The organism is Paracoccus onubensis (assembly GCF_003591515.1).
GTDB classification, from domain to species: domain Bacteria; phylum Pseudomonadota; class Alphaproteobacteria; order Rhodobacterales; family Rhodobacteraceae; genus Paracoccus; species Paracoccus onubensis.
This window is the reverse complement of sequence record NZ_QZCG01000004.1, coordinates 112,221-227,563: the sequence shown is the minus strand read 5'-3', so window position 1 is coordinate 227,563 and position 115,343 is coordinate 112,221. Positions and strand designations below refer to the sequence as shown.

The 115,343-nt window shown below is 59.6% G+C and carries 106 protein-coding genes, 1 tRNA gene and 3 pseudogenes (2 of these 110 cut by a window edge); 46 read left to right on the top strand and 64 right to left on the bottom strand.

All coding sequences use genetic code 11. The features are described from left to right. Positions 1–33, bottom strand: the 5' end (the start) of a protein-coding gene (locus tag D3P04_RS07675) for a glycosyltransferase family 8 protein (protein ID WP_182912770.1). The gene continues 873 nt to the left of window position 1, outside the view; 33 of the gene's 906 nt are visible here — the first part of the coding sequence; its start codon is at positions 31–33; its stop codon lies off the left edge, out of view. 120 nt (positions 34–153) lie between these two features. Here D3P04_RS07675 and D3P04_RS07670 point away from each other — a divergent pair, with 120 nt between their 5' ends. Both D3P04_RS07670 and D3P04_RS07665 read left to right on the top strand, forming a co-directional pair. After that, the gene (locus D3P04_RS07670) at positions 154–933 is read left to right on the top strand and encodes a hypothetical protein (RefSeq protein WP_119747505.1); all 780 of its coding nucleotides are present in this window, start codon (positions 154–156) and stop codon (positions 931–933) included. Continuing rightward, positions 930–1,757: a glycosyltransferase family 2 protein gene (locus tag D3P04_RS07665; protein ID WP_119747504.1), complete on the top strand. Its 828-nt coding sequence runs from the start codon at positions 930–932 to the stop codon at positions 1,755–1,757. The genes D3P04_RS07670 and D3P04_RS07665 overlap by 4 nt, the downstream gene beginning before the upstream one ends. A 71-nt stretch (positions 1,758–1,828) precedes the next feature. Here the strand turns inward: D3P04_RS07665 and D3P04_RS07660 are convergent, their stop codons facing one another. Beyond that, positions 1,829–2,485: a peroxiredoxin gene (locus D3P04_RS07660; RefSeq protein ID WP_119747502.1), complete on the bottom strand. Its 657-nt coding sequence runs from the start codon at positions 2,483–2,485 to the stop codon at positions 1,829–1,831. A 179-nt stretch (positions 2,486–2,664) separates the two neighbouring features. Between D3P04_RS07660 and D3P04_RS07655 the strand changes: the two genes are divergently transcribed. Continuing rightward, entirely contained in the window at positions 2,665–4,110 is a 1,446-nt protein-coding gene (locus D3P04_RS07655) for an aldehyde dehydrogenase family protein (protein WP_220475290.1), read from the top strand. A 78-nt stretch (positions 4,111–4,188) separates the two neighbouring features. On the opposite strand, the gene D3P04_RS07650 is transcribed toward D3P04_RS07655, so the two are convergent. Further along, a complete protein-coding gene (locus tag D3P04_RS07650) occupies positions 4,189–4,842 on the bottom strand; it encodes an OmpA family protein (protein ID WP_333473094.1) in 654 nt (217 codons plus the stop codon). 264 nt (positions 4,843–5,106) lie between these two features. On the opposite strand from D3P04_RS07650, the gene hisD reads away from it, so the two are divergent. From hisD to D3P04_RS07635, 3 genes are read left to right on the top strand one after another with little or no spacing between them, the layout of a single operon-like run. Further along, positions 5,107–6,420, top strand: coding sequence for a histidinol dehydrogenase (hisD, locus tag D3P04_RS07645; protein WP_119747496.1), 1,314 nt, complete (start codon positions 5,107–5,109; stop codon positions 6,418–6,420). Next, on the top strand, positions 6,417–6,896 hold the full coding sequence (locus tag D3P04_RS07640; RefSeq protein ID WP_119747494.1) for a UPF0262 family protein: 480 nt from the start codon (positions 6,417–6,419) through the stop codon (positions 6,894–6,896). Before hisD ends, D3P04_RS07640 begins: the two co-directional genes overlap by 4 nt. 3 nt (positions 6,897–6,899) lie before the next feature. Beyond that, entirely contained in the window at positions 6,900–7,373 is a 474-nt protein-coding gene (locus D3P04_RS07635; protein ID WP_119747492.1) for an arsenate-mycothiol transferase ArsC, read from the top strand. A gap of 14 nt (positions 7,374–7,387) precedes the next feature. On the opposite strand, the gene D3P04_RS07630 is transcribed toward D3P04_RS07635, so the two are convergent. Continuing rightward, positions 7,388–7,597, bottom strand: coding sequence for a DUF1127 domain-containing protein (locus D3P04_RS07630; RefSeq protein WP_220475286.1), 210 nt, complete (start codon positions 7,595–7,597; stop codon positions 7,388–7,390). A 158-nt stretch (positions 7,598–7,755) separates the two neighbouring features. On the opposite strand from D3P04_RS07630, the gene D3P04_RS07625 reads away from it, so the two are divergent. Continuing rightward, complete coding sequence (locus D3P04_RS07625; RefSeq protein WP_119747490.1) at positions 7,756–8,622, top strand: LysR family transcriptional regulator; 867 nt, start codon at positions 7,756–7,758, stop codon at positions 8,620–8,622. 107 nt (positions 8,623–8,729) lie between these two features. Here the strand turns inward: D3P04_RS07625 and ade are convergent, their stop codons facing one another. Beyond that, complete coding sequence (gene ade, locus D3P04_RS07620) at positions 8,730–10,460, bottom strand: adenine deaminase (RefSeq protein ID WP_119747670.1); 1,731 nt, start codon at positions 10,458–10,460, stop codon at positions 8,730–8,732. Between the two features lie 289 nt (positions 10,461–10,749). Between ade and trkA the strand changes: the two genes are divergently transcribed. The 4 genes from trkA to hflX all read left to right on the top strand — a co-directional run bounded on the left by trkA (position 10,750) and on the right by hflX (position 15,446). Further along, positions 10,750–12,126, top strand: a complete 1,377-nt coding sequence (trkA, locus tag D3P04_RS07615; protein ID WP_119747488.1) for a Trk system potassium transporter TrkA — start codon at positions 10,750–10,752, stop codon at positions 12,124–12,126. Between the two features lie 10 nt (positions 12,127–12,136). Continuing rightward, positions 12,137–13,765 carry a TrkH family potassium uptake protein gene (locus D3P04_RS07610; RefSeq protein ID WP_232844924.1) on the top strand — a complete coding sequence of 543 codons (1,629 nt, stop codon included), beginning with the start codon at positions 12,137–12,139 and terminating at the stop codon, positions 13,763–13,765. Between the two features lie 109 nt (positions 13,766–13,874). Continuing rightward, the gene (gene hfq / locus D3P04_RS07605) at positions 13,875–14,108 is read left to right on the top strand and encodes an RNA chaperone Hfq (protein ID WP_106689381.1); all 234 of its coding nucleotides are present in this window, start codon (positions 13,875–13,877) and stop codon (positions 14,106–14,108) included. Further along, positions 14,109–15,446: a GTPase HflX gene (gene hflX / locus D3P04_RS07600; protein ID WP_119747484.1), complete on the top strand. Its 1,338-nt coding sequence runs from the start codon at positions 14,109–14,111 to the stop codon at positions 15,444–15,446. 233 nt (positions 15,447–15,679) lie between these two features. On the opposite strand, the gene pyrF is transcribed toward hflX, so the two are convergent. Next, positions 15,680–16,372, bottom strand: a complete 693-nt coding sequence (gene pyrF, locus D3P04_RS07595; protein WP_119747482.1) for an orotidine-5'-phosphate decarboxylase — start codon at positions 16,370–16,372, stop codon at positions 15,680–15,682. A gap of 159 nt (positions 16,373–16,531) precedes the next feature. Between pyrF and clpB the strand changes: the two genes are divergently transcribed. Continuing rightward, positions 16,532–19,171 carry an ATP-dependent chaperone ClpB gene (gene clpB / locus D3P04_RS07590; RefSeq protein ID WP_119747668.1) on the top strand — a complete coding sequence of 880 codons (2,640 nt, stop codon included), beginning with the start codon at positions 16,532–16,534 and terminating at the stop codon, positions 19,169–19,171. A 72-nt stretch (positions 19,172–19,243) separates the two neighbouring features. Here clpB and D3P04_RS07585 read toward each other — a convergent pair whose 3' ends face one another. The 9 genes from D3P04_RS07585 to D3P04_RS07545 all read right to left on the bottom strand — a co-directional run bounded on the left by D3P04_RS07585 (position 19,244) and on the right by D3P04_RS07545 (position 30,496). Then, positions 19,244–20,458 (bottom strand): winged helix-turn-helix domain-containing protein, encoded by a 1,215-nt coding sequence (locus D3P04_RS07585; protein ID WP_119747480.1) that lies wholly within the window; start codon positions 20,456–20,458, stop codon positions 19,244–19,246. A gap of 83 nt (positions 20,459–20,541) precedes the next feature. Then, positions 20,542–20,973 carry a type II 3-dehydroquinate dehydratase gene (aroQ, locus tag D3P04_RS07580; RefSeq protein ID WP_119747478.1) on the bottom strand — a complete coding sequence of 144 codons (432 nt, stop codon included), beginning with the start codon at positions 20,971–20,973 and terminating at the stop codon, positions 20,542–20,544. A gap of 18 nt (positions 20,974–20,991) precedes the next feature. Further along, on the bottom strand, positions 20,992–22,197 hold the full coding sequence (locus tag D3P04_RS07575; protein ID WP_119747477.1) for a nucleotide sugar dehydrogenase: 1,206 nt from the start codon (positions 22,195–22,197) through the stop codon (positions 20,992–20,994). A gap of 507 nt (positions 22,198–22,704) precedes the next feature. Further along, a complete protein-coding gene (locus D3P04_RS07570; protein WP_119747475.1) occupies positions 22,705–24,201 on the bottom strand; it encodes an aldehyde dehydrogenase family protein in 1,497 nt (498 codons plus the stop codon). A gap of 47 nt (positions 24,202–24,248) precedes the next feature. Beyond that, positions 24,249–25,643, bottom strand: coding sequence for an amidase (locus tag D3P04_RS07565; RefSeq protein WP_119747473.1), 1,395 nt, complete (start codon positions 25,641–25,643; stop codon positions 24,249–24,251). A 141-nt stretch (positions 25,644–25,784) separates the two neighbouring features. Then, entirely contained in the window at positions 25,785–26,825 is a 1,041-nt protein-coding gene (locus D3P04_RS07560; protein WP_119747471.1) for an ABC transporter permease, read from the bottom strand. A 2-nt stretch (positions 26,826–26,827) separates the two neighbouring features. Continuing rightward, the gene (locus D3P04_RS07555) at positions 26,828–28,387 is read right to left on the bottom strand and encodes a sugar ABC transporter ATP-binding protein (protein ID WP_119747469.1); all 1,560 of its coding nucleotides are present in this window, start codon (positions 28,385–28,387) and stop codon (positions 26,828–26,830) included. 72 nt (positions 28,388–28,459) lie between these two features. Beyond that, positions 28,460–29,464: a substrate-binding domain-containing protein gene (locus D3P04_RS07550; protein ID WP_119747467.1), complete on the bottom strand. Its 1,005-nt coding sequence runs from the start codon at positions 29,462–29,464 to the stop codon at positions 28,460–28,462. Positions 29,465–29,488: 24 nt separating this feature from the next. Then, complete coding sequence (locus D3P04_RS07545) at positions 29,489–30,496, bottom strand: ABC transporter permease (RefSeq protein WP_220475285.1); 1,008 nt, start codon at positions 30,494–30,496, stop codon at positions 29,489–29,491. Between the two features lie 189 nt (positions 30,497–30,685). Between D3P04_RS07545 and D3P04_RS07540 the strand changes: the two genes are divergently transcribed. The 4 genes from D3P04_RS07540 to D3P04_RS07525 all read left to right on the top strand — a co-directional run bounded on the left by D3P04_RS07540 (position 30,686) and on the right by D3P04_RS07525 (position 35,154). Beyond that, the gene (locus D3P04_RS07540; RefSeq protein ID WP_119747463.1) at positions 30,686–31,696 is read left to right on the top strand and encodes a dihydroxyacetone kinase subunit DhaK; all 1,011 of its coding nucleotides are present in this window, start codon (positions 30,686–30,688) and stop codon (positions 31,694–31,696) included. Between the two features lie 13 nt (positions 31,697–31,709). After that, positions 31,710–32,342, top strand: coding sequence for a dihydroxyacetone kinase subunit DhaL (gene dhaL, locus D3P04_RS07535; RefSeq protein WP_119747461.1), 633 nt, complete (start codon positions 31,710–31,712; stop codon positions 32,340–32,342). 68 nt (positions 32,343–32,410) lie between these two features. After that, the gene (gene dhaL / locus D3P04_RS07530; protein WP_119747459.1) at positions 32,411–33,046 is read left to right on the top strand and encodes a dihydroxyacetone kinase subunit DhaL; all 636 of its coding nucleotides are present in this window, start codon (positions 32,411–32,413) and stop codon (positions 33,044–33,046) included. Then, the gene (locus tag D3P04_RS07525) at positions 33,043–35,154 is read left to right on the top strand and encodes a bifunctional sugar-binding transcriptional regulator/dihydroxyacetone kinase subunit DhaK (RefSeq protein WP_119747457.1); all 2,112 of its coding nucleotides are present in this window, start codon (positions 33,043–33,045) and stop codon (positions 35,152–35,154) included. Before dhaL (D3P04_RS07530) ends, D3P04_RS07525 begins: the two co-directional genes overlap by 4 nt. 115 nt (positions 35,155–35,269) lie before the next feature. Here the strand turns inward: D3P04_RS07525 and D3P04_RS07520 are convergent, their stop codons facing one another. Continuing rightward, the gene (locus D3P04_RS07520; protein WP_119747455.1) at positions 35,270–36,472 is read right to left on the bottom strand and encodes a pyridoxal phosphate-dependent aminotransferase; all 1,203 of its coding nucleotides are present in this window, start codon (positions 36,470–36,472) and stop codon (positions 35,270–35,272) included. 89 nt (positions 36,473–36,561) lie between these two features. Between D3P04_RS07520 and D3P04_RS07515 the strand changes: the two genes are divergently transcribed. Next, a complete protein-coding gene (locus D3P04_RS07515) occupies positions 36,562–36,876 on the top strand; it encodes a succinate dehydrogenase assembly factor 2 (RefSeq protein ID WP_182912769.1) in 315 nt (104 codons plus the stop codon). A gap of 213 nt (positions 36,877–37,089) precedes the next feature. Then, entirely contained in the window at positions 37,090–37,614 is a 525-nt protein-coding gene (locus D3P04_RS07510; RefSeq protein WP_119747453.1) for a MarR family winged helix-turn-helix transcriptional regulator, read from the top strand. Positions 37,615–37,691: 77 nt separating this feature from the next. Here the strand turns inward: D3P04_RS07510 and D3P04_RS07505 are convergent, their stop codons facing one another. Then, a complete protein-coding gene (locus tag D3P04_RS07505; protein ID WP_119747451.1) occupies positions 37,692–38,120 on the bottom strand; it encodes a VOC family protein in 429 nt (142 codons plus the stop codon). Between the two features lie 146 nt (positions 38,121–38,266). Between D3P04_RS07505 and thyX the strand changes: the two genes are divergently transcribed. Further along, the gene (thyX, locus tag D3P04_RS07500) at positions 38,267–39,178 is read left to right on the top strand and encodes an FAD-dependent thymidylate synthase (protein WP_119747449.1); all 912 of its coding nucleotides are present in this window, start codon (positions 38,267–38,269) and stop codon (positions 39,176–39,178) included. A 41-nt stretch (positions 39,179–39,219) separates the two neighbouring features. Here the strand turns inward: thyX and D3P04_RS07495 are convergent, their stop codons facing one another. Beyond that, positions 39,220–39,552, bottom strand: a complete 333-nt coding sequence (locus D3P04_RS07495; protein ID WP_119747664.1) for a DUF2794 domain-containing protein — start codon at positions 39,550–39,552, stop codon at positions 39,220–39,222. A gap of 182 nt (positions 39,553–39,734) precedes the next feature. Then, entirely contained in the window at positions 39,735–41,027 is a 1,293-nt protein-coding gene (gene ccrA, locus D3P04_RS07490) for a crotonyl-CoA carboxylase/reductase (RefSeq protein ID WP_119747662.1), read from the bottom strand. A 356-nt stretch (positions 41,028–41,383) separates the two neighbouring features. Between ccrA and D3P04_RS07485 the strand changes: the two genes are divergently transcribed. Continuing rightward, positions 41,384–43,342 (top strand): protein meaA, encoded by a 1,959-nt coding sequence (locus tag D3P04_RS07485; protein WP_119747660.1) that lies wholly within the window; start codon positions 41,384–41,386, stop codon positions 43,340–43,342. A 30-nt stretch (positions 43,343–43,372) separates the two neighbouring features. On the opposite strand, the gene D3P04_RS07480 is transcribed toward D3P04_RS07485, so the two are convergent. The 9 genes and pseudogenes from D3P04_RS07480 to D3P04_RS23935 form a co-directional block, all read right to left on the bottom strand. Next, positions 43,373–44,662 (bottom strand): arylsulfotransferase family protein, encoded by a 1,290-nt coding sequence (locus D3P04_RS07480; RefSeq protein WP_182912768.1) that lies wholly within the window; start codon positions 44,660–44,662, stop codon positions 43,373–43,375. Positions 44,663–44,702: 40 nt separating this feature from the next. After that, complete coding sequence (locus tag D3P04_RS07475) at positions 44,703–46,175, bottom strand: sulfotransferase (RefSeq protein WP_119747445.1); 1,473 nt, start codon at positions 46,173–46,175, stop codon at positions 44,703–44,705. Further along, the gene (locus D3P04_RS07470) at positions 46,172–46,411 is read right to left on the bottom strand and encodes a hypothetical protein (protein ID WP_232844923.1); all 240 of its coding nucleotides are present in this window, start codon (positions 46,409–46,411) and stop codon (positions 46,172–46,174) included. Before D3P04_RS07470 ends, D3P04_RS07475 begins: the two co-directional genes overlap by 4 nt. Positions 46,412–46,806: 395 nt before the next feature. After that, positions 46,807–47,208: a DUF4150 domain-containing protein gene (locus D3P04_RS07465; protein WP_119747443.1), complete on the bottom strand. Its 402-nt coding sequence runs from the start codon at positions 47,206–47,208 to the stop codon at positions 46,807–46,809. Between the two features lie 3 nt (positions 47,209–47,211). Beyond that, positions 47,212–48,177, bottom strand: a complete 966-nt coding sequence (locus D3P04_RS07460) for a DUF2169 family type VI secretion system accessory protein (RefSeq protein WP_269902622.1) — start codon at positions 48,175–48,177, stop codon at positions 47,212–47,214. A 115-nt stretch (positions 48,178–48,292) separates the two neighbouring features. After that, on the bottom strand, positions 48,293–48,658 hold the full coding sequence (locus D3P04_RS07455; protein WP_119747440.1) for a hypothetical protein: 366 nt from the start codon (positions 48,656–48,658) through the stop codon (positions 48,293–48,295). A 12-nt stretch (positions 48,659–48,670) separates the two neighbouring features. After that, positions 48,671–49,093 (bottom strand): hypothetical protein, encoded by a 423-nt coding sequence (locus D3P04_RS07450; protein WP_119747438.1) that lies wholly within the window; start codon positions 49,091–49,093, stop codon positions 48,671–48,673. A gap of 68 nt (positions 49,094–49,161) precedes the next feature. Then, positions 49,162–49,506, bottom strand: coding sequence for a hypothetical protein (locus D3P04_RS07445; RefSeq protein WP_119747436.1), 345 nt, complete (start codon positions 49,504–49,506; stop codon positions 49,162–49,164). A gap of 11 nt (positions 49,507–49,517) precedes the next feature. Beyond that, a pseudogene (locus tag D3P04_RS23935) lies at positions 49,518–49,823 on the bottom strand (DNA/RNA non-specific endonuclease); the annotation flags it as partial. Between the two features lie 211 nt (positions 49,824–50,034). Between D3P04_RS23935 and D3P04_RS07435 the strand changes: the two are divergent. Then, a pseudogene (locus D3P04_RS07435) lies at positions 50,035–50,794 on the top strand (transposase); the annotation flags it as partial. A gap of 236 nt (positions 50,795–51,030) precedes the next feature. Here the strand turns inward: D3P04_RS07435 and D3P04_RS07430 are convergent. Beyond that, positions 51,031–52,287 (bottom strand): IS110 family RNA-guided transposase, encoded by a 1,257-nt coding sequence (locus tag D3P04_RS07430; RefSeq protein ID WP_119747433.1) that lies wholly within the window; start codon positions 52,285–52,287, stop codon positions 51,031–51,033. Between the two features lie 136 nt (positions 52,288–52,423). On the opposite strand from D3P04_RS07430, the pseudogene D3P04_RS07425 reads away from it, so the two are divergent. Both D3P04_RS07425 and D3P04_RS07420 read left to right on the top strand, forming a co-directional pair. Beyond that, positions 52,424–52,775: pseudogene (locus tag D3P04_RS07425) on the top strand (integrase core domain-containing protein); the annotation flags it as partial. Positions 52,776–53,138: 363 nt separating this feature from the next. Further along, entirely contained in the window at positions 53,139–53,453 is a 315-nt protein-coding gene (locus tag D3P04_RS07420; RefSeq protein WP_119747431.1) for a putative quinol monooxygenase, read from the top strand. Between the two features lie 872 nt (positions 53,454–54,325). On the opposite strand, the gene D3P04_RS07415 is transcribed toward D3P04_RS07420, so the two are convergent. From D3P04_RS07415 to D3P04_RS23305, 7 genes are all read right to left on the bottom strand, one after another. Beyond that, positions 54,326–54,592 carry a hypothetical protein gene (locus D3P04_RS07415; protein WP_232844922.1) on the bottom strand — a complete coding sequence of 89 codons (267 nt, stop codon included), beginning with the start codon at positions 54,590–54,592 and terminating at the stop codon, positions 54,326–54,328. A 34-nt stretch (positions 54,593–54,626) separates the two neighbouring features. After that, entirely contained in the window at positions 54,627–54,989 is a 363-nt protein-coding gene (locus D3P04_RS23315) for a site-specific integrase (RefSeq protein ID WP_182912781.1), read from the bottom strand. 3 nt (positions 54,990–54,992) lie between these two features. Further along, positions 54,993–56,141, bottom strand: coding sequence for a site-specific integrase (locus D3P04_RS23310; RefSeq protein WP_182912767.1), 1,149 nt, complete (start codon positions 56,139–56,141; stop codon positions 54,993–54,995). Positions 56,142–56,218: 77 nt separating this feature from the next. After that, positions 56,219–56,293 (bottom strand) — tRNA-Val (locus D3P04_RS07405). Positions 56,294–56,411: 118 nt separating this feature from the next. Next, positions 56,412–58,832 (bottom strand): endopeptidase La, encoded by a 2,421-nt coding sequence (lon, locus tag D3P04_RS07400; RefSeq protein ID WP_119747427.1) that lies wholly within the window; start codon positions 58,830–58,832, stop codon positions 56,412–56,414. Positions 58,833–59,005: 173 nt separating this feature from the next. Beyond that, the gene (locus tag D3P04_RS07395; protein WP_119747425.1) at positions 59,006–60,187 is read right to left on the bottom strand and encodes a vWA domain-containing protein; all 1,182 of its coding nucleotides are present in this window, start codon (positions 60,185–60,187) and stop codon (positions 59,006–59,008) included. After that, positions 60,187–60,351 (bottom strand): hypothetical protein, encoded by a 165-nt coding sequence (locus D3P04_RS23305; protein WP_182912766.1) that lies wholly within the window; start codon positions 60,349–60,351, stop codon positions 60,187–60,189. Before D3P04_RS23305 ends, D3P04_RS07395 begins: the two co-directional genes overlap by 1 nt. 112 nt (positions 60,352–60,463) lie before the next feature. Between D3P04_RS23305 and putA the strand changes: the two genes are divergently transcribed. Further along, the gene (gene putA, locus D3P04_RS07390) at positions 60,464–63,904 is read left to right on the top strand and encodes a bifunctional proline dehydrogenase/L-glutamate gamma-semialdehyde dehydrogenase PutA (RefSeq protein WP_119747423.1); all 3,441 of its coding nucleotides are present in this window, start codon (positions 60,464–60,466) and stop codon (positions 63,902–63,904) included. 222 nt (positions 63,905–64,126) lie between these two features. Here putA and clpA read toward each other — a convergent pair whose 3' ends face one another. Together clpA and gloB are read right to left on the bottom strand one after the other, a co-directional pair. Further along, positions 64,127–66,451, bottom strand: a complete 2,325-nt coding sequence (gene clpA / locus D3P04_RS07385; RefSeq protein WP_119747421.1) for an ATP-dependent Clp protease ATP-binding subunit ClpA — start codon at positions 66,449–66,451, stop codon at positions 64,127–64,129. 218 nt (positions 66,452–66,669) lie between these two features. Further along, the gene (gene gloB / locus D3P04_RS07380; protein ID WP_119747419.1) at positions 66,670–67,416 is read right to left on the bottom strand and encodes a hydroxyacylglutathione hydrolase; all 747 of its coding nucleotides are present in this window, start codon (positions 67,414–67,416) and stop codon (positions 66,670–66,672) included. Positions 67,417–67,473: 57 nt separating this feature from the next. Here gloB and D3P04_RS07375 point away from each other — a divergent pair, with 57 nt between their 5' ends. From D3P04_RS07375 to D3P04_RS07345, 7 genes are all read left to right on the top strand, one after another. Then, positions 67,474–68,280 carry a methyltransferase domain-containing protein gene (locus tag D3P04_RS07375; protein ID WP_119747417.1) on the top strand — a complete coding sequence of 269 codons (807 nt, stop codon included), beginning with the start codon at positions 67,474–67,476 and terminating at the stop codon, positions 68,278–68,280. Positions 68,281–68,700: 420 nt separating this feature from the next. Beyond that, positions 68,701–69,267 carry a F0F1 ATP synthase subunit delta gene (locus tag D3P04_RS07370; protein ID WP_119747415.1) on the top strand — a complete coding sequence of 189 codons (567 nt, stop codon included), beginning with the start codon at positions 68,701–68,703 and terminating at the stop codon, positions 69,265–69,267. Continuing rightward, positions 69,267–70,802, top strand: coding sequence for a F0F1 ATP synthase subunit alpha (atpA, locus tag D3P04_RS07365; protein ID WP_119747413.1), 1,536 nt, complete (start codon positions 69,267–69,269; stop codon positions 70,800–70,802). The genes D3P04_RS07370 and atpA overlap by 1 nt, the downstream gene beginning before the upstream one ends. Before the next feature lie 12 nt (positions 70,803–70,814). Further along, entirely contained in the window at positions 70,815–71,687 is an 873-nt protein-coding gene (locus D3P04_RS07360) for a F0F1 ATP synthase subunit gamma (RefSeq protein WP_119747411.1), read from the top strand. Positions 71,688–71,708: 21 nt separating this feature from the next. After that, positions 71,709–73,133 (top strand): F0F1 ATP synthase subunit beta, encoded by a 1,425-nt coding sequence (gene atpD, locus D3P04_RS07355; protein WP_119747409.1) that lies wholly within the window; start codon positions 71,709–71,711, stop codon positions 73,131–73,133. A gap of 9 nt (positions 73,134–73,142) precedes the next feature. Then, on the top strand, positions 73,143–73,592 hold the full coding sequence (locus tag D3P04_RS07350; protein WP_119747407.1) for a F0F1 ATP synthase subunit epsilon: 450 nt from the start codon (positions 73,143–73,145) through the stop codon (positions 73,590–73,592). Between the two features lie 98 nt (positions 73,593–73,690). Further along, positions 73,691–74,038, top strand: a complete 348-nt coding sequence (locus tag D3P04_RS07345) for an H-type lectin domain-containing protein (protein WP_119747405.1) — start codon at positions 73,691–73,693, stop codon at positions 74,036–74,038. Positions 74,039–74,065: 27 nt separating this feature from the next. On the opposite strand, the gene D3P04_RS07340 is transcribed toward D3P04_RS07345, so the two are convergent. Next, on the bottom strand, positions 74,066–74,485 hold the full coding sequence (locus D3P04_RS07340) for a hypothetical protein (RefSeq protein WP_119747403.1): 420 nt from the start codon (positions 74,483–74,485) through the stop codon (positions 74,066–74,068). A gap of 65 nt (positions 74,486–74,550) precedes the next feature. Between D3P04_RS07340 and hemF the strand changes: the two genes are divergently transcribed. Then, the gene (gene hemF / locus D3P04_RS07335) at positions 74,551–75,417 is read left to right on the top strand and encodes an oxygen-dependent coproporphyrinogen oxidase (protein ID WP_119747656.1); all 867 of its coding nucleotides are present in this window, start codon (positions 74,551–74,553) and stop codon (positions 75,415–75,417) included. 1 nt (position 75,418) lies between these two features. On the opposite strand, the gene D3P04_RS07330 is transcribed toward hemF, so the two are convergent. Then, the gene (locus tag D3P04_RS07330) at positions 75,419–75,871 is read right to left on the bottom strand and encodes an Lrp/AsnC family transcriptional regulator (protein ID WP_119747401.1); all 453 of its coding nucleotides are present in this window, start codon (positions 75,869–75,871) and stop codon (positions 75,419–75,421) included. A gap of 90 nt (positions 75,872–75,961) precedes the next feature. On the opposite strand from D3P04_RS07330, the gene D3P04_RS07325 reads away from it, so the two are divergent. Then, positions 75,962–76,561, top strand: coding sequence for a LysE family translocator (locus D3P04_RS07325; RefSeq protein ID WP_119747400.1), 600 nt, complete (start codon positions 75,962–75,964; stop codon positions 76,559–76,561). Between the two features lie 79 nt (positions 76,562–76,640). Here D3P04_RS07325 and D3P04_RS07320 read toward each other — a convergent pair whose 3' ends face one another. After that, positions 76,641–77,783: an alcohol dehydrogenase catalytic domain-containing protein gene (locus D3P04_RS07320; RefSeq protein ID WP_182912765.1), complete on the bottom strand. Its 1,143-nt coding sequence runs from the start codon at positions 77,781–77,783 to the stop codon at positions 76,641–76,643. 51 nt (positions 77,784–77,834) lie between these two features. Between D3P04_RS07320 and D3P04_RS07315 the strand changes: the two genes are divergently transcribed. After that, complete coding sequence (locus D3P04_RS07315) at positions 77,835–78,206, top strand: hypothetical protein (RefSeq protein ID WP_119747398.1); 372 nt, start codon at positions 77,835–77,837, stop codon at positions 78,204–78,206. Between the two features lie 11 nt (positions 78,207–78,217). Here the strand turns inward: D3P04_RS07315 and D3P04_RS07310 are convergent, their stop codons facing one another. The 6 genes from D3P04_RS07310 to D3P04_RS07285 form a co-directional block, all read right to left on the bottom strand. After that, positions 78,218–78,784, bottom strand: coding sequence for an MOSC domain-containing protein (locus D3P04_RS07310; protein WP_119747396.1), 567 nt, complete (start codon positions 78,782–78,784; stop codon positions 78,218–78,220). A gap of 6 nt (positions 78,785–78,790) precedes the next feature. Then, positions 78,791–79,141 carry an arsenate reductase (glutaredoxin) gene (gene arsC / locus D3P04_RS07305; RefSeq protein ID WP_119747394.1) on the bottom strand — a complete coding sequence of 117 codons (351 nt, stop codon included), beginning with the start codon at positions 79,139–79,141 and terminating at the stop codon, positions 78,791–78,793. Positions 79,142–79,170: 29 nt separating this feature from the next. Then, entirely contained in the window at positions 79,171–80,166 is a 996-nt protein-coding gene (locus D3P04_RS07300; protein ID WP_119747392.1) for an ABC transporter permease, read from the bottom strand. After that, positions 80,159–81,166, bottom strand: a complete 1,008-nt coding sequence (locus tag D3P04_RS07295) for an ABC transporter permease (RefSeq protein WP_119747390.1) — start codon at positions 81,164–81,166, stop codon at positions 80,159–80,161. The genes D3P04_RS07300 and D3P04_RS07295 overlap by 8 nt, the downstream gene beginning before the upstream one ends. Before the next feature lie 66 nt (positions 81,167–81,232). Continuing rightward, positions 81,233–82,951 (bottom strand): peptide ABC transporter substrate-binding protein, encoded by a 1,719-nt coding sequence (locus tag D3P04_RS07290; RefSeq protein WP_119747388.1) that lies wholly within the window; start codon positions 82,949–82,951, stop codon positions 81,233–81,235. Between the two features lie 105 nt (positions 82,952–83,056). Further along, positions 83,057–84,760: a peptide ABC transporter substrate-binding protein gene (locus tag D3P04_RS07285; RefSeq protein WP_119747386.1), complete on the bottom strand. Its 1,704-nt coding sequence runs from the start codon at positions 84,758–84,760 to the stop codon at positions 83,057–83,059. A 266-nt stretch (positions 84,761–85,026) separates the two neighbouring features. Here D3P04_RS07285 and D3P04_RS07280 point away from each other — a divergent pair, with 266 nt between their 5' ends. The 3 genes from D3P04_RS07280 to D3P04_RS07270 all read left to right on the top strand — a co-directional run bounded on the left by D3P04_RS07280 (position 85,027) and on the right by D3P04_RS07270 (position 89,438). Continuing rightward, entirely contained in the window at positions 85,027–86,859 is a 1,833-nt protein-coding gene (locus tag D3P04_RS07280) for an ABC transporter ATP-binding protein (protein ID WP_119747384.1), read from the top strand. Further along, positions 86,856–88,199 (top strand): NAD(P)/FAD-dependent oxidoreductase, encoded by a 1,344-nt coding sequence (locus D3P04_RS07275; protein WP_119747382.1) that lies wholly within the window; start codon positions 86,856–86,858, stop codon positions 88,197–88,199. The genes D3P04_RS07280 and D3P04_RS07275 overlap by 4 nt, the downstream gene beginning before the upstream one ends. Before the next feature lie 72 nt (positions 88,200–88,271). Beyond that, positions 88,272–89,438: a M20 aminoacylase family protein gene (locus D3P04_RS07270; protein WP_119747380.1), complete on the top strand. Its 1,167-nt coding sequence runs from the start codon at positions 88,272–88,274 to the stop codon at positions 89,436–89,438. A gap of 218 nt (positions 89,439–89,656) precedes the next feature. Here D3P04_RS07270 and D3P04_RS07265 read toward each other — a convergent pair whose 3' ends face one another. From D3P04_RS07265 to D3P04_RS07245, 5 genes are read right to left on the bottom strand one after another with little or no spacing between them, the layout of a single operon-like run. Further along, complete coding sequence (locus tag D3P04_RS07265) at positions 89,657–91,357, bottom strand: ABC transporter ATP-binding protein (protein WP_119747378.1); 1,701 nt, start codon at positions 91,355–91,357, stop codon at positions 89,657–89,659. 12 nt (positions 91,358–91,369) lie between these two features. Next, positions 91,370–92,143, bottom strand: coding sequence for an ABC transporter ATP-binding protein (locus tag D3P04_RS07260; protein WP_119747652.1), 774 nt, complete (start codon positions 92,141–92,143; stop codon positions 91,370–91,372). Further along, complete coding sequence (gene fhuB, locus D3P04_RS07255) at positions 92,140–94,116, bottom strand: Fe(3+)-hydroxamate ABC transporter permease FhuB (protein WP_119747376.1); 1,977 nt, start codon at positions 94,114–94,116, stop codon at positions 92,140–92,142. The genes D3P04_RS07260 and fhuB overlap by 4 nt, the downstream gene beginning before the upstream one ends. Beyond that, positions 94,113–95,018, bottom strand: a complete 906-nt coding sequence (locus D3P04_RS07250; protein WP_119747374.1) for an ABC transporter substrate-binding protein — start codon at positions 95,016–95,018, stop codon at positions 94,113–94,115. The genes fhuB and D3P04_RS07250 overlap by 4 nt, the downstream gene beginning before the upstream one ends. Then, positions 95,012–97,105, bottom strand: a complete 2,094-nt coding sequence (locus D3P04_RS07245; protein ID WP_119747372.1) for a TonB-dependent siderophore receptor — start codon at positions 97,103–97,105, stop codon at positions 95,012–95,014. Before D3P04_RS07245 ends, D3P04_RS07250 begins: the two co-directional genes overlap by 7 nt. 284 nt (positions 97,106–97,389) lie before the next feature. Between D3P04_RS07245 and D3P04_RS07240 the strand changes: the two genes are divergently transcribed. Further along, positions 97,390–98,835 carry an alkaline phosphatase D family protein gene (locus D3P04_RS07240; protein WP_119747370.1) on the top strand — a complete coding sequence of 482 codons (1,446 nt, stop codon included), beginning with the start codon at positions 97,390–97,392 and terminating at the stop codon, positions 98,833–98,835. Positions 98,836–98,942: 107 nt separating this feature from the next. Here the strand turns inward: D3P04_RS07240 and D3P04_RS07235 are convergent, their stop codons facing one another. From D3P04_RS07235 to D3P04_RS07225, 3 genes are all read right to left on the bottom strand, one after another. Then, positions 98,943–99,869 carry a pseudouridine-5'-phosphate glycosidase gene (locus D3P04_RS07235; protein WP_119747368.1) on the bottom strand — a complete coding sequence of 309 codons (927 nt, stop codon included), beginning with the start codon at positions 99,867–99,869 and terminating at the stop codon, positions 98,943–98,945. Beyond that, positions 99,866–100,747: a PfkB family carbohydrate kinase gene (locus D3P04_RS07230; RefSeq protein WP_182912764.1), complete on the bottom strand. Its 882-nt coding sequence runs from the start codon at positions 100,745–100,747 to the stop codon at positions 99,866–99,868. Before D3P04_RS07230 ends, D3P04_RS07235 begins: the two co-directional genes overlap by 4 nt. Positions 100,748–100,849: 102 nt before the next feature. After that, on the bottom strand, positions 100,850–101,203 hold the full coding sequence (locus tag D3P04_RS07225; RefSeq protein WP_119747364.1) for an ArsR/SmtB family transcription factor: 354 nt from the start codon (positions 101,201–101,203) through the stop codon (positions 100,850–100,852). Positions 101,204–101,411: 208 nt separating this feature from the next. On the opposite strand from D3P04_RS07225, the gene D3P04_RS07220 reads away from it, so the two are divergent. The 5 genes from D3P04_RS07220 (at position 101,412) to D3P04_RS07200 (ending at position 104,022) form a co-directional block, all read left to right on the top strand. Beyond that, the gene (locus tag D3P04_RS07220; protein WP_119747362.1) at positions 101,412–101,756 is read left to right on the top strand and encodes an AtpZ/AtpI family protein; all 345 of its coding nucleotides are present in this window, start codon (positions 101,412–101,414) and stop codon (positions 101,754–101,756) included. Positions 101,757–101,758: 2 nt separating this feature from the next. Beyond that, positions 101,759–102,514, top strand: coding sequence for a F0F1 ATP synthase subunit A (locus D3P04_RS07215; protein WP_232844921.1), 756 nt, complete (start codon positions 101,759–101,761; stop codon positions 102,512–102,514). Between the two features lie 51 nt (positions 102,515–102,565). Further along, entirely contained in the window at positions 102,566–102,802 is a 237-nt protein-coding gene (locus D3P04_RS07210) for a F0F1 ATP synthase subunit C (protein WP_119747360.1), read from the top strand. A gap of 75 nt (positions 102,803–102,877) precedes the next feature. Next, a complete protein-coding gene (locus tag D3P04_RS07205) occupies positions 102,878–103,465 on the top strand; it encodes a F0F1 ATP synthase subunit B' (protein WP_119747359.1) in 588 nt (195 codons plus the stop codon). Continuing rightward, on the top strand, positions 103,462–104,022 hold the full coding sequence (locus tag D3P04_RS07200) for a F0F1 ATP synthase subunit B (protein WP_119747357.1): 561 nt from the start codon (positions 103,462–103,464) through the stop codon (positions 104,020–104,022). Before D3P04_RS07205 ends, D3P04_RS07200 begins: the two co-directional genes overlap by 4 nt. 159 nt (positions 104,023–104,181) lie before the next feature. Here the strand turns inward: D3P04_RS07200 and D3P04_RS07195 are convergent, their stop codons facing one another. The 4 genes from D3P04_RS07195 to D3P04_RS07185 all read right to left on the bottom strand — a co-directional run bounded on the left by D3P04_RS07195 (position 104,182) and on the right by D3P04_RS07185 (position 107,520). Then, positions 104,182–105,075 (bottom strand): cation diffusion facilitator family transporter, encoded by an 894-nt coding sequence (locus D3P04_RS07195; RefSeq protein WP_119747355.1) that lies wholly within the window; start codon positions 105,073–105,075, stop codon positions 104,182–104,184. 212 nt (positions 105,076–105,287) lie between these two features. Then, on the bottom strand, positions 105,288–105,611 hold the full coding sequence (locus tag D3P04_RS07190) for a hypothetical protein (protein ID WP_119747353.1): 324 nt from the start codon (positions 105,609–105,611) through the stop codon (positions 105,288–105,290). After that, complete coding sequence (locus D3P04_RS23845; RefSeq protein WP_269902621.1) at positions 105,611–105,739, bottom strand: hypothetical protein; 129 nt, start codon at positions 105,737–105,739, stop codon at positions 105,611–105,613. Before D3P04_RS23845 ends, D3P04_RS07190 begins: the two co-directional genes overlap by 1 nt. After that, positions 105,736–107,520 (bottom strand): extracellular solute-binding protein, encoded by a 1,785-nt coding sequence (locus D3P04_RS07185; protein ID WP_232844920.1) that lies wholly within the window; start codon positions 107,518–107,520, stop codon positions 105,736–105,738. The genes D3P04_RS23845 and D3P04_RS07185 overlap by 4 nt, the downstream gene beginning before the upstream one ends. Positions 107,521–107,976: 456 nt before the next feature. Here D3P04_RS07185 and D3P04_RS07180 point away from each other — a divergent pair, with 456 nt between their 5' ends. After that, complete coding sequence (locus tag D3P04_RS07180; protein WP_119747349.1) at positions 107,977–108,759, top strand: 3-hydroxybutyrate dehydrogenase; 783 nt, start codon at positions 107,977–107,979, stop codon at positions 108,757–108,759. Here the strand turns inward: D3P04_RS07180 and D3P04_RS07175 are convergent. Further along, complete coding sequence (locus D3P04_RS07175) at positions 108,728–110,494, bottom strand: sensor domain-containing protein (RefSeq protein ID WP_220475284.1); 1,767 nt, start codon at positions 110,492–110,494, stop codon at positions 108,728–108,730. The two genes, D3P04_RS07180 and D3P04_RS07175, sit on opposite strands and share 32 nt — an antisense overlap. Before the next feature lie 188 nt (positions 110,495–110,682). Beyond that, positions 110,683–111,306 (bottom strand): lytic transglycosylase domain-containing protein, encoded by a 624-nt coding sequence (locus tag D3P04_RS07170; protein ID WP_119747347.1) that lies wholly within the window; start codon positions 111,304–111,306, stop codon positions 110,683–110,685. 234 nt (positions 111,307–111,540) lie between these two features. Between D3P04_RS07170 and ssb the strand changes: the two genes are divergently transcribed. Continuing rightward, on the top strand, positions 111,541–112,029 hold the full coding sequence (gene ssb / locus D3P04_RS07165) for a single-stranded DNA-binding protein (protein ID WP_119747345.1): 489 nt from the start codon (positions 111,541–111,543) through the stop codon (positions 112,027–112,029). Positions 112,030–112,072: 43 nt separating this feature from the next. Here ssb and recJ read toward each other — a convergent pair whose 3' ends face one another. The 3 genes from recJ to D3P04_RS07150 form a co-directional block, all read right to left on the bottom strand. Further along, positions 112,073–113,752, bottom strand: coding sequence for a single-stranded-DNA-specific exonuclease RecJ (recJ, locus tag D3P04_RS07160; RefSeq protein ID WP_119747647.1), 1,680 nt, complete (start codon positions 113,750–113,752; stop codon positions 112,073–112,075). 129 nt (positions 113,753–113,881) lie between these two features. After that, positions 113,882–114,847: a class II fructose-bisphosphatase gene (gene glpX / locus D3P04_RS07155; RefSeq protein WP_119747343.1), complete on the bottom strand. Its 966-nt coding sequence runs from the start codon at positions 114,845–114,847 to the stop codon at positions 113,882–113,884. 90 nt (positions 114,848–114,937) lie between these two features. Beyond that, positions 114,938–115,189, bottom strand: a complete 252-nt coding sequence (locus D3P04_RS07150) for a BolA family protein (RefSeq protein ID WP_119747645.1) — start codon at positions 115,187–115,189, stop codon at positions 114,938–114,940. A gap of 82 nt (positions 115,190–115,271) precedes the next feature. On the opposite strand from D3P04_RS07150, the gene D3P04_RS07145 reads away from it, so the two are divergent. Then, a protein-coding gene (locus D3P04_RS07145; protein ID WP_119747341.1) for a J domain-containing protein crosses the window boundary here: on the top strand, positions 115,272–115,343 show its 5' end (the start). It continues 555 nt past the right edge of the window; the window shows 72 of its 627 coding nt (coding positions 1–72); it begins with the start codon at positions 115,272–115,274; its stop codon lies off the right edge, out of view.

Below are 115,343 nucleotides of genomic sequence, written 5' to 3'. Positions count from 1 at the left end.
GTAGACGATTTTCGGAGAAGTCATCGGTGTCATGCGCTTTAACATTCCTGCTACTGGTTACATCGGTTAACGATGGGTTGCGGGGATGGGTTCCGTAATGATTTGGGAAGAGCTAGGGTGACGAGGCCGTCAGAACACCGTCCGGGAGGCGCAATGGAGAACATACCCAGCATCCTCACCATGAAATGGGGCACTCTTTACAGTTCCGAGGATGTGAACCGGCTTTATCGTCAAGTCAGGCGTAACCTCGCGCGTCCGCACCGCTTTATCTGTTTTACCGACGATGCCGAAGGGCTGGATCCGGGGATCGAGGCGCAGGCTTTGCCCGAACTCGGCCTGCCCGAAGGTCATGCGGATACCCGCTGGCGGAAACTGGCATTGTTTCGTCCCGATCTGGGCGGGCTGAGCGGAACCGCGCTGTTTCTGGATATCGATCTGGTGGTGGTGAATGACCTGTCGCCCTTTTTCGATCATCCGGGCAATTTCCTGATCATCCGCGATGACGACCTGTTCCGGTCCAAACCGCTGCGCAAGCTGAATCCTGACCGTGACCGTTTTCTGCACAGTGTTGGAAATTCCAGCGTCTTCCGCTTCGAGATCGGACAGCATGGTTATATTCTGGACGCTTATCTTGCAGACCCGGCCGCGGCGACCGCGAATTACGAGATCAGTCAGCAATTTCAATCAGCTCAACTGGCCGCGCAGGGGCATCTGAACTACTGGCCGCGTGGCTGGTGCGTCAGCTTCAAGAATGATTGCGTGCCGCGTAACCTCCTTAGCTATCTGCAGGATCCCGCCTTGCCCGAAGGCGCAAAGATTGTCCTTTTCGCCGGAGAGCCGAAAATGGCGGATGTGTTTTCCGGAACCGGAAGCCGCTGGTATCGGCGGATCGGCAAGATCGACTGGCTCCGGAAAGCGTGGCAGGGATCATGATCAGCAATTGGTTCCGGGGTTTCAAACACAGCCAGCGGCAAAAGCGCGCAATCTCCGAGATTGCTTCGCGGTCCACCGCGCCGGGCATTGCGCATGGTCTGTCCGCGCCGCTGATCGTGTCGCTTACCAGCTATCCGGCACGTTACGGCACACTGTCATTGACGCTTGCGGCGCTGTTGCGGCAATCAGTCCAGCCTGACAAGGTCATTCTCTGGCTGGACAAGGGAGACGAGGCCAGCCTGCCTGCCGAGGTTGTGGCATTGAAATCCGAGGGACTCGAGGTGGCGATCTGTCCCGACTGGCGTTCCTACAAGAAGATCATACCCACGCTGACCGCATGGCCAGAGGCGTTCATCGTTACTGCCGATGATGACGTCTATTACCCGTATGACTGGCTGGAAGCTTTGGTGGCCGCTGCCTCTGACGCCACAGGGATCGCCTGTCACCGTGCCCATCGGATCAGCCTCGGCACAGACGGGTTGCCGCTGCCATATGAGGAATGGGCGCATAATATCGCCAGTCCCGACCGTTCGCCGCTGGTTTTTCTGACCGGGGTGATGGGGGTCATCTATGCGCCGGGGGTCTTTCACCCGGATATCCTGCGGGACGATCTGTTTACGGAACTCAGCCCCGGCAGTGATGATGTCTGGCTATACTGGATGCACCGGCTCGCCGGAACAGAGGCGCAGAAGATCGGAAACCGCGCCCGGATTCTTGAATGGGGGGGTAGTCAGATCCAAAGCCTCCGGGCGGAAAACGTGACCGGGCTTGGCAATGACCGCGCGATAAAGGCAATGCTGGGCAGATATGGCTGGCCCGGCTAGGGAATCCGCCCGCCCGATCTTCAAGCCCGTGAGGCACCCCGGCAGAACCCGCCGGGGCAGCTGCTGTTCACTTACGCTGGATCCTTGGCAAAGCGCAGATAGGGCAGCTTGATGTCCAGCGAGCCGTATTTCTCTTCTGCGGCCTTGTCGTCCAGCGCCAGCGCCACGATCACATCCTGACCCGGGACCCAATTGGCCGGCGTGGCCAGCGGTGCGCCATCCGTTTTCTGCACTGCATCCAGAGCGCGGAGGATCTCGGCGAAGTTACGGCCGACCGACATCGGATAGGTCATCGTCAGGCGCACCTTCTTGTCGGGGCCGATGATGAAGACGGTACGGACCGTCGCCGAATGCTGCGGGGTGCGGCCCTCGGTCGGCAGGTAGTAATCGGCGGGCAGCATGTCATAGGCCTTGGCCACCGTCAGGCTGCTGTCGTCGATGATCGCGAAATTCGCGGGGCTGCCGGCGACCTGTTCGATATCGCGTTTCCATTTCTGGTGATCGTCCACGGAATCGACGGAGACGCCGATAACCTTGGTGTTCCGCTTCTCGAATTCCGGAATGAGTTGGGCAACGGCGCCGAACTCGGTCGTGCAGACCGGGGTGAAGTCGCGCGGATGGCTGAACACGATGCAATAGCTGTCGCCCAGCCAATCGTGGAAACGGATTTCTCCTTCGGTGGAACTTGCAGTGAAATCAGGCGCGGTATCGTTGATTCGCAGAGACATGGGCCATCCTTTCAATTGATTCCGTCAACTTAACATAGGCGCGCCACTACGGATTGCCAGCCCGGCTTTCTGCGATATTTCGCCCATGTCCGGACACCGTGCTGTCTGATTGACCTTGCAGTGACGGATAGGCGGTGCCACCTTCCCCTCATACATCTCAGGAGGACGCGATGAGCACGCTGTTGGACAAGCGCAAATTCTATATTGGCGGTCAGTGGGTCGATCCGGTCAAGGCAAATGATCTGGAGGTGATCGATCCGTCGAATGAAGAGCCGGTTGCGGTCATCAGTCTGGGCGGTCAGGCGGATACGGATGCAGCGGTCGCCGCCGCGAAGGCCGCTTTCCCGGCATGGTCACAGATCGGCAAGGCGGAAAGGCTGGCCTATGCCGAGAAGATCGCCGAGATCTATCAAAGTCGGGCCGAGGATATGGCATGGGCGATCAGCCACGAGATGGGGGCGCCGCAGGATATGGCTCTGAGCAGCCAGACCGGCGCGGGGCTGTTCCATATCCAGACCTTCATCACCGCATTCAAGGATTTCGAGTTTCTCCGCCCGCTGGGCGATCATGCCCCCGGCACCATGATCGCGTGGGAGCCGATCGGTGTGGTCGGGCTGATAACGCCGTGGAACTGGCCGATGAATCAGGTCACGCTCAAGGTGATCCCGGCGATCATGGGCGGTAATACCTGTGTGCTGAAGCCGTCGGAGATCGCGCCGCTTTCCTCGATCGTATTCGCGGAAATCCTGGACGAGGCCGGATTGCCGGATGGCGTGTTCAACCTCGTGAATGGCGATGGTGCCGGCGTAGGCACGCAGCTTACCACGCATAAGGATGTCGAGATGATCAGCTTTACCGGCTCGACCCGCGCCGGGATTGCGATCAGCAGGACGGCTGCGGACAGTCTTAAGAAGGTGGTGCTGGAGCTGGGCGGCAAGGGGGCGAATATCGTCTTTGCCGATGCCGATGAAAAGGCGGTGATCCGAGGCGCGAAGCATTGCTTCAACAATAGCGGCCAGTCCTGCAACGCCCCGACCCGGATGCTGGTCGAACGCTCGATCTATGACAGCGCGGTCGAGACGGCGGCCAGAGTGGCCGAGGAAACGGCGGTCGCGACGGCACATCAGCCCGGCAAGCATATCGGTCCGGTGGTCAGCAAGCAGCAATGGGACAAGATCCAGGATCTGATCCAGAAAGGGATCGATGAAGGCGCGCGTCTGGTTGCCGGCGGTCCCGGCCTGCCCGAAGGCGTCAATCGCGGCTATTTCGTGCGTCCGACGGTTTTTGCCGATGTGCGCAATGACATGACGGTCGCGCAGCAGGAAATCTTCGGCCCGGTCCTGTCCATCCTGCCTTTCGACAGCGAGGAAGAGGCCGTCGAAATTGCGAATGACACGCCTTACGGGCTGACCAATTACGTGCAGTCCCAGGATGGCGAGCGGCGCAACCGCGTCGCCCGTCAGTTGCGTGCCGGTATGATCGAAATGAACGGCGAAGCACGCGGCGCCGGCTCGGCATTTGGCGGCGTGAAAGCCTCGGGGCGCGCGCGGGAAGGCGGTGTGATGGGACTTGAGGAATTCATGGATTCCAAATTCATCAGCGGATGGGATCGCAGCGCCGGGTGAGCCGTGCCTGTCACGGCTGCATTAAAAAAGGGGCGGTGAGAGCCGCCCCTTTTTCCGTTGGTTTCGGGTTCTGCCGGATTACTGCGTCGGGCGGATAAGGATCTCGACCCGGCGGTTCTGGGCGCGTCCCTGCTCGGTTCCGTTCGAGGCAACGGGCTGCGACTCGCCGCGGCCCACCGCGACCACACGGTTCGAGGACACGCCAGCGGCGGTCAGGATACCGGCGACGGATTGTGCACGGCGCTGCGACAGATCCTGGTTGTGATTGGCGCTGCCGGTATTGTCGGTATGGCCGATCACCTCGACGCGGCTGTTCGGATATTGGTTCAGGTTGCGCGCGACGGCGTAAAGATCGTTCTGCGCCGGGCCGGACACGGCCGCCGAGTCGGTCGCGAACAGGATACCTTCGGGCAGGATGACCTGCAGGTAGGAACCATGATTGACGATCTGGACATTCGGGTTGCTGATCGCCTGATCCAAAGCGGCAGCCTGACGGTCAAGAATGTTGCCCGCGACAGCACCGGCCGCCGCACCCAGGATCGCGCCTCTGGCGGCATCGCGGCCCTGATTGTTCTTGTCGTCATCGCGGGTCGCACCAAGAACGGCACCGACCGCTGCGCCTGCCAAAGCGCCCTGCTGTGTGCGGGACATGCCCGTACCCGTTCCGGTCCCGTCGGTGGGGGCGCATGCGCCAAGGGCGATCAGGCCCGACGTGGCGAGAATTGTGGTCATTCGGAGATTCATCTGTCTCACTTTCCTGTTGGTTGGCGGCCGGGGCCGTGCCGCGCAGATGTTGACGTCCCTTAACGTCCCGTTGCCGGGCCGTTATTCTAACGCCGCATAGGCTGACGCAGTTCCGCATGAAAGGGAAGAGGGATGATATCATACCCTGATGACCTCTGGCACCGTGTTGCAATTCGATTGTGACGTCACGCCGGGATGCGCTTGAGGCTGCGCAATCAAGCCGCTAACAAGGCGTGATTGCGAGGGAATGTCATGCCGGTCACATTGAATACTGCCGATCCTGAATTCGAACGCCGCTTTTCCGAATTGCTGTCGGCCAAGCGCGAAGATTCCGTGGATGTGAACGATGCCGTGGCCGCGATCATTGCGGATCTACGCGCGCGCGGCGATGCGGTTCTGTGCGAGCTGACCTCGAAATTCGACAGGCTCGACCTGACGCCGGACCGGTTGCGTTTCACTGCGGATGAAATTGCCGAGGAAACGGCGAAGGTTTCCCCCGAAGATCGCAGCGCCCTTGCGCTGGCGGCCGAACGTATCCGTGCCTATCACGCGCGGCAGATGCCCGAGAATGTGAGCTGGACCGATCCCGAGGGAGCGACTCTCGGCTGGCGCTGGTCGCCTGTATCGGCGGCGGGGCTATACGTGCCGGGCGGGCAGGCCGCTTATCCGTCCTCGGTGCTGATGAATGCGATCCCGGCACGTGTGGCCGGCGTGGAGCGGTTGATGATCTGTGTGCCGACCCCTGACGGGGTGATCAACCCGCTGGTGCTGCTGGCAGCCCAGATTTCGGGTGTGGACGAGGTTTACAGGATCGGCGGGGCACAGGCCGTGGCCGCGATGGCTTATGGCACCGAGACGATCCGGCCGGTGGACAAGATCACCGGCCCGGGAAACGCTTTCGTTGCGGCGGCCAAGCGGCAGGTGTTCGGGCGCGTCGGAATCGACATGATCGCCGGGCCGTCCGAGGTGCTGGTCATCGCGGAAGGCGCGCAAAACCCCGATTGGCTGGCCATGGATCTTCTGGCGCAGGCGGAACATGACGCTGACGCTCAGTCGATTCTGATCACTACCGATACGGCGCTTGGCCATGCCGTTGCGGGGGCTGTTGACCGAATTCTTCCTACCCTGCCACGGGCCGGGATCGCAGGCGCAAGCTGGCGCGATTATGGCACCATCATCTTTGTCCGGAATCTGGAGGAGGCCGCGGCATTGTCCAACCGTATCGCACCCGAACATCTGGAGCTTTGCGTGGACGATCCCGAAGCTTTGGCGGGAAAATGCGTCCATGCCGGCGCGATCTTCCTTGGCGCGCATACACCCGAAGCGATCGGCGATTATGTCAGCGGTCCGAACCATGTCCTGCCGACGGCACGCTCTGCGCGGTTTTCCTCGGGTCTGTCGGTGCTGGATTTTCTCAAACGGACCACGCTGGCGCGGCTGACGCCCGGTGCATTGGCCGCAATCGGGCCGACCGCGATACGATTGGCCAATGCCGAAGGATTGCAGGCGCATGGCGCCTCGGTTGATCTGCGTCTTGCAGAGTTGAATGAAAGGACCGGGGAATGAACCGGATCACCCGTATCGAGATAGACGATTCCGCGATTCCGCCCGCACTCCCCGAGATGGAGCAGGAACGGAAGGTCGCCATCTTCGATCTGATCGAGGATAACAGCTTTGCGGTCCCCGGGCGCGACGGTCATCCCAGGCCCGAAGGACCCTTTGCACTTGAACTTGCGGTTCGCGAAGGACGTCTGGTCTTCGACGTGACAACTGAAAAGGGCGGCAAGGTGGCGGAATTTCACCTGTCTCTCGGGCCTTTCCGGCAGACGGTGAAAGATTATTTCCAGATTTGCCAAAGTTACTTCGAGGCCGTGAAACGCCTTCCTCCGGCGCAGATCGAGGCGATCGATATGGCGCGGCGCGGCATCCATAACGAAGGCGCGCGCATTTTGCAGGAGCGGTTGGAGGGCAAGGCCGAACTGGATATCGATACCGCAAGGCGGCTGTTCACATTGATTTGCGCGTTGATTCCTCAGGGCTGACGCATGTCGCAGAACAGAATTCCAGCTTCGGTTCTATTCTGTTGCGACCACAATGCCGTTCGCTCGCCCATGGCAGAAGGCATCATGAAGAAGCTCTACGGTCATGCCGCCTATATACAATCCGCCGGGGTCAAAAACGATCTGGAGATAGACGGTTTCGCAATCTCGGTTTGCGAAGAGATCGGCGTCAAGATTTCCAACCATCAAAGCCGCAGTTTTGACGAGATGAAGGACTGGGGGGACGATCTTGGGGGTTTCGACCTGATCGTTGCGCTTTCGCCGGCAAGCCAGCGGCAGGCGCTGGAACTGACCCGATATTTTCATCTGGATGTCGAATATTGGCCGATCATGGATCCGACGGGACTGGGCGAGGGACGAGAGGACCGCCTTCGCGCCTATCGGCAGACCCGGGATCAGATCATGTCAAACATGATCGAGCGCTTCGGCCCCGCCATAGAAAACAGCAGGCGGGGCTGAAACGCCGGATTTTATTATCTGCTGCGCCAATGGGCCGGAACATCCCAGATTTTCCGTGCCAGTTCGGCCTCGACATCGTCGCGGGTCAGACCTACATCCTTTAATTGATCGTCCGACAGCCGCGATAGATCGATGCGGGTTTTGCGGACATCGAACATCGTCAGGATACGTTCAAGCCAATTCGGGCGCGGAACGATTCCCTGTCCGGTTACGACGCGTAACATTGTAGCGGATTTCTGTGCCATTATTCATCTCCGGTGATCATTTTCATCAATTCGGATGATGCAACGTGCTGATTTCATCCTGTATGTTGATATTTAGGGAGAGCTGTCGTATTCGTAAAACGAATGATTTTGATGATATCCATCAGAAGGGTTGAACAATGCGGAATCTCGATATTGCGACGCTCAGATCGCTCCAGGCAGTCGCAGAATATGGTGCCGTGACCCGCGCGGCCGAGGCGTTGAACATGACGCAAAGCGCCATGTCCATGCAGATGAAACGGCTGGAAGAGGTTTTCGGCCAGCCCCTGCTGCTCAAGCAGGGACGCGGGGTGGTCCTGTCCGATTTCGGCGAGGAGCTGCTGGCCGAGGCGCGCAAGATGGTGGCGATGAATGATTCGATCGTGGCGCGGTTTACTGGCGTGTCACCGAAAGGGCGGCTGCGGGTCGGAATCAGCAGCGACTGGTTGTTCGAACGGGTGGCCCAGGCAGTGCGCGCGTTCCGGCAGTCGAACCCCGATATCGAGCTTGTCATCGATTATGCACGCAGCAGCGATCTTCGGGCGCAGATGAAGCGGGGCGAGCATGATCTGATCCTCGTGACCGAGTTCGAGGCGCCTCCCGGCGCGACTCATCTTGCCAAGGTCGATATCGTCTGGGCCGGCGCCGTCGGAGGCGAGGCATGGACACAGCGTCCTTTGCCGATCGCCAATACCACGACCTGTGCTTATCATCCGGTGGGGATTCTGGAACTGGACAAGGCCGGGATCGACTGGACGCTGGTTGCCGGGCAGGGTGGACATGATACCTGGCATGTCCTTGCTGTCGCGGATCTGGGTGTGACCATCAAGCTTCGGGGCGTCTGCCTGTCCGGACTCGAGAATATCGAGCATGGTGGCGCATTGCCGCCGTTACCTCCGACATGGATGAATGTCTATTTCGCCGATGGTCCGGCGCGGGCAGTCGCGGCCGAATTCACTGGATATCTGCGTCACGCGATCAGCGAAATCTCCGCTATGGCGGCCTGATTCCGACGAATTCTATAATTCGCCGCGATTTCGTTTCCGGGCGGAGCGAGATGGCCGTACGGATGGTAGCTCGTCATTATCGTTCGAGTATGGGATTTGGCGATACCTCAATCCGCGATGATTTCGAATTTTTCGACATCGACCATCCCCCGGTCGGTGATCTTGAGTGCCGGAATTACCGGTAGTGCCAGAAAGGCCAATTGCAGGAACGGTTCCTTGAGTGTGACATCCAGATCGCGGGCGGCCTTTCGCAGCGCGTCCAGTTTGCCTCGGACATGCTCGAAGCTTTCCAGACTCATCAATCCGGCGACCGGAAGCGCAAGTTCGGCCAGAATCTTCCCCCCGGCGGCCACAGCAAATCCACCTTCGATTTGTGCAAGCCGGTTGGCCGCGAGCGCCATATCGCCGTAATCCGCGCCGACAACCGCTATATTGTGATGATCGTGACAGACCGTGGAGGCGATGGCTCCGCGAACCATTCCAAATCCGCGCACGAATCCGGTCGCGATATTGCCGTTTCGTCCATGCCGTTCGATCACCGCGATCCGCAACAGGTCACGCGCCGGGTCCGGACGCTTGTCGCCACCTTCCGGCGGGATGTCTTCGTGCAGATGTTGCGTGATGATCTTGCCTTCCGTGATCCCGATCACATGGGTTTCGCTGCGATTGCCCGCAAAGCGGAAATCGTCCGGTGAAACTTCCGGGGCCTTGACCGATCGTCGTCCCACCGGGGATACAGAGCCGCGGGCCGCAAACGCCTCTTCGTCCACGACGTGCCCACCGCAAAGGACAAGCTGCGCGTGACAGCCTTGCAGAGAATCCACGGCAACGATGTCCGCCCGCAACCCAGGTGCGATCAGCCCGCGATCCTTCAGGCCGAATGCTTCGGCGGCTGACAGCGATGCGGCGCGATAGGCGGCCAAAGGCGGGGTGCCCAGCTCGATCAGCCGGCGGATCATATAGTCCAGATGGCCATGCTCGGCGATGTCCAGGGGATTACGGTCATCCGTGCACAGGCACATATAGGGCGCGGTGATATCGGTCAGCACGGGTTGCAGCGCTTCGAGATCCCGCGAGACAGAGCCTTCCCGGATCAGGACGCGCATGCCCTTGCGCAGTTTTTCAAGCGCTTCCTCGGCCGTCGTCGCCTCGTGCTCGGTACGGATTCCTGCGGCGATATAGGCATTGAGGTCGCGGCCCAGAAGTTGCGGGCAATGCCCGTCGATATGACCGCCCTCGAACAGGCGAAGTTTGGCCATTGCCGTGGGATCGCGATGGATCACACCGGGGTAATTCATGAATTCCGCCAGCCCGATGCCGGATGGATGCCCCATGACGCGGCGCAGATCATCGGCCTCGATCCGGGCGCCCGAGGTTTCCATCTCGGTCGATGGCACGCAGGAGGACAATTGTACCCGAAGATCCATCAGCAGATGTTCGGAGGCCTGCTGAAAATAGCGGATACCTTCCAAACCGATGACATTCGCGATCTCATGCGGATCGCAAATGGCCGTCGTGATGCCGCGAACGGTGACGCAGCGGTCAAATTCAAATGGCGTGACAAGGCTGCTTTCAACATGCAGATGCGTGTCGATGAAGCCCGGCACCAGCGTAAGACCGGTCACGTCGATCACGCGAAGCCCCTCGTAATCGGCATGGACCCCGGCAATCCTGTCGCCGCAGATCGCGACGTCGCCCGCAATCATCGCGCCGGTGACGAGATCCAGAACCTTCCCGCCCCGCAACACCAGATCGGCGGGGCGATCGCCCCGGGCCTGTGCGATGCGGTTTTCCAGATCGTCCTTCCGCGAATTGTCCGTTCGGGTGGTTTGGGTCATGTTCATGCTCGTTGTAAGATGTTTCGCGGCCAGAGACGGGCTGCTGAACCGGTATTCGTCTTGGCATTTTTCTATTGCGGGTTTCTTTCGGCGCTCAGCGTGAATTTCAGGTTTTTCCATTCATGTCACGGCAGAGAGTTTCAGGCAAATCCGATAACCGGCAGGCGTTCCGCGAATGATACAGGTTCGGGATAACCCGTCTTGCCCGCGATTCTGGGCAGTTGCGTCCGGCACGCGGGGGGCATAGGCATATTGGACAGCGGAATGCAGCGGCTGGATGAGGGCAGACATGAAGATCATCATCTGCGGCGCGGGCCAGGTCGGCTGGCAGATCGCGCGGCATCTGTCGGGCGAGCGGAACGATGTGACCGTTATCGACAACAAACCCGAACTGATCCGCCGCGCGACCGATTCCCTTGACGTTCAGGGGGTCACCGGCTTTGCAAGCCATCCGGACGTTCTGGACAGGGCAGGCGCCCGTGATGCCGATCTGATCATCGCCGCGACCTATTCGGACGAGGTGAATATGGTCACCTGTCAGATCGCGCATTCGGTCTTTCAGGTGCCGCGCAAGATCGCTCGCCTGCGGTCAAGCGCCTATCTCGACGCGATTTATTCGGATCTCTATCGTACCGATCATCTGCCCATCGACGTGGTGATCAGCCCCGAGCGTGAAGTCGCCAAGGCCGCCCTGCAACGGCTTGACGCACCATCGACCTTCGATGTCGAGACATTTCTTGGCGGCCGGGTGCATCTTCTGGGCATCGCGCTGGACGATGATTGTCCCGCATTGAATACGCCTCTGCGCGAACTCAATGAGATTTTTTCAAGCCTGCGCGCCATCGTGGCCGGTGTGCGCCGGGATAACAGGCTTTTCGCGCCCGAGGCAGGCGATCAGCTTTTCGCGGGGGATCAGATCTATATCTTCTCGCATGCAGATGATGTGGGCAGGACACTGGAAATTTTCGGCAAGCCAGCCCAAAAGCAAGAGCGCGTTGTGATCATCGGGGCCGGGAATGTGGGCCTGTCGGTGGCACGCGCATTGGAGGGGCGGCAACAGCGGATTCGCGCCAAACTGATCGAGCGCGACCGGGAGGTTGCAGAATATGCCGCCGATCAGCTTGAACGCACCATTGTTCTGAACGGCGATGGCCTGTCCGCCGAGCTTCTGGAGGAAGCATCGGTTCCGGTTGCGGATGCCGTTCTTGCGGTGACGGATGATGACAAGACCAATATTCTTGCCGCAATCCGTGCCAAGCAGGCCGGAGCAAGGATGGCGATTACGTTGATCAACGATCCGACGCTGGTGCCGCTGATGGATGTTCTGGATATCGACGCCTATATCAATCCCCGTGCAACCACCGTCTCCACGATCCTGCGCCATATCCGTCATGGACGTGTGCGCGACATCTATTCGATCGGGGATGCCGAGGCGGAAGTCATGGAAGCGCAGGTCCTTTCCACCTCGCCCATGGCAGGCCGGGGGATCCGCGATATCGAGTTCCCCGAAGGCGTATTGATCGGCGCGGTGCAGAGAGGCGACAGGATCATCAAGCCCTCTTCCGACACAAGGATCGAAGAGGGCGATATCGTTCTGATTTTCGCGCTTACACATGACGTGCCCGAGGTCGAACGCCTCTTGCAGGTCTCGATCGACTTTTTCTGAGGGCCGCATAGTGAGGGGTCACAGACGTTTGCCCATCCTGCTGCTGCTGACAGTGATCGCGGCGCTGGCGATGCTGATCCCGGCGGCTTATGCCTCGGCCATCGACGAGGATGCCATCGCCCGGAATTTCTTTTATTCGGCGCTTCTCTGCCTGACATTCGCAGGCATGATCGCATTGGCGACTGCGGCCAATCCCGGAACAAGGCGGTCACGCGACCTGTTGCTGATCTGTGTCGCCGTCATTGGGGCTTTGCCGGTTATCCTGGCCATGCCTTTCGCGGAAAGTCTGCCGGATACTGGCATGTTCAACGCCTGGTGGGAAATGGTCTCGTCGCTGACGACTACCGGTGCGTCGCTTTATTCGGCCGATCTTTTGCCCGCGCCCCTGCATCTGTGGCGGGCTCTGGTCGGCTGGATGGGGGGGCTGTTCATACTGGTCGCTGCGGTGGCAATCCTCGCACCTCTGCGGATCGGCGGCTTTGAAATCATGTCCTCCCCCTATGCGAGAAACGAAAGATTCACGCCGTTGCCGGAAAGTGCGAACCCGCGCCAGCCCGCCTCGCATCTGTCCTCGCCAGCCTTCCAGACAGAGTTGACCGATCCCTCTTATCGGCTGATCCGGACGGCACGCGCGGTCTTCCCGGTTTACGCGGGACTGACATTGTTGCTTTGGCTGCTGCTGCTGTTGCTGGGGGACAGTTCATTTATCGCGCTGTGCCGTGCGCTGGGAACCGTTTCCACAAGCGGCATATCTCCTACTCTTGGTCCCGCCGGCGAAAACTCGGGCATGCTTGGGGAAATGGCCGTCTTCCTGTTTCTGCTTCCCGCCTTGTCGCGGCGCTTCTGGCCGGGTGGAGGCGAGTTGAGGGCGACCGAGCGGGCCCGGCACGATCCCGAACTCAGATTCGCGTTGGTGATCGTCCTGCTTGTCGCCACGATCCTGTTCGCGCGTCATTTCTTTGCCGCGATCGACTCGAGCGGCGCAGGTGACGGCACGCAGCGGGCATTGACGGATTTGCGGCAGGGGATGTCGGCGCTGTGGGGCGGGCTTTTCAGTGCGCTCAGTTATCTCACGACCACGGGGTGGCACTCGGTTGAATGGCAGAACGCCCGTGCATGGTCCGGCTTGTCGAGTCCGGGGCTGATTCTTGCCGGACTCGCGATCACGGGAGGCGGAGTCGCAACTACCGCCGGAGGCGTCAAGCTGCTGAGGATCTATGCCCTCGCGCGGCATGGCGAGCGCGAGATAGAGCGAATCATCCATCCGAACTCGGTCGCCGGAGGAGGGCGGATGGCCCGGAGGTTGCGGCGGGAAGGCGCCTATCTGGCCTTCATCTTCTTCATGCTGTTCGCCGCGTCGATCGGAGTCACGATCCTTCTGGTCTCGCTTCAGCAAATCGAATTCGAGACGGCGACGATCCTGTCGATTGCGGCACTCACCAATACCGGTCCGCTGGCATCGGCCATTCCGCTTACGCCTGCTTTTGAAGGCACGGCAGGGATTGCCTCTGCCCCGTGGGAGGGATGGTCCGGGCTGTCGGTCATGACCAAAACCGTTCTGGCCGGGGCGATGATCGTCGGACGTCTGGAAATTCTGGCGATCCTCGCCCTGTTTACGCCTGAATTCTGGCGGAGGTGACGGATGGAAAGCCTTGCTTCGGATGCGGATGCAGTTTGCTTGCAAGCCTTGCGGCGCTCGCATAAATGTTAATTAATGCCCGAACCCAAGAAACGTACTGGAAACTCAAATGGCCAACGATAAGCAAAACCTGCAGGACGCCTTTCTCAATCATGTCCGCAAGGCCAAGGTGCCGGTTACGGTATTTCTGATCAATGGTGTCAAATTGCAGGGCGTCATTACCTGGTTCGACAATTTCTGCGTTCTCCTGCGCCGTGACGGGCAGTCCCAGCTTGTCTACAAGCACGCGATCAGCACGATCATGCCGGGCCAGCCGATCTCGCTTTACGAAGGCGAGGATTGATTGGCCGAACCCGCCCCGACCGAGGCAAACCCGACCCGCGCCTATGTGATTCATCCCGATCTGGGTCACGCCCGGATCCAGAGGCGCGAGCCCGAGCGCGCCCTGGCCGAGGCCGTGGCGCTTGCTCATGCCTTGCCGGGAATCGAGATGGTCGGCGAAGAAGTGGCACGCTTGCGCGAACCCAATCCCGGCAGTCTTTTCGGGAAGGGCAAGCTGGCCGAGATCGGTGAAAGGCTCGAGGCGGCAGAGGTGGAACTTGTGCTGATCGACGGGCCGGTAACACCGGTTCAGCAGCGCAATCTCGAAGATCGCTGGAAGGTCAAGCTGCTCGACCGCACGGGGCTGATTCTGGAAATCTTCGCCGATCGGGCGCGTACGCGCGAGGGCGTGTTGCAGGTTGAACTCGCGGCACTCTCCTATCAACGCACGCGGCTGGTGCGGGCCTGGACCCACCTTGAACGGCAGCGTGGCGGCCTTGGCTTCGTGGGCGGCCCCGGCGAGACGCAGATCGAGGCTGACCGCCGCGCCATCGACGAGCAGATGACCCGCCTGCGCCGGCAGCTTCAGCGGGTGGTCAGGACCCGCAGCCTGCATCGCGCCGCCCGTGCTCGCGTCCCTTATCCCATCGTGGCGCTTGTGGGCTATACCAATGCGGGAAAATCCACGCTGTTCAACCGGTTGACCGGGGCCGAGGTCATGGCCAAGGACATGCTGTTCGCCACGCTTGATCCCACCATGCGGGCGATCCGCCTGCCGGATGCAGGCGGTGGCAGTTCGGGGCGTAAGATTATCCTGTCGGATACGGTCGGCTTCATCTCCGACCTGCCGACCGAATTGGTCGCGGCCTTCCGCGCCACTTTGGAAGAGGTGCTCGAGGCCGACCTGATCCTGCATGTTCGCGATATCAGCCATCCCGAAACCGAGGAGCAGGCGGCCGATGTCGCCGATATCCTTGAAAATCTTGGCGTGGCCGAGGATGTCGAACTGATCGAGGTCTGGAACAAGATCGATTCCCTGTCCGGGGAAACCCGCGCGGCGTTACGCCGCACCGATGCGCGAACCGAAGGCGTGCAGGCGGTCAGTGCGCTTTCGGGTGAAGGATTGCAGGATCTGACCGCCGCCATCGAGGCGCATCTGACTCGCGCGCTCGACGAGGCGCGAATACATGACACGGTGATATTGCCTTTTACCGACGGCCGCAGGCGCGCATGGCTGCATGACGCTGGCGTGGTCGAGCGGGAAGAAACCACAGAGGATGGGCTGCGCCTGCATCTGAGCTGGACGGAGCGCCAGAAATCGGCCTTTGCCTCGCTGGGCGCGAAATCGGAAGATAGCTGAGCGCGCCCTGCGTGGTGTTCCGCCGCCTCGGTATGTCGCCGAATCGCGTTGAACTGATCATGTTATAGGGGAGATTACGTTCCGCGCCGTGGCGGGGGATTTTACATCCCCCGCACCCCCTGCAAGGTATTTGTACAAAGAAGAAGCGCAACGGAGGGAGGCGTTTTGGGGCGATCTGGCGATATAAGGGGCAGGATGCGCAGGGGCAGGGCGAGGCCAGCCATCTGTGGCTATCATCCCGGGATAGCCGCCATCTCCGCCAGGATATCCCGCGCGGCCTTTCGGGGGTCCTCCGCTTTCCAGACCGGGCGGCCGACAACGATGTGATCGGCCCCGGCGCGAATGGCACTGGCCGGGGTTTCAACCCGTTTCTGGTCGCCCAGATCGGCGCCTGCGGGCCGTACTCCCGGCGTTACGATTAACCCCGAGTCCGGTAAGGCGCGGATCGCAGCTGCCTCTCGGGGTGAACAGATGATGCCATCAGCACCGGCTTCGAATGCTCGGGCCGCGCGTTCCACGGTGATCTCGTGCAGATCGCCCTCGCGGATCATCCCTGCGTCCAGATCGGCGCGTTCCAGCGAGGTCAGGATGGTGACGCCAAGGATTTTCAGATTGCTGCCCGCAGCACCCTCTTTCGCGGCGCGAACCACATGCGGATCGCCGTGAACTGTCAGGAAGTCCAGATCGAACTGTGCCAATCCGCGCACGGCTGCCTCGACCGTGGCGCCGATATCGAACAGTTTCATGTCCAGAAAGATGCGCTTGCCGTGATCCTGTTTCAGCTCATTCGCCAAGGCCAGCCCGCCGCCGGTCAGCATCCCCAACCCGATCTTGTAGAACCCCACGGCATCGCCCAGCTTTTTCGCCAGCTCCAGCCCCGCAATCGCGTTCGGCACGTCAAGCGCCACGATCAGCCTGTCATCCATCTTCGCCCCAATTCCGCCGCAAATCGCGCTCTTATTGCACAGGTTTTTATGGCTTGAAAGCAGCCTGATACTCCCCATCTTCTATCCGAAGACCCGAACCGCGGCGTGCCTTTACAGGGCGTCTGTCAACTCGGGGGCTAACAAAAGGAGAATATGCCGATGAACATGGAAAAGTTCACGGAACGGTCGCGCGGGTTCCTGCAAGCCGCGCAAACCATTGCGATCCGCGAGGGAAATCAGCGGGTCGTTCCCGAACATCTGCTGAAAGCATTGATGGATGACGATCAGGGGCTTGCCTCGAACCTGATCAACCGCGCGGGTGGCGACGCCCGGCGTGTCGCCGAGGCTGTGGATCAGGCGGTTGCGAAGCTTCCCAAGGTCAGCGGCGGCGAAGGGCAGGTCTATGTCGACCCTTCGATGGTCCGCGTGCTGGATGAGGCCGAGAAACTGGCCAAGAAGGCGGGCGACAGTTTCGTTCCTGCCGAGCGCGTGCTGATGGCTTTGGCCATGGTGAATACCAATGCCAAGGATGCGCTTGAGGCCGGAGCGGTGACACCGCAAAAGCTGAACTCTGCGATCAACGATCTGCGCAAGGGACGCACGGCGGATTCGGCGAGTGCCGAGGACAGCTACGAGGCACTCAAGAAATATGCCCGCGACCTGACCGAGGCCGCCGAGCAGGGCAAGATCGATCCGATCATCGGCCGTGACGAGGAAATCCGCCGCGCCATGCAGGTTCTCAGCCGTCGCACCAAGAACAACCCGGTGCTGATCGGCGAGCCGGGCGTGGGCAAGACCGCGATCGCCGAGGGGCTGGCGCTGCGTATCATCGACGGCGACGTGCCTGAATCCCTGCGTGACAAGCGATTGATGGCTCTGGATATGGGCGCGTTGATCGCCGGGAGCAAATATCGCGGCGAATTCGAGGAGCGGCTGAAGGCGATCCTGAAGGAAATCGAGGCCGCAGCTGGTGAAATCGTGCTGTTCATCGACGAATTGCACACGCTTGTCGGCGCGGGCAAGACGGATGGCGCGATGGACGCCGCGAACCTGATCAAGCCGGCGCTTGCACGGGGGGAGTTGCATTGCATTGGCGCCACCACGCTGGACGAGTATCGGAAATATATCGAGAAGGACGCGGCACTTGCCCGGCGCTTCCAGCCTGTGATGATCGTGGAGCCGACGGTTGCCGACACGATCAGCATCCTGCGCGGGATCAAGGAAAAATACGAACTTCATCACGGTGTCCGCATCAGTGACGCCGCGCTGGTCGCTGCCGCGCAATTGTCGAACCGTTACATCACTGACCGCTTCCTGCCCGACAAGGCCATAGACCTTGTGGACGAGGCTGCCAGCCGCCTGCGGATGGAGGTGGATAGCAAGCCCGAGGAACTCGATGCGCTGGACCGCCAGATCCTGCAATTGCAGATCGAGGCGGAAGCCTTGAAGAAAGAGGATGACGCGGCCAGCAAAGACCGGTTGGAGACGCTTGAAAAGGAACTGTCGGACCTTCAGGAACGCAGCGCCGGGATGACCGCCCGCTGGCAGGCGGAGCGTGACCGGCTTGAGGGCTCACGCAGCCTGAAAGAGCAGTTGGACCGGGCGCGGGCCGAACTGGATCAGGCCAAACGCGAGGGCAATCTGGCCCGCGCGGGTGAGTTGTCCTATGGTATCATACCGGATCTCGAAAAGCAGTTGGCGCAGGCCGACGAATCCGAGGAAAGCGGGCCGATGGTCGAAGAGGCCGTGCGCCCCGAACAGATCGCTGAAGTGGTCGAGCGCTGGACCGGTATTCCGACCTCCAAGATGCTTGAAGGTGAGCGCGACAAGTTGCTGAAAATGGAGGAAGAACTGACCGCTCGCGTGATTGGTCAGTCGGAAGCCGTCACCGCGGTCTCCAATGCCGTGCGTCGCGCGCGCGCCGGGTTGAATGACGAGAACCGCCCGCTTGGATCCTTCCTGTTCCTTGGCCCCACCGGTGTCGGCAAGACCGAGTTGACCAAGGCGCTGGCCGATTACCTGTTCGATGACGATCAGGCCATGGTCCGCATCGATATGTCGGAATTCATGGAGAAACACTCGGTCGCCCGCCTGATCGGTGCGCCTCCGGGCTATGTCGGCTATGATGAGGGCGGCGTATTGACCGAGGCGGTCCGCCGCCGTCCTTATCAGGTGATCCTGTTCGATGAGGTCGAAAAGGCGCATCCCGATGTGTTCAACGTGCTGTTGCAGGTTCTTGACGACGGGAAGCTTACCGACGGACAGGGCCGGGTCGTGGATTTCAAGCAGACGCTGATCATCCTGACCTCGAATCTTGGATCGGGGGCGCTCTCGACCCTGCCCGAGGAGGCGGATTCCAGCGATGCCCGCCATCAGGTGATGGAAGCGGTGCGGGCGCATTTCCGTCCCGAATTCCTGAACCGGCTGGATGAGATCATCATCTTCCGCCGCCTGACGCGCGAGAATATGGACGGTATCGTCAGCATCCAGCTTGAGCGGCTGGAGGCGCGTCTGGCAGGCCGCAAGATCACGCTTGAACTGGACGAGGATGCCCGCAAATGGCTGGCCGATCAGGGCTATGATCCGGTCTTCGGTGCCCGGCCGCTCAAACGTGTGATTCAGCGTGCCTTGCAGGACCCGCTGGCGGAGCTGCTTTTGTCCGGCGAGGTTCTGGACGGGCAGACCATTCAGGTCAGTGCAAGCGATGACGGGCTGCTGGTCGGCAATCGTGTCGGGCATGCCGGGCATCGGCTTGGGGCGGTCGGTGAAGGGCCGAAATCCGAAGCGACCCTGCACTGAATGAAAACCGGGGAGGGCGATCTGTCCTCCCCGAACCTTATCCGGGAATCCTTGGATGTCCCTCGCGGTCGGTTATGCCGGTACCGTATCGCGTTGCCAGCCATCAGTGAATTCGACCGCCGCGCAGCCCGAGAACCGGGCAAGCCGTTCAAGTTCCGCCTCGAGCCGCGCGATCCGTGCCTTGCCCATTGCGATTCCGGCTTCGGGCCAAAAGGCACGTACGGACAGGCAATCCCTATCGCGCAGGGCTTTCGCATCGATACGCCCGATCAGGCGCGCTCCTTCCATGACCGGAAAGACATAATAGCCATATGTCCGTTTGGGCTCGGGAACAAAAATTTCGATGCGATAACGAAAGCCGAACAACCGCTCGGCCCGCCTGCGATCGCGCAGCGCCGGATCGAAAGGCGACAGGATACGGATGCGCGTCGACGGAGGTTCGGGGGTTCGCGCGGCGGCTTCCATGATGTCCGGACGGGCATAGCTGCGCCAAAGGCGACCATCGGCCCCCATGAAACGCCCCTCAATCAGACGTCCGGCGGCGATTTCGGACATGCACCAGTCGCGGACTTCGGCAGGGGAAAACACATCCCAGAAGGCGGCAATCTCGCCATGGGTGGCAAAGCCCAACCGGTCGATGGCCGCACTGCAGGCCCATTCCAGCGTCACGCCGTTTTCCTCGGCTGCGCGATGCAGTTCGGGTATGACCTTCTCTGTCAGGTCGTAGAATTTGCGGAATCCTTCGCGCTTCGCTATGGCAAGCCTGCCGCTGCGCCACAGATATTCCAGCGCAGCCTTGGCGGGATGCCATTCCCACCAGCCACCCCCGTTCCCTGCCTTGCCATCCCCTGCTTCACCGGCAGAGAGGGGGCCGTGCCGTGCAATACGATTCAGCACCTCATCGCATTCGCCCATAAAGGCATCGCCCTGCCATCTCGGCCAGCGTTCTTCCATGCGCTTGCGGCTGCGGTGAAATTTCTCGTGCCAATAGCGGAAGTACCGTGTCGGGATCACGGCGGCATCATGGGTCCAGTTTTCGAAGATGCTGCGGTCGCGTTCCAGCAGGCGTGCAAGGGTCGCCGGGCGATAACGCTGCCTGCGTGACCACAGGATCATGTGATGGGCGCGGGCGACGGTCTGCACGCTGTCCACCTGAACAAAGCCAAGCCGTTCGATCAGTGCTTGCATTTCGGCGGCGCCGGCGGGACCGGTCGGCGGTTCAATCAAGGCGTGACGGTCAAGGAAAAGATGGCGGGCGACCCGGTTGTCAAGGTGAAATGCGGTCATCAGAGGCTCCCATATATTGGCCTTGCGCGGGGACCTTGATGCAGCCGCATATCATCGATCCGCCCTGCCACGTCGCCCCGCACTCAGTCCCCGATCAGCATAACCGCGCGCCGCACCGCTGCGGCGTAACCCTCGATTCCGAGACCCGCAATCACCCCGTCGGCGCGCAGCGAGACATAGGAATGATGGCGGAATGCCTCGCGCTTGTGCACCTGGCTGATATGAATCTCGAATACAGGGCCGTCAAAGGCGTTCAGCGCATCCAGTACGGCAACCGAGGTATGCGTCAATGCGCCTGGATTGATGACGATTGCCGCCGCCTGTTCGCGCGCTTCGTGAATCCAGTCGATGATCTGGCCTTCCCAGTTCGATTGCAGGCAACGGATCTCATGGTCACCGGCCACGTCGCGGCACAGCAGTTCCACATCCTCAAGCGTATCGCGCCCGTAGATTTCGGGCTGACGCTTGCCCAGCAGATTCAGGTTCGGCCCGTTCAGCACATAGATCACAGCCATTCTTCCCCTCCGTTGTCTTTAGTCCGACCCGAAAAGATCGCGCGTAAAGACCTTTTCCGCCACATCTGCCAGCACATCCGTCCGGCGATTGGCAAGGATCAGGTCGGCCTCTGCCTTGAAGGCGTCCAGATCGCGGATAACCCGGCTGTTGAAAAACAAATCCTCCTTCAGCACCGGTTCATACACGATGACTTCGATCCCCTTGGCCTTGATCCGCTTCATGATCCCCTGAATGGAACTGTCACGGAAATTATCCGAGCCGGCCTTCATCACCAGCCGGTAGACGCCGACCACGCGTGGCCTCAGCTCGACGATCCTTTCAGCGATGAAATCCTTCCGTGTCGTGTTCGATTGCACGATAGCCGAGATCAGGTTTTGGGGAACATCCTCGTAATTGGCCAGAAGCTGTTTGGTGTCCTTGGGCAGGCAATATCCGCCATAACCAAAGCTGGGATTGTTGTAATGGCTGCCGATACGGGGATCGAGGCTCACACCCTCGACAATCTCGCGCGTGCTCAGGCCAAAGCGTAAGGCGTAGCTGTCCAACTCGTTGAAATAGGCAACGCGCAGGGCGAGATAGGTGTTCGAGAACAGCTTGATCGCCTCGGCCTCGGTGGGGCCGGTGAACAGCACGGGCATATCCTTGCAGATCGCGCCCTCGACCATCAGATCGGCAAAGCGTCGCGCCGGATCGCCATGATCCCCGACCACGATTCGCGAAGGATGAAGATTGTCGTAAAGTGCCCGGCCTTCACGCAGGAATTCAGGCACGAAGATGAGATTGTCGAAACCGGTTTCTTCCCGCATCCGGGCCGTGAAACCCACCGGCACGGTCGATTTGATGATGATGGTGGCATCGGGCGCAAGCCTGCGCGCATCGGCTATGACCGCCTCGACGGTCGAGGTGTCGAAGCGATTGGTCCGGGGATCATAATTGGTTGGCGTCGCGACGATCACGAATTCGACGCCTTCCATAGCCTGCATGGCATCGGTCGTGGAGGTCAGGTTCAGCGGCCTGTTGGCCATGAATTCCGAGATATCCGGGTCTTCGATGGGCGATTGGCGATTATTGACCATATTCACCCGGGCCGGATCGATATCAAAGGCGCGCACATCGTGTTGCTGCGCCAGCAGCACTGCGTTGGAGAGACCGACGTAACCAAGCCCTGCCACGGCAATGGCGGTAGGTATGGGGCCCGGCGAGGCGGTTTTTTCGTTGTTCATCTCTTTGTCGCCTTCTGACTGATCACGCGATAGCTGCTATCGCAGAGCCAACGCATCCAAGGCGATTTGGGGGCCGCGTTCCGCACCTGTAATCGGTCGCGTTGCGCGATATCAATCGGTTTTGTCATGATTGTCCGTATTGAGACTGCGGAATCCCGATGGTTTTCGAGCGTGGACAGACCCGTTGCTCATTTTGCTGAGATATTGTGCGGCGACCTTTTAAATTCATTATTATCAGCTATTTATATCCGTTGTTGCAGGATTTTCCGGCCGTGCGTCGGGCTGAAACTTTAACAGGGCGTCAATTGCGTTGACAAGTGGCAGGACGCGTGGAGGTTGAAGGATCGTTTAATCTCATGGCGAAGCCGACGGCATTGGGTCCCGAATGGCTGACCGCCGACTGCCCAATCCACAACCCCGTGGCCGCCCAAAAATGGTGGCGGAGAAGGTCGCCGGTTGGGGAATAACGGGATCTGCAAAGAGCACCTAAACGGCCTTGCTGCAAAATCAGTCGGTCTGGATCCAGACGGCCTTGGTTTCCAGATATTCGTCCAGATGTTCGCGCCCACCCTCGCGGCCATATCCTGACATTTTCATCCCTCCGAACGGTACGGCAGGATCGATGGCGTGATACATGTTGACCCAGACCGAGCCTGCCCTGAGGCGCGAGGTCAGTTTATGTGCCATGCCCAGATCCCGGGTGAATACACCCGCCGCCAGCCCGTATGGCGTGTTATTCGCCCTTTGGACGGCCTCTTCGATCGTATCGAAGGGCATGGCTGAAATGACCGGGCCAAAGATTTCCTCGCGGGCTATGGTCATGTCGTCTCTGACGTCGCCGAAGACGGTGGGTGCGATGAAATTGCCGCTATCCAGACCGTTATCGGTCAGGCGCATCCCGCCGGTGATCAGCCTCGCGCCTTCATCATGGGCCGAAACGATGAACTTCTCGACCTTTCCGGCCTGTCGCCTATTGATCAACGGTCCCAGATCGATTTCGGGGTCGATGCCATCGCCGATCCGCAGATTCCTTGCGTATTGGGCAAGGCGTTCGACAAATTCCTCATGAATATGGCGGGCCACGAAAAGGCGCGAGCCGGCAATGCAGATTTGCCCAGAATGGGCGTAAACCGCCATGGCCGCAACGGGAACAGCCCGGTCCAGATCGGCATCCGCGCAGATGATAACGGGTGATTTCCCTCCCAATTCAAGCGAAACGCGCTTGAGATTGCCAACAGATGCCCGGGCAATGGCCTGACCGGTCGCGGTCGAGCCGGTAAACACGATCTTGTCGACGCCCGGATGTTCGGATAGCCGCGCCCCCGCCTCGGCGCCGGTGCCAGTGACAATATTGATGACGCCGTCGGGCAATCCCGCCTCTTGCATCAGCTTACCGATCATCAGCGGCGTCAGCGAGGCTTCTTCGGATGGTTTCAGAACGATTGTACAGCCGGTCGCGATCGCCGGCGCGATCTTCCAGATCGACGAGGCGGTGGGCGCGTTCCACGGAATGATGGCGCCCACCACCCCGATCGGCTCCTTGCGCGTGAAGGACACGACCTCGCCGGGGACCGAATTCTCGATCATCTCGCCATGCAATGCCGTCGCCATGCCCGCATAAAACCGCAGCATGCCGACGACACGGCGCTTGTTCGCCAAGGTGCGGCTGATCGGCAGGCCCATATCGAGCGTGTCGGAGACGCAAAGCGTTTCCCAGTTCTGCTCGACCAGATCTGCGATGCGTAGCAGCAGGGCCTGACGTTCATAGGGCTTGAATCTGCTCCACGGGCCTTCAAGTGCCTTGCGCGCTGCATCGACGGCCGCGTCCACATCCTCGGCCTGTCCGCGCGGCAGTTGCGCCAGCAATTTGCCATTGGCGGGATTGATCGCTTCCATCACCTGTCCGGATGACGCGGGCACCCAATCACCCCCGATGAGCATCGGCTGAAAGGCGCCCTTGTACATCGCATCGGCCTTGGCGCGAGGATCGAATGAAATCGTCATGTCTTTCCTTCAGATATTCGGGTTCGGCGTGATGAGCCCGGATGATGCTATGGGCGGTCGAAGCGCGGCCAGTCGGTTACGGGGCCGCGCATCTCTTCCCATGTGCGGGCGATACGAAGAACCGCCAGATCCTCGAAACGCGGCCCGACGATCTGCAGGCCGATCGGGATTCCGGTAGATGTCATCCCGCAATGGGCCGAGGCCGCGGGCTGTTCACCCATGTTCCAGGGGACCGTGAATGCGATATGCTCGAAATTGCGCCGAGGGTCATTCGTCGGCGAGGGTAGTTCGGCCGGAAAGCTGCGATCCGGGTTCACCGGCGAGATGATCGCGTCGAGTCCGTGCAGGGCCTCGTTGGCGGTGCGGCGCATGGTGAAAACCTGCTCGAAACCTGCGGCGACCTCGGGGCCGCTTGTCTCTGCGCCGGTTGCCGCCCAGTCCCGGATATAGGGCAGGATACGGTCCCGGGCCCCGGGTTCCAGTTTCGAGATCATTGACCAGACCCGCGCGGCCCATGCCATGCCAAGCCCGTCCAGCATCTCGCGGGTCAGGACAGGGGCGACGGGGACCACGGTCGCGCCGTTTTCCTCGAACATTCGCGCGGCGTTCTGAACGGCATCCGCGATCTCGGGGTGAACCGGATTTCCGCATCCACCCTCCATCATCAGCCCGATCTTCATGCCGCGAAGCTCAACTGGCCCCGCATCCCAGTCGATATTCTCATGCTTGAGCGATGTCGCATCGCGCCAGTCCGGGCGAGTGATCGTCTGCATCAGGATCGCGGCATCATCGACGGTGGGGGTCATCGGCCCCGCGACCCTGCCGGTATAATAGGGGTCGATGGGCACCCGGCCGAAGGAGGGCTTCAGCCCGAACAGTCCCGTCCAGCCAGCGGGAATCCGGATCGAGCCGCCGATATCGGTGCCGACATGCAGCCTTCCGTAACCCGCCGCTCCGGCTGCGCCTGAGCCCGCGCTGGAGCCTCCGGGATTCTGGGTCAGATCCCAGGGGTTGCGGCTGAGCTGATGAAATGACGACAGCCCCGATGACAGCATCCCGTAATCCGGACAGGTGGTTTTCGCGTAAATGATCGCCCCGTCTTCACGCAGGCGCGCCGCCGTGGGGGCGTCTTCACTGGCGGCGAAGGGCGTAATGGCGGCGGTTCCCTGCGGGACGTGATCGCCTTTGGTCGCGATCAGTTCCTTGACCGTGACCGGAACCCCGTCAAGCCGCCCTTTCGGCGCATTTTGCAGATAGCGATCTTCCGAGGCCCGCGCGTCCTCCAATGCCTGCTCGGGGCGAAACAGCCAAAGCGCCCGCACCTTTGGCTCCGAAGCCTCGATGCGTGAAATCAGGGCCGACATATATTCCACCGGCGACAGCGCGCGTGAATTGAATGCGGCGATGAGCTGCCGCGTCGAGAGTTCAAGAATATCCGTCATGCGTTCTGCTCGTTCCGTTTTGGGCGATTGCCTCGGTCGTTCTGCCGGGCCGATGACGGAAGGGTATATTCTTGGCGCCGGCGATCAAGCCTTTCCTTCCTTGCACTGGTCGCGGAAGGAACAGTGCCCGCCGATAGGGCGCTATTTCAGAATCATCCGGTCGATCCGCGCAAAGAACAGGCCCGCAAGGATGATGAAGCCGCCCAGAATGGCCGTTTGCCATGAACTGGGAATACCAAGCAGGATAAGAACGCTGGAGACCAGCGTGATCAGGATCACGCCGAGCATGGTTCCCAGCACCGTACCCGAGCCTCCGGTAATGCGCGCGCCTCCAAGCACGACCGCGGCGATGACCGGAAGTTCGGTCCCCGCAAGATCGAAGGGATTTGCCAGCCGGTTCGCCGAGACATGCAGCACTCCTGCGATGCCAGCCAGCATTCCGGCATATGCGAAGACGAAGATGCGAACATGCGCCACGCGGAAGCCAAGCCGCGCCGCGATTTCGGGCTTGCCCCCCACGGCGAAGACCGCTCTGCCGATCAGCGTGTAGTTCAGCATCCACGATGTTGCCAGTGCCACTATGACCGTCAGCAGCACATAGGCGGGAAGGGTGACGGTAAGGCCCCGCGCGGTGGTCACGGTTGCCAGCGGCATCTGCCCGAATGCACTCATCGAGCCGGGGATGTTCATGAAGAGGGCGGTGCCCACAAAGCTTAGCAATGCGCCGCGCAGGGCATATTGGGTGCCGATCGTGACGATCAGTGCAGGCGCCCGCAGCGCATTGACCAGCAGCCCGTTGACCGCACCCAGAACGCCCCCCGCCAGCGCCGCGCAGGCAAGGATCGGAACGATGCCCGCGCCGGGCAGGAAATTCACCACGATCAGGGTCAGGGAATACATGACGAAGGCGGCAATGGCGGTAAAGGAAACGTCCAGACCGCCTGCCGCCAATACGACGAAGACGCCAAGCGCAAGCAATCCGCGGATCGCCGAGGCCCGGAGAATGTCGAACAGGTTGGCGACATGCAGAAAGTCGGGGTTCACTGCCCCGATGATGGCGCAGGTGATCACGATCATCGCGGCAGGGAATACTGCCGGGTGGCGTGCCGACCACAGCCATAGCTGCGCAAGCCGTCCCGGTTTGGTGGTGTCATCGGTCTGAACAGTCCGGGCTGCGGTCATCGTCATCCTTCCCGCGCATTCTCGCCGCCGCTCCCGGCGATCTCGTTATACAGGGTTTCTTCTTCCAGACCTTCGGCCGTGAAGATACGGCTGACGGCCCCGTCGCGCATGACCGCGATCCTGTCGCAGTTTTGCAGGAGTTCCGGCAGATCGTCTGAAATCAGCATGATCCCGGTGCCGTTTTCGGCCTGCGCCTGAATGATCCTGAAGATGGTATCCTTCGATCCGACATCCACGCCGACTGTCGGCCCGTGCAGGATCAGAACCCGGGGGCTGGTCGCAAGCCAGCGGCCGATCAGCACGCGCTGCTGGTTTCCGCCGGAAAGAGACTGTACCGGAGCTTCGGTCCCGGCGGCGACGATCCGTAGCTCGTCCAATGTTTTCTGTGTCAGCGCCCGAGCCTTGCGGCGATTCAGAAGGCCCAGCGAATTGCGCAGCCGGTCCAGAACGGACATGGTGACATTGGCCGAGATGGATTTTTCGAGGAAAAGCCCCTCGGTCAGCCGGTCTTCGGGAACATAGGCGATCCCTGCCGAGATCATGCTTGCAGGCTCGGACGGATCAAGCGGCCTGCCCTCCAGCACCACTTTCCCGCGATCGGGCGGAGCCAGCCCGGCAAGGCTTTTTGCAAGATCATTCCGTCCTGAATCGGCCAACCCGGTAACACCAAGAATTTCTCCGGCGCCGATGGTCAGATCGATATCGCGATAGGCATCCTTCAATCCCAGCCCCTGAATCTGCATGAGCGGGGCAGGGGGCGTGCCTGGCGAGCGGCGATAGCGGCCCTGTTCAAGCTCTCGGCCGGTCATCCACAGCCCGATCTCGGCATTGCTTGCCTGCGTCACATCGCATTGCTGCACCAGCTCACCGTCGCGCATCACCAGACCGGTTCCACCGATCTCCCGCGCTTCGTCCAGCTTGTGGGTGACGAACAGAACCGCCGTGCCGCTTTCCTGCAAGCGCCGGATCACCGAGATCAGGTTTCGCACCTCCCGTTTTGTCAGCGAGGTCGTGGGTTCGTCCATGATGACCAGCCCGGCCTTGCTGGCGATGGCGCGGGCGATGGCGACAAGCTGGCGGATGGCGATCGGAAGCGTCTGGATCTGGCGCGCCAGAAACTCGGGATCGGTGGGCAGATTCACCTCGGACAGGGCGCGGCGCGCGACATCGTCGATCTGCGCCGGGCTGATGCGGCGGAACAACCGGCCAGAACTTTCGACCAACTGCTGTGACAGGCCGATATTCTCTGCCACCGACAGGTTGGGAAGAAGCGACAGATCCTGGTAAACCGTTTCGATCCCGGCATCGAGCGCGGCAATCGGGTCAAGTCCGGTCATGTCCTGCCCCCGGATCAGCAATTGCCCTGAACTGGCGGGCTGCGCGCCCGAAATGATCTTGATCAGGGTGGATTTCCCGCAGCCATTCTCTCCCAGCAGGTGATAGGAACCTCCGGAATTGATCGTAAGGCTCACGCCCCTCAGCGCATGCACGCCGCCATAGAACTTGTGCAGCGCGCGCGTTTCAAGAAAAGGGGTGCCACGGGTGGCGGGAAGTTCTGGCATGACTGCAGGATTTCCGGAATTGCGAAAGATGGAAGGGACGCGATGCGCTCCGGCTCCGCGTCCCTTTCGGGTTTAGAACGGGTAGTCCTTCCAGTTCGATGCATCTACATCGACCCATGCCTGACCACGAACGATCTTGCCTTCGCCGGGGCCATCCGAGACGGTGACATCCTCATAACCCGGGACGCCCAGATCCATGCCGGATTCGACTTCTTCGCCTTTCAGCGTCATGTCCACGAGGACATTCATCACATAGCCCGCATCCTTGGGATCCCAGAACGAGATGCCATCGACCGCGCCGCTTTCCAGATATTCCGATGTGTCGCGCGGCAGGCCAAGCCCGTAAACGCAGGTCTTGTCTTCCAGTCCCGCTTCCTCGACGGCCCGGCCGATGCCGATCACGTCAATGGCGGACCCGCCCTGAAAGCCGCGGATATCGGGATGGGTGCGCAGGATTTCCCGGGCAAGCTCATAGGCGCGGTTGGCGTCGTTGAAGCTTTCGTTCTTGGGGGAGACCAGTTCCATCTCGGGAAACTGCTCCATGTATTTTGCGCCCCCATCGGCCCATTGAACATGGGTCAGACTACCCAGCGATCCGACGAAGGATGTCCATTTGCCCTTTTCTCCCATGCATTCGGCGATGCGCGTGGCGAAGCGGGCCCCAAATTCGGCATTATCGAAGGCTTCAAGGTCAAGCTGGGTATTTTCGAGATTATCTGCCTCGTGGGTAATGACGGTGATTCCCCGACCCATTGCCCGGCGCAGAATGCCTTCCAGCGAAGATGGATCCATCGGCACGATCGCCAGCGCATCGACCCCTTGCGCCACAAGGTCCTGCACGATGGCAGCCTGTTGAGCGGCATCGGCGCGGGCGGGGCCGACCTGCCGGGTGGCGATGCCGTCATGTTCCTGACCGTAAGCCTTTACGCCTTCTTCCATGCGGGTGAACCAGTTTTCACCGGTGACCTTGACGACGGTAACGGCCTCCTTGTCGCCCTCTTGCGCCAGGACGCCGCTGCCGAGCATGGCGATGCCCGCTGCGGCGGCGGCGATACGGAATGGGGTATGGCGTTTCATGAAAATCTTCTCCTCCTTACGGTGTTAGCTGCCCTGACGGGCGTTGCCGCGCAGGGCGGCGGGGATGTAGGCATTCCAGTCGACGCGTGCATTGGCCAGGAACAGAAGCAGCATCAGCCCCCAGGCGCAGTCGCGGAAAAAATTCGAAATCTGCATGAAATTGAGCAGGCTCGAAAGGATTTGCAGCGCCATTGCCGAAAGCACGACGCAGATCACCCGGCCATAACCGCCCTCGGGGCGCACTCCGGCCATGACCGCGATCAGGATGGCGACCAGAACGTAAGAGCTGCCATAGTCCCATTTGATGCTGGAATTGCGCGCGGCGATGATGATCCCGGCGATCGACGCCAGAATTCCGGCCAGCAGATAAGTGCGAAACAGCATGGACTGCACGCGCAGCCCCGCGAAACGCGCGGCTTTCGGGTTCGAGCCCATCAGGAACAGATGGTTTCCGAAGCGGGTGAATTTCAGCAGCACCGCAAGCGCTGCGGCGATCAGCAGGAACAGGGCGAAACTGTAGGGGATGCCCCAGATCGGCATATTGCCGAAATCATCGATGATCTGCACGTAACCCAGTCTCAGCGCGGACCCGCCGGTCAGGCCGACGGCCAGCCCGGTAAACAGAAGCTGGGTGCCTAGCGTGGCGATGATCGGCGTCATCCCCGCATATCCGATCAGCGCACCGTTCAATGCCCCGCCAAGCATGCCGGTGGCAAGGGCGATCCCGGCAAATGCAAGGAAGAATGCGGCCGGCGCGTCTTCGGATGAGAATATCAGGGGGGCCAGCAGAAAGGCGATGACCCCGGCCAGATTGGCCAATGCGATCCCGGAAAGATCTATTCCGCCATTGCCCGAAACCATGGCCAGCATCACGCCAAGCGCCAGAAGTCCCAGTTCCGGCACCTGGGTTCCCATGGACTGAAAATTGAACAGCGAGAAGAATTGCCGATCAACCAGGATCAGGCTGGAAAGCAGGACAAGCGCATTGAGCGCGACCAGAAACATGAGCTGAGCATCGGCTCTGCGTGGCAAAATCTTCCCCTCCCACTTGTCCGGCGCTGGACCGGAATGTTGCCGAGGAAACTCTTCAAATTGACATTTGTCAATATTTAAATTCAATATGTAAAAATGAATTGTCGATTCTGGTTGACAGCGAAGGCAGTTCTTCGAAATGAAAGTGCCACCGGTATTTCAGCCGCACGGATTTCTGGGAGGAGCGATATGCAGAGACTTTTGAACGATCCGGATGACATCGTTGACGAGACGGTTGCCGGATTCCTGCGCGCTCATCGCGATCTGGTCCGGTTGTCCGACGCCAATCCGCGGGTCGTGCTGTCGCATGGCTGCGGGGAAAAGGGGCGGGTCGGTGTCGTGACCGGAGGCGGCTCGGGTCATGAGCCTGCGTTTATCGGTTATACCGGGCGGAATCTCGTCGATGCTGTGGCAGTCGGGGAACTGTTTTCGTCTCCGACCGCCAAGGCATTTCTGGAAGCGATCCGCGCTGCCGATGGTGGCGAAGGCGTTGCCGTGCTGTATGGCAATTATGCGGGCGACAATATGAATGTGAAAATGGCCGCGCGTATGGCCGCGAAAGAAGGCATCCGGGTCTTGACCGTGGTGGCCAATGACGATGTCTGCTCGGCTCCGCAGGCCGAACGCGGGCTTCGGCGCGGCGTCGCAGGTGAGATCCTGATGTGGAAGGTCGGCGGCGCATGCGCCGCGCGGGGTGCTTCGCTGGAGGACGTGCAAAAGGTCGCGCAGGCTGCCATCGATGCGACCCGCTCGGTGGGGGTGGGGCTGGCGCCTTGCACATTGCCGGCCAATGGAAAGCCGAATTTCGAGATCGCTCCCGGAAAGATGGAAATCGGCATTGGCCATCACGGCGAACCCGGCACGGATGTGGTCGAGCTGCTGCCGGCAAATGAGGTGGCCGACCGGATGCTGGAGATCATTCTGGCGGATCATCAGCTTGAGGCGGGCGATGAGGTCTGCGTTCTGCTTTCGGGGCTTGGCGCGACCCCGGTCAACGAGCTTTACGTATTGTATGACCGGGTTGAATCACAGCTTGAGACCAGGGAAATCCGCGTTCACCGCAGCTTCGTGGGCAATTATTTCACCTCGCTCGAGATGATGGGCGCGACCCTCACCGTCATGAAGCTGGATCCGCAGCTGAAGGAACTGATCGATATGGAGGCGGAATCGCCCGGTCTGACCGTGCGTGCAAAATCGTGAGAGAGGGAAGAGGATGACGGGATTTGCAAATGCCGGCTCGGGCATTGTTGTGCGCGGGATCGCCGAGGCGGTCGTTTCAAACCGTGCGTGGCTGTCCGAAATCGACGGCAAGATCGGCGATGGAGATCATGGCAACAACATGGCCAAGGGCTTTGCCCGCGCCGCCGAAAGAATTGGTGACGGTGACAGGCTTGATGCTGCCTTCGCCACCGTGACGGATGTCCTGATGGGTGAGATCGGCGGTTCGATGGGGCCGCTTTATGGCATGTTCTTTTCGGATATGGCGGATGTCGTCGCCGATGAAGAGGTGATCGACCCGGCATTATTCGCCCGGATGCTTGCGGCAGGTTGTGAGGGCGTGATGGCCATCGGTGAGGCTAAGGCGGGCGATAAATGCCTGCTGGATGCTTTGGTCCCGGCTGTCGCTGCGGCGGAAGAAACCGCTTCCGAAGGATTTCCGGTCATGCTCGCGGCGATGCGGCAGGCAGCCACCGAGGGTCGCGATTCGACGAAGGACATGATTGCCCGGATCGGTCGTGCCAGCCGTCTGGGAGAACGGTCGCGCGGGGTGCTGGATGCTGGTGCCGCCTCCTGTTGCCTGATCCTGCACGCGCTTGCGGATGGGGTCGAAAAGCGCCTGACCTGAGCGGCAAGAGATTGCGTGCATCCACCATAACCGTCAAGCTGGAGCCCGGGTTACCGGGAGCCTTCAGGATGACAACAGGCATATATCTGGACAAATCCGCGATCCGGCGGTTTCTGCTACGCGCCGCGCAATCTCTGGAAGAGGCGCGGTCCGAATTATCTGCGCTGGATGGCGAAGTCGGGGATGGCGATCACGGCGCCTCGATGGCGGACGGGTTTCACGCCGCGATGCGTGGCTTCGATCTGTGCGACTCGGAGAATCTGCCTGACTGTCTCAGGGCCGCGGGGCGGGCATTTCTGCAAGCGGTCGGGGCTACGGTCGGCCCGCTTTATGCATCCGGTTTCCTTGGCGCCGCAGGACGCGCGGACCCGGACGGTATCGCGCTTGCATCGCTGATTTCCGGGTTCAGCGAAGGGATTGCCGGTCGCGGCAAGGCGGCGCCCGGAGATTGCACGATGATGGATGTCTGGGAACCCGCGGCCCATGCCGCTGCGGCGGCAGGTGTTACGGACAATCCGATGCAGGAGGTTCTGGACGCAGCCGGCGCGGGGCTTGAGGCCACCCGTTCGATGGTGGCCAGCCGTGGTCGCGCGGCGCGGCTGGGCAGCAGGACCCTGGGGCGGATCGATCCCGGTGCACAATCGGCATTTGTCATCCTGACATCTCTTGCCGGGGTCGTGCGGGAAACGGATCCCAGGGAATGAGCAGGCGCCGGGCGACAGCTTTGCCGCGTGGCGAAGGCGGAGCGGCAGAGGCCAAGCCGCGGGCGCCACTGCGCTTTGGCGATGACCCGCTGTTATGGGCCGCATGGCTGTATTACGAGGACGAACTGACCCAAAGCGAAATCGCGTCGGTCATGGGCATTTCACGTCCGACCGTTATCGCCTATCTGGCAGAAGCGCGCGAGCAGGGCATCGTCAATATCTCGATCAATGGCGACCGGTTCCGGGCTCTGTCCCTGGCGCGTCAGTTATCGGCGCATTTCGGACTGAAGGATTGCCTTGTCATTCCGGCCGAGGGCGGCACGGCAAGCCTGATCGAACGGCTTGGCCGCGCCGGCGCGCAAGGGCTGGGCTGGCATCTGCGGGCGGGCGACATGATCGGCATCGGCTGGGGGCGCACCATGCTGGCCGTTGCCGAAGCCGCCGGGGATTCCGGTCTTTCCGATCTGACCGTGATGCCGGCAACCGGGGCGATGACGGCCGATCTGTCCTATGCGCCCGAACTTTGCGCTACGCGATTGGCTCAGAACCTTTCTGCCCGGATGATCCCGGTCTCGTCCCCGGCGATCCTGTCCGATCCCGGGATGCGTGACGGGTTGCTGCAAGAGCCGGTGCTGGCCGCGCAATTGTCCAATCTGACCCGGCTGGACATGGTCCTTCTTGGCCTTTCACCGCTCAGGCCCGGCTCGACCGTGGAAGCAAGCGGATTCCTGACCACTCCGGAAGAAAACCGTGACAACTATCGCAATGCGGTGGGCGCAATTGCCGGAAGATTCTACGATGCGGCGGGCAAGACGGTTCCCGGGTCGCTGGACGGCCGCACAATCGGGATCGATCTTCCCGGATTGTTGCGGGTGCCTACCCGGATCGGCGTTTGCGGAGGTTTCGACAAGGTGCAGGCGATTCTTGGCGCCCTGCGCGGCGAGCTTGTCAACGTCCTTGTCACCGACTCCGCCACTGCCGAAGGGATCCTGCGCGCCGACGGCATCGAGGTTCAGCGTCAGAGCCTGACCCGCCGACCTCCCACTCTCCCAGGTCGCGATCGGGACGAGCCTCCTGTTATGGCGGGCATGCAGCCGGTCAAGAAAATACTGAACGATCCCCGCGATGCCGTGAACGAGGCGATCGAAGGAATGCTTCTGGCCTTTCCGCAATATCTTCGCCCGATTGGAGGATCGCTCAGATCGCTGGCGCGGGCCCATCCTGCACCTTCGGGAAAGGTGGGGCTGGTTATCGGCGGGGGTGCCGGGCATGAGCCGATGTTCCTGGGATATGTCGGCCCGGGCCTTGCCGATGCGGCGGCTATCGGGAATGTCTTCTCATCGCCGCCGCCCGACCGCATTCTCGACTGCACCCGGCAGGCAGATGGCGGCGCGGGGGTTCTGCATGTTTTCGGCAATTACACCGGCGACACCATGAATTTCGAGATGGCGGCAGAAATGGCCGCGGCCGAGGGCATTGCGGTTCGCAGCGTCATCACTACCGACGATGTCGCCTCCTCACCTGCCAGCGACCGCGCTGCGCGGCGGGGAACCGCCGGGAATGCGTTCGTTTTCAAGATTGCCGGGGCGGCTTGCGACCGGATGCTGTCGCTTGACGAATGCGAACGGATCGCCGGAAAGGCCAATGCGCATACCTATAGCATGGGGGCGGGTTTGTCGGCCTGTTCCTTGCCGGAAACGGGCCGGCCCAGTTTTCTGCTTGGACCCGACGAGATCGAACTGGGGGTGGGGATACATGGCGAACCCGGAGTCATGCGTGCCGATCTGATGACGGCGGACGGTATCGCGGACAGGATCATCGAGACGCTGATCGAAGATGCATCACTGGGTGCCGGCGCCCGCATCGCATTATTGCTGAACACGCTGGGCAGCACGCCCATGATGGAGTTGGCAATCGTGAACCGTCGTATCCACAAGCGACTTGCGGCCCGCAAGATCGAGGTGGTGCAAAGCTGGCTGGGTGATTACTGCACATCTCTGGATATGGCGGGGTTATCGGTATCCATGCTGGTTCTGGACGAGGAATTGCAGGATTTCCTGCAACACCCATGCGACAGTATCGCTTTGACCTTTTGTCCGGACGCCTGAGGGTTAAATCGTCGCTGCGCCCAAGCAGTTTCGTTGCGATTTACCAAAGCCGGAGCTCTGCCCTGAACTCCGGGATTCTTGGGTGAAGAAAAAGCGTGGAAGCGCGAAAAGATGGTTAACTACAGGCCTCGCAGAAGCCACGGATACGGTTCATCGCGTCTTTCAACTGATCGTCGCTGGTGGCGTAAGAGATCCGAAAATGTGGGCTGAGACCGAAAGCCGCGCCAAAGACGACGGCCACACCGGTTTCTTCCAGAAGCGCGGTGCAAAAATCCTCGTCGCTGTCGATAGAGGCCCCGGCGGGCGATGTCTTGCCCAGCAGATCCCTGATCGAAGGATAGACGTAAAACGCGCCCTGCGGAGTGGGACAGTCGATGCCGGGGCAGGCGTTCAGCCCTGCAACCACCAGATCGCGGCGACGTTGAAACGCCTTCCGGCTTGAGGCGATATAATCCTGCGGGCCGTTCAATGCGGCCTCGGCGGCATATTGGCTGATCGAGCAGGGATTCGAGGTCGACTGCGATTGCAACTTGGCCATCGCCTTGATCAGCGGCTCTGGTCCGGCACCATAGCCGATACGCCAGCCGGTCATCGCATAGGCCTTGCTGACCCCGTTCATGGTGAGAACGCGATCTTTCAGGCGCGGCTCGACCTGCGCGGGCGTGGTGAACCTGAAGTCGTCGAAGATGAGATGTTCATAGATATCGTCGCTGAGCACCCAGATATCGGGGTGGCGCAGCAGCAGATCGGTCAGTGCCTGCATATGGTCGCGACCATAACCCGCGCCGGAAGGGTTCGACGGCGAATTCAGGATCAGCCATTTCGTGCGGGGCGTGATCGCGGCCTCCAATGCCTGCGGGGTAAGGCGGAAACCGTCATCAATGCCGCAGGGCACAACGACCGGAGTGCCACCCGCCAGCAGCACCATATCCGGATAGCTGACCCAATAGGGGGCCGGGATGATGACCTCGTCCCCCGGATTCAGCGTTGCCAGCAGCGCGTTGAACAGGATCTGCTTGCCGCCCGTGCCGACGGTGATCTGCGACGGCGCGTAATCCAGCCCGTTTTCGCGCGCGAATTTGCCGCAGATCGCCTGTTTGAGGGAAAGCGTTCCGTCGACCGCAGTATAACGGGTGTGGCCGGCATCGATGGCATTCTTGGCTGCCTGACGGATATGCTCGGGCGTATCGAAATCCGGTTCCCCGGCGGACAGGCCGATGATGTCGCGGCCGCTGGCGCGGAGATCTCCTGCGCGTGTCGTCATCGCGATCGTCGGCGACGGTTTGACCCGCGCCAGTCTGTCGGAAAGAAACCCCATTCTTCTGGCTCCGCTGATTGTATCTGCCATAATCATGGAATAGGCCTGTCGGCGACCGGCCACAATGCCGGAAACAAGGAAACACAGGCATGGCAGAGGCTGAAAGCCCCGAAATTCGTTTCCGCCGATTGAGAATGCGGAGCTGGCGGCGCGGGATGAAGGAAATGGACCTGATTCTGGGGCCGTTTTCGGATGGCCCGCTGAAGGAGCTTGGCAGTGCCGAGCTTGAAAGTTATGAAAACCTGCTTGGGGAAAACGATCAGGATTTGTATCGCTGGATCACGGCAAGGTTGAACGGTCGGCAGGATGAGACCGGCCCTGCTGCGCTGTCCGCGCTTCTTGACCATATTGCCGCCTTTGCCGCCGGACGTCTTTCCGCGCGGGATGGCGGTCAGATCCGATAGATCGCTGACGATATATGGATGCGCGGGTGGCCTTTGCTTCCGTTGCTTTTCTCATTGGCGGTCGGGTGACGAAAATGCCGTGTATGGTCGGCGAACATGCCCAACAGACCATTTCAGTTCGAACAATCATTTGCATGGCACGGATTTAACCGATGATTCGTGTTTATGAGGCATGTTTGTCTGGAGTGTTTATTTGACAGGAATTGCCCGGCCATGTTTTCCCGTGCGTCACAAGTCAGGATACCGATTGGTGAACCTGAATGCCCGGCTGCCGTTTCCGATCACGCCTCGGCCTATTTGCAGACCATTCCATTGCTTGAACGCCTTCACCGTCGCCTGATGGATGTCATCAAGGATGAATTCGAACGGCTTGGCAGGCAGGACCTGACTCCGGTTCAGGCGATGATCCTGTATAATCTTGGATCGGATGAGGTTAGCGCTGGCGAGTTGCGATCCCGTGGGATGTATCAGGGATCGAATGTCAGCTATAATCTGAAAAAACTGGTCGGCATGGGCTATGTTCATCATGAACGCTGCGAACTGGACCGCCGTTCTGTCCGGATACGGCTGACCGCTGAAGGTTTGGAGATTCGAAACCTTTTGCGCGAACTTTTCGTCAGGCATGCCGAGGATCTGAGCAGGCAGGGAATCCTTGACGAATTTCCTTTGCCTGTCATCAATCGGCAATTCCGCAGGATCGAGTCCTTCTGGGCCGACCGGATACGGTATATCTACTGATATCCCGAATATCCGGCACGCAGCGTCAGGATGCGCCGGAGATCGGCGGCTTTCATGCCGCAGCCACGGCGAAACGCTTACCAGGTTCCGGTATTTTCCATGCTTGCCCAGGGTTCGGCCGGTGCCAAAGGCTCGCCTTCCTGAAGCAATTCTATCGATATATTGTCAGGGCTGCGAACAAAGGCCATATGACCGTCGCGCGGGGGGCGGTTGATCGTGACGCCGGCATCCTGCAATTTCTGGCAAATCTCGTAGATATCGCCGACCCGATAGGCGAGATGGCCGAAATGACGGCTGTCCGATGGCAGGCCGGTGTCGCCGTCCCAGTTATAGGTCAGTTCGACCGGACATTCCGGCTGATCCGGCGGGGCCATGAAGACAAGGGTGAAACGCCCCTTGTCGTTATCAATACGGCGCGTTTCTTCCAGCCCAAGCAGGCGAAAGAAATCCATTGTCTTGTCCAGATCCTTCACGCGAACCATGGTGTGAAGATAGCGGATATTCATTGTGGCTCTCCTTGCGGCAATGCGGGTTGGCGGCAGATTGGCATGTCCGGAAGCCACTGGCAAATGCTTCGGCCGCGTGCATTCCAGTTGCACGACTCGTCGCGGAGTGGCACAAGATGATGTGTCAGGACAAGGGATGAACCACCATGAATACGCCAGTCACCCCGGAACAGCAGGCCGAGATCGACAATTTGCGCGAATCCCCGCGCCAGACGCTGCGGGTGATTTCGGAAGGGATGGAGCAGCATCTTTACACCGCGCACCCGGTACTGGATCATGGATTTGTCAGGGTGGTGGATTATATGGGTGACGATGCCGCGATCTGTCAGGCGGCGCGGGTCTCTTATGGACGCGGCACGAAATCGGTGCAGAACGACGAAGGGCTGATCCGTTACCTGATGCGCCACTGGCACTCGACCCCGTTCGAGATGTGCGAGGTCAAGCTCCATGTCAAACTGCCGGTTTTCGTCGCCCGCCAGTGGATTCGTCACCGTACCGCCAATGTAAACGAATATTCGGCGCGCTATTCGATACTCGATCGCGAATTTTATATCCCCGCGCCCGAAAACCTTGCCGCCCAGTCGAGTGTCAACAAGCAGGGGCGGAGCGAGGTTCTTGAGGGGGACGAGGCGGCGCGTGTTCTTGATCTTTTGCGTCAGGATGCGATGCGCAGCTATGATCATTATGAAGACATGCTGTCGCAGGACGGGCAGCAGGGGCTTGCGCGCGAATTGGCGCGAATGAATCTGCCGGCCAATATCTATACCCAGTGGTATTGGAAAGTGGATCTGCATAATCTCTTCCATTTCCTGCGCTTGCGGGCAGATGCTCATGCACAGTATGAAATTCGGGCCTATGCGGATGCACTCTGCGACATTGTTGCCGATTGGGTTCCTGCTGCCTTTGGCGCGTTCCGTGACTACAGGATGGACGCGGTCAGCCTGTCGGCCGGGGCTGTTTCGGTGTTGAAGCGCCGTCTGGCGGGCGAAACGGTGGCGCAGGAAGATTCGGGAATGAGCATGCGCGAATGGCGCGAGTTTCAGGAAATCTGGGGATGAAAGGCCACTGAAGCCCTTCGGAAAAGATGCGATGAAATGCTTCAGGTGATGGCGCGGATCAGTTTCTTGTCGAAGACTTTCAGCACCTGCCCAAGGTCATGGCCGCGTTTGAGGATACGGCCATCCATTGCGATCACCGCATAGATGCCTTGTGCATTCCGCAGCCTAGGGCGTTTTTCGATCCGGTAAAGCGGGTGTTCCGTGGCGCGCCGGAATACGCTGAACACTGCAGCATCGCGCAGGAATGACATTGCGTAATCACGCCATTCTCCGGCGGCGACAAAGCGGCCATATACGGTAAGGATTGCGCCAAGTTCGGTTCGGTCAAAGACCACCCGGTCGGAATCGGCGGAGAACGGCGGGGCGGCATTCATCATGTCAGGATGGTGACATTCCACCGATGGCAAATCAACGAAAAATGACGGGCATTCGCGGCAAGTTGCCGGATCATATTGTTCGCCCGGAATCTGGAAACGATACCGGGCGATAGCCAGAAAGGCATGACATCCCCTCCGGCGCAGCTCTTACGTCAGAGGGAACAATGACGATAACGCGGTCAGCCTTTGCGGCCTGCTTCAAGCGCGTCCTCGAAGGTCCGCAGCCCGGTCCTTGGCGATTGAACGAGAACCGACATATTCCCCGGCTTATGCTCATTCCGGTACATCTTCATATGTGCCTGCGGGATCTCGGCCCATGGGAAGACCTCCGACATGCAGGGATCGATACGACGCTCCAGCATCAACTGGTTCGCGGCGCTGGCCTGTTTCAGATGGGCGAAATGGCTTCCCTGAACGCGCTTCTGATGCATCCACAGATAGCGCACGTCGAAGGTGCAGTTGAAGCCGGTGGTGCCCGCGCAGATCACGACCATTCCGCCTTTCTTGCAAACGAAGGTCGAGACGGGGAAGGTCGCTTCGCCCGGATGCTCGAAGACGATATCGACATTATTGCCTTTGCCGGTAATATCCCAGATTGCCTTGCCGAATTTGCGGACTTCCTTGAACCAATCGGCATATTCGGGCGTGTTCACGGTTGGCAATTGTCCCCAGCAGTTGAAATCCTTGCGGTTGATCACGCCCTTGGCCCCAAGGCCCATGACGAATTCGCGCTTGTCTTCGTCACTGATCACACCGATGGCGTTGCCGCCTGCCGCGTTGATCAACTGGATCGCGAAAGAGCCAAGCCCCCCCGAAGCGCCCCAGACCAGCACGTTCATGCCCGGTTTCAACTCGTGCGGTTCATGGCCGAACAGCATCCGGTAGGCGGTCGCCAGTGTCAGTGTGTAACAGGCTGATTCTTCCCATGTCAGGTGGCGGGGACGCGGCATGAGCTGCTGCGCCTGCACGCGGGTGAATTGCGCGAAAGAACCATCGGGCGTCTCGTAGCCCCAGATCCGCTGGCTGGGCGAATACATCGGGTCGCCGCCATTGCAATGCTCGTCGTCGCCATCGTCCTGATTGCAGTGGACGACCACCTGATCGCCGATTTTCCAGCGTTTGACCTTATCGCCCACGGCCCAGACGATACCCGAGGCATCCGATCCGGCGATATGATATTCCGCGCCATGCCCATCGAACGGGCTGATCGGCTGACCAAGTCCCGCCCAGATGCCGTTGTAGTTGACACCCGCGGCCATCACCAGAACCAGCACCTCATGACTGTCGATTACCGGGGTATCCACGACCTCGAGTTGCATGGCTTTGTCCGGCTCTCCGTGGCGCTCACGGCGAATCGCCCATGCATGCATTTGTCGGGGAACATGGCCAAGAGGCGGCATCTCGCCGATATCATACAGATCTTTCTCGGGCGCCTCATAGGGCGCGATTGAGGTCGGGGCATCAAGAGCCATCTGCATCTCCTTCGTCGTGCTGCGGCGCAGAATCACCGGGTTTGCTCTTGTTAAAATCGATCCGGTAACAATGCAATGCTTTACATGGAAATTTTGAAACAATATTTCGTAATGGAATGCTGGCGTCATTGCGGCCCAAAGATTTCTTCCTCGATTTTCAGACCGAACGGTTCCTTGAGTTACAAGTTTAGGAACCGACGGTTGGTTTAGGGCAGGAACAAGAATGGCACCGCTACTTGTATTCCACCATTGATGCGGCAGCGCAGCAGCTTAGATTTCTGCGCAGCAGCGAATTGACGGCGCATCAATATTTCTGTATTCGACATTGTCATGTAAGATTGTTGCGAGGCGATATCATGGCCCAAAAAGACAAGCCCTGGTTGTTCCGGACTTATGCGGGGCATTCAACGGCAGCGGCGTCGAATGCCTTGTACCGGGGGAATCTGGCCAAAGGGCAGACCGGGCTTTCCGTGGCGTTCGATTTGCCAACACAAACGGGCTATGACAGCGATCACATCCTGTCACGCGGAGAGGTGGGGAAGGTCGGTGTGCCGATTTCTCATCTGGGCGACATGCGGGCGTTGTTCGATCAGATCCCGCTGGAACAGATGAATACCTCGATGACGATCAACGCGACGGCGCCCTGGCTGCTGTCGCTTTATATCGCTGTGGCGGAAGAGCAGGGGGCGGATGTTTCGCGGCTGATGGGGACGGTGCAGAACGATATCATCAAGGAATATCTTTCACGCGGGACCTATATCCTGCCGCCCAAGCCTTCGCTGCAATTGATCACCGATGTGGCGGCATATACCGCAAAGCATCTGCCGAAATGGAACCCGATGAATGTCTGCTCGTACCATCTGCAAGAGGCGGGGGCGACGCCGCAGCAGGAACTGGCTTATGCGCTTGCGACCGGTATCGCGGTGCTGGACGATCTGAAGGGCAAGGTTTCGGAAGAAGATTTCCCGGCCATGGCAGGGCGGATCAGCTTTTTCGTGAATGCGGGTATCCGATTCGTGACCGAACTTTGCAAGATGCGCGCCTTTACCGAGTTATGGAACGAGATCACGGCGGAACGTTACGGAATCGAAGATCCGAAATACCGGCGTTTCCGTTATGGCGTGCAGGTCAACAGCCTTGGCCTGACGGAACAGCAGCCAGAAAACAACGTCTATCGGATCCTGCTTGAAATGCTGGCGGTGACATTGTCGAAAAACGCGCGGGCAAGGGCGGTGCAGCTTCCCGCCTGGAACGAAGCCCTTGGCCTGCCGCGCCCCTGGGACCAGCAATGGTCGCTGCGGATGCAGCAAATCCTGGCCTATGAGACGGATCTTCTGGAATATGGCGATCTCTTCGTGGGCAACCCGGTGATCGAAGCCAAGGTCGAGGAACTGAAGGCGGGCGCGCGGGACGAGTTGAAGCTGCTGGATGAGATGGGCGGGGCGATCGCCTCTATCGAATATATGAAATCCCGTCTGGTCGAGGCGAATGCCGAACGTTTCAACAAGATCGAAACCAACGAGACGGTCGTGGTCGGCGTCAATCGATGGGAACAGGGTGAACCATCCCCGCTGACCGCCGGCGATGGCGGGATCATGGTCGTCGATCCAAAAGTGGAACAAGAACAGATCGATCGCCTGATCGAATGGCGAGATTCGCGCAACGATGCCGCGGTGCGTACTGCGCTGGAAGCCTTGCGGGAAGCGGCGCAGCAGGGCAGGAACATCATGCAGCCCTCGATCGCCGCGGCCAAGGCGGGAATCACGACCGGCGAATGGGCAGGCGTGATGCGGCAGGTTCATGGCGAATATCGCGGACCGACCGGGGTCTCATCCTCGCCCTCGAACCGGACCGAAGGGCTGGAAGAAATCCGCGAGGCTGTTGACGCGGTGAGTGCGCGGCTTGGACGCCGCCTGAAATTCATCGTCGGTAAGCCGGGGCTGGACGGGCATTCCAACGGTGCCGAACAGATTGCCTTCCGCGCCCGCGATTGCGGAATGGATATCACCTATGAAGGCATCCGCCTGACGCCCGAGCAGATCGTCACCCGCGCACAAGAGGATGACGCGCATGTCGTCGGTCTTTCGATCCTGTCTGGCAGTCATCTGCCGCTGATCGAGGATCTGATGAACAGAATGCGCGCGGCAGGACTGGATCATATTCCGGTAATTGCCGGTGGGATCATTCCAGATGAGGATGCCAAGCGCCTGCTGGAGCTGGGCGTCGCGCGGGTCTATACGCCCAAGGACTTCCAGCTGAACCGGATCATGATGGATATCGTGGCACTGGTCGAGCCCGAGGAAGAGGCGGCCTGAACCGAAGCAGGCCGCCTTGTTACCGTTGGCTCAGTTCTGTGCGAGCGTGGCGCATTGCGGCACGCCATCGTCAAAGAAATCCTCGGGAATATAACGCGCCTCGGTGATGATGACGTTTTGTTCGTCATCCCATGGGAACTGGCGCTCCCATAGCAGATCGCCGGCAGGGCTGACCTCCATGATCCTTCCACCTTCAGCTTCGGTCAGCAGAATGTTGCCATCGGGCAGGATCTGATGCTTGCCCCGGCGCCAGGTATAGAATGGCAGCTCGTCCGAGCCGGTAAACAAGGTCTCGACCTTATCCTCACCCGGCCGGATCGACATGATGCGACTGGCGTCGCTGCCCGTGGCGTTATCAAAGACCGTGATCGTTCCGTCGGGCTGGAAATCGGGATCATGCTGCTTGAACCAAGGGCCATAATGCCACCATTTCATCCGGCCGGTTTTCGGATCCACCACGGTGATCATGTTCAGCTCGCGCATGCTGAGCAGGACATCGCCCGCTTCGAACATCGGGAAAGCATCCGCCATATCGGCGCGCAAGGGCTCGGCGTCGTTCGGATGGAACGGGTCGCCCAGATAGGTGACCTTTTCATCGGCATTTTCCGGAGTGCGGGTCCGGATCTTCAGCATCGCCATCTGATCTTCATTATCGCCTTCAAGCATCTCTTTGCGGATGCTGACACTATCGAGGGTTTCGCCGGTTTCCTCGTCGAGCCGGTAGATGTCATCATCCATCAGCGTCACCAGGCGACCTTCGCCATCGCGATTGATCGAGTGATGAAACCGGTCGTTATGGGTCCATAGTGGCTGCCCGCAGGCATCGATCCGGGTAATGGCCTGTCCGCCGTCAAAGGTCAGCGCAAGCGAGCCATCCTCGAAGACTTCCATCCCGTGAAGCATGACATTTTGCGGCTCACGTTCGGTATCGAGAAGATCGTAATGCACTGGCCAGCGGTGGACTTCCTTTCCTTCCGGATCGTAAAGGCGAACCGTGTGGAAGGATTCCTCCTGCGTTTCGCTTAAACCTGCAACGAGGATATAGCCTTCCGCGGCGCTACCGGTCAGTTCTCCGGAAAATCCGCGATCCGGATCGGAAGAGCGCTCAATCGGTTTGACCAGATGCCGCGTCGGCTCCAGCCCGATATCGTTTTTCCAGTTATTCGCAATATCCATCATCGTGCTATGCGCGAGTCCGATTTGCGGCGCGGGAAACCAGTTCCACCAGGTCGCGATGGTTCCGTAAATCACGGCGATGACCGCAATCGACGCAAAGGGGATCACCGCCGCCAGGGAGCGGAATATGTTTTTTATTTTCAAAACTCTCAGGCTCTTTCTTGATTTTCTTGGAAAATATGTATCACAGCGCACGATCCAGAAGCGCGGCATGCAGATCTTTTGCACGCTTCAGCAGATCGGCAGGGGCATCGGGAAGATCCGGGGACGGGCGCGGCGCGCGGAACATGCCGGCCGCCGAGGAAAGCGAGGCTTGATCAGGGAGCGACAATGCCTCGGCCAATTTTGGCAATTGCTCATCAGGGTGACCGCTAAGCGCGGCATGATCGACGAAGATCGCATCCTGCGGAGCGCTTTCCAGAACATGGGCATAGGCGGCATTCCAGTAGCGCAACCAATATGCGCTTGTCTCTGCGCCGTCAGTATTATCCGGGCCGCCGGGAAAGGCGATCGGACGCAACGCCGCCCCGAACTCGAAATGGCCTATCCCTTCCATATATTGCCGCGCGAACCGATCACGGGAATGCAGATCGGTAAAGCGGGCATGCTGCCGCATGAGCGAAGCGATCTGACTTTCCGGATCGCGGATCGGAATCACGATCTGTGCCCGGGGAAATGCCGCGCTCAGCAAGGGCAGGCGGGCGATATTGGCATTGTTCTTGGAAACATAGCGCGATGCACCCGGAGAGCCGGCAATGATCTTCCGCATATGTTGCGACAGGAATGTTTCGAATTCCGGATTCCGGTCTGTTTCGTCCCAAAGAGCGATCTGACCGTTCCTGTAACGCTCGCGCCAGAAGGTCATCCAGATCATTTCCTCGAACGCTTCGGGACTGTCGAAATCCACGGAAATTCCGTCGCCATGGGCGCGCTCTGCCTTTTCACCAGCCTTGCGGAACAGGCTGGAAAAGCGGCCCCAAAGCAATGGCGACAGGGTAAAGGGCATATTGCGATAGGTGGCCGCCGCGAATTGCGGCCGCCCGGCAAGAAGTTCCAGCAGGATGGTCGTTCCGGCGCGCGGCAATGAGGTGATCAGAACCGGGCGCTCAGCACGGGTCGCTGCGATCCTGCGCCGCCAAAGCCGGTCCTCGAGTCTGGAAAGGCCTTTCTGAAGTCCCGGGGAGGAAAAAGCCTGATTGTGCAATGCCCGATCAAGCGCGGAATAAGGAACCTCTTCCCGGGAATCGCCCTGGGAATTTTCAGCCTGAACGGGTTTTTCACGAAACCGGCCCAGTAGAAACCACAGGGCAATGCTGCCGATGGTGGACCACATGATGAATGACCAGCTAAGTGCTATATCCATCGTATCGCTTATGCTGAACAGGCCCAGAAGATCCCCGCCCACGACAAAGACCGCCGCGGCGATAAAGGCGACAGCAGCAATTGCAAGCAGAATAACGACAGTTTTCACAAGGGAAAGCGCGGCACGCCGGGCCTGACGCTCCTTGACGTCATCGTTCAGATCGGGATCGGATATGACCGAGATGGCCTCATGCGCGATATGAATGGCCGCGCTGGCCCGCTGTTCGACTTTCATGAAACGCAGCACCGAGATGAGTGCGATCACGCTGGCGGTAAGCGCGGCAACGGTGATCATTGCGACTCTTGGCCTTCTTCACTGGCGGGTTTCTTGCGCAGGAGTCGTTTGAGCGGGTACCAGACAAAGCCGACAAGGGCGAGGATGACGACGGCGATGACCGCGATCATGGTTCCGATTGCGGTCAGCCCTGCGCCCGGGCCAACATAGGCCAGTGCGGGCGCGGCATTCAGGGTCGCAAAAAGCAGAACAAGCGCGAATCCGCGCTTGCTGTCACGAGATGGAGGAAATGACATTGATTTACCTTTCCGGATGATCGTCAGGGTAATGAATAAACCGGGGGGTATCTGGAGTGGTTCCGGTCGTCATCTGACGGAAGCGTGCGCTGGCATAATTATGCCGAACGATTTCGGCAAATTTTTGCTGCAAAACTCCGGGAAATATTCATGTCAGAATGCAGATCGGCCGCTCGAATTCCTCATCAACCACTTCCCAGCTCCGCCCTTGTTCTGGCATTGTTCCTCCCTGTCCCGATTCCTCACGAGTGCCGTCGATGTGCAATTTGTATTCTCAGACCGAGAGCCAGGACGCGGTGCGGCGTGTCTTCGTCGATGAAGTGTTGGACGACGAGGTGGAGGACGTAACGGGCAACCTGTCGTCGCTGCCGAGCATACGCTGAAACTTGAACTGATTATTCATAGTAAACCAGTTTTCCGATCGTGTTACTCACCCCTTCTGGACCTGCACAATTCATTTCGTATAAATTGTCATTTTGGAGAAGCTCGCGCCCTTCGATAAAGACCGTGGATTTATTCGATTTCGGACGGCACCAACCGCGATTCACACCAGATTTTATCCCACCTGCGGTTCCTGGTTCATCACCAGTGACCTTGTCTGTGCGGCTGGCCATCGTAAAGGCTTCCATGCCGGTGAATTCCGCTGTCTTTGTTGTCTTCTGTGACCAAGACAGCTTGCTGATAATCATATATGGGATCGGCACGATTGCGCTGCCTACGGGCGTTTTGCAGACATCCGGCGCTAAACACACGATGACGGCAGACTTTCCGGAATGGCGTGCAGCAGACTGTTCCACGGATCAGTTTCCTCTTGCCAAGGGATGCGCGGTGATTTCCGCGTGAAAATAATTGTTCGGTTCGGAGATCAGCGTGCGCCAAGTCAGATCCATAACAGGCGCTTCAAGCAGATCGATAACAACAGTATCGAGGGTCATCATAGCCTCTGTCTGTGCATCCCCTGCCAATTGGATGCTTAAACATGTAGCGGGCAATGGTAAGCGGACAGGCCCCGGCCGTGGGTCGAACCCTTCAAGAAGAATGGTTTCATTGCCCTGCAGGTAAGGTTTGACCTGCAGGGCGGTCGGAGCAGAGTTCCAGAATGCTGCATCAAAGTCCAAAGGCATTCTTGGGTGACGATCCTGCTCCCAAGCTTCATCGAAGGTCCCCGCGGAGGCGCGCCGGGGCATCCATGTCTTGGCGATATGTCTGAATCCGCGAACCGACATCGGTAATGTAGGCTCTCCGGCAGCCATGAATTCACCTAGCTCGCCGATTTGGGGGGCGGGCCTTTCATCCGCTCCGTTAAGTGCGGCTGGAGTGGCGAACCCAATACCCGCGGGATTTTCTTCGAAATACTCCACAGGCGTCCCATCTTGACCACGTAGTGTCCCGCCATAGGCCAATGTATAATCGAGAGGCACTTCGGTCGTCGGGCGAGCTTTGCCTTGGCGCCATTGGCGCCAATGGCGTTGCCAGACAGTAGCACCTCGCACATGGAACCCCCAGCGAAGACGGCTTGTTCCGTCTGTATTTTCAATCGAAAGCGCCACCGGCCAGTCAGACCGCGCCTCACCACCTGGGGCTTTCGCCACGCCAATGACAATCACATCAGTTGCGGGTTTGAAGGGGGCGATATCCTGTTCTTCGAGCAAGGGCGTCATCGCAGGTTCTCCCATAAAGATATCGGTTAGGGCCAATTCAGGCGGAGGAGTTACAGCGCGGAAACGTCCGTTCTCCTCCATCACAAAACGGGCTTTCGCGACGATGACTCCCTTTTCAGTGTCGTCAACGTGCCAATGCTTGAAGAACAGGTGTGAGAGTGGAAGGGTTGTTACGAGTTTTATGACATACCCCCTATTTTATCCTGCCACCTCGAAATCCCTAGTCGAAGAAAGCAGGTGACCAGAACCAGTTATCTCGAAGTGCTTTCATCGAATAGCGATCGAGTAGATCCTGATTGGCCGCCACTGAACCCATGTCGCCAAATCCCAGGCCAACAGTAGTCAAGGTCCCCATCGCAGCAGAAATATGCTTTTTCTGTGGGCCGTCCGGAATCGCGCCCTTCATCGTCAACTCCATCAGCGTTCGGACAAGTTTCTGCTGCTCCGCCGGGGCGCCCGAAATATCCTGGACATGGGCTCCCTTTTTCAGGCCGACTTCGCCAAAGAACTTTTCCCGATACTGGTCACGATAGGCTTTGCGCTTTTTGGCTTTCGGCACCCACGCGCTCTCATCAACCCTTGTCACTGTGACGCCCCTTCAATTTAACCCTGCCGCATCCGGATAAATCTCGCCCACAAGAATTTCATAGGCACGATCCACGTTGGTCGGCGAGATCTTCCACCGCGACCAGTCGTCAAATTCGAAAAGCATCTTTAGATCACCATCAGAACGCACGGCTACAAGACACTTAATCCAATAGGCGTCTCCATCCACATGGGTCACTTCGCGTAGACGCTTGAAGCTTTCAATAATTTCGTCCTGATCGTCAAAGTCGAGATCAAAAACAAGCCGATCGCGACCTGCGTATAGAAAAATCTCTCCGCCACTGCTTACACTATCTTTTGTTTCGAACATATAACCCGCATAATCCCAGCTTGTTGCACTTACTCGTGCGCTTTTCATAAGCAGCTTGCCGATCTTGATTATCAGTTTCTCGTGGATATCTTGCTTACTCGACATATGGAAGTCCGGCTGTTTCCAAGGCCACTTTATCTATCTTTAATCCAGATTATAAAATAAGAAATTTTTCAAAATGGTAGCGGTGTATCCCATTTTTTTTCATCATTATATTCGAACTGAATATTCAATTTCATACCCTCTCGTTCGATTGTGACTCGACAGGCCACCCATGGCGCTTTGTTTTCCACCTGGGTCAGGACGTGAAGCCGCTGGGCAATGATGCCTATCTCGTCGCCTTCCAACCAAACATCCTGAATTATGCCGTCTGCATCAGTATATTCCGCCCAGCTTCCAATAGTGCCTGGCTGAACTTTAAATACCGCGACAATAGTTGCCCAGTCATCTGGAAATGCCGGATCATTCGCAAGCGCTTCGCCCAAGGCTAACACAGTTTCATCTGCGGAAAAATTCATTTTTTGCTCCTTTAATCTCGAAATGCCATTGATTCATATTTTTGACCTGAGGCATTCTTGAATTCTTCTTTTTTCTTTCGGCCAATCTGATTTCCGTTCTTGTCGAAATACTGCCATTCAACCTCAACTCTGTCAGGACGAGCTGCGCCAGGTGGAGTCAGTTTAACATTTACTTGCACCTCGTAGCCAGCCTTGATGGCTCTTTCCCATTCATCTTCAATTGCCTTGTAAGCGCCGCGGTTGAAGTTAAACTGCTGCGGAAAGAGGTTTTTGGGTCCCTGATCCCCTGTGAACCGATGACCAATGACGTGACCTCCATCGTCATCCGGAAGTGACCCGCCCCCGCTGGTCCCTCACCATGAAGTAGAGTCTGTCCAACCTATTTAGGAGCAGACGAATGCGTAAGAGCCGTTTCACCGATGAGGAGGGGACCGTGGCCCCAGTGGGGCCGCGTAAGCCCCGACGAACAAATCATCGGGATGATCAAAGAACAGGGTTCAAGCGTTAAGTGATTGATCCGGTGGATCAATCATAGCGCAGAACGGGATGGCGACAGCGGAGCTGTGCCGTCGGCACGGCCTGAGCCCGGCGAGTTTTTACAAGCTGAAGTCCAAGTATGGCGGTATGGAGGTCTCGGAGGCCGCGCGGCTGAAGGCGCTGGAAGATGAGAATGCCAGGCTGAAGCGGCTGCTGGCAGACACGATGCTCGACAACGTGGTTTTGAAAGACCTGCTGGGAAAAGGCTGACGACACCGAAAGAGCGGCGAGAGGCAGCGCTCAATGCAATGCGGGATCATGACATTTCGCAGCGCAAGGCCTGCCAGCTTGTCGGTGTCGACCCAGGACGGTCCGGCGCAAACGCCCGCCCGACCATCCTGAGATCCGCCAGGAGATGAAGGAGGTCGCTGGCAAACGCCGCCGGTTCGGCTACCGGCGGATCGGCGTGCTGCTTGAGCGAAAAGGCATGATCATGAACCACAAAAAGCTTTACCGCCTCTACCGGGAGGAGGGCCTCGCGGTGAAGCGGCGGCGGGGCCGCAAACGCGCCCGGGGCTCACGCACGCCGATGCCCGAAGCCACACAGCCCAACCAGCGCTGGTCCCTGGACTTCCTGGCCGACAGCTTCTGCGCGTCGCGGAAGTTCCGCATCCTGGCCGTGAATGACGACTGCTGCCGGGAAAACCTGTGCCTGGCGGCAGACACCGGCATTTCAGGTGAACGCGTTGCCCGGGAACTGGACGCACTCGTTCGGATCTACGGAAAATCCGGCTGCATTGTCAGTGATAACGTCCTATATCGGGAAGTTCTGGCTGCTTAGGTCAGCAGGTCATGGGGCATCCGGTGTCCCGGATGCCCTGATATGGTTACCCAAGCGGTCTCCGCCGTCAAGAAGCGGTCTCTCCCATAGCAAACACAGGGTACGCGCGATGGCGGCCCTCACCGTCCTTAAGACGAGATCCAAAATCCCAAGCGGAAGACCTGAACATTATCTACGAGGTCAGCGAACTGCCTCCACGGCTCTTGTCAGACAAAGGTCCTTCCGCCTGGGCTCGCCCCCTCGAAAAAGGGGCGATAGGGTTCGCCGTGTTTGACCACGGCGTGTACGGTGCGCGCCATCTTGGCCGCGATAGCGGTGTAGGCCTTGCGGCGCAGATGAGCATTGTGCCGGTCCCGCGCGATGTAGCGTTCGAACTTGTCGCGGAAGCTGTTGGTGCGTTTGAGCACTGCAACCTGTCCAGCCATCCAGAAGGTTCGGCGGAGTCGGGCGTTGCCATATTTGGAGATGCGGCTCTGGCCGCGGAACATGCCGGACTGGACGGTGGCGAGGTCCATTCCGCAGAACTTCAGGAACTGGCGATGATGTCGGAACCGCCTTAGGTCACCAGCTTCAGCGAGGATGGTCAGGGCGTTGATCGGGCCGATCCCAGGGATCGTGGTCAGCAACTGGTAATCGGGCAGATCGGACAGAAGCTCGACTGCCCGCACCTCGATCTCGTTGCGCTGTCTAACCAGGCTGCGCCCTTCGGCGAGCACCAGGCGGAACATGCGCACTGCGTCGGAATCCGGGTGAACGGGCAGCCCGACAGAGCCAACCGCTGTTGCGTAAATATCTGAGAGCAAGCGTTCTTTTGAGACCTTCCGACCGACCACCTGCCACGCATCTGCAACGAAGGCCTCGCGGCTCATGGTCGTGATCATCGTCGGTGTCGGATACTTCTCGAGGAACGCCAGGAACCAGTCGGTCCGGGAACTTCGATGAAACCGTTCGGCCTCGGGGAAGTAGAGCGGCAGGTAATGCGTCAGGATGCGATGCCAGAGCTCGGTCTTCGAACGCGAGACAATCTCGTGGGTCTTCGATAGCTCCTGGATGTCGGCAACTCCCGTTACCAGTGGATCATGGAAAAACTGGATCGCGCCGATCTCCAGCATGTGCAGGATCACCTGGGCGTCCTTCGGATCGTTCTTGTCCCAGCTGTTGTGCAGGGCCTCGCGCGTCCGCGCCAGCCCGACGGAGGACACGAGCTTCAGTTCGAACCCGGCCTGGCCGAGATGATGCGCCAGCGGACGGTGATAGTTGCCGGTTGCCTCGAATCCGACCCGAACCGGCAGGTCGTAGCCGACGAGTGCCGCAGACAAGCGTTGAAAGTCGTCCAACGTGTTCATGATCGTCATGCGGCGACGACGCTTCTTACCCGGCACCCCGATCAACACCTCGTGGCGGTGCTTGGAAATGTCGATGGCGACCAACAAGGTCGAAGCGGTAGTATCGGTGGCGGTCATAGCCGGTCTCCTCAGCAGTGTGGTTGTGCAAAACCACTGTTGAGACCTGAGACCCGGTTATGGCCACCCGCTGCGCAATTTGGGGGCTGCGCGCATGGCCATAACCTCTCAGCAGCCCTTCTTCCCGACGTGCTACGGCACGGAATTCACCAGCCGGGCAATCCTGAGATGGGCCGACAGGAACGGCGTGGATTGGCATTACATCGACCCCGGAAAACCGCAGCAGAATGCCTTCATCGAGTCATTCAACGGCAGCCTGCGGGACGAACTCCTCAATGAAGAACTGTTCGATACCCTGGACGATGCCCGCCGCAAGCTGGCGCTGTGGCGCTACGATTACAACAACGTCGACCGCACTCTTCGCTGGGGAACAGAACGCCAAAGCAAGCGCGGCTGGCGCTTGAGCTATTTGAGGGCTCCGCGCCTGCCGCGCTTGCCAAACCGAGACCGACGACTACCAAAATCAAACCCGCAGACTCTCGTCATGAGCGAGGGACCAGCGGCGGGCAGGTCAAGGCCGATATTGCCATGCATAGCGGCGTTTCCACCCCGGCTATCAGTGCGATCGAGGGGAAGCACCGGGTGACCTCCTGACCGATTACGATCCGCGGACGAAGCGGCTTTGGGCGGATGAAGAGATTAAGCGGTTTCTGAACCCGTTGGTGCTTTCAGCTTGAGGTCTTTTGGAATGCCCACAGCATCAGCTCAGACCGACTTACACATGCTCATGCATTCCAGCGATCGAACAGATCTCGGCCCATGTCACAAACGGCGGTGCTCTATCGTCATATAACATGGGCACAATGCCCGACCATCGGCGGTAAACGCCGGAATGTTTGAGGAGATGAACCATGAGCACGAAAGCACTTTACATCAGACACAGAGCACAGCCGGGCAAGCGGGAAAAGGTAAAACAAATATGGGAAAAATATGCGCGCGCTTACATTGAGAGTGCTGACGGCCAGATCGCCTATATCTACGGCTTCGATGACACCGATCCCAATGCGATCGTAGCTTATCAGCTTTTCACCGGCGAAGCTGCAACAGATGATTTCGTCAAGCAGCCATGGTTCAAGGCATATGAGGCGGAAACGGCGGCACTTCTTGTCGGACCATCGGAATTTCGGACCATCACGCCGCAGTGGATCAAGGGTAGCACCGCCTAGTCCGTTTGCCGAGCCCGGGGACTTTCTGCCGCCTGGAGGTCGCCGGGCTTCCACCTATTATCCTGGCCGAAATCATTGTCTCGGGCCATCATCACCGGTCCGCAGTCCGGGTATGTCGTTTCGCCGTGGGCATGGCTGCTCAATCGGTCCCACATCCCAGCCATTCCTTCTCCATACCCGCTGGCACTGGATGGCTGAGAACATCAAAACCGATCTCATCAGTCATCCGCTCAAAACCCGATGAAACTGCATTCTGGCAGTTATCCGGGCACTGAGATTGAGAAGCTCAGTTCATGCTCCCGCGTTTGCCATGTCTACGCGATCGGCGAGCAGTGTTAATATGCAACGGCTTGAGGAAGGTCGGACAGTTCAAGGGCGTTTGACTTTTGGGCGTGGCGATCGAGTGCGGTCTTTTGCCAGGCCTGATAATGTGGCACTTTCCAGAAGCGCTGGGCGGGATGGTGATCAGCGAAGCGGGTCCACACATCTGTGTCTCGAGCTCAAGTGCTCGCAGCTGTAATCTGGTTTTCCCGTTCCGGATCGTTTCGATCTTTTGCCCACGAGGTCGTTGGCTTCTTACACCTCGTTATCGAGGTTCCGGAGCGCGGCCTACTTGTCATCAATCGGCCCTGAGGGTGCCGTCTGATGCGAGGAATGGGTGCACCTCCATGGATCCCGTAACGACGAAGGTGCATCATCCACAGGTCAGGGCTCTCGATCCAGTATCATGCGCAAGTGACGCACCCGCTCCGGGCTGGGAGCGGGATCGCATCCAGCCGAGATGACCCGAATGAACTCGATCCAGGCCCGCTCATTCAATGTCAGGCATTCCAAAGGACCTGCCGGCGCGCAAGGTGTGATGATCTCGCCTATCATTTGCCAAAGATCGCCCTGAGGGCCACCCGCGACCGGGTCGTCAGCCGCGGGTCCGATCGGCCAGAGGCATCGCGGATCTCGTCGATCCATGCACATTCATTTTCCGTAACGCCATGCCCGAAGGTCTCGGCGATAGCCTTCGTTGCCGTCTGACCCACTGTCTGCTCCAGCGCAAGCAGCATCAACCGTTTGGGATCGGTTTCGAGCGCTTTAGCAAGGGCCGGCACCCGGTCGATCGGGATCTTGTTATGGCCATTTTTCATATTGCTCAGCATAGTCGCGTTGGGGAATCCGGCTTCAGACCCGATCTGCCGCTGTGTCTTTTTTGACCTCAGTTCCAGTATGCGCCTGGAGAGAAATGCAGCTGCCGGACTGCCTTCGAAGGGGAGTTTCACGTCTTGACCTCATGATGTTCGATTGATGATCAAGCCAGATACCGGCCGGAACAAGATTGTTCTTCTGTAACCATGTTCCAACAGTATTCGACATTCGCACGGCCTTGGCGGCATATCGCTCTGGGTCTTTACCGTTATGAAACAGCGGCCCTTCATCTGCCCGTTCAACGAACTGAATAAACCCCTCTGCGATCACCTGCTGGTGCAAGGGCACGTCGCGGTAATGTCCAGCTTTCACTGTTCCTGCATCAGGCGTGATGCGCATAACTCACCGGTCGCCTTCCTTGCGTATATCCTCCTTCCGCATTTGCGTAATTTCGGAAACACGCGCGCCCGAGAATGCGCAAAGGATCGGCACCCACCTTTTAGCGCTTACCGATTCAAGCGTTTCACGGATGCGCCCAAACTGATCCGCGTTTGATTCGTAAGACCGCGACAGCTTCAGCACCGCGACAGCCTCGGGGTCGGTATAACCAGCCGGGCGGGCGCGCTGTTTCCTGGGCTTGGCTTGTTTAACTGGGGCGGCAGGATTGCTTGGCAGGCGGTCATTTTCATGTGCCCAGTTCAACAAAGATCGAACCGCTGACAGATACATATCCGAAACCGTCTTGACGGAATGCGTTGTGAGTAACTGGTCGCGCCATTCGTTCACGTCTTTCTTGGTGATCTTCCGGGCGTCATTGTGCCCCAGGATTTTGCGCAGGCTTTTCGTCACGGGACGCATGCGCTTGCCGCCGTCCCTCATAAATCCCGCAGTCGTGCGGGCCTTGATGTAATCATCCCAAAGCTTGGACAGGCTTACCGGGTCAGGCTCATCCTCTGGCGGCTGAGCATTTGCGATCATTGGGTGTGTAGGTTGGCCGGTGAAATCGCCCTCGTCACGCTCGGCGGCTCTGGCGAGGGCTTCAAGTTCACCCACAGCAATGGCTCGGGCGACAGAGCGCCATTCGTCACCGTTCTTTTCGGCGGTGTGATTACCCAGATAGCGATAATGCTCGACCTGCGGTCCAACAAGTTCCATCAACTCGGTATCTGTCGCCTTGCCAGCGATGGCAGCCCGCAGGTTCGCAACAAGCAGATCGTCCGACAGCGGCATATCGCGGGTCGTTACGAAGCTGGTCGTCAAATGCCAGACGGCGGGCGTAGTGCCGTGCAGCGATCTGATCCAGAGCAAGAGGATAGCGGCCCGGCTGGATCGGTATAGACCCGGAGGCAGCAAGTTGATGCTCGGCACGGGCAAGCTGGTCTTGCAGGGCCGCAACAGCACCGGGTAGGTTTTCATGGCAGTGCGCCGATCAGGGCCTAACGGGCTGCGTAGTTCGGTCTTTCCGATAATTCGGCGCAGGTCTTTCGGGACAACCAGTTGTGCAAAGAATCTTCCGTTTCGATTGAGTAAATGTCGGGTCGCGCCAGCCATGTTCAAGGTCCGTTTTGTAACATCAGAACGAACCAAGCCTAAGAAAACAAGGAATTTATAACGATTGTTGGGGGGAATGGTGGGTGATAACGGATTTGAACCGCTGACATCTTCGATGTGAACGAAGCGCTCTACCACTGAGCTAATCACCCGTGGAGGTGGGATTTAGCAGCAACTGTGGTGGGCTGCAAGACCGGAAAAATGGGCCGGATTCGTGCTCCCGGCATGCAAAAGCCGGGCATGTTACTGCCCGGCTTGCGATTTTTCAGATCAATGCGCGATGGCACTGCCTCCGCCGATGTCCTTGTCACGTGCTGCGACCCTGGCTGCCTCGGCGGCTGCTTCCTCGGCCGCTTCGTCCCATTCGATGACATCCGGCGTTCTGACCAGCGCGTGGCCCAGCACCTCGCGCACATTACTGACCGGAATAATGGTCAGTCCGGTTTTCACGTTATCCGGAATCTCGGCCAGATCCTTTTCATTATCCGCCGGGATCAGCACTGTCTTGATACCACCGCGCAGGGCTGCCAGCAGCTTTTCCTTCAATCCGCCGATCGCCAGCACATTGCCGCGCAGCGTGACCTCACCAGTCATGGCGACATCCTTGCGCACCGGAATACCGGTCATCACCGAGACGACCGAAGTCACCATGGCGGTCCCCGCCGAAGGCCCGTCTTTGGGCGTCGCGCCTTCGGGGACGTGAACGTGAATGTCGCGCTTATCGAATTCGGGCGGCTTAACCCCGATTTCAGGCGAGATCGAGCGGACAAAACTGGATGCTGCGTCGATGGATTCCTTCATCACATCGCCCAGCTTGCCGGTGGTTTTCATCCGCCCCTTGCCTGGCAGGCGAAGCGCCTCGATCTGAAGCAGATCGCCGCCCACCGAAGTCCAGGCAAGGCCCGTCACGACCCCAACCTGATCCTCTTTCTCGGCCAGGCCATAGCGATGGCGACGTACACCCAGATATTCCTCGGCTTTCTCGGGCGTGATCTTGACCGATTTGACCTTGCCCTTGAGGATTTCAGTCACGGCCTTCCGCGCCAGCTTGGCGATTTCGCGTTCAAGCGAACGTACCCCGGCTTCCCGCGTATAATAGCGGATGATATGGGTCAGCGCGTCGTCCGACACCGAGAATTCGCCCTTGCGCAACCCGTTCGCCTTGATCTGCTTTGGCAGCAGGTGCTGGCGCGCGATTTCGCGTTTCTCATCCTCGGTATAGCCGGCAAGCGGAATGATCTCCATCCGGTCCAGCAGGGGCCCCGGCATGTTGTAGCTGTTGGCGGTGGTCAGGAACATGACGTTCGACAGATCGTACTCCACCTCAAGATAGTGGTCCACGAAGGTCGAGTTCTGTTCCGGATCCAGCACCTCCAGCATGGCGGAGGCGGGGTCGCCGCGGAAATCCTGGCCCATCTTGTCGATTTCATCCAGCAGGATCAGCGGATTGGTCGTCTTGGCCTTTTTCAATGCCTGAATGATCTTGCCGGGCATCGAGCCGATATAGGTGCGCCGGTGTCCGCGAATCTCGGATTCATCGCGCACGCCGCCAAGGCTGATACGGATGAATTCGCGCCCCGTCGCCCTTGCGACCGAACGGCCCAGCGAGGTTTTACCCACACCCGGAGGACCGACAAGGCACAGGATCGGGCCTTTCAGCTTCTGGCTGCGCGCCTGCACGGCCAGATATTCCACGATGCGTTCCTTGACCTTTTCAAGGCCGTAATGATCGGCGTCGAGAACCGTTTCCGCGCGGTGCAGATCCTTGCGGGTGCGCGATTTCACGCCCCAGGGCAATGCCAGCAGCCAGTCCAGATAATTCCGGCTGACGGTTGCCTCGGCCGACATCGGCGACATGGATTTCAGTTTCTTCAGTTCGGCTTCGGCCTTTTCGCGGGCCTCCTTGCTGAATTTGGTCTTGGCGATCTTCTCTTCCAGTTCGGCGATCTCGTTCTGACCATCCTCACCGTCGCCCAACTCCTTCTGAATGGCCTTCATCTGCTCATTCAGGTAATATTCGCGTTGCGTTTTCTCCATCTGGGTCTTGACGCGCGACTTGATCTTTTTCTCGACCTGCAGAACCGACATCTCGCCCTGCATGGCGGCATAGATCTTCTCGAGGCGGGCTGCGATTTCCAGCGTGTCCAGCAGATCCTGCTTGCGGTCGAGATCGACCCCCAGATGTCCGGCCACCAGGTCGGCAAGCTTGCCGGGATCCTGTGTCTCCGAGACAGCGGTCACGACCTCTTCGGGGATGTTCTTGCGAATTTTTACATAACGCTCGAATTCGTCGGCCACGGTGCGCGTGAGGGCGGTAACCGCGGCTTCGTCACCATGAGACTCGGCCATTGTCAGGGCGGCTGCCTCGAAATAGGTGTCATTCGGAACGAATTCGGTGATCTGCACGCGCTCGCGCCCTTCGACCAGCACTTTCACCGTGCCATCGGGCAGCTTGAGCAGTTGCAGGACATTTGCCAGCACGCCGGTGCGGTAGATACCATCCTCGGAAGGTTCATCGACTGCGGCATCCTTTTGCGCCGATAACAGGATCGGGCTGTCATTTTCCATGACGGTTTCCAGAGCACGCACGGATTTCTCGCGGCCCACGAAAAGCGGCACGATCATATGCGGGAAAACGACGATATCCCGCAACGGCAACACCGGATAGGTCTGAGATACGAAATCATTCATGTTATACTTCCTTTCCTGCCCGAAGCCGCGGCCCCGTATTCGGCAACGCGCGGCCCCTGCGTCATGTCAACTTATGCGTCCGGTAACCGCCATTCAATACGAAGTGTGACACATGCCTAACTTAGCACGATTGGCATGAGGCCCGGCAGACTTACGTTTAACGATTCCGGGACCTATCCAAGCACCCGCATCGCCTGCGTAAGCCCTTCCAGCGTCAGCGGCATCATCCGGTTCTCGAATATCTGCCGGATCATGGCGATCGACTGGGTATAGCGCCAATGCGTTTCGGGAACCGGGTTCAACCAAACGTGATCCGGCCATGTCTCACAGACCCGGCGCAGCCACAATTCGCCCGATTCCTCGTTCCAGTGCTCATTCGCGCCGCCCGGCACCGCGATTTCATAGGGAGACATCGAGGCATCGCCCACGAAGATGCATTTATAGTCCCGTCCGAAACGGTTCAGCACGTCCCATGTCGGCGTCTGTTCGGTCCAGCGGCGGCGGTTGTCCTTCCAGACACCCTCGTAAAGGCAGTTATGGAAATAGAAATGCTCCATATGCTTGAATTCGGCGCGCGCGGCTGAAAACAGCTCGTCCATCAGCCGGGCATGATCATCCATGCTGCCGCCCACATCCAGAAACAGCAGGACTTTCACGGCATTGCGCCGCTCGGGCCGGGTTTTCACATCAATATAACCGTGATCCGCCGTGGCCCGGATGGTCGCAGGCAGATCAAGCTCTTCATGGGCGTCGTGCCGTGCCCATTGCCGCAGGCGTTTGAGCGCCACCTTGATATTGCGGGTCCCCAGTTCGACGCTGTCGTCGAAATCCCGGAATTCGCGCTTGTCCCAGACCTTGACGGCGCGGCGGTGACGGCTTTCGTGCTGACCGATACGGATGCCTTCGGGATTGTAGCCATAAGCCCCGAAAGGGGAGGTTCCGGCCGTGCCGATCCATTTATTGCCGCCCTGATGACGGGATTGCTGCTCGGCCAGCCTTTCGCGCAGCTTCTTCATCAGTTCCTCGAAACTGCCGCTGCCCGCGATTTGCGCCTTTTCCTCGTCGCTCAACAGTTTTTCTGCCAGTTTTTCCAACCATTCCTTGGGAATGGACTGTTCATGCACCAGGGCTTCGACGGGAATATTCTCAAGTCCTGCGAAGGCCTCGCCGAAGGCGCGGTCGAAACGGTCGATATGGCGCTCGTCCTTGACCAGGCAGGCGCGTGCGAAATGATAGAAGCCATCCACCGACCATCCGGTAACGCCGGCCTGCATTCCTCCCATCAAATCCAGCCATTCCCGCAGGCTGACCGGAACCCCCTGACGGCGCAGATTGTCGAGGAAAGGAATGAACATCAGGCCATCCGGTCAAGGAATATCGTGACGAACAACCCAAGAACCGCAAAGGCCAGCGCGTAGCCGGCGGCATATTGGGCGCGGTCTCGCCGATCCCCGCCAAGTTTCGTGGCGCGGTGCCAGCCCAGAAAAACGCCGATGACGATGGCGGCAATGACAATCATGATAGCCTCGGTTGATCTTTCGTTTCAGCAGATAGACCTTGCGCCAATCATACGCAACTGCGGGCCGATTCGGTCAGCCAGCTGCGACGTCTTGCCGCCGGGAGGGTAACAAATGAGCCGCGTTGACGACATTCGCCAGACGATCCGCGATCTGCATCTGGGCGATGAGGCGGAACTGATCGGCGATCTGGTACGGGCTTTCGCACCTGACGATCAGGCGCGGGGCAGGATCGCGGCAAAGGCTGCCGATCTGGTCCGCGCGATCCGTTCGGACAGCAAGCCCGGATTGATGGAGGTGTTTCTGGCAGAATACGGGCTTTCCACCGACGAGGGAGTGGCCCTGATGTGCCTGGCCGAAGCTTTGCTGCGTGTCCCAGATGCCGAGACGATGGACGATCTGATCGAGGACAAGATCGCGCCTTCCGAATGGGGGCAGCATATGGGCAAATCGTCGTCGTCGCTGGTCAATGCCTCGACCTGGGCGCTTATGCTGACGGGCAAGGTTCTGCGGGACGATCAGCATCCGGGTATCGCGGGGCATTTGCGCAACGCGGTCCGACGGCTGGGCGAGCCGGTGATCCGCACCGCCGTTCATCGCGCCATGCGCGAGATGGGCCAGCAATTCGTGCTGGGCGAGACGGTCAGGGATGCGATCCGGCGCGGCCGAGACCGCGTGCGCGAGGGATATACCTACAGCTACGACATGCTGGGCGAGGCGGCGCGAACCCAGGCCGATGCGGATTTCTATCTGGCGGCCTATGAAGGGGCGATCCGCGCCTTGGCCGGCGAGGCGCGGGCCAGCGATATCCGCGATAATCCCGGCATCTCGATCAAGCTTTCCGCGCTGCATCCGCGATACGAGGAACCGCAGCGCGACCGGGTCATGGCGGAACTCGTTCCCGTCGTTCTGCGCCTGTGCCGTCAGGCGAAGGACGCGAATATGGGCCTGAATATCGACGCGGAAGAGGCCGACCGGCTGGAGCTTTCCCTGGATGTCATTCAGGCTGTGCTTTCGGATCCCGCTCTGATGGGCTGGGACGGGTTCGGCGTGGTCGTGCAGGCTTACGGCAAACGCGCCGCGCCGTTTCTGGACTGGCTTGAGGCTTTGGCGGAAAGTCTTGACCGGCGCGTCATGGTGCGGCTGGTCAAGGGGGCCTATTGGGATACCGAAATCAAGCGCTATCAGGTCGAGGGGCTGGACGATTTTCCGGTCTGGACCCATAAATCCGCGACCGATGTGGCATGGATCTGCTGTGCGCGGAAATTGCTGGCCAGCCCTCGCATCTATCCGCAATTCGCCACCCATAATGCTCATTCCGTCGCCGCGATCCTGCATCTGGCGGGCGAGGATCGCGATTTCGAATTCCAGCGCCTGCATGGCATGGGCGAGGCGCTGCACGAGATCGTCAAGGCGAAACATCGGACCCGCTGCCGGATTTACGCGCCGGTCGGAGCGCATGAGGATCTGCTGGCATATCTGGTGCGGCGATTGCTGGAGAATGGCGCGAATTCCAGTTTCGTGAACCGGATCGTGGATGAGGATATCGCGCCCGAAGACGTCGCGCCCGATCCATTTGTCGAATACGACGCCGTCGCGGGCAAGCCTGCTCCCGGCGTCACGCGCCCCGCCGAGTTGTTTGCCCCCGAGCGGGCGAACGCTCGGGGGTTCGATCTGCGCGACCCGGTTGAACAGGCGAGGGTCGAGGCGGCGCGTGCGCCCTGGCAAGGATATCGCTGGCAGGGTGGACCTTTGCTGGCCGCAGTGGGTGAAAGCGAGCGTCATCGGGAAGAGATCGTCAACCCGGCTCAGGGCAACGACCGGGTGGGGGTCGTGGAATGGGCCGGGGGCACCGATATCGCGGCTGCGCTGGATGCCGCACAGATCTGGGACGCCTCACCGGGCGAGCGGGCAGAGATTTTGCGGCGCGCCGCTGATCTGTACGAAGAAAATTTTGGCGAATTATTTGCCCTGATTGCCCGCGAGGCAGGGAAATCGCAATTCGATGCTGTGGCGGAGTTGCGCGAAGCCGTGGATTTTCTGCACTATTATGCCGGGTTTGTATCCGGGGACGCGCCGCGCGGTATCTTCACCTGCATCTCGCCCTGGAATTTTCCGCTGGCGATCTTCACCGGCCAGATCGCAGCGGCCCTGGCCGCAGGCAATGGCGTGCTGGCCAAACCGGCGGAAACCACCAGCCTGATCGCATGGCGGGCCGCGCAGCTTCTGCACGAGGCCGGAGTGCCCGTTCACGCGCTGCAATTGCTGCCGGGTGAAGGGCGCAAGGTCGGTACCGCGCTTTGCAGCGATCCGCGCGTTTCGGGGGTCTGCTTTACCGGTTCCCTGCCGACGGCGCAGGCAATCAACCGGGCGATGGCGGCGAATCTGTCACCCGATGCGCTGCTGATCGCGGAAACCGGCGGGCTGAACGCGATGATCGTGGATTCGACGGCATTGCCGGAACAGGCGGTGCGCGACATCCTTGCCAGCGCGTTCCAATCGGCAGGTCAGCGTTGTTCGGCGCTTCGGGTGCTGTATGTGCAGAAGGACGTCGAGGACAAGCTGCTGAAAATGCTGCATGGAGCGATGGATGAGCTGCATATCGGAGATCCGTGGTATCTGGACAGCGATGTCGGCCCGGTGATCTCGACGGAAGCGAAGAAGGGGATCGAGACACATATCGCCAAGGCGCGCAGCGATGGGCGAATCCTGCATCGGCTCAAGACGCCGGGGCGCGGGCATTACGTTGCCCCGGTCACGATCCGGGTCGGCGGGATCGAGGATATCGAACGCGAAATCTTCGGCCCGGTCCTGCATGTCGCGAGCTTCGAGGCGCGTGAACTGGATAAGGTGATCGAGGCGGTGAACAGATCCGGATACGGGCTGACCTTTGGTCTGCATACCCGGATCGATGATCGGGTGCAGCATATCGACAGCCTTGTGAGTGCCGGCAATCTTTATGTGAACCGAAACCAGATCGGCGCAATTGTCGGAAGCCAACCCTTTGGCGGTGAAGGTCTTTCCGGCACCGGGCCGAAGGCGGGCGGGCCACATTATGTTCCGCGTTTCCGTGCGGTAACTATAGAACGCATGATCACGGATGCGGAAGTCGTCGCCGATCCGGCGCAGGTTCAGACGGCTTTGGATGCCGCCCATACCGATACGGCGACCGCACGGGAAACCACGCTGATGCCGGGGCCGACCGGGGAATCGAACCGCCTGACCACACATGCGCGCGGAACGGTGCTGTGTCTCGGCCCGGATTGCGCGGCGCAGGCGGCGGTTGCAAGGGCGCAGGGCTGTGCCGCTGTCGAGATCAAGGGGACGCTGCCTGCCGAAGCATTGACCTTGCTGAACGGGATTGCCGTCGTGGCCTATGATGGCCCCGAGGACAGGGCGCGTGATTATCGGATCGCACTGGCCGCGCGCGACGGCGCGATCGTGCCGCTTGTGACATCGGTGGAACTGGCTGATTACGCGATTCTCGAACGGCATCTCTGCATCGATACGACCGCCTCAGGTGGCAATGCTTCTCTGCTTGCTGCCGCGGGATAGGATTGGCACCGGGCTGACAGCGTTTGTATCCAGCGCCGGCCGGGGACTCTGCACCTCGCCGACTGGTCTCCTGAACCAGTGGCGCACCTGTTGGCGTCACCCGGGATATTTGAGTGAAGAAGAATCCGCGTGATGGGAAGGCCGGGCGCTTTTGATCGGGTTCATATATAATAAGGCCCGCCCTGCGGGAACAGGGTGGGCCTTTTGTCGGCTCGGCGGAACTTACTCTGCCGTCAGCAGTGGCGTTTTTGACTTGCCGATGCGTGGGGCGTCGGGGCCGGTGATATCGAAGGCGGGCTTGCCGTCCTTGATCTTCACACGGACCACACCGCCTTTCTGCAGCCGGCCGAACAGAAGTTCTTCGGCCAGTGGCTTCTTGATATGCTCCTGGATGATCCGGGCAAGTGGACGTGCGCCCATCTTGTCGTCGTAACCCTTTTCGGCAAGCCAGTCGGCGGCCTGCGGGGTCAGTTCGATATGGACATTGCGGTCCATCAGCTGCGCTTCGAGCTGCAGTACGAATTTCTCGACCACATGCACTACCACCTCGCGTGATAGCGGGGCGAAGCTGATGACCGCGTCCAGCCGGTTGCGGAACTCCGGCGTGAAGGTGCGTTCGATCGCCTCGGTATCTTCACCCTCACGGCGATCGCGGGCAAAGCCGATCGCGGCCTTGGCCAGATCCGTCGCGCCGGCATTCGAGGTCATGATCAGGATCACGTTGCGGAAATCCACCTGACGACCGTTATGGTCGGTCAGCTTGCCGTGATCCATCACCTGCAACAGGATGTTGTAGACGTCGGGATGCGCTTTCTCGATTTCGTCCAGAAGCAGGACGCAATGCGGATGCTGATCCACGCCATCGGTCAGCAGACCGCCCTGATCGAAGCCGACATAGCCCGGAGGCGCGCCGATCAGGCGGCTGACGGCGTGTTTCTCCATATATTCCGACATGTCGAAGCGCAGCAGTTCCACGCCCAGAGTGGACGCGAGTTGCTTGGCCACTTCGGTCTTGCCCACACCGGTCGGCCCGGCGAACAGGTAGTTGCCGATGGGCTTTTCGGGTTCCCGCAATCCGGCACGTGCCAGTTTGATCGCCGATGAGAGCGATACGATGGCCGCGTCCTGGCCGAAGACCACGCGCTTGAGTGTCTTTTCCAGATCGCGCAGCACCTCGGCATCATCCTTGCTGACGCTTTTGGGCGGGATGCGGGCGATCTTGGCCACGACGGCCTCGATCTCCTTGGGCGAGATGGTCTTGCGCCGTTTGCTTTCGGTGACCAGATGCTGTGCCGCCCCCGCCTCGTCGATCACGTCGATGGCGCTGTCAGGCAGTTTGCGGTCGTTGATATAGCGCGAGGCCAGTTCCACGGCGGTCTTGATGGCATCATTGGTGTAGCGCAAATCGTGATGCTTTTCGAAATGCGGCTTCAGCCCCATCAGGATCTTGATCGAATCCGGTACAGTGGGTTCGTTCACGTCGATTTTCTGGAACCGGCGGCTCAGCGCCCGATCCTTCTCGAAATGCTGGCGGAACTCCTTGTAGGTGGTGGAGCCCATGCAGCGCAGCTTGCCGCCCGCCAGCGCGGGTTTCAGCAGGTTCGAGGCATCCATCGCGCCGCCGGACGTCGCGCCCGCGCCGATGACGGTATGAATCTCGTCGATGAACAGGATCGCGTCCTCGTGGTTTTCCAGTTCCTTGACGATGGCTTTCAGCCGCTCTTCGAAATCGCCGCGATAGCGGGTGCCGGCCAGCAGCGCGCCCATATCCAGCGAAAAGATGGTTGCGCCGGACAGCACCTCGGGCGTCTGGCCCTCGACGATCTTCTTGGCCAGACCCTCGGCGATGGCGGTCTTGCCCACACCGGGATCGCCCACCAGCAGCGGATTGTTCTTGCGGCGGCGACACAGCACCTGGATGCAGCGCTCCACCTCGTGTTCGCGGCCGATCAGCGGATCCACATCGCCCTTTTCCGATTTGGCGTTCAGATTGACGCAATATTTCGAAAGGGCGGTTTCCTCTTTCGCCTCCTGCACGGGTTCGGCCTGTTTCGCCTCTTCCGGTTCCTCGGCACCGATGACCTTTCGCGGTTCGCTGAAAGTCGGATTCTTGGCCACGCCATGCGCGATGAAATTCACCGCGTCGTAACGGGTCATGTCCATTTCCTGGAGGAAGAACGCCGCATTCGATTCCCGTTCGGCGAAGATCGCGACCAGCACATTCGCCCCGGTCACCTCTTGCCGGCCCGAGCTTTGCACATGGATCGCCGCCCGCTGGATTACCCGCTGGAAGGCGGCGGTCGGTACAGCTTCGGATCCTTCGACATCGGTGATCAGCGTCGAAAGGTCGTCTTCGATAAAATCGATCAGAAGTTTACGCAATTCTTCCAGATCGACATTACATGCCCTCATCACCTTGACGGCTTCGGGTTCGTCGGTCAGGGCCAGCAGCAAATGCTCCAGCGTGGCCAGTTCATGTCGATGCTCGTTCGCCAGTGCAAGCGCCTGGTGAATGGCCTGTTCCAGGGAAGTCGAGAAACTTGGCACGGTCGTCTCCTGTCAGTCGGCTGGCGGTATGGGCGAGGTGCCCACCTGACCAGACTGTCATGGTAGTTTTAAGATTTGGTGGAATCGGCCCGGCTTCAAGCTGTTTTTTGAGTTTGCCCGGGTTTTTTGCCACGGTTGAGGCAAATGTGATATCACAATGGGCGGTTTTCAAGATGCGCCGGATCGCGGGCAGCGTGGATCGATGCCCTGATATGACATCAGAAATTGTCCTTCATGCTTCGCAGCCGCGCGAATATTTCGGCTTCGGAGGCATTTTCCATGTCCAGGGCGCGACATAATTCGTGAACGCGCAGGAACGGGTTCGTTGCGCGTTCCTCGGCAAGAGTGGCAGGAGAGCAGGGCAGGCGGCCTTCGGCTGTTCCGGTCATCCGTTTCTTCAGGGCGTCATTATCCGGATCGACAGAAAGAGCGAAGGCGCCGTTGGCAGCGCAGTAATCGTGCCCTGAGCAGATCAGAGTCTCGGGCGGCAGGGCATTCAGGCGGCAGAGACTGTCCCACATCATCGCCGGATCGCCTTCGAACAGCCGGCCGCATCCCATGGCCATCAGGCTGTCGGCCGTGAAAGCAAAGCCCGATTCCGGGAAATGAAAGGCGATATGCCCCACGGTATGTCCCGATACATCGATGACCTGAACCGTCTTACCCAGAATATCGAGCGTTTCCCCGGGCGTGACCGCTATGTCCAGAGGCGGCAGGCGATGCGCATCGGATTTGGCGCCGATCACGCGGGCGCCGGTTTGCCGGGTCAGTTCGGGCACGGCATCGATATGATCTCCGTGGTGATGGGTCAGCAGGATTGCGTCCAGCTTCCAGCCCCGGTGCTTCAGTTCTGTCAGGATCGGCGCGGCTTCAGGCGCATCGATCAGCACGGTTCCTGCCCCGCCATGGAGAAGATAGGCGTAATTGTCCTTCAGGCAGCGGATGGTGACGAGTTCCAGCGGCATTGCAAAATCCTCTCCGTATGATCAGGTTGAATCTGACAAAACCACGCCCGGGACGCAATGCATCACGATATCGAGAATCTGCGCCGATTCTATTACCAGCAGGCATTGGGCCGCGTGGTGCAGCGAATTTTGCGTGACCGGCTGACCGGGCGCTGGCGGCCTGACGGCTGCACGGGGATGAATGTGGCCGGGTTCGGCTTTGCCGCGCCGATGCTGCGGCCTTATCTTGCGCGGGCGCGCCGGGTCACCGCGTTGATGCCGGGGCCGCAGGGGGGCATGGCCTGGCCGTCGGGGCAGCCCAATCACAGCGTTCTGTGCGATGAAACCGCCTGGCCGATCGAGACAGGCAGTATCGACCGGCTGGTATTGCTGCATGCGCTGGAGACAAGCGACCATCCGGCAGCGCTTCTGGACGAGGCATGGCGGGCGCTGGGTCCCGGTGGCCGGATGATGGTGATGGTTCCGAACCGCGCGGGACTGTGGGCCGCCTCGGATCGCACGCCCTTCGGCTTGGGGCGCAGCTATACCGCAGGGCAGCTTGAAGGGCAGATGCTCAAGGCAGGTTTCGCGCCCGAATGGCATGGATCGGCCGTCTATATCCCGCCATCGGCGCGGCGCTTCTGGCTGCGTAGCGCGCAGATGTGGGAGCGGACCGGAACAAAGATCAGCCGCGTCCTGATCGCCGGGGTCGTGCTGATGGAGGTCTCGAAACAGGTGCGCGGTCAGATCGGGCCGGGATTGCGTGTGCAGGTGCCGGGGCCGCTGGATATTCTTGACGGGGTCCGTCTGCCGGGACGAAATCGGCCGGTGGTGAAGGGCCGATTGATCGGCAGGTCGCTCGACATGACGGAAAAGGACGAGTAGCGGGCCGGAGGCAATGATGGCCCGATAGTCTGCTGCCCAGCTGGCGGAGGCAATTTTTTCTTGCGCGGGGACCGGGTTCTGTATCGACAGAATCATGCAGAAGGCAATGTCAGGCCAGACGGTTCGGGATCCGGCTTTTTTCGCTTCTGAAACCCGGGATTCACACGCCCTGCGACAGCCTGTCGCAGGCGATGACGGCGGGCTATTGCCGGTCAAATTCCCAAACCCGCATTTTAATTCCTTCATTGGTCGCAACGGCTCTCATTTCCGTGTCCTAAGTGGTTGCCGGTCGGTAAACGACCTGCTAGAGACTGCGCAGAAAATCGGGCGGCCCTCCATAAGCTGCCGGAATGCGACCCGCACCCCGCGACAGACCGGACTTGGCTCCGGCCCGCCTGCGGGGTTGCGCAAAGGTAAAGGATGACCGTGGCCAACTCTGTTTCCATGTCCCAGAGCATTGCCGGGCGCTATGCGCAGGCCGTCTTCGACATCATCAAGGAAGAGGGGGGGCTGGACGATCTGGCCCGCCAGACCGACGATCTTCAGAACGCATTGGATGAAAGCAGCGAATTTCGCGACCTGATCGCTTCGCCGCTGTATTCCCGTGCCCAGCAAGGCGGCGTCATTTCGGAAATTGCCGGGAAGATGGGCCTTTCGGTCACTTTGACCAATACGCTGAAACTGATGTCGCAGAACCGCCGGCTTTTCGTTCTGCCGCAATTGATCGGCCGCCTGCGCGACCTGATCGCCGATGCGCGGGGCGAGGTGACGGCGGATGTCACAAGTGCCGTCGCCCTGACGGATGAGCAGCAAAAGCGCCTGACGCAAACGCTGGCCGAGAAATCGGGCAAGAAAGTCAAATTGAATACCCGCGTCGATGAAGGGCTCATCGGCGGTATGATTGTCAAGCTGGGCTCGCAGATGATCGATTCGTCGGTCCGCTCGAAGCTCGCCTCCCTGCAGAATGCTATGAAAGAGGTCGGATAATGGGAATCCAGGCAGCCGAGATTTCGGCGATCCTCAAGGATCAGATCAAGAATTTCGGACAAGACGCCGAAGTGGCCGAAGTTGGTCAGGTGCTGTCGGTCGGTGACGGTATCGCCCGTGTTTACGGGCTGGACAAGGTGCAGGCCGGCGAAATGGTCGAGTTCCCCGGCGGTATCCGGGGCATGGTGCTGAACCTCGAAACCGATAACGTGGGTATCGTTATCTTCGGTGACGACCGTTCGATCAAGGAAGGCGACACGGTCAAGCGGACCCGTTCGATCGTGGACGTGCCGGTCGGCAAGGCTCTGCTGGGCCGCGTCGTGGACGGTCTGGGCAATCCGATTGACGGCAAAGGCCCCATTGAGACGACCGAGCGCCGGGTGGCCGATGTCAAGGCGCCGGGCATCATGCCCCGGAAATCGGTGCATGAACCGATGGCGACCGGCCTGAAATCCGTTGACGCCATGATCCCGATCGGCCGCGGCCAGCGCGAGCTGATCATCGGCGACCGTCAGACGGGCAAGACCGCGATCGCTCTGGACACTATTCTGAACCAGCAGAACTATAACGGTCGTGAAAGCGATGGCATGAAGACGCTGCATTGCGTTTATGTCGCCGTTGGTCAGAAACGTTCGACCGTTGCGCAGCTTGTGAAAAAGCTGGAAGAGACGGGCGCCATGGCCTACACGACCATCGTCGCCGCGACCGCGTCGGATCCGGCTCCGATGCAGTTCCTTGCGCCTTATTCCGGTACCGCCATCGGCGAATATTTCCGTGACAATGGCATGGATGCATTGATCATCTATGATGACTTGTCCAAACAGGCTGTTGCCTATCGTCAGATGTCGCTGCTGCTGCGCCGTCCGCCCGGACGCGAAGCCTATCCGGGCGACGTTTTCTATCTGCACAGCCGTTTGCTGGAGCGTTCGGCCAAGCTGAACGAAGCCAATGGTTCCGGTTCACTGACCGCCCTGCCGATCATCGAAACGCAGGCAGGCGACGTGTCCGCCTATATTCCGACTAACGTGATCTCGATCACCGATGGTCAGATCTTCCTCGAAACCGATCTGTTCTTCCAGGGTATCCGCCCGGCGGTGAATACCGGTCTTTCGGTGTCGCGCGTTGGTTCGGCCGCTCAGACCAAGGCGATGAAATCGGTCGCTGGTCCGGTCAAGCTGGAACTGGCCCAGTATCGCGAGATGGCTGCATTTGCCCAGTTCGGTTCGGATCTCGATGCCGCGACCCAGCGCTTGCTGAACCGGGGCGCGCGCCTGACCGAGCTGATGAAACAGCCGCAATATCGCCCGCTGACCAATGCCGAAATCGTCATCGTCATCTATGCCGGCACCAAGGGTTATATCGACGATGTGCCGGTGCGCGACGTCGTTACCTGGGAAGAGGGACTGGTCCAGTTCCTGCGGAACCAGAAGAAAGCCCTGCTGGACGATATCACCACAAATGACCGCAAGGTTGCCGGTGATCTCGAGGATGCGATCAAGGCGGCGCTGGACGAATACAACAAAACCCGCGCCTGAGAGGGGGAATAGATGCCCAGCCTCAAGGATCTCAAGAACCGGATCGAAAGCGTCAAATCGACGCGGAAGATCACCAAGGCGATGCAGATGGTCGCAGCGGCGAAACTTCGTCGCGCACAGGAAGCTGCCGAAGCCGCCCGTCCCTATGCCGAGCGTATGACAGCCGTCATGGCCGGCCTGACGGCAGCGGCCTCCGGGTCGGACAATGCGCCCCGGCTTTTGTCAGGAACCGGCAGCGATCAGCGTCATCTGATGGTCGTGATGACTTCCGAGCGCGGGCTTGCCGGGGGCTTCAACAGCTCTATCGTCAAGCTGGCCCGCAACCACGCAGAGAAGCTTCTGGCCGAAGGCAAGCAGGTCAGCATCCTGACTGTCGGCAAGAAAGGGCGCGAACAGCTCAAACGTGATTACGGCGAGTCTTTCGTGCATCACGTCGATCTGTCCGAGGTCAAGCGGATCGGTTATGACAATGCCCGCGGCGTGGCCGATGAGGTTCTGGACCGGTTCGAGAATGGCGATTTCGATATCGCCACGATCTTCTACAACCGCTTCGAATCGGTGATCAGCCAGGTGCCGACTTCACGCCAGATCATCCCTGCGGAAATGCCCGAAGAAGCCGAGGCGCCTTCTGCGGTCTATGAATACGAACCGGACGAAGAGGCCATTCTGGCCGAATTTCTGCCGCGTTCCGTGGCAACGCAGATTTTTGCGGCGCTTCTGGAAAACGCTGCGTCCGAACAGGGCGCGAGGATGAGCGCTATGGATAATGCCACGCGCAATGCTGGTGACATGATCGATCGCCTGACCACTGAATATAACCGTTCGCGTCAGGCCGCGATCACCAAGGAACTCATCGAAATCATTTCGGGCGCCGAGGCGCTCTGACCGTAACGTAGAGGTGATAACATGGCAGATGCCAAAGGAAAGATTACCCAGGTTATCGGCGCCGTTGTGGACGTGCAGTTCGACGGAGAACTGCCGGCGATCCTGAACGCGCTGAATACCGAGAATAATGGCAAGAAACTGGTGCTGGAAGTTGCGCAGCATCTTGGTGAGAATACCGTTCGCGCCATCGCGATGGACTCGACCGAAGGTCTGGTTCGGGGCGAGCCGGTAACCGATACCGGCGCACCGATCTCGATCCCGGTGGGTGATGCGACCCTGGGCCGGATCATCAATGTGGTGGGTGAACCCGTTGACGAAGGCGGCCCGGTCGAGTCATCGGAAACCCGCGCCATCCACCAGCCCGCGCCGGATTTCGCCGCCCAGGCGACCAGCTCGGAAATTCTGGTTACGGGCATCAAGGTCATCGATCTGCTCGCGCCTTATTCCAAGGGCGGCAAGATCGGCTTGTTCGGCGGTGCCGGCGTCGGCAAGACCGTTCTGATCATGGAACTGATCAACAACATCGCCAAGGTGCACTCGGGCTATTCCGTGTTCGCCGGTGTGGGCGAACGGACCCGCGAGGGGAACGATCTCTATCACGAGATGGTCGAATCCGGTGTTATCAAGCCGGACAACCTGTCCGAGTCGCAGGTGGCACTGGTTTACGGCCAGATGAACGAGCCTCCGGGGGCGCGTATGCGCGTTGCTCTGACCGGTCTGACCTTGGCCGAACAGTTCCGGGATCAGTCGGGAACGGATGTTCTGTTCTTCGTCGACAACATCTTCCGCTTCACGCAGGCAGGTTCCGAGGTGTCGGCGCTTCTGGGCCGTATTCCTTCCGCCGTGGGCTATCAGCCGACCCTGGCCACCGATATGGGCCAGTTGCAAGAGCGGATCACCTCGACCAAGGCGGGCTCGATCACTTCGGTGCAGGCCATCTACGTTCCGGCCGACGACCTGACCGACCCGGCGCCTGCGACCTCCTTCGCCCACCTTGATGCGACCACGGTTCTGTCGCGCGCAATCTCGGAACTCGGGATTTATCCGGCGGTGGACCCGCTGGATTCGACCTCGCGTATTCTCGATCCGGCGGTTGTCGGGGAAGAGCATTATCAGGTGGCCCGCGACGTTCAGGGTATCCTTCAGCGTTACAAATCGCTGCAGGACATCATCGCCATTCTGGGCATGGACGAATTGTCGGAAGAGGATAAGCTGACCGTGGCACGTGCCCGGAAAATCCAGCGCTTCCTGTCCCAGCCTTTCGACGTTGCGAAGGTCTTTACAGGTTCGGACGGGGTTCAGGTTCCGCTGGAGCAGACCATTGCTTCCTTCAAGGCCGTGGTGGCGGGCGAATACGACCACTTGCCGGAAGCCGCCTTCTACATGGTTGGTGACATCGAAGAGGCAAAGGCCAAGGCCGAGCGTCTTGCCGCCGAAGCCGCATAAGGGGGCATCATGGCCGATACCATGCAGTTCGACCTTGTCTCACCAGAGCGGAAATTGCTTTCGCTTCAGGTGCGTGAGGTACGCCTGCCGGGCTCTGAGGGTGATCTGACAGCGATGCCCGGCCACGCGCCGGTCATCGTCACCTTGCGGCCCGGTCTGGTGATTGCTGTCGGTGACGATGGCAATAACCATGAATTCGCCGTCACCGGCGGATTTGTCGAGATCAACGGCGAATCGGTCACTCTGCTGGCCGAGCGTGGACATCAGCGGGCCGAGATGACGCAGGAAGTCTTTAACGAGATGATGCGCGAAGCCCATATGAAGCGCCAGGCTGTCGAAAAGCGGGCAAGCAGCCCCGGTGAAGAGATTGTTGCCGCCGCCGTTAAATTGCTGGCGGATATGGAAGCGCTTGGCACTCATATCGGATTGGATCCCAAACAGGCTTCCGTTCCCGAGTGATTCTTTGCTCATCCGGGCATTCTGAAGCTCCGGTTAATAACCGGGGCTTTTTTCTTGCCGCTATTAGCTTATACATGGCTGGAAAAAGAGTTCGGTGCATGCAGAAATTCGGATTTTCGGCCGTTGGTGTTCTACAGGGCTCCGTCCAGATGTTCTCGGCATTCGAGGATAACGGGATCATGTGGACCGGGCATGGCCCTCGCCGTGAGACGCGACGGATAGATTTCTCGGAACCGTTTCAAACGGTCCCGGTCATTCATGTTTCGATAAGTATGTGGGATATCGAAAGCAGCGCGAATCAGCGTGCGGATATCGCTACGCAGAACATTACAGCCGAGGGCTTCGATATCGTGTTCCGGACCTGGGGCGATACGCGGGTTGCGCGTATCCGTGCCGATTGGCTGGCGATCGGCGCGGTTCGGTATGATGATGATTTCGATCTATAGACCACCCTGTCCGGTCAGATCGGGGCTTCACGTTTTCTCTTCGGGGAACGCTTTCTTGCATGCCTGCACATAGGCGTTCGCCGTGCCCTCCAATTCCGCCTTACGCTCTGCCAGCCCATCGCGTTTGCGTTGTTCGGCCGCCGGGTCGATAGGAACGCGATACCGTTCGATATCCACGTAATCGCGCCAGCATGGCCGGATGGTCGTCTGGACATTTCCTTTCCGGTCACGGTAGAGATCCCGGCAATGCGTCAGACGGTCACGTACCACCTGACGTTCTTCCCATGCATATCCACGTTCGAGATTGGCCTCGACCTCCTGCAGCAGGCTGCTGACATTGCGGTATTCGCGGGTATGCTTGCTGATGCAGCGTTCCTGAGGCGTGCCACAGGCGGCAACAAGCAGCGGCAGGACGGCAAGGGCGGTGAGTGCAGTGTTACGGGGCATGGTCGGTCTCACTACTACGGGTTGGATATATGCTAACCGGCCTGATACAGGCTTGGCAATTCACGATAGGGGATGACATGGACGATCAACGCCGCCTTGCCGCAGATTGGTTTCGTGAATTACGCGATCGGATTACACAGGCATTCGAAGCGCTGGAAGATCGCGGACCCACGGACCGACCCGCTGCGCGTTTTGCTGTGACCCCGACTGAACGCGCAGATAATGGCGGCGGCGGGCTGATGTCGGTCATGCGGGACGGCAGGGTATTCGAAAAGGTCGGCGTGAACTGGTCCGAGGTTCACGGAACCCTGTCACCCAAGGCGCAGGCGGCCATGGCCGCGCGGGGCGTTCCGGGGCTGGAAAAGGATCCGCGCTTCTGGGCCAGTGGGATCAGCCTTGTCGCGCATATGCAGAACCCTCATGCGCCGGCGGTGCATATGAATACCCGCATGTTCTGGACTCCGCAGGCCTGGTGGTTCGGTGGCGGCGCCGATCTTAATCCCTGCATCGAATACCCGGAAGACACCGGGCATTTTCACGATACCCTGCGTGCTGCCTGTACCCCGCATGGGGCGGATTATTATGAACGCTTCAAGTCATGGGCAGACGAATATTTCTTTATCCCGCACCGGGGTCGCGCCCGGGGTGTCGGCGGCATTTTCTATGACGATCTGAACAGCGGCGACTGGCAGGCCGATTTCGCCTTTACCAAATCCGTGGGCGAGGCTTTTCTGCCCGCCTTCCTGCCTCTGGCCGAGGCCCGGATGACGCAGGATTGGACGGATATGGATCGCGAGACTCAATTGATTCATCGTGGCCTTTATGCCGAATATAACCTTGTCTACGACAGGGGAACGAAATTCGGGCTGGAAACCGGCCATGATCCCGATGCCGTGTTGATGAGCCTGCCGCCGCTGGCGAAATGGCCATAGGCTAGGCACGCTCATCCTTGGGGCTGTCCATCACGACATGGGTGGTCATGGTGGCAATCCACGGGAAATTGCCCAGAACATCGGCGTGAAACTGTTTATAGGCGGCAAGATCCACAAGCTCGACCCGCAGCAGATATTCCACCGTGCCGGTGATATTGTGGCATTCGCGCACGGCGGGGGCGGCGATGCAAAGCCGTTCGAACGCCTTTTGCGCCTCGGTCGAATGTCTGGACAGGCCGACCGTGACATAGGCGGTGAAACCCGCACCCCGGGCCTGGGGGCTGATCACCACCCGATAACCCATGATAATCCCTCGCCGCTCGAGTTCCTGCACCCGTCGGAGGCAGGCGGAAGGCGAAAGCCCGACCCGCGCCGCCAGTTCGGTATTGGGCAGGCGGCCATCGCGGCGGAGTTCCTGCAATATCTTGTCGTTAGTGAGATCAGAATAGGTCATTAATTGCAATAATAATGATAGAGAGACGTTATTGGCAAGATGATTGCGGATAATAAGCGTTATTATTGCGGTATCTGATGGGATGGCGCAATGAATACTGATCTGTTTCTTGCTCTGGCCGGGTTTGCCTTTGTGACCTCGGTCACGCCGGGACCGAATAACATGATGCTGATGGCCTCGGGCGCGAATTTCGGCGTTCGGCGGACGATCCCGCATATGCTGGGCGTTGCATGGGGTTTTGCCCTGATGATCGTGATAATCGGACTGGGGGTGGATCGGTTGCTGGCCGCCAATCCGGCAATCGAAACTACGCTGAAATGGATCAGTCTCGCCTATATGCTGTGGCTGGCATGGAAGGTTGCTAATGCGGCGCCGCCCCGGCAATCGCCGGAAGCCTCGCGGGCGCGGCCGTTTACATTCCTGGAAGCCGCCGCTTTCCAATGGATCAATCCAAAGGCATGGGCCATGGCCCTGGGGGCGTTATCGGCCTATGCCGCAGGTGTTGGCGGTGCGCTGGTCGTGGGCGTGGTCTTTGCCGTCATCAACCTGTCCAGCGTTTCGATCTGGGCGATTTCGGGGCAGGGGTTGCGCCGTCTGCTGACGACGCCCATGCGGTTGCGCCTGTTCAACACAACCATGGCAATCCTGCTGGTCGCGTCTATGCTGCCCGTGCTGTTAGGCAAAAGCTGAGCGATGGGCGCAGAACCGCTTTCCACCCCTGACGGATTACGGCAGGACTGTTTCTACCAGACCCGACAAAACAGAATGTCTAACGCCGCAAGGCATGGGGCGCGCCGTGCTGGTCCCATTCCGCATCCGGGACGATCACCAGCTTGCCTAGAAAATCCGTGCCGCGCTCTACGAAAAGCCTCTCTGCGTCATGCAATTCCGACAGTTTCATTGTGCCCGCCAGAACCGGGCGCAGCCGGTCCGCGCGGATCCAGTCGATCAATTGCTGCGCCTCGGCTTGCGTTCCATGCGAGACGCCAAAAATCTGCACCTGATTCAGATAAATCTGTGTCCACAGGATCGGCGTGACATTTCCCGCAGACGCTCCGGCGATCGACAATCGCGGAGGCGTCCGGCGCGTTCCCAGATCGCGGCACATCGCATCGATCAGTCCCGGCGTGATATCGCCTCCAACCAAATCCATTACCGCGTCGATCTGATGTCCTTCGACCGCCTGCGCGATATCCTTGGCCCAGTCGGTGACCGTCATACGGTCGATCACCGTCTCGGCCCCCAATTCGCGCAGGGTCTTGTCCTTGCCGGGCCCCGAAATCGCATGCGGCACCGCCCCGATCACCCGGCAAAGCTGGATCAATGCCGAGCCCACCCCGCCTGAGGCGCCGGTGATCAGCACATGCTCTCCCTTGCTTACGCTGGCCGAGGTCAGCATATGATATCCCGTCTGCCACGAGCACATGCCAAGGCTGGCGAGTTCGGCATCCGACAGGTTGTCATTCGGAATATGGTGAAACTGCGCAGAGGGGAAAACTCCGTATTCGGCAAAGCCGCCATCTGCGCCATGTCCGTAATAATCCGGCGTCAGGTTCAGATGCGGATCCTTGCTGCGGTAGATATTGAAATCCAGCAGTCCGCGTTGTCCGATCCGCCCCTGATCGACGCCATCTCCCACGGCAACCACACGCCCGACCACATCCGCCCCCTGAATGCGCGGAAAGCGCAGCGTTTCGCCCGCCATCTGGAAACTGGTCGCCTCACCGGTGTCATGGGTGGCATAAAGGCCCTCGCGCACCTTGCGATCGGTATTGTTCTTGGCGGTGGCGGTGATGCGGACCAGAACCTCCCCGGCTTTCGGCTGCGGCACCGGGTAATCGGTCCGCCATTCCAGTGCATCGACCCCGCCGTGACGGGTCAGAACCATCGCTTGCATCTGTGAAGGGATCATCGCTAGGCTCCTTTAGTATCCAATGATGGTGAATATGCGGGAAACGCCCCTATGAAAGAACCCCGCGCGGCACAACCCACAAACAGGATTGCGGGCAAAATCCGGCCTGTCTCGACCATGCGCGCCTGCATGATCCTGACGCTTGCTCTGCTGATCGTCATATCGATTCCGCTGATCTTTCTTTGGTATATGTCACCACTTGGGATGGGGTTCCATCAATGGCCCGACGATCCTGAAAAGGCAAATCGAGCGCAGTTGTTCTATCTGATATCCTTGAATGGCGGCATTCCTTTGCTGATCTTCGGGCAGCTGACAGCCATCGTACTGGCTTTCAAGGACAGGGTAGGCATAGCGTTGGCATTGTCCGCGATCAGTTTGACGGTCTTTCTGACACTGATCGGTTATGTCCTGTGGCTGATATAAGACTTATCGCGTCAATACCCACGCCGCAGAACTCTTAGCCGGTCGTCGGCGCGGACCACGCCATCCTGTGTGATCGCGCAGAGAATGCCGCGCAATCTCAAATGCGGGTGGCCTTCTGCTCTCACCCAGCGCAAGGCATCCTCGCCATAGCGCTTTCGCCATTTGACGCAGGCATCGTTGAAGACTGCCGAGACTTGCAAGACCGCGTCGCCTGCGCCGATCAGGCTGCCGGTGGGAAGATTGTCCAGGCTGGTCTCGAGATCGGCGACGATGGAATCGCCGGGATGGGGAGAGACATCGCCCGGCTGCCAGACCAGATCGCAGACCCGCGCGGGCAGGATCGAGACCTGAATCGCCGGGTCGGGGCTGCCGTCGGGCAAACGCATCCAGGGATGGCGCATCCATCTTTCACCGGGGATCCCCTGCTCGACGGTCAAGGTCAGTTCGCTGACGAAATCGCGTTGTCCGAAATCCGGCCTGTGGCACAGATAGCGGATCGGGCCGTGATCCGAAGGCGCGTTGCGGATCTCCGGCAGGGCGGCCATCAGCGTGGCCATGGAGGGCTGGCGGTTCGTCATGGCCGGTCAGATCAGCTCGAACACGGTTTCCTTGGGGCGGCAAAGCTTTGCGCCTTTGGGCGAGAACACGACTGGCCGTTCGATCAGCACCGGATGTTCGGACATGGCAGCAATAAGCGCGTCATCGGAAAGCGCCGGATCGTTCAGACCAAGATCGTGATAGGGCGTATTCTTTTGGCGCAGCAACTGCCGGGCGGTGATGCCCAGAGATTGCAGCGCCTCTGACAGTTCCGCCGGTGAGGGCGGATCTGTCAGATAGGTTCGTATCTCGGGGTCCAGCCCGGCCTCGCGCAGCGCATCCAGCACGAAGCGCGATGTCGAGCATTTCGGATTATGCCAGATCACATATCTGTCCATTTATGTTCTCATCTCTCGTGCGGGCGGACTCAGCGTCCCCTGATCCGCGGATCCATGGCGTCGCGCAATCCGTCACCGATATAATTGACGCAAAGCACCGTCAACGAGATGAACACACCCGGCAGGATCACCCGACTCGGATAAAGCACCATCTGATCCACCGCGTCATATAGCAGCCTTCCCCATGTCGGGAAGTCGGGGGGGAAGCCCAAGCCAAGAAAACTCAACGCGCTTTCGGTGATGATCGCCGTGGCAATGCCCAGCGTTGCCGCCACCATGATCGGAGACATCACATTGGGAAGGATATGGCGCAGGATCATCCGGCGCGGCGGGGTGCCGATGGATTTGGCGGCAAGGATGAATTCGCGTTCCTTGAGGCCAAGCACATCGCCGCGCACGATGCGCGCCGCCTGCATCCAGCTTGTCGCGCCGATGGCCGAGACGATCAGCAGGAAGATGCCCATGGCGGGGCCGAATGACTGGGACAGCGGTTCGCGAAACAGCGTCACCATCAGCAGCAGAAGTGGCAGAAGCGGCAGGGCCAGGAACAATTCTGTCACCCGCATCAATGGCGCGTCGAGCCGGCGGAAATAACCCGAAAGAACTCCGATCGTGCTGCCAAGAAAGATCGCGATCAGCATCGCGGTCAACCCGACCGAGATCGAGACCCGGCCACCCGCCATCAGCCGGGCGAGCATGTCACGGCCAAGCTGATCGGTGCCAAGAGGATGAACCGAGGTAAAACCGGTATTTCGGGCGCGGATATCGACATATGTCGGATCAAGCGTCCAGATCAGCGGACCGGCCAATACGAAGAGCAGCACCCCGATAAACAGGATCAGGGCGACCATCGCTCCCCGGTGACTGCGAAACTGCCGCCAGACATCGCGCCATTGATTGCGGGTTTCGCCTCCTGCGATTTGCGGTTGGTCCGGGGGCAGGGCAGCCGTGGCGGCGGCCGCTCCGGCGGCGCCCTCGGTCAGTTCCTGGCGGTTCAGTTCCTGCTGGCGATTTGTATCAATCATAGCGAATCCTCGGGTCCAGCACGCCGTAGAGAATATCGGCAATCAGGGTGAAGACGATGATCAGGATGGCGAAGATGAAGGTCAGCGTCAGCACCATCGGGATGTCATTGGCATGGATGGCCGAGATCAGAAGCTGACCAAGGCCGTTCACCTTGAAGACCTGCTCGGTGATGATCGCGCCTCCGAATACGGTGGGCAGGCCAAGCGCGATGACCGTTACAACCGGGATCAGGCTGTTGCGCAGCACGTGCTTCAGCACGACCTTGCGTTCGCCAAGGCCCTTGGCACGTGCCGTGCGCACATAATCCTGTCCCAGATTGTCCAGCATCGAGGCGCGCATGAACCTGCTGATCTGCGCGGCGTTATACAGCGCCAGCACAGTCACCGGCATGATCATCTGCCGGACCTGAACCCAGAAACTGCCCCAGTCCGTGACGACATGCGTGGTGTCATAGACCGAAGGGAACCATTGCAGCTTGACCCCGAAGATGATGATAAACACGACACCCGTGAAGAAGGTCGGCATCGAGAAGCCGACCATCGAGACGAAGGTACCGATCTGGTCGAACCAGCTATATTGCTTATAGGCCGAGAGGATGCCGATCGGGATCGCGATCATCACGCCGACGATATAGGACATGCCGACGACGATCAGGGTTTGCGGCACGCGCTGCGCAATCACGTCGAAGACAGGACTGCGCGACTGAAAGCTGATGATCCGCTGCATCCCGTCGCTGAAATAGGTACCCAGCAACTTGTCAGTCCAGTGCAGCGGCTCGACCCAGAAGAACTGTTTCAGCCATAGTATATAGCGAATATACCATGCCTGGCCCAACCCAAGCGCCTCGCGCATCTTTTCTTTGACTTCGGGCGGCACGGTCAGCGGGACGTCCCCAAGGGGATCGCCGGGCGATGCCTCGAGCAGAAGAAAAATCACCAGCGAAATGAACAACAGGGTGGGGATCGCCAGCAGCAAACGGCGCATTGTGAAATTCAGCATCCGGAACCTCTTTGACGTGTCATGAACAACATGGCCCGGCAGCGTTGCGACCGGGCGGGCTCAGGGTCATTCCTCGACGCGGGTCCAGTCGGCCACGTTCCAGAATTCGCTGTCCCACGCGTTCATATGGACGCCGCCCAGACGGTTGGAACTGACCGAGACCCGGCCACGCGCGATCAGCGGCAGATGGGTCATCGAATCGCGGGTGATCATCAGGTTCATCTTCTTGGCGAGTTCGGCACGCGCCTCGATCCCCGATGTCTGGGCCATTTCCTTGATCAGCTTTTCATATTCCTCATCGCAATAACGAACCGTATTTTCGCCTTGCCACTGGTTCTCGGGGCTGGGAATCGATGCGCAGGAGCGTTCCGAGAGGAAGCTGCCTGGATCGGTTCCATCATAGACATCGGTATACATCTCGACATCGGCGTAGAACTTGACGATCGTATCGGGCGAGCCGGGATCCGAGCCGAAATAAACGCTTGCATCCACGGTCTTGAGCTCTGTTTCCACGCCGATTTCCGACCACCATTGCTTGATCAGGGCCTGAAAGTCCTGACGCACCGCGTTGACCGAGGTCTGGAACAGCAGTTTCAGTTTCACGCCGTCCTTTTCGCGGATGCCATCCCCGCCGACGGTCCAGCCCGCCTCTTCCAGCAGAGCCTTGGCGCCTTCGATGTCCTGGGTCAGGCAATCGTCGTTATCCGAGGCGTAAATCTCGGGATTGGGGACCATGTTGCAGGTGGCCTTGCCGGTCTCGCCATAGCCGATCTCGTTCAGCAATTCCCGGTCGATCGCCATGGACAGGGCCTGACGCACCTTGAGATCCGACAGGATCGGGTGCGGGTGCTTCAGTGTCGCACGCTCACCTTCCGGCAGGCTTGGGGACGGGTCGGACTGGTTCAGCAGGATATGCTCGACCGTTGCGCCGAAATCGACTTCCAGCTTGCCCTTGCCAGCCGCCAGCATTCCTTCCAGAACGTCGGGGGCAAGCTGGATATTCCAGGCATAATCATATTCGCCCGTCTCCAGAACAGCCCGCGCTGCCGAGGTCGAATCGCCGCCGCCTTTCAGGGTGACGGTCGCGAAGGCCGGTTTGTCTGCTTCGCGATATTCCGGATTGGCCTCAAGCGTCACGACATCATTGGTCTTGAAGCCAGTGGCCCGGAACGGACCGGTACCGATGGGGCCGAAATTCTCTTCGGTACATGTCGCGGCCTTGGCACCCGTGCAATTCTCGAATTGCGCTTTCTGGATAATCGGCGCCTGAGCACCGACAAAAGCCGCATAGGGATAGGGGCGCGGCGAGTCGAATGTGATCTTGACGGTCAGCGGATCGACAGCCTCGACAGAGGTCACGCCCTCGAATTTGGCGGCTTGCGCACAGCCGCCCTCGTCGTTCATGCAGTAATCAGCAGTGAATTTCACGTCCTCAGCGGTCAGATCAGAGCCATCGGACCATTTCACGCCTTCTTTCAGCTTCCATGTGATCGATGTCAGATCCTCGGAAATGCCGCCATTTTCTACCGTGGGGAGTTCCTGCGCCAGCGCGGGAACGATCTCGCCATCAGGTGCGAAAATCGCCAGGGGCTCAAGGATCAACGACGAGGCCAGCATCTCCTTGACGCCGGTCGAAAGATAGACGTTCAGCGTGGACGGCGCCTGCCACAGCAGAAGTTTCAACTCTCCATCCGTGCCACGTTCGGCATGAGCAGGGCTGGAGGCGAAGGCCAGAACGGCCGCCGCGCTGGTCAGCAGACCTGTCTTTAGCGAATTGATGACCATGATTTTTCCTTTTCCGGTTGGACTTGTGCAATTCCTCACGCGTGCGTGGATCGCTTCTTATGGCCGGGCCATGCAGGCAGGTTGCTGCATGGCCCTGTCAGGCTCCTATTCCTTGACGCGATACCAGTCCTGGACATTCCACAATTCGGTATCCCAGGCGTTCAACTGGACTCCGCCAAGCGCATTGCTGACGGCCGAGGCCGTGCCGCGATAGACCAGCGGGATGATCGCATGGGAATCCTTGGTCAGCATCTCGTTCAGCTTTTGGCCCAGCTTGCCGCGTTCGTCCTGATCGACGGTCTTGCCCAGTTCGGCCACCAGCTTGTCATATTCCTCGTCGCAGAAACGAACGATATTTTCGCCCTGCCACTGATTGTCGGGGCCCGGTGCCTTGTCGCAGGTGAATTTGGCCAGATAGGGCTCGGGGTTGTTGCCTTCGAAGTTGTTGGCATACATTTCGATATCGGCATAGAATTTCTGCAATGTGTCGGGCGAACCCGCATCGCTGCCAAAGAAGACCGAGGCGTCGATGGTTTTCAGCTCGGTTTCCACGCCGATTTCGCTCCACCATTGCTTGATCAGCGACTGGAAATCCTGACGCACCGCATTGACCGAGCTCTGGTAGAGGATCGACAGGCGCATTCCGTCCTTTTCACGCACACCGCCAGCGCCGGGAACCCAGCCCGCATCGTCAAGAAGCTTCTTGGCGCCTTCGATATCCTGCGTCATGCAGTCGGTATTGGGCGACGCCCATGCTTCGGGTGCAGGGACAAGATTGCAGGTTGCCTTGCCCGTCGAACCATAACCGATCTCGTTCAGCAACTCACGATCGATCGCCATCGACAGCGCCTGACGGACTGCCGGGTCAGACAGGAACGGGTGCGGATTGTTGAGCGTCGAACGCTCGCCTTCGGGAAGGCTCGAGGACGGATCGGTCAGATTGACCATCAGCCGCTCGACAAGGCTGCCGAAAGCCGCCTGAACCTTGCCTTTGCCCTGTGCTTCCATACCCTCGATCACATCCGGGGCAAGCTGGGTATTCCACGCATAGTCGAATTCACCCGTCTCAAGGACCGCACGCGCGGCCGCTGCGGCATCGCCCCCGCCTTTCATGGTCAGCTTGGCGAAAGCGGGTTTTTCAGGGTCGCGATATTCGGGATTGGCCTCGAATTCGATGACATCATTGGTCTTGAACGACACGACCCGGAACGGTCCGGTGCCGATCGGGTTGAAATTCTCTTCGGTACAAGTCGGTGCAGCGGCACCCAGGCATTTCTCGAACTGTGCCTTCTGGATGATCGGTGACTGTCCGCCGACGAATGCCGCGAAAGGATCGGGGCGCGGTTCCGTGAAGTTCACCTTGACGGTCAGATCGTCGATTGCCTCGACGGATTCGACGCCCTCGTATTTCGCAAGCTGCGCGCAGCCGCCTTCCGGATGCATGCAATATTCGGCGGTGAAAACCAGATCAGCAGAGGTAACCGGCGTGCCGTCAGACCATTTCAGCCCCTCTTTCAGCTTCCACGTGATCGATGTCAGATCCTCGGAAATGCCGCCATTCTCGAGCGAGGGAATCTCTTGCGCGAGTTCCGGGAACAGGGTGCCATCAGGTTGGAAACCGGCCAGAGGCTCAAGCACCATGCTGGAGGCGATGATATCCTTGGTGCCGCTGGACAGGAACATGTTCATCGTGGATGGTGCCTGCCACATGATGATATTCGCTTCGCCATCGGAACCACGTTCCGCCATGGCGCCGGGGGCAAGGGCCATCGACGCGGCCGCCCCCATAAGCATGGTCTTCAATTTCATGACATTTCTCCTGTTGGAAGTGATTTCCCGCGTTTTCTGCGCGCAAGCAGGAGAGATAAGGTGTTGTTTTTATATCGCTTATCAATTTTTCCCCCTGCTTCCCATCGGTCTTTGGCGCCGTTGGTTGTTCTTGCGGAATTCCGTCAGTTTCAAACAATCTTGAGGGTCATGGCAAGCCCTATCCTCAACAGCCTCTCGAAGTTCAGCTTTGACATTCCGCGGTCTCGCGTTAGCCTCGATTCGGATCGATTGGCCGGGGATAACGGATGCTGGACGAAAAACCTCTTGTTTCCATTGAAAAACTGCGGGTCGAGTTCGAGACGAATGACGGTGTCGTCGTCGGCGTCAGGGATGTCAGTTTCAATATCAAGCCCGGCGAATGCGTCTGCGTCGTGGGGGAATCCGGTTCCGGAAAATCGGTCAGTTCGCTGTCGCTGATGAGACTGGTCGAGTTTGGCGGCGGCGCCATCACCAACGGCCGGCTGATGTTCGATACTGGCAAAGGCGAGGCGATCGATCTCGCAAAACAGGATACGCCGGTCATGCGGGATATCCGTGGCAATATGATCGGCATGATCTTCCAGGAACCGATGACCGCGCTGAACCCGGTTTTCACCGTCGGCGATCAGTTGACCGAAGGGCTGATCGAGCATCGGGGCCTGAAAAAATCCGATGCGCGCGCCCGTGCGATCGAGCTTCTGAAACAGGTGCGTATCCCCGAGCCCGAGCGTCGCCTTGATCAGTATCCACATGAATTATCCGGCGGTATGCGCCAGCGGGTCGTCATCGCGATCGCCATGGCCTGCGAGCCGCGCCTGCTGATCTGCGATGAGCCGACGACGGCGCTTGACGTGACCATTCAGGCCGAAATTCTTGCCCTGATCGACAGGCTGAAACGCGAAAAGCAGATTGCAGTCATGTTCATTACCCACGACATGGCGGTGGTCGCGCAAATGGCGGACCGCGTTGTGGTGATGTATCGCGGCGACAAGGTCGAGGAAGGCAGCGCCGAGCAGATCTTTGAAAATCCGCGCGAGGATTACACCAGGATGCTGCTGGCCGCTGTGCCGCGGCTGGGCGAGATGACCGGCAAGCCCGCGCCCGAGCGTCTGCGCCTGATGCATGACGGCAGCTTTGGCGAGCCAGAGCCGATTATTGTAAAGGATCCCCGGCCACTGCTGACGGTCAGCAATCTGACCACCCGTTTCGCCGTCAAGGGCGGCATCCTTCGTCGCACGACGGCACTGGTTCACGCGGTCGAGGATGTTTCCTTCACCATCAATTCCGGCGAAACCATGTCGCTGGTCGGTGAATCGGGCTGTGGCAAATCCACCTGCGGGCGTTCCCTTCTTCGACTGGTCGAACCGGAATCGGGTAATGTCGATCTGGACGGCACCGATATTCTGGCCCTGTCGCAATCGGGTTTGCGCAAGGCGCGGCGCGATATGCAGATGATCTTTCAGGATCCCTTTGCCAGTCTTGACCCGCATATGAAGCTGTACGATCAGGTGGCCGAGCCGATGCAGAATTACGGTATCGGCAGCCGTTCGGAACGCGAGGACCGGATTGCCGCGCTGTTCGACCGGGTCGAACTGCCCCGCAGCTTCATGCGCCGCTATCCGCATGAAATGTCGGGCGGCCAGCGTCAGCGGATTGCCATCGCGCGCGCCCTTGCCCTGAATCCCAAGCTGATCGTGGCGGATGAGGCGGTGTCGGCGCTTGATGTCTCGGTTCAGGCACAGGTGCTGAACCTGCTGATGGAATTGCAGCAGGATCTGGGTATCTCGATGCTGTTCATCAGCCACGACATGGCCGTGGTGGAACGGGTCAGCCATCATGTCGGCGTCATGTATCTGGGCCGGATCGTCGAGATGGGAACCCGGGCTCAGGTCTTCGAGAACCCGCAGCACAGCTATACCAAGCAGCTGATGCTGGCCGTCCCGGTTGCCGATCCGCGCCAGAAGAAGATCAGCGAAGATCTGAAATTCAAGCCGATCCCGTCACCCATTTATCCCATCGGTCATGTTGCGCAGCCATCGGTCTATGCGGAGGTCGCGCCCGGGCATCGCGTACTGATCGATCCGGTGACGCATTCATGAAGGGCAGCCCGCCCATTTCTTCGGCGGCACCGCCAGAAATCAGAGACGATCTGCCCAAGGCTGCCGATGCCGTCGTGATTGGCGGTGGCATCGCCGGGGTTACGACGGCGCTGTATCTTGCCCGCGACGGCTTGTCGGTTGTCCTGTGCGAGAAAGGGTTGATCGCTGCCGAACAATCCTCGCGCAATTGGGGCTGGGTCAGGGCGCAGGGCCGTGACGAGGCCGAGTTGCCGATCATGCTGGCCGCGCGGCAATTATGGCGTGGCCTTGCACAGGAAATCGGCGGCGAGCTTGGGCTGACGGCATGCGGGGTCAGCTATCTCGCCCCGGATGAGGCCACGCTTGCGAAATATGAGCAATGGCTGAAAATTGCCCATCCGTATGGTCTGGACAGCCGGATCATGGGCAAATCGGAACTTTCCGGGAAACTGCCCAACGACATGGGATGGGTGGGCGCCCTGACCACGGCTTCGGATATGCGCGCTGAACCCGGCGTCGCGGTTCCGGCAATCGCGCGGCTGGCTGCACGTGAAGGGGTCGTTATTCGCGAACATTGCGCGGTCCGCGCCATCGAGACCTCGGCCGGGCAGGTGTCGGGCGTGATGACGGAAGACGGGCCGGTCAGGGCCGATCGTGTATTGCTGGCCGGCGGCGCGTGGTCAGGGCTGTTCGCGGGCAATGCCGGGCTGTCCCTGCCGCAATTGTCGGTACGGGGAACCGTGGCTGCGACCGAAGCAATCCCGGAATTCTGGGCGGGCGCGGCGGCCAGCTCTGCTTTCGCCTTTCGGCGTCGCGCCGATGGCGGCTATACGCTCGCTCCGGGCACGGCGCATGACTTCTGGATCGGTCCGTCCGCGTTCCGGCATCTGCGACAGTATCTTCCGCAAATCCGCCGCGATCTCGGCCAGACCCGGCTGCAGCTTTTCGCGCCGCGCGGCTATCCCGACGCCTGGGCGGTGCCGCGCCGGTGGGATGCGGACCGCAACTCGCCTTTCGAGGCGATGCGCATCCTGAATCCCGATCCCAATCCCGCCCGTTTAAGGCAGCTTCAGGACGATTTCGCCAGGGCATTTCCGCAAATCGGTCGCCCCCGGATACGGGCGGCCTGGGCGGGTATGATCGACACCATGCCCGATCAGGTTCCGGTGCTGGACGAGACGCCGATACGCGGCTTCTTCATCGCGACCGGCCTGTCCGGCCACGGCTTCGGTATCGGTCCCGGAGTGGGCCGGGTCATGGCCGATCTTATCCGGGGCGGGGAAACGCAATTCGACCTATCCCGCTTCCGTTTTGGGCGCTTTTCGGACGGTTCGGAGATTATTCTTGGTCCCGATCTGTAGGCTGGACGCCATATTCCAGCCTCTTGCGCAAACTGCAATATGGTCGCATCCTGTTCGAAGAAGGAGAACATCATGCCAGTCAAAAACCGTTTTGCAGAACTTCTGCCCGAGATTACCGCGTGGCGACGCGATTTCCACGAGAACCCGGAACTGCTTTATGACGTTCACCGCACTGCCGGAAAGGTTGCCGAGCTTTTGCGCGAATTCGGCTGTGATGAGGTGACCGAGGGAATTGGCCAGACAGGTGTTGTCGGTGTCATCAGGGGCAAGACCGACACGAAGGGCCGGGTGGTCGGGCTTCGTGCCGATATGGACGCCCTGCCGATCATCGAGCAGACCGGGCTGGAATATGCTTCGAAAACACCGGGCAAGATGCATGCCTGCGGTCACGATGGTCATACTGCGATGTTGCTTGGCGCGGCGAAATATCTGGCCGAGACCCGCAATTTCGATGGCACCGCCATCGTCATCTTTCAACCCGCCGAAGAAGGCGGTGCGGGCGGCGAGGCGATGATCAAGGATGGTCTGGCCGAGCGCTGGGGGATCAATGAATTCTATGGCATGCACAACATGCCCGGTATTCCCACCGGCCAATTCGCGATCAAGCCCGGCGCGATGATGGCCGCAGCCGATCAGTTCGAGATCACCGTGACCGGCAAGGGCGGTCATGCCGCCAAGCCGCATGAATGTATCGACACGACGCTGACGGCCGCTCAGATCATCGTCGCGGTGCAATCCGTCGTGTCACGTAATATCGATCCGCTGAAAAACGCCGTGGTTTCGGTTTGCGTCGTTCAGACTGACTCGACTGCGCATAACGTGATCCCGCAAGTCGTCACGCTGAAGGGTACCGCCCGCAGCCTTGCCCCCGAAGTTCGCGATCAGCTGCAAGAGGGGATCACACGCGTGGCCACCAATATCGCGGCCGCCATGGGCGCGAGTGCCGAGGTGGATTACCAGCGAGGCTATCCGGTGACGATGAATAATGACGAAGCGACCGGGTGGGCCGCCGATGTCGCGCGCGAGATTGCGGGCGAGGTCAATCTTGACATGCAGCCGATGATGGGGGGCGAGGATTTCAGCTATATGCTGAACGAGCGTCCGGGCGCCTATATCTTTGTCGGCAATGGCGACACTGCCATGGTCCATCATCCGGCCTATAATTTCAACGATGATGCGATTCCGGCCGGGTCAAGCTGGTATGCCGGCATGATCGAGGCGCGGATGCCTGCTGCCTGAGGGGGCAGGGAGCATCCCGGCCTGCTTACAGCGTTTCACGCCTGCCTGCTTCCTTTCCTCCTCCTCTTCTTCTTTGTCCAAATACCTCGAGGGTCCGGGGGCAGCGCCCCCGGCCATCGCGGAATGCAAGTCGCCGGCGTTTCCGATTCAGCGCAACACGCTCCAGAGGGCGGCACAGGATGAAAGCTCCGGCACCATCTGCCGAACCGGCGGCTGTCTCAGGCCGCAAGCGCCGCGTAAATGCCACCCTTTGCCATCAGCTCGGCATGTGTTCCGGTTTCGGCGATACGGCCCTTGTCCATGACGACGATCCGATCGGCATTGCGGATCGTGCCCAGCCGGTGCGCGATGATCAGCGTTGTCCGCCCCACGGCAAGCGCATCGAGCGCGGATTGGATCTCGCGCTCGGTCTGGCTGTCCAGCGCGCTGGTCGCCTCGTCAAGGATCAGGATCGGCGGATTTTTCAGGAAGGCCCGGGCGATGGCGACGCGTTGCTTCTGCCCGCCCGACAGCATGACGCCGCGTTCGCCGACAATCGTGTCCAGACCTTCGGGCAGGCTTTCGATCAACGAGGTGAGTTGCGCCTGCCGGGCCGCGTCGCGGATTTCCTCTTCCGAGGCGTTCAGGCGGCCATAGGCGATATTTTCGCGCAGTGTGCCGCCGAACAGGAAGACATCCTGACTGACCAGCCCGATCTGGCGGCGCAGCCCATGCAGACGCATCTGCGGCAGGGCAAGCCCGTCGACGGAAATGCTGCCCGAACTCGGCTCGTAAAAGCGCGGCAGCAATGCAAGCAGCGTGGTCTTGCCTGCCCCTGACGGGCCAACAAAGGCGATGGTTTCGCCTGCGCGAATTGCCAGATCGATATCTTGCAGGATCGGGCGGCCCTCATCATAGGCGAAGCCGACATGATCGAAGCGGATATCGCCTTTCAGGGCAGGGGCGTCGATGGCATCGGGGGTATCCGCGATCTCGGGATCGGTGGCCAGCAGTTCCTGATAGCGGCGGAAGCCCGCGATGCCGCGCGGATAGGTCTCGATCACGGCAGCGATCTTTTCCAGCGGACGATAGAAGACATTGACCAGCAGCAGGAAGCCCACAAAACCGCCGGTGGACAGACTGCCTGCCAGAACGAAACCGGCCCCGACCACCATCACGACCACCTGCACCAGCCGCAGCCCCATATATTGCAGCGCCGAGGATGCCGCCATGACCCGATAGGCATCCAGCTTGGCCTGACGGTAACGGATATTGTCCCCGGCAAAGAGGTGGCTTTCATGCGCTTCGTTCCCGAAAGCCTGCACGACGCGCACGCCGCCCAGCGTTTCTTCCAGCCGGACGTTGAAATCGCCCACACGGGAATAGATGGCCTTCCATGTCCGGGTCATTCGTCCGCCGTAGAAGATCACCAGCGCCAGCATCGCTGGCACGACGAACACCACGATCAGCGCGAGTTTCGGGTGAAGCCAGAACATCAGAAGAAACGCGCCGATAAAGGTCATTATCGCGATAAAGGCATCTTCGGGACCGTGATGCGCGACCTCGCCGATTTCCTCCAGATCGCGGGTGACCCGGGCGACAAGCTTGCCGGTGCGGGCGCGGTCATACCATTTCCACGACAGCCGGGTCAGGTGGTCGAAGGCGCGGGCGCGCATCTCGGTCTCGATATTGATGCCCAGCTTGTGGCCCCAATAGATGACGATGGTCAGCAATCCCGCATTGATTGCGTAAAGCAGCAGCAGACCGGCGGCGGCGATTACCGTCAGCGTCCAGTTTCCCTGCGGCAGCAGCACGTCGATAAAGCCCGTGATCGCCAGCGGGAAGACCAGTTCCAGCAGACCCGAGACGGTTGCACAGCCGAAATCCAGCCAGAACAGCCCAAGGAAAGGCCGATAATATGAAAAGAATTCGCGCAGCATCTGGACCTCTTTTCAGGCGGGGATGGCGACCTTCTGGCCGTCGGGCCGGGTCAGCACCTGCATAGGCAAGCCGTAGATGGCCTGCAATGCCTCCTCGCGCATCAATTCATCCGGACTGCCCTGCATGGCCAGCTTTCCGCCCTTCAGCGCGACGATGTGGTCGCAGAACCGGGCGGCCATATTGACCTCGTGCAGCACGATCACGGCATTGCGGTTCTGCGCGTGGCACATGCGCCGGACAAGGGTCAGCACCTCGACCTGATGCGCGATATCCAGTGCCGAGATCGGCTCGTCCAGCAGCAGCGTCCCGGCCTGCTGCGCGACCATCATCGCCAGCCATGCCCGTTGCCGCTCGCCGCCCGACATCGTGTCGACCAGTTGATCGGCAAAGGCGCCCATGCCGCATTCCGTCATGGCCTGCTCGACCGCGTCGTGATCCTGCGGGCCGAAGCGGCCCATCGCGCCATGCCACGGATAGCGGCCAAGCGAGACCAGTTCGCGGGTATTCATGCCCTCGGCCGGAGGCGTGTGCTGGGGCAGGAATGCCAGCCGGCGGGCATAATCCCGGGCGGACCAGTCCTGTAACGCGCGGCCCTCGAGTTCGGTCCGGCCAAGGGCGGGAATTTGCCGCGCAAGCACTTTGAGCAGGGTCGATTTGCCTGAACCGTTATGCCCGATCAACGCGATCACCTGCCCGGCAGGCAGGGTCAGCGAGATGTCGTCCAGCAGCCTGCGGCCCGGAACATCGACGGCCAGATTTTCGATCTGAAACAGCGTTGCGGTCATGATTTCGATCTCATCATCAGCCAGATCAGCCATGGTGCCCCGATCAGCGAGGCGAAAAGACCAAGCGGCAATTCATAGGGAAAGCCCGCCATGCGTGCGCCGAAATCGGCGGCGAGCATCAGAAGCGCACCGATCAGAGCTGCGCCGGTAACATGATCTCCGGCGCGGGCCAAGCCCATGCGGCGGGCCATATGCGGGGCCATGAGACCCACGAAACTCAACGGTCCGACCAGCATCGTCGCTGCCCCCGTGGCGATTCCTGCCAACAGGATCAGCGACAGCCGGGCGAGTGCCAGCGGCAGACCCAGCCCTGCGGCGACCCCGGTTCCCAGTGGTAGAACCGCGAGCCAGCGGCGCATGGCAAGAGTGGCGGCCCATACCGCAACTGCCACTACGGCAAGCGAAACCGCGGCTGCCATGCCGATTCCCGCGGATGAGCCACTCAGCCAGCCGAGGATTTGCCATGATTGCGGGCTGCCTGTCGCCATGATGGCTGACAGGACCGATGCCGCAAGGGCCGAAACGGAAATTCCCGCCAGCAAGACCCGTTCTGCGGGCATGTCGCGATGGCTGACGAAGATGGTTACCAGCGCCAATGCCAGCGCTGCGCCGATCATCGCCCCTGCACCAAGGGCAAGGCTGGTCGGTGCGGCGAAAGCGAAAACCGCTGCGGAATAGCCAAGTGTCGCGCCGCCCGAAACGCCCAGCACTTCAGGCGAGGCCAAGGGGTTCGCGGTCAGCCGCTGAAGCATCGCACCGGCCAGTGCCAGCGCCGCTCCGGCAGAGGCCGCCGCGATCAGGCGGGGCAAGCGCATGGGCAAAAAGGCGGTCAGGCTCTCCCAATCCAGCACTGCCCAGCCATCCGGCACGCGTCCGATCCAGATCAGCATGAACGCCGCCACGGCAAGCAGCACGGTCAGGCCAGACAGGATCCGTCGCGGATAGGCAAGACGCGGGGCCGGACCCTCGGCGCGCTCGGTTCCCGGTGGGGTGGAGCCGCGCAGCCGTGGCAGAAGCCATAGCAGCAGCGGCCCGCCGAACAGCCCGGTCAGGGCGCCGGTGGGAAACATCTCTCCGGTTACGCCTGCGATCGTCAGCACCAGTCCGTCGCAGACAGACAGGATCAAGGCTCCGACCACCGGCGACCATATCAGCAGCGGCTTGATCCCGCGCGCCCCGGCAGTCCGGACAAGGGCAGGAGCGGCCAGCCCGACAAACGCGATCAGGCCGAGTTCGGCCGAGACCGTGGCGGCAAGCCACACCGCCAGCCCCGCCGCCATCAATCGGACAAGCGCGACATTCATCCCCAGCCCCGCCGCGCCTTCGGCCCCCAGCGACAGCACGTGCAAAGGGCGGGACAGCAGAGCGGCAAACAGCCCTCCGCCCGCCACGACAAGGGCAAGCGAGCGCACGCCCGACCAATCCTGCTGCACCAATGCGCCTCCGTTCCAGATCACCAGCGACAGCAGGTAATGGCCCTGGGCAAGGGTGATGGCTGTGGCAATCGCGCTGGCGGTCATTCCGACCAGCATCCCGGCGATTACCATCGTGACCGGCGCGAAATTCCGTCGCGCCCCGATCATCAGCACCAGCCCGGCAGCCAGTCCGGCACCGGCCATGGCGACGGGCCAGCGACCGACCGCCAGCAAATCCGGCGCAAGGATCGTCGCCAGCACAAGGGCAAGCTGCGCGCCCGATGAAATGCCAAGCGTCGTCGGATCGGCAACCGGGTTACGCAGCACCGCCTGAAGGATCGCACCCGACAGGCCAAGCGCCGCCCCGGCCAGCAATGCGATCACGCCGCGCGGCATCAACCCGAACGCCAGCAGGATTTGTTGCAAATCCATGTCATCGGGCGTGAAGGGCAGGGCGGGCCATTCCGGCCATGGCAGCAACCGAAGCGCCGCCAACCCCCAAAGACCAATGGCGAGCATTGCCGCAAGCGGCAGCCATATGCGCAGATGACGGCTCATATGCCGGTCGGCCCGTCATGAAGCGCCTGCTCCAGCAACCGGGCGAAGCGCAGTGCCGAAAGGGTGCCTCCGAATGCATTGATATCGGGCAGATGGTAAACCTGTTCCTCGCGAACCGGGGGCAATGCCTGCCACAGGATGCTGCGCGACAATCCCCGGCGCGCCTCGGGCGGGATCTCTCCGACGATGACCAGTCTTGCGTCGGGCATATCGGCCAGCCGTTCGATGGGCACCGGGGCAAGGAAACTGAATCTGGTTCCTTCGCTCCAGGCGTTGCTTAACCCGATCCGGGTCAGCGTATCCCCGAACATGCTGTCGAAGCCGAAAGCGCGCAGATGCCGCGCATCTCCGATATTGACCAGACAGACAGGGCGGTCGGCGAAACGCGCCACGGCAGCGGCATGACGATCAAGGGCGGCCTGAGTGTCGTGCAAGGCACGCTCGCCCGCGCCGGGATCTTCCACTGCCCGAGACATTGCCTGCAATGCATTCAGAGCCTTGCCCAGCGGGGGTTCATTCGGCGTGTAGAATGGCAGCGTCAGGACCGGCGCGATGGTTTTCAGCCGCTCTTCGTAAAATGTGTAATAGGGCGAATTCAGGATCAGATCGGGGCGGGTCAATTGCAGCAGCTCGAAATTCGGTGAACCCCGCAGGCCCAGATCGGTGACCTGGTCCGGGATCTCGGGCTGAACGGCGTCCGAGCGGTAACGGACCAGCTCGCAGGCGGCGACCGGCATGTGACCGATCGCGACGGCGGTTTCCAGCATCGCCCAGTCGATCGCGGCCAGCCGGGGTTTCGATGTGGCCGCCCGCAAAGGCGAACCCGCCGCCAGCACGAGGCCGGCGGCGGTTAGGATATCACGACGGGAAGGGCGAAATTGCATCGCCCCGCCTGCTACCATTTGTAGCTGACTTTGGCGGCTACAGTCCGGCCTTCGCCGTAAGAGCAATAGGAAAAGCCGCAAGACGCTACATAGACCTCATCGGTAAGGTTGCTGATGTTCAGCGAAGTCTCGATGTTGCCACGGGTATAGGACGCCCCAAGATCAACCAGCGTAACACTGTCTATCTCTTGCGTATTCGCCGTATCAGTAAAACGTGAACCCAGATGACGCAGACCGCCTCCGACGCGCAAACCGTTGCCGAAGTCGCGGTCCAGCCAGATGCTTGCCAGATGTTTTGGAGCATTCGGCGCAGCCTTGCCGTTGCTGGGATCGCCGTCCGGCGCCACCTGCTCGGTCTTGTTATAGGAATAGGCAGCGCGCAGATTCCAGCCGCTTGCTATCTCTGCCGTAGCTTCAAGCTCAAGGCCGCGCGATTTCACCTCGCCGATCTGCTGGTAACGGGTCGGTGTGGTGTCAGGAATGGCGAATTTCGCATTGGTCCGGCGCAGATCGTAGACCGAGGCCGTAATCAGGCCGTTAAATGCCGTCGGTTGATATTTGACGCCAAGCTCCCATTGCTTGCCCTTCGTCGGATCAAGCATCTCGTCGTTGATATCAAGCCCGGTCTGCGGATCGTAGGATGTCGCATAACTGATATAAGGCGTCACGCCATTCGCAAAGACATAGGCCAGACCGGCACGGCCAGTGACCTCGTTATCCTTGAATTCGGCGGGGTTGCCATATTGCTCGCCAGTTTGTTTGACCCAATCATAGCGAAGCCCGAATGAGCCGCGCCAGTTATTATAGGCAATTTCATCCTGCACATACAGGCCGACCTGTTTGAAGGTGATGCTGCCGGCACTCGGTTCACCAGAAAACTCCGGATAAGCCCCGAAATAGTCCGGATTGCGCAAGTCCAGATCCGAAGCGGTGCCAAAATGGCTGCTTTCATCCGCCTGATATTTCAACGCATCGAGGCCGACCAGTATCTGGTGGGTCGCCTGTCCGGTCGTGACCTCACCTGACAGGCGGGTGTCAAGACTGACGGTGTCGCTGTTTTCAATCTGGTGACTGGAACCGCGGGAAATGACGTTAGGGTTGTTGTCAAGCACGCCGTTTGCGAAAGTGCTTTTGTACTCCCAGTCGAGACTTTCGTAACGGAAACCCTGACTCAGCTTCCAGCCATTGTCCAACTCGTGGCTGACCTCGACACCGAGGTTCCACAACTCGCGGTCGCTATCATCCCAGTTTTTCTGGCCAGTATAAAGCTCGCGCAAATAATCGTGATCAACATCCGGATTGAGCGCCAGCGCGGCAGGCACGCCCGTTGGCGAGAGGGGCGAGTCTTTTGTATAGGATGCCAGAAAATCTATCGTGGTTGCATCATCGGGATTCCAGCGAATTGCGCCAGCCAGATAACCCCGTTTGTTGGTCAAATCATCGATCTGGGTGCTTTCATCTCGGCCAATGCCGGTTAGGCGCCAGGACAGGGTATCAGAGACCTCACGGTTCACGTCAAAGAACAGTTGCGCACTGTCGTTGCTGTCATAGCCGATGCCTGTTTCGCCGAAATTACCTGATTGCGCACGCTTTTGCAGCTGGTTGATGACACCTGCGGGTGACCCGGAACCATAAAGCGAGGATGAAGGGCCGCGCAGAACCTCGATCTGTTGCATCCCATAGGTTTCATATGACAAGGCGCCAAAATAGCGGAACTGCCGAAGGCCGTTCACATATTGAGCACTTTCCGCCGAAAAGCCGCGAAAGGTAGGGTTGTTGAAACGCGGGTCGGCACCAAAGGGTTGTGACAAAACACCCGAGGTGTAGGACAGCGCTTGCCCAAGATTTTCCGCCCCCTGATTCCTGATCTGCTCATTCGTGACGACCGAGACAGATTGCTGTTGTTCGGCCAGCGGGGTGTCGGATTTCGTGGAGATCTGGGCGTAAGAGGCCACGTAACCCTCAGCGGCTGTTTGGATGTCCGTCGTCGCGGTTAATACGATGGGGTCAAGAACAGTGACCGGTTGTTCCGTCTGGGCCATGGCGGCAGAGGCAAGGGCGATGCCACTGGCACCGGCAAAGAGTAACACGAGCGAACGGGACATGATCGAAACCTGTTTTGACCGAAATATGATTGAGATGTAGAATTCGACTAAAAGAGTAGGGCATGTCAAACCAGCCGTCGATTATTTCCGAGTCTTCCGGACGGGAAAGACGATCTGTTGCGAGATTAACACAGCATGAAGCGATCGTCCGTATCCTGTTGCGGGACAATGGTCTGTGACCCTCGGACTGCAATCACGCCTTGGTTACCGTGAAGAACCTGCCTCGACATCGCGATTTTTACGCTTATCTGAGACGCGATTGGCAACGGAAAGACAATTACATAATGACCGCTGAATTCGAGGGATCGATGGGTCCCGTATTGTATTTCCGAGGCTTCTCCCAGGGCAGGATGAGTCTGGCCGCTCTGGTCATCCGGCCGATATCCGAGGGTGCTCCGGCAATCCTGAAAGCAGCCGGGGTAAAGGTGAAACCCGTCTTGCTGTGCGAACTGGCGGGCTTCGCCGCCTGGCGCTTTGATTTTTCAATCGACTCAAAGGATGGCGGCTATGATTACGACGGCCGGTTCCACGCCGTCGAGGTGGATGTCACCGGCGATATGCGTATCGCCTTCGTCTCATGCAACGGCGAAGAGGAAGGCGATCTTGGCCGCGCATCGTCCGAGCGGAATGCGATGTGGCGGCGGCTGGGGGACCTGCATGAAAAATCCGCGTTCAGCCTGATGCTGCAGGGCGGCGATCAAATCTATGCGGATGAAGTGACCAAGGGCCATGAGCTGACCGATGACTGGCCAGATCACGCCCCTCGCGATGCAACACCGGCGGAACTTGAAGACTTGCGGCAATTCCTGCGTGAAGGCTTTGTCCGGCGTTATCTGAGCGTGATGTCGGCCCCGGAATTTCTGCGGTTGGCATCATCGGTCCCTGGCCTGTCGGTCTGGGACGATCACGATATCTGCGATGGATGGGGCTCGCTGAAAGAGAACCGGATGAATTCCGGTGTCGGGCAGACGCTGTTCCGCGCGGCGCGCGAGATGTATCTGCTGTTTCAGCACGCCGCGACCGAGGCCGATATCCCGGAACTCTTCATGGACGCAGAAGGGCGCAGCCTGGGCTGGTGCCGCCATTTGCCGGATCTGACCATCATCGCGCCCGATCTGCGCTCGGAGCGGACGCGCCACCGGATCATGGGACCGGCGGGCTGGCGCGCGTTGCAACAGGTCTCACGGCAAGGCGGACAGGTGCTGATGATGTCCAGCGTGCCACTTCTGGGTCCGCGCCTGTCTTTGGTCGAGGCGGTGATGATGACGATCCCGCGCATGCAGCATTACGAGGACGATCTGCGCGATCAGTGGCAAAGCCGGGCGCATCGCAAGGAATGGCGCGACATGCTGCATGAGGTTCTGCGACTGCGTAGAAACAGCGCGGTGACGGTGATTTCAGGCGAGATACATCTGGCCACCAGAGCCGAGATGGGAGTGGGGGAAAATCGCATCCATCAGCTTGTCGCCTCGGGCATCTCACATCGTGCGCCCAGCAAGGGATATGCGCGCGGATTGGGCTGGCTTGCTGGGCTTGGTGAAGCGCCGCTGCCCGAACATCCGATCCGCATCCTGCCGTTACCGGGGCAAAGGCAGCGTTATATCGCGGAAAGAAATTTCCTGGTGCTAGAGCGGCAGAACACGCACTGGCAGGCGATCTGGCATCTGGAGGAATCGGGCGCCACACCGCCCTTGCCGCTCGCGATGGGGCATGACGCTCTGAGTGGTTGACTGTTTGTCGTTCCGTTATCAACCGGGCCTGATATCTCTCGGGCAGAGTTCTGTGCAATGCGCCGGATGCCCGGGGCGGGAACCGGGCGTGCCCGTCCTGAATGTTTTCAGATCGGAGCTTTCGCCATTTCCACCGCAATCTCACTCGCCAGGCGGGCATTGTTCAAGACAAGCGCGATATTCGATTTAAGGGACTTGCCATCGGTCAATTCGAAAATCTGCTGAAGCAGGAACGGGGTCACTGCCTTGGCCGCGATGCCCTGTGCAGCAGCCTCGGCAAGCGCCTTCTCGATCACAGGCATGATCTCGTCGCGGGGGATTTCATCAGCTTCGGGGATCGGATTGGCAACAAGCTGCCCGCCGGCAAGCCCCAGTCTGCTGCGCATATTTGCGCCCGCGGCGATTTCCCTTGCGCTGTCCATCCGCAGCGGGGCGGTGATGCCGGAACTACGCGACCAGAAGGCGGGCAACTCATCCTGTCCATAGGCGATGACCGGAACGCCCAGCGTCTCCAGAACCTCCCAGGTCTTGGGCAGATCAAGAATCGCCTTGGCACCCGCCGCGACGACCGTCACCGGCGTCTGGCCAAGTTCCTGCAAATCCGCTGAAATGTCGAAACTAAGCTCTGCGCCGCGATGGACGCCACCAATTCCGCCGGTAGCAAAAACCCGGATACCGGCAAGATGCGCACAGATCATCGTCGCAGCGACGGTTGTCGCGCCGGTGCGGCCCGAGGTGAGGCAAATGGCCAGATCAGCACGCGATACTTTCATGGCCTGATCCGAAGGCGTCTGCGCCAGGGTTTCCAGCGACGAAGCGGTCAACCCAATATGGATCCTGCCTGCCATCACAGCGATCGTGGCGGGAATGGCGCCCGCGCCGCGAATGACATTCTCGACATCGCGGGCCATTTGCAGATTCTGCGGATAGGGCATGCCATGGGTGATGATCGTCGATTCCAATGCGACGACTGGCCGGCCCTCATTCAATGCGGCAAAAACTTCAGGAGCGAATTCAAGCGGTAGGTCGGTCACGACGGATCCTTTCCGGAAACATGGGCGGCCGCAGCCTGAACGGCTTGCCGCAAGGCCGCCTTTCGCGGCATTTTACGAAGTTCTGCTGCCAGATGTGCCGCAAGAAAGCAATCACCCGCGCCGGTGACACGCGCAATGGTCACGGATGGAGGAGTCTCGATCAAGGTTTCTTCTCCTTGTGCCGCATCTGCTGCAGGACAAGGGCCATCCGTCACCACGACCCGGGCCGCGCCAAGGGCAATCACCGCTTCCGCCGCACTTGCTGCATCGGGGCCTTTGCGCCCCGCGATTATCTCTGCCTCGATCCGGTTCAGATAGAAACAGCCCCGCCCTGCCGCAATCAGCGGGCGCAGTCTGTCGGCCTTGCCGGGACTGGCCGGAACGATCCGCAGATCCGCATTCATAAGGGCAGGGCCACGGATGATACTTGCCAACAGGGTTTCGGTCAGGTTGCCGTCCAGAACGACCGGCCCGCTCCAGCCGGCGAGATCGGCAGCGAGAGGGGCAAGAATTGCGTCGCCGGCTTTTTCAAGCCCATGCACATCGGCAATCGCGGCGATCAGCCCCTGACTGTCCTCGATTGCCATGTAACAATCGGTGGGAAGGCCCGTCTCCCGGGTCAGCCATGCGGTCAGCACGCCCATCCGTTCGGCCTCGGCAATCAGGGCCTCGCCTTCGGGATCGCGGCCGACCGCGGACAGTACCGCCGGCGCCATCCCCCAACGGGCTATGGCAATAGCGACATTCAGCGCCACGCCGCCGGGTAGATGCCGAATTCGCCCAGGCACGTCCGCGCCTTGAGTCATGCATTGCGGCGCGCGGCCGATCACATCCCACAGCATCGCACCGATACACAGGATATCAGGACGGGAGCTCACTTCGCAGCCCATTGATACGGCTTCTTCTTCATCCAAATATCCCGGGGTCCGGGGCGGCGCGCCCCCGTCCGGCAGCGGTCAAATTCAAATCCGGCACCTTCGTCACCTGTCGTCCACACCCCATTCCCGCATCTCGTTTTCAAGAAACCGTTCGAATCGGTCCAGATCCACCGGGTCGAACTGTCCGAAGCCCTGTATCCAGACCGTCGCGGCCCGCATACCCTCGGGATCGAGCATGCACCAGTTGATCCGGCCCCGCCGTTCCTGCAGGATAAGCCCTGCAGCGGCAAGCACCGAGAGATGTTTCGAAATCGCGGCAAGGCTCATCGCGAAAGGCGCGGCCACATCGGTGACCGCCATATCGTCCTCCAGCAGCATGGCCAGAACCTGCCTGCGCGTGGGATCGGCCAGCGCGGCAAAGATCAGGTCCAGCCGTTCGGAGGAAGCAGAGGGCATAACGTGGTCCTTTGGCTGCGGATCGGGCCTGATGCTCAACCCGCAGGTTGAATAATGTCTGGGCGCGATTGCGATTGCAAGCCGAACACGAGAATTTTCCGATCATAAAAATTATTTAAAAGCAAATATATACATGGATTCCTGGGTTGCTTGACTCGGGCGCGGTTCCACCATAGACACCCCTCGAAAGATAACGGGGGCGTGAGAGATGGCCGAAGGGCCCCGGAATGGTGCGGACAAGGGCAAAGATGCCGAGCGACTGCGCGATCTGGAGGAACGGCTGTCCCAATTGGCTCCAACGCCCGAGGGTGAGCGCCCGAAGGCAAGCTATGATCAGGCGCATATTGCCTGGCGTATGGTGATCGAACTCGTGGTTGGCATGGGGCTTGGCTTCGGGATCGGTTTTGGTTTGGATTATCTGTTCGGCACGACGCCGTTTCTGATGATCCTGTTCATTTTTCTCGGCTTCGCGGCCGGCATCAAAACCATGATGCGCACCGCGTCCGAACTTGGCAGCAAAACCGGCACTGCGCCGGAGAAGAAGAGGGATTGATCGTGGCAAGCGAAGCGCAAGGTGAAGAAGCCGGGCTGTCCTTTCACCCGATGGATCAGTTTCTGGTCAAGCCGCTTTTCGGCGAAGGCGATGTGCATTGGTACACGCCCACCAATGTGACGCTTTGGCTGTTCATCGTTGCTGTGGCCATCGCCGCCTTACTGGTGGCCGGCACCCGCGGACGCGCCATCGTGCCGAACCGGGTACAGTCTGTGGCCGAACTCGCCTATGGCATGACCTACAAGATGGTCGAGGATGTCACCGGCAAGGACGGGTTGAAATATTTCCCTTATATCATGACGCTGTTCATGTTCATTTTGTTCTCGAACATGCTGGGCCTGTTGCCCAAGGCGTTTACCGTCACTTCGCATATCGCTGTGACCGGTGTGCTGGCTCTGGCAGTGTTCATCAGCGTGACGGTGATCGGCTTCGTCAAGAATGGCGCGCAATTCCTTGGCCTGTTCTGGGTCAGTTCGGCGCCTCTGGTGCTGCGGCCCATTCTCGCGGTGATCGAGGTCATCAGCTATTTCGTTCGCCCGGTCAGCCACTCGATTCGTCTTGCCGGAAACATGATGGCCGGTCACGCGGTGATGAAAGTGTTCGCGGGCTTTGCCGCAATCGCTGTCATCTCGCCGATCTCCATTCTGGCTGTCACCGCCATCTATGGCCTTGAGGTGCTGGTCGCCACTATCCAGGCCTATGTCTTTACCATCCTGACCTGCGTCTATCTGAAGGACGCGCTGCATCCGCAGCACTAAGGACGGGCTTTCATCTGAATTTACCACTTCCAACCGCAAGGAGTATACGTCATGGAAGGGAATATCGCAGAACTCGGTCAGTATATCGGTGCCGGTCTGGCAGCCATCGGGTCGGGCACTGCCGCCGTTGGTGTGGGCAATGTGGCCGGCAACTTCCTGTCGGGCGCTCTGCGCAATCCGTCGGCTGCAGCCGGTCAGACCGCGACCCTGTTCATCGGCATCGCCTTTGCAGAAGCTTTGGGGATCTTCGCGTTCCTCGTTGCGCTTCTGCTGATGTTCGCAGTCTGATCTCTTGCCATCCTTGCGGCGGGGAGGGTGTTCGCACCCTCTCCATCGTGACCAAGATAGGCCAAGGGGTAGGAAATGATCAGCCTGTTGCAAGAGGCCGCAACCACCGCGGCCGAACATACGGAAGAAGCTGCCGAAGCTGCTGCCCACGGTTCTGAAAGCGCCAGCGGGCTGCCGCAGCTTGATTTCAGCACCTTCCCGAACCAGATTTTCTGGCTCATCGTCACATTGGCGGTGCTGTACTGGGTGCTGTCCAGGATCGCGCTGCCCCGGATTGCCGCTGTTCTCTCGGACCGTCAGGGCGCTATTACCGGCGATCTGATGGCTGCGGAAGAATTCAAGCAGAAGGCCAAAGAGGCCGAGGCTGCCTATGACAAGGCGCTCGCCGATGCCCGTGCCGAAGCGCAAAAGATCGTCGAGGCGAACCGGGCGGAAATCCAGAAGGAACTGGATGCGGCCATTGCGCATGCCGATGCCGAAATCGGTGCCCGCGCGGCTGAATCCGAAAAGCGCATTCGCGAAATCCGTGATTCCGCGGCCAATGATGCGCGCGAGGTCGCTCGCGACGTCACTGCGGAATTGGTGTCGAGCTTTGGTGGTTCTGTCGATCAGAGCGCGATTGACAGTGCGGTCGAGACTCGTCTGAAGGGGACTTTGCAATGAAACGTATCAGTGCAATCGCCATCTCCCTGCTGGCCGCCTCGCCGGCGGTTGCGGCGAGCGGGCCGTTCTTCTCGCTGCGCAATACCGATTTCATCGTTCTGATCGCATTTCTGGTGTTCATCGGAATCCTTGTCTATTTCAAGGTGCCCTCGATCATCGGTGGCCTGCTTGACAAGCGCGCCGATGGCATCCGCAACGATCTGGACGAAGCACGTCGCCTGCGCGAGGAAGCGCAGGAAATTTATGCGAACTACGAACGTCGTCAGAGCGAAGTGAAGGTGCAGGCGGATGAGATTATCGCCAATGCCCGTCGCGAAGCCGAAGCGCAGGCTGCCAAAGCCAAGGACGATCTGAAGATCTCGATCGAACGCCGCTTGAAGGCCGCCGAAGATCAGATTGCCAGTGCCGAAAGCGATGCGGTTCGTGCGGTTCGTGATCGTGCTGTGCAGACATCTGTTGCCGTTGCTGCGGAATTGCTTGCGGGGCAAGTCAAATCGGGACAGCGCTCTGCCGGTATCGATGACGCCATCGAAGACGTGGCGCGCCGGCTGAACTAAGTATAACGACAGCGACAGTGATCGAACCCCCGGCATTCGTGCCGGGGGTTTTTTGTTTGGGCATCTTGGTGTTCTGCGGGATTTTCCGAGCCTGGCCACCGGCTGATTATGCGCATGATCTTTAAGGCAGGCGTTTCCGTCGCCTTTTATGCGGGATCATCACGGTGACAGGACCAGCACGCCGGAATGTTTGGCCTTGTGCTCTGGCTCGACATGAATGGTTATCTGCGCTTTGGGCAACCGCGCGTTCAACGATTGTTCGATCTTGTCGCAAATCCGATGCGCTTCATCCACTGTTGTCTGGCCGTCCACGACCAGATGAAAGTCGATGAAGGTGACCTGGCCGGCATGGCGGGTTCGCAGATCATGCGCCTCGATTGCTCCGGACGCCCGATCCGAAATGATTCGCCGGATATCTTCAAGCGTATCGTCCGGCACTGCCTCATCCATCAGACCGCTAAGCGATGCGGCTGTCAGCTTCCAGCCCGTCCAAAGGATATTCAACCCGACCAGCCCGGCCAAAAGCGGATCCAGAAGGGTCCATCCGGTTGCAACCGCAAGTATCACGCCCGACAGCACTGCGGCAGAGGTTACGACATCCGTCCAAAGATGTTTTCCATCCGCGATCAGTGCGGGCGAACCAAGCTGCGTTCCCCGGTTGACCAGAATATGCGCCCAATATGCGTTCAGAAGGGCGGCCGCGGCATTGATTGCGATCCCCATCACTGGCGCGTCCAGAACCGGTGGCTCAAGAAAGCCAAGCCATGCTTCCCGCATGATCAGCAGGGCCGCGACAATGATCATGACGCCTTCCAGCACGGCAGAGAAGAATTCGGCCTTGTGGTGACCGTAAGGATGGCCTGCATCGGCTGGCCGCGCGGCAACGCGAATCGCGATCAGGGCAGCAATGGCCGTGGCAACGTTAACCGTGCTTTCAAGCGCGTCCGAAAGCAGAGCGACAGAGCCCGTCAGCCACCATGCCACCAGTTTCATGCACAGGACGACAACGCCCACTGCAATGCTGCCCATGGCGATCTGAAGAGTTTTCCCCATGAGGACCAGCCTTTTCGCTTGGTGTCGTTTCCGGGACAAGGCAGTCATTGGCAGAACAGCCGGAGTTGCTCAACCTTAAATCTGTCATCTGCTGGTTGACCGAATAGCTGAAAGAGATTGTCGAAGACCGAATATTCCCCGGGGAAGGCATGAATTCGGGATGTCGCCGGTTTCGTCTTTTGGGCTAACCTTGCGCGGAAGAAATGGCGCCATCAATCCTTGCCGTCATCTCCGAAATGGGCGTCGTCATTATATTCGTCTTCTCCCTCATTCACATATTTGGAGCTTAGTGTGATCGAGTGATTGTCGTGGATCGGATCCATGATCACATCCGCCGGAATCTCGCCGCGCAGCCATTCGCGCAGCTCTTCGCGCACATCCCCGATTTCGTGACCGGTCACTTCCGCCAGATATGAGATAAAGGCCCGCTGATCACCGTCGATCTCATCCAGATCGGCGGTGTCAACCTCGGGCCATTTGTCGGTAATGGCTTCAAAAAAGGCCGACCAGTTGTCCTGAACGTGATGCCATTTCATCAATAGCCCCCTCCCAGGAAGCTTTGTCCCCAATGGGCAACACCGGTGATGTCTTCGCCGACACCCGCAACGGTATTGCAACCAGCCAATATCCCACAGGCCAGAACGGCCATCATTACTGCTCTCATTTTTTTGCCTCCTGCCACCAGACGCCCGGCATGAATCCCGGCCAGTCGCCGTAAAGCGGTTTTTTATCAGGATACAACAGAGTTGAGCGGTGGGCCAGACGGGAGATTGGCGGATAGCTGACAGGAATCACATACCGTCCGGCAGTGAGAATCCGGTCAAGCGCCTGCACTGCGGCGTTGAACTGCTCGGGGTCATCGGTATTCAGCATCTCACTGATCATCGCTTCGGCGGGGGGGCTGTTCATGCCCATCCAGTTCCGGCTTCCCGGCTCGGTCACGCCCTGCTGCCCCCAATAAAGCCGCTGTTCGTTGCCCGGCGATAGCGACAATGCACGTTCATACCATGCCATTTCGAATTGATAGCCGTTGGTGCGCTGAATGAACTGTGCCGTGTCCAGCAAGGTCAGGCTGGCCCTGATGCCAAGATTGCGCAGTGCCTCCACATAGATATCGGTGATCTGCTGTGTTTCCGCAGCCGTACGCATTGCGGAACCGGACTGGTTCAGCAGGATGGTGAACGAAAAGGGACGACCCTCGGCATTCTTCAGAACACCTTCCTGCACGGTCCACCCCGCCTCCGCCAGAAGCTTCAGGGCGCGACGCAGCCCGGCGCGATCCAGGGGGCCGTCGCTGCCTTCGGGCAGGCTGTATCCTTCCAGAACGCCCGGAGGAAGCTGATCGGCGAAAGGCTCAAGCAATTTCCGAACACGCCCCTCGGCGGGACCAGGTTTCATGGCCAGCGTGGAATTGGCGAAATACGACGTAATCCGTGGTTCCGCACCACCATTCAGCGTGTTGTTGATAAAGGTGAAATTGAACGCCTCGATAAGAGCCTGCCGCACGCGCCAATCAGCGAATAGCGGATTACGGGTATTCATCACCAATCCCATGATTCCTGACGGACGTTCATGTTCGATCTCTGATTTGACGACCTCGCCTGAGACCGCGCGGGGGAAATCGAACTCGTTTTCCCATCTCAACGGCGAGAGTTCGCGCCAGACATCGATGTCGCCTGACTTGAAAGCCTCGAACATGGCGTTCGAATCGCTGAAATAATCGAAACTGATGACGTCGAAATTATGCATCCCACGGTTCAGAGGCAGATCCTTGCCCCAGTAATCGGGGTTTCGACGAAAGGTGATCCGGCGTCCGGGATCGACCTGATCGACGACATAGGGCGCAGAGCCGATCGGGATCTCAAGCCCCGGCTGACTGAAATCCTTATCTTCCCATTGTGATTTCTTGAGCACCGGGCGCAGGCCCATCAAAAGCGCAAGCTCGCGATCCGGTTCATTGAAGGTCAGGCGGATGCTACGCTCGCCGGTCTGCTCCATCTTTTCGATCTTCGACCATGCACCCAGATAGCGAGGATGCCCCACGGTCCCCAGGGTTTCATAAGACCACATCACGTCGTCCACGGTGACGGGCGAACCGTCCGAAAATCGCGCTTCGGGGCGCAGGGTGAACTCGACCCAGCTGCGTTCGGGATCGGTTTCGACCGATTCGGCCAGCAACCCGTAAAGGGTGAATGGCTCATCAATCGAGCGTTCCATCAGTGTTTCCGCGACGAGTCCGGGCTGGAACAGGATCGGCCAGACAGGGTTACCCTTTAAAACCCATGGCTTGAGCGAATCGAAATTTCCCGGTTCCGCCAGCCGAATCGTGCCCCCTTTCGGGGCGTCGGGATTCGTATATGGAAGATGAGAAAAATCTTTGGGCAGGGCAGGCTCGCCATACATGGCAATGCCATGAGTCGGCTCGGCAAGGCTTGCCAGCGGCATTGATGCAACACCCGGAAAAACCAAAGAAACAGCCAGAATGACCTGTCTGATCGCGCAATTGTTAAGGAATTTGCAGATTCGCATTGCCGCTCGCCTTGTCATTCTTGCTTTGGTCGCGATTTCAACAACCTCGTTCCCGGCGCGTCAATGCCAGTGAAAACTTCTGTGTTGGACTCGGACGCCGACTCGCGTATAAATAACTCACTGCTCGATAGGTTTCTTGCCTGTATGAAACCTGCCTCATGACTTGCGCCCGCCTTGTGCGGGCGCTTTTTTTATTGGTTTTTCGTTCAACCGAACCGCCAGCCGGTTAACGGGTTCCGGGTTTTTGCGGCAATGCAATTGATTGTGATCCTTGGTGATCCGGCCGGGTGGCGGGGTCCGATTTTTCGGGCTGCAGGCCCGGATCGAAAGGGCTAAGCTCGAGTCGGGTAAAACACAAGTTCGAGGATTTCGATGTTTGAGAAATTTCTGACAGGCAAGACCGCGATTGTGACGGGATCCAATTCGGGTATTGGGCTGGGCGTGGCGCATCGATTGGCGCGGGCGGGTGCCGATATGGTTCTGAACAGTTTTACCGATCGGGACGAAGATCATGCCCTTGCCGAGGAAATGGCACGCGAACATGGCGTTACTGTGCGCTATATCAAGGCCGATATGTCGAAGGGCGACGAATGCCGGGCACTGATAGAGCAGGCCGGGACCTGCGATATTCTGATCAATAATGCCGGTATTCAGCATGTCGCGCCAATTCCCGAGTTTCCGGTCGAGAAATGGGATGCGATCATTGCGATCAATATGAATTCGTCCTTCCATACGACGGCCGCGGCTTTGCCGATGATGCGCAAGGCGGGCTGGGGCAGGATCGTGAATATCGCCTCGGCGCATGGCCTGACCGCCAGCCCGTTCAAATCCGCCTATGTCGCAGCAAAACATGGGGTGATCGGTCTGACCAAGGTGACAGGGCTGGAAACCGCCCGGGAAAATATCACCTGCAATGCGATCTGCCCCGGCTATGTCCTGACGCCGCTTGTTGAGGCGCAGATTCCCGACACGATGAAGGAATATGGCATGAGTCGCGAGGATGTGATCACGAAGGTCATGCTTGAGCGTCAACCCTCGAAAGAATTCGTGACGGTCGAAGAGCTCGGGGATACGGCGGTCTTTCTTTGCAGCGATGCGGCGGCGCAGATTACCGGCACCTCGATCAGTGTGGATGGAGGCTGGACGGCGCTTTGATACCGGTCGTGATCCACGAGGGGGATTCGCCCGTCAATGCCGCGATCACATGCGCATCATTTTCCATCGGTGCAGGCCGTCCCGTATGGAAACCCTGAATCGCCCTGCAGCCTTCCCTGACGACAAGACGCAACTGATCACGGGTTTCGACCCCCTCTGCGACAGTGGTGACGCCCAGCCTTGCGCCCAGGCCCGCGATGGCACCGACGATCGCGGCGGCTTTCTTGCGTTGCACGGCATCCTGCACGAAGCTGCCGTCGATCTTGATTTTGTCGAAGGGAAAAGACAGCAGATGGGTCAATGATGAGGACCCGGTCCCGAAATCATCCAGGGCGACCCGTACGCCCAGATCCCGGATCTGCAGCAAATCCCTGATTGCACCGGCTTCGTTGTTGAGCACCGCCGTTTCGGTTACTTCGATCTCCAGCCGGTCATGGGACAGGCCAGATCTGGCCAGCGCTGCCCGAACCATGGATGTAAGCGTGTCACGGCCAAGCTGTGCGGCGGAAACATTCACGGCAACCGGGAGGCCATCATCCCAGCCGGCCGCGTCGCAGCAGGCTTTCGTCAGGACAAATTCACCCAGCCGATCGATCAGATCGCTGTTCTCGGCAACCGGAATGAAATCTGTCGGGGATACCCAACCTCGATCCGGCTGATACCAGCGGATCAGGGCCTCTCGTCCCATGGTCCGTCCGGTTTTCACATCGATAATTGGCTGATAATACAAAAAAATATTACGATTATCCCGCAGAGCGCTACTTAACCGCTCTTGCAGGCGTAGGCGCTCGTACATGTCGATCCGCATCTTTTCCGAGAACATGCGATAGCACCGTTTTCCGGCCTTTTTCGCAGCATAAAGCGCAATATCCGCATTTTTCTGCAACTCTTCGCCGGTCCTGCCATGAGCCGGCGCGTAGGCAATCCCTATCGAAGCGCTTATATGTATCTTTCGATGGTATTCGATACTGCACGGAGCAGAGAGTTCGGCAATGACGCGATTGGCAAGCGCCCCCATCCTTGCCGGATCATCATGCGGAACCAGTATCGCGAATTCATCGCCGCCCAGACGGCCAATTGTAATGTCCTGATCCCTGCACAGGCCGCGAAGCTTGTCTGCCACATGTTTCAGAAGTTCATCGCCGATATTATGCCCGCGGGTATCATTGACCAGTTTGAAGCCATCCAGATCGATATATAGAAGGCTTGGTCCCCCACCTGAAGCGTGCAGCCGTTCCTTCAACCGTTCATTGAAGGTGATCCGGTTCGGAAGGCCGGTCAGCGTATCGTAATGCGCAAGCTGTCGGATTTTTTCTTCGGCGGCGACTGCCTTGGTAACAATAGCCCAGGTCAGCATCAGTCCAAAAAAATCGCCGTCATCCGTCGTGATCGCGGAGATTTTGAGATCCAGCAATTCCGGTCCGAGTGAAATCCGGGCATTGAATGGCAGGTTCGCCGGATCGCTCAGGATTTGGCGCTGACGCTGGGGGGTTTCGTGAAAGATGTCGATCGATGAGCCGACCAGATCGTCAGTCTTGATCGGCAGAAGATGTTCAATTCTGCGAATGAGTTCCTTCGAGGCCTTGTTTACATAGTCAATCTTGTAAGTGACCGGATCGACTGTCATGACGGCGACCGGCATATTGTCGATCATTCTGTTAAGCCGCGCATTCGTGACCTCCTTCCAACGGGAAGGCATGTTCGTATTGTCGGAACCTGTGGCTTGCATGGTCATGAACGGCAACTCTCTGTCACGGGATAACAACAGTGATTGCCGGGATCATGGCAAGCAGAAGCTAATAAAGCCTTGCCGCTCAATGCCGGATACAAAGCATTTGAGACAATATTGACCGACTTGCCCATCAATGGGCAGGGGAACCGCGGATCATATGCAGGAAGCGGGCCGAATCCCGCCGGAAGTAATCAGCTTCCGGCGATGACACGAACATAGTTGCGGGTTTCGCGATAAGGCGGGATGCCGCCATATTTGGAAACAGCTGCTGGACCGGCGTTATAGGCCGCCAATGCAAGCCGCCAGTTCCCGAACTGGTTATACATCATGCGCAGATAACGCGCGCCGCCATTGAGGTTGTCCACCGGATCATGGGGATTGACCCCCAATCTGGCCGCCGTACCGGGCATAAGCTGGGCCAGCCCTGTTGCGCCCTTGTGGGATCTGGCCGTCGGGTTCCAGCCGGATTCCTGCTGAACCAGGCGCAGGAACAGATCTTCGGGGATGCCATAGCGCCGGGCAGCAGCGCGGGCATGCGGCGTATATTCGCTTTTTCTGCCCTGATAGGCGGGAATATTTGTGGAAAGGCCAAGTTCGATGATGCTGCTGTCGCCATCTCCGGGGCGCAGCCTCGCGGATTGTTGATATTGCGACGCCAGCCGCGAATCCATCAGCCGGGTCTGTCGGGCGAACTGGTCCGCCCGCGATTTCGACGAGCTTCCCGAAAGGCGCAATCCCTCTGACGCGGCGGGAAGTCCGGTTCCGGCAAGCAATACCGCGCCGATCATGGCCTTGATCGCAGTCGTGACCTTCATATTATCCGTCCCTCGTTAACCGGATATTATTTTGTGGCACTATACAGCAAATTTCTCTTATCGCCAGCAAGGCCTTTCTTGTGAATAGTGCTTATGCAAACGACAGCGGAAATCAGCTTATTGCCGGTTGCGTATGGAACCGGAGAAAGAGCGCAAGGCAGTGTGATTTGCTTGCACGCCGGGTTGCCGCTGGGATAGACCGGCGAAACACAAGGAAACAGCGGAGAGCCCACCATGGCAGGCAGCGTCAACAAGGTCATTCTGGTCGGAAATCTGGGACAGGACCCCGAGGTCCGGACCTTTCAGAATGGTGGCAAGGTGGTCAACCTGCGGATAGCGACCTCCGAACAGTGGAAGGATCGCAATAGCGGTGAACGGCAGGAACGGACCCAGTGGCATTCCGTCGCCATATATTCCGAGCCGCTGGCCCGGGTGGCCGAACAATATCTGCGCAAGGGCAGCAAGGTCTATGTCGAAGGTCAGCTCGAGACCCGCAAATGGCAGGATCAGAACGGGCAGGATCGCTACTCGACCGAAGTCACCTTGCGCCCGTTCCGCAGCGAATTGCATATGCTGGATGGCCGCGGTGAAGGTGGCGGTGGAGGTGGAGGGAGCCGTGGCAACTATGGGGGCGGCGGTTCCGACACCTATGGTGGTTCATCCGGCGGCGGCGCGCCATCGGGCGGCGGGCGCAGCGATTATGATGATGAGATTCCGTTCTAGGGGCTGAGGCTCTTCGCGCAAATATCCGCATAACCGACAGGGCTCAGGCCTCGGCGGCGTCCTCAAGCCGCAACCGCACCCGGGTCCTGTTGCCCCAAGTCGAAAGTTCCAGCCTGCCCGCCAGATGAAAGCGACGCCCCTTCGCGCCGATCAATCCGGGGCCAAGAGGCGTGTTCATCGCACCCCACGCCACGGCTTCGAGTGCCGGGGCGCCGGGGCTGCGGAATGAAAGCCGCAGATGGCTGTCGCCCATTGTCGAGGCACTGTCGATCAATTGTTGCGCAAAGGCGAAGCGGGGTGCCGGGGAGGCTTGCCCAAAGGGGCCGGCGGCTTCCAGTTGATGAAACAGTTCAGGCGTCGCGGCAGGGGTTTCGAGCAGCCCTGAAATTCGCAGATCGCTCAACCCGCTGCGTCCGGCGATATCGCGGGCAAGCAATTCGCTCAGCCGCGCCATCGCGGCATTGATATGTTCCCGGGCGACGGTAAGCCCTGCCGCCATCTCATGCCCGCCCCCCTTGATCAACAGCCCTTCACCGGCAAGCCGTTGTATTGCCCGGCCCAGATCGACGCCGGGAACAGATCGCGCAGAGCCCTTGCCGATATCGCCATCAATGCCGATGACCACCGAGGGCAAATCCGTCGCTTCCTTGATCCTTGCCGCGACAATGCCGACCACGCCCGGATGCCAGCCATCGCCTGCCGCCCATGACAGAGTGCTGTCGCCGCGCGCTTCCACCTGCGCCAATGCTTCATCCCGAACCGCAGCTTCGATCGCGCGGCGCTCGCGGTTCAGCCCGTCAAGTTCAGCGGCCAGCCGGGCCGCTTCTGCGGGATCGCGTGAGGACAGGCAAAGCGCGCCCAGATCCGCACGGCCGACCCGTCCGCCGGCATTGATCCGGGGGCCCAGCAGAAAACCCAGATGAAAGGCGTTCGGAGGGCCGTCCAGCCGCGCCACATCCGACAGTGCCACCAATCCAGGCCGCTGCCTGCGCGCCATGACCGCCAGGCCCTGACGCACGAAGGCCCGGTTCACGCCGATCAGGGGCGCGACATCGGCCACGGTCGCCAACCCGACCAGATCCAGCATCGCCATCAGGTGGGGCTCCGGCCGTTCCATGCGCCGCAATACGCGCCCGGCCTGCACCAATGTCAGAAACACCACCCCCGCGGCGCAAAGATGGCCAAGCGTCCCATCCTCATCCGCCCGGTTGGGATTGACCACGGCAAGCGCGGGGGGCAGGGTTTCGCCGCCAAGATGGTGGTCCAATACGATGATATCGGTCCCGGTCGCTGCCGCCAGGGCATCATGGCTCAGCGTACCGCAATCGACGCAGATGATCAGGTCATGCCCGCCCGCCAGTTCCGCCATCGCCGGCGCGTTCGGCCCATAGCCCTCATCGATACGGTCCGGAATATAAAGCGTGGCATTCCGCCCTTGCTGGTGCAGCCAGTCCAGCAACAGCGCGGCGGAAGAACCACCATCCACGTCGTAATCGGCGAATATGGCAATGCGTTCGCCAGTCGTGGCCGCGGCGACCAGCCTGTCGGCCGCTTTCTCCATGTCCCGCAAGCTCAGCGGGTCGGGCAGCAGGTCGCGCAGCCGGGGCGTCAGATAGCCTTCGGCCAATTCGGCCTCCACCCCGCGCTCTGCAAGAACCCGCGCCACCGAAAGCGGCAGAGAGCATCGCTGGGACAGGCCCTCGGCCAGCCGCTCGATGCCCATATCGGGGCCAAGCCAGCTTCGTCCGGTCAGCGAATTCTCAACCCCCAGAAACGCCACGACTTCCCTTCTTCTTCATGAAAATATCCCGGGAGAGCCGCACATGGCGCGGCGGGGGCAGAACCCCCATATTCACCGGATCGGATTACGATAGATCATCCGCCGGACCGATCCAGTCTTGGAACGCATCAGGATCGTTTCGGTTTGCAGATAATGCGGTTCGCGCTTGACGCCTGCCACGATCGAGCCATTGGTGACTCCGGTTGCCGCAAAGATCACATCCGCGGTTACCAGCTCATCACGCGAATAAATCCGATCCAGATCGGTGATGCCCGCGCTGCGGGCCCGGCCTTTTTCGTCATCGTTGCGGAATAGCAGCCGGCCCCACATCTGGCCGCCCATGCATTTCAGGGCCGAGGCCGCAAGCACACCTTCCGGCGCGCCGCCGCTGCCCATATACATGTCGATTCCGGTCAGTTCGGCTTCGGCGGTATGGATCACACCCGCGACATCGCCATCGGTGATCAGCCGGATCGCCGCGCCGGTCTCGCGCACCGCGGCGATCATGTCTTCATGCCGGGGGCGTTCAAGAATGCAGACAGTGATATCGCTGTCCTTGCAGCCGCGCGCCTTGGCCAGGGCGCGCACCCGCTCGGCGGGGGACATGTCCAGGCTGACCACGTTTTCGGGATAGCCCGGTCCGATGGCCAGCTTGTCCATATAGACGTCCGGCGCATGCAGCAAGGTGCCGCGTGGCGCCATGGCGATTACGGTCAGGGCGTTCGGCATGTCTTTCGCGGTGAGGGTCGTCCCTTCAAGCGGATCAAGCGCGATATCGACCTCGGGGCCATTCCCGGATCCGACCTCTTCGCCGATATACAGCATCGGAGCCTCGTCACGCTCGCCTTCGCCGATGACGACAACACCCTTGATGTCCAGCATGTTGAGCTGATCGCGCATGGCGTTGACCGCCGCCTGATCGGCGGTTTTTTCATCACCGCGTCCGATCAGGCGGGCCGAGGCATGTGCAGCCGCTTCGCTGACACGCGCCAGCCCCAGCGAGAGTAGTCGATCGTTAAAATCCGTGCGTCCGCTCATGGAAGGCCCTTCCAAATAACTGTTTCATATGCATTCGACTGGCTTCTACGCGGCGGTCAGGGCAGGGGCAAGACCGAGGGCGCTAACGGTTCAGCTTTCCGCGAGTTCAAGCGCAAGCGCATGGATCCGTGGCACTATATCGCCGAGAGTTTCGTGAATCAGCCGGTGCCGCTGCAATCTGCTAAGTCCTGCGAAGGAGGAACTGGCCATTCGGATGCGGAAATGGCTTTGCCCGCCTTCTTGATATCCGGCATGGCCACGATGACCTTCGCTTTCGTCGATAATTTCCAGTCTCAAAGGGGTCAGCACCGCCAACCTCTCGCGCATTTCATCCGCAATCATACTCATATTCTCCGTCAAGATCTTCCATGTCGCGTGAAATAGCCTAAACTGCCGCCTCCGAGTCGCAAAGGTGCCCTGAACCATGAGCAGTAACGACCCGTTTGGATTTGATATTTCCGCCGCCCGCGACAAGAAGCGGCGGGCAAAAGGACGG

Coding starts and splice junctions, on each gene's coding strand:
- D3P04_RS07310 (WP_119747396.1), bottom strand. CDS start 78,784: ATGACGAACCGCCAGCCCTCCATGGCCACGCTGATGGCCGCCCTGCCG.
- D3P04_RS07175 (WP_220475284.1), bottom strand. CDS start 110,494: ATGACCATGCAAGCCACAGGTTCCGACAATACGAACATGCCTTCCCGT.
- D3P04_RS07260 (WP_119747652.1), bottom strand. CDS start 92,143: ATGACCGCAACGCTGTTTCAGATCGAAAATCTGGCCGTCGATGTTCCG.
- dhaL (WP_119747459.1), top strand. CDS start 32,411: ATGACAACAGGCATATATCTGGACAAATCCGCGATCCGGCGGTTTCTG.
- D3P04_RS07185 (WP_232844920.1), bottom strand. CDS start 107,520: ATGCCGCTGGCAAGCCTTGCCGAGCCGACTCATGGCATTGCCATGTAT.
- aroQ (WP_119747478.1), bottom strand. CDS start 20,973: ATGGCTGTGATCTATGTGCTGAACGGGCCGAACCTGAATCTGCTGGGC.
- D3P04_RS07170 (WP_119747347.1), bottom strand. CDS start 111,306: ATGAAGGTCACGACTGCGATCAAGGCCATGATCGGCGCGGTATTGCTT.
- D3P04_RS07450 (WP_119747438.1), bottom strand. CDS start 49,093: ATGTCGAGTAAGCAAGATATCCACGAGAAACTGATAATCAAGATCGGC.
- D3P04_RS07150 (WP_119747645.1), bottom strand. CDS start 115,189: ATGATTGCGGATGAAATGCGCGAGAGGTTGGCGGTGCTGACCCCTTTG.
- D3P04_RS07670 (WP_119747505.1), top strand. CDS start 154: ATGGAGAACATACCCAGCATCCTCACCATGAAATGGGGCACTCTTTAC.
- D3P04_RS07565 (WP_119747473.1), bottom strand. CDS start 25,643: ATGACGGATATTCTTGAACTCTCGACGCGGCAGCTCATCGCCGCATTC.
- D3P04_RS07585 (WP_119747480.1), bottom strand. CDS start 20,458: ATGACCGCATTTCACCTTGACAACCGGGTCGCCCGCCATCTTTTCCTT.
- D3P04_RS07415 (WP_232844922.1), bottom strand. CDS start 54,592: ATGAAAAATGGCCATAACAAGATCCCGATCGACCGGGTGCCGGCCCTT.
- D3P04_RS07660 (WP_119747502.1), bottom strand. CDS start 2,485: ATGTCTCTGCGAATCAACGATACCGCGCCTGATTTCACTGCAAGTTCC.
- trkA (WP_119747488.1), top strand. CDS start 10,750: ATGAAGATCATCATCTGCGGCGCGGGCCAGGTCGGCTGGCAGATCGCG.
- atpA (WP_119747413.1), top strand. CDS start 69,267: ATGGGAATCCAGGCAGCCGAGATTTCGGCGATCCTCAAGGATCAGATC.
- D3P04_RS07330 (WP_119747401.1), bottom strand. CDS start 75,871: ATGACCTATTCTGATCTCACTAACGACAAGATATTGCAGGAACTCCGC.
- D3P04_RS07210 (WP_119747360.1), top strand. CDS start 102,566: ATGGAAGGGAATATCGCAGAACTCGGTCAGTATATCGGTGCCGGTCTG.
- D3P04_RS07245 (WP_119747372.1), bottom strand. CDS start 97,105: ATGTCCCGTTCGCTCGTGTTACTCTTTGCCGGTGCCAGTGGCATCGCC.
- D3P04_RS07510 (WP_119747453.1), top strand. CDS start 37,090: ATGTTTTCCCGTGCGTCACAAGTCAGGATACCGATTGGTGAACCTGAA.
- D3P04_RS07285 (WP_119747386.1), bottom strand. CDS start 84,760: ATGAAATTGAAGACCATGCTTATGGGGGCGGCCGCGTCGATGGCCCTT.
- fhuB (WP_119747376.1), bottom strand. CDS start 94,116: ATGAGCCGTCATCTGCGCATATGGCTGCCGCTTGCGGCAATGCTCGCC.
- thyX (WP_119747449.1), top strand. CDS start 38,267: ATGAATACGCCAGTCACCCCGGAACAGCAGGCCGAGATCGACAATTTG.
- D3P04_RS07190 (WP_119747353.1), bottom strand. CDS start 105,611: ATGAAATGGCATCACGTTCAGGACAACTGGTCGGCCTTTTTTGAAGCC.
- D3P04_RS07275 (WP_119747382.1), top strand. CDS start 86,856: ATGAAGGGCAGCCCGCCCATTTCTTCGGCGGCACCGCCAGAAATCAGA.
- D3P04_RS07560 (WP_119747471.1), bottom strand. CDS start 26,825: ATGACCGCAGCCCGGACTGTTCAGACCGATGACACCACCAAACCGGGA.
- D3P04_RS07270 (WP_119747380.1), top strand. CDS start 88,272: ATGCCAGTCAAAAACCGTTTTGCAGAACTTCTGCCCGAGATTACCGCG.
- D3P04_RS07445 (WP_119747436.1), bottom strand. CDS start 49,506: ATGAATTTTTCCGCAGATGAAACTGTGTTAGCCTTGGGCGAAGCGCTT.
- gloB (WP_119747419.1), bottom strand. CDS start 67,416: ATGCCGCTGGAACTCGTCACCATCCGCTGCCTGAAGGACAATTACGCC.
- D3P04_RS07430 (WP_119747433.1), bottom strand. CDS start 52,287: ATGACCGCCACCGATACTACCGCTTCGACCTTGTTGGTCGCCATCGAC.
- D3P04_RS07635 (WP_119747492.1), top strand. CDS start 6,900: ATGTCGCAGAACAGAATTCCAGCTTCGGTTCTATTCTGTTGCGACCAC.
- D3P04_RS07540 (WP_119747463.1), top strand. CDS start 30,686: ATGCAGAGACTTTTGAACGATCCGGATGACATCGTTGACGAGACGGTT.
- D3P04_RS07315 (WP_119747398.1), top strand. CDS start 77,835: ATGAAAGAACCCCGCGCGGCACAACCCACAAACAGGATTGCGGGCAAA.
- D3P04_RS07505 (WP_119747451.1), bottom strand. CDS start 38,120: ATGAATATCCGCTATCTTCACACCATGGTTCGCGTGAAGGATCTGGAC.
- arsC (WP_119747394.1), bottom strand. CDS start 79,141: ATGGACAGATATGTGATCTGGCATAATCCGAAATGCTCGACATCGCGC.
- D3P04_RS07295 (WP_119747390.1), bottom strand. CDS start 81,166: ATGCTGAATTTCACAATGCGCCGTTTGCTGCTGGCGATCCCCACCCTG.
- D3P04_RS07525 (WP_119747457.1), top strand. CDS start 33,043: ATGAGCAGGCGCCGGGCGACAGCTTTGCCGCGTGGCGAAGGCGGAGCG.
- D3P04_RS07205 (WP_119747359.1), top strand. CDS start 102,878: ATGATCAGCCTGTTGCAAGAGGCCGCAACCACCGCGGCCGAACATACG.
- lon (WP_119747427.1), bottom strand. CDS start 58,832: ATGAATGATTTCGTATCTCAGACCTATCCGGTGTTGCCGTTGCGGGAT.
- atpD (WP_119747409.1), top strand. CDS start 71,709: ATGGCAGATGCCAAAGGAAAGATTACCCAGGTTATCGGCGCCGTTGTG.
- D3P04_RS23305 (WP_182912766.1), bottom strand. CDS start 60,351: ATGATTGTCATTGCCGCCATCGTCATCGGCGTTTTTCTGGGCTGGCAC.
- hisD (WP_119747496.1), top strand. CDS start 5,107: ATGCCGGTCACATTGAATACTGCCGATCCTGAATTCGAACGCCGCTTT.
- D3P04_RS07240 (WP_119747370.1), top strand. CDS start 97,390: ATGACCGCTGAATTCGAGGGATCGATGGGTCCCGTATTGTATTTCCGA.
- D3P04_RS07650 (WP_333473094.1), bottom strand. CDS start 4,842: ATGACCACAATTCTCGCCACGTCGGGCCTGATCGCCCTTGGCGCATGC.
- D3P04_RS07625 (WP_119747490.1), top strand. CDS start 7,756: ATGCGGAATCTCGATATTGCGACGCTCAGATCGCTCCAGGCAGTCGCA.
- D3P04_RS07360 (WP_119747411.1), top strand. CDS start 70,815: ATGCCCAGCCTCAAGGATCTCAAGAACCGGATCGAAAGCGTCAAATCG.
- D3P04_RS07640 (WP_119747494.1), top strand. CDS start 6,417: ATGAACCGGATCACCCGTATCGAGATAGACGATTCCGCGATTCCGCCC.
- D3P04_RS07265 (WP_119747378.1), bottom strand. CDS start 91,357: ATGCTGCGCGAATTCTTTTCATATTATCGGCCTTTCCTTGGGCTGTTC.
- clpB (WP_119747668.1), top strand. CDS start 16,532: ATGAACATGGAAAAGTTCACGGAACGGTCGCGCGGGTTCCTGCAAGCC.
- D3P04_RS07340 (WP_119747403.1), bottom strand. CDS start 74,485: ATGCCCCGTAACACTGCACTCACCGCCCTTGCCGTCCTGCCGCTGCTT.
- D3P04_RS23845 (WP_269902621.1), bottom strand. CDS start 105,739: ATGAGAGCAGTAATGATGGCCGTTCTGGCCTGTGGGATATTGGCTGGT.
- D3P04_RS07370 (WP_119747415.1), top strand. CDS start 68,701: ATGACCGTGGCCAACTCTGTTTCCATGTCCCAGAGCATTGCCGGGCGC.
- dhaL (WP_119747461.1), top strand. CDS start 31,710: ATGACGGGATTTGCAAATGCCGGCTCGGGCATTGTTGTGCGCGGGATC.
- recJ (WP_119747647.1), bottom strand. CDS start 113,752: ATGGGCATCGAGCGGCTGGCCGAGGGCCTGTCCCAGCGATGCTCTCTG.
- D3P04_RS07495 (WP_119747664.1), bottom strand. CDS start 39,552: ATGAATGCCGCCCCGCCGTTCTCCGCCGATTCCGACCGGGTGGTCTTT.
- hfq (WP_106689381.1), top strand. CDS start 13,875: ATGGCCAACGATAAGCAAAACCTGCAGGACGCCTTTCTCAATCATGTC.
- D3P04_RS07475 (WP_119747445.1), bottom strand. CDS start 46,175: ATGATCACCGTTGCCGCGCTTACCGCCAGCGTGATCGCACTCATCTCG.
- ade (WP_119747670.1), bottom strand. CDS start 10,460: ATGACCCAAACCACCCGAACGGACAATTCGCGGAAGGACGATCTGGAA.
- D3P04_RS07630 (WP_220475286.1), bottom strand. CDS start 7,597: ATGTTACGCGTCGTAACCGGACAGGGAATCGTTCCGCGCCCGAATTGG.
- D3P04_RS07515 (WP_182912769.1), top strand. CDS start 36,562: ATGGCAGAGGCTGAAAGCCCCGAAATTCGTTTCCGCCGATTGAGAATG.
- D3P04_RS07550 (WP_119747467.1), bottom strand. CDS start 29,464: ATGAAACGCCATACCCCATTCCGTATCGCCGCCGCCGCAGCGGGCATC.
- D3P04_RS07290 (WP_119747388.1), bottom strand. CDS start 82,951: ATGGTCATCAATTCGCTAAAGACAGGTCTGCTGACCAGCGCGGCGGCC.
- D3P04_RS07395 (WP_119747425.1), bottom strand. CDS start 60,187: ATGTTCATTCCTTTCCTCGACAATCTGCGCCGTCAGGGGGTTCCGGTC.
- D3P04_RS07345 (WP_119747405.1), top strand. CDS start 73,691: ATGCAGAAATTCGGATTTTCGGCCGTTGGTGTTCTACAGGGCTCCGTC.
- pyrF (WP_119747482.1), bottom strand. CDS start 16,372: ATGGATGACAGGCTGATCGTGGCGCTTGACGTGCCGAACGCGATTGCG.
- glpX (WP_119747343.1), bottom strand. CDS start 114,847: ATGAGCGGACGCACGGATTTTAACGATCGACTACTCTCGCTGGGGCTG.
- ssb (WP_119747345.1), top strand. CDS start 111,541: ATGGCAGGCAGCGTCAACAAGGTCATTCTGGTCGGAAATCTGGGACAG.
- ccrA (WP_119747662.1), bottom strand. CDS start 41,027: ATGGCTCTTGATGCCCCGACCTCAATCGCGCCCTATGAGGCGCCCGAG.
- D3P04_RS07420 (WP_119747431.1), top strand. CDS start 53,139: ATGAGCACGAAAGCACTTTACATCAGACACAGAGCACAGCCGGGCAAG.
- D3P04_RS07325 (WP_119747400.1), top strand. CDS start 75,962: ATGAATACTGATCTGTTTCTTGCTCTGGCCGGGTTTGCCTTTGTGACC.
- D3P04_RS07195 (WP_119747355.1), bottom strand. CDS start 105,075: ATGGGGAAAACTCTTCAGATCGCCATGGGCAGCATTGCAGTGGGCGTT.
- D3P04_RS07280 (WP_119747384.1), top strand. CDS start 85,027: ATGCTGGACGAAAAACCTCTTGTTTCCATTGAAAAACTGCGGGTCGAG.
- D3P04_RS07300 (WP_119747392.1), bottom strand. CDS start 80,166: ATGATTGATACAAATCGCCAGCAGGAACTGAACCGCCAGGAACTGACC.
- D3P04_RS07180 (WP_119747349.1), top strand. CDS start 107,977: ATGTTTGAGAAATTTCTGACAGGCAAGACCGCGATTGTGACGGGATCC.
- D3P04_RS07375 (WP_119747417.1), top strand. CDS start 67,474: ATGCATCACGATATCGAGAATCTGCGCCGATTCTATTACCAGCAGGCA.
- D3P04_RS07570 (WP_119747475.1), bottom strand. CDS start 24,201: ATGACGATTTCATTCGATCCTCGCGCCAAGGCCGATGCGATGTACAAG.
- D3P04_RS07520 (WP_119747455.1), bottom strand. CDS start 36,472: ATGGGGTTTCTTTCCGACAGACTGGCGCGGGTCAAACCGTCGCCGACG.
- D3P04_RS23315 (WP_182912781.1), bottom strand. CDS start 54,989: ATGCGCATCACGCCTGATGCAGGAACAGTGAAAGCTGGACATTACCGC.
- D3P04_RS23310 (WP_182912767.1), bottom strand. CDS start 56,141: ATGGCTGGCGCGACCCGACATTTACTCAATCGAAACGGAAGATTCTTT.
- D3P04_RS07320 (WP_182912765.1), bottom strand. CDS start 77,783: ATGATCCCTTCACAGATGCAAGCGATGGTTCTGACCCGTCACGGCGGG.
- D3P04_RS07200 (WP_119747357.1), top strand. CDS start 103,462: ATGAAACGTATCAGTGCAATCGCCATCTCCCTGCTGGCCGCCTCGCCG.
- D3P04_RS07250 (WP_119747374.1), bottom strand. CDS start 95,018: ATGGTAGCAGGCGGGGCGATGCAATTTCGCCCTTCCCGTCGTGATATC.
- putA (WP_119747423.1), top strand. CDS start 60,464: ATGAGCCGCGTTGACGACATTCGCCAGACGATCCGCGATCTGCATCTG.
- D3P04_RS07470 (WP_232844923.1), bottom strand. CDS start 46,411: ATGTCATTTCCTCCATCTCGTGACAGCAAGCGCGGATTCGCGCTTGTT.
- D3P04_RS07575 (WP_119747477.1), bottom strand. CDS start 22,197: ATGAACAACGAAAAAACCGCCTCGCCGGGCCCCATACCTACCGCCATT.
- D3P04_RS07485 (WP_119747660.1), top strand. CDS start 41,384: ATGGCCCAAAAAGACAAGCCCTGGTTGTTCCGGACTTATGCGGGGCAT.
- D3P04_RS07665 (WP_119747504.1), top strand. CDS start 930: ATGATCAGCAATTGGTTCCGGGGTTTCAAACACAGCCAGCGGCAAAAG.
- D3P04_RS07555 (WP_119747469.1), bottom strand. CDS start 28,387: ATGCCAGAACTTCCCGCCACCCGTGGCACCCCTTTTCTTGAAACGCGC.
- D3P04_RS07350 (WP_119747407.1), top strand. CDS start 73,143: ATGGCCGATACCATGCAGTTCGACCTTGTCTCACCAGAGCGGAAATTG.
- D3P04_RS07220 (WP_119747362.1), top strand. CDS start 101,412: ATGGCCGAAGGGCCCCGGAATGGTGCGGACAAGGGCAAAGATGCCGAG.
- D3P04_RS07225 (WP_119747364.1), bottom strand. CDS start 101,203: ATGCCCTCTGCTTCCTCCGAACGGCTGGACCTGATCTTTGCCGCGCTG.